General features: G+C 61.4%; 103 protein-coding genes and 1 other RNA gene (1 of these 104 only partly in view). 39 read left to right on the top strand and 65 right to left on the bottom strand.

Annotation, left to right across the window (positions count from 1 at the left end; all coding sequences use genetic code 11):
* Window positions 1–1,206, top strand: the 3' portion of a protein-coding gene (locus ACTJKS_RS20180; protein WP_096795779.1) for an L-cystine transporter. The gene continues 186 nt to the left of window position 1, outside the view; 1,206 of the gene's 1,392 nt are visible here — the last part of the coding sequence; its start codon lies off the left edge, out of view; the stop codon is at window positions 1,204–1,206.
* Window positions 1,207–1,296: 90 nt separating this feature from the next.
* Here the strand turns inward: ACTJKS_RS20180 and ACTJKS_RS20175 are convergent, their stop codons facing one another.
* On the bottom strand, window positions 1,297–1,809 hold the full coding sequence (locus ACTJKS_RS20175; RefSeq protein ID WP_108184115.1) for a dihydrofolate reductase: 513 nt from the start codon (window positions 1,807–1,809) through the stop codon (window positions 1,297–1,299).
* Window positions 1,810–1,894: 85 nt separating this feature from the next.
* Between ACTJKS_RS20175 and ACTJKS_RS20170 the strand changes: the two genes are divergently transcribed.
* A complete protein-coding gene (locus tag ACTJKS_RS20170; protein ID WP_108184116.1) occupies window positions 1,895–3,268 on the top strand; it encodes a DUF2868 domain-containing protein in 1,374 nt (457 codons plus the stop codon).
* Window positions 3,261–4,637 (top strand): GTPase/DUF3482 domain-containing protein, encoded by a 1,377-nt coding sequence (locus tag ACTJKS_RS20165; RefSeq protein ID WP_108184117.1) that lies wholly within the window; start codon window positions 3,261–3,263, stop codon window positions 4,635–4,637. The genes ACTJKS_RS20170 and ACTJKS_RS20165 overlap by 8 nt, the downstream gene beginning before the upstream one ends.
* Before the next feature lie 68 nt (window positions 4,638–4,705).
* Here ACTJKS_RS20165 and ACTJKS_RS20160 read toward each other — a convergent pair whose 3' ends face one another.
* From ACTJKS_RS20160 to ACTJKS_RS20130, 7 genes are all read right to left on the bottom strand, one after another.
* Window positions 4,706–5,323, bottom strand: a complete 618-nt coding sequence (locus tag ACTJKS_RS20160) for a phosphonate degradation HD-domain oxygenase (protein WP_108184118.1) — start codon at window positions 5,321–5,323, stop codon at window positions 4,706–4,708.
* Complete coding sequence (locus ACTJKS_RS20155; RefSeq protein ID WP_108184119.1) at window positions 5,323–6,456, bottom strand: TIGR03364 family FAD-dependent oxidoreductase; 1,134 nt, start codon at window positions 6,454–6,456, stop codon at window positions 5,323–5,325. Before ACTJKS_RS20155 ends, ACTJKS_RS20160 begins: the two co-directional genes overlap by 1 nt.
* Window positions 6,457–6,621: 165 nt before the next feature.
* Entirely contained in the window at window positions 6,622–7,647 is a 1,026-nt protein-coding gene (locus ACTJKS_RS20150) for a putative 2-aminoethylphosphonate ABC transporter substrate-binding protein (protein ID WP_108184120.1), read from the bottom strand.
* A 35-nt stretch (window positions 7,648–7,682) separates the two neighbouring features.
* Window positions 7,683–9,407: a putative 2-aminoethylphosphonate ABC transporter permease subunit gene (locus ACTJKS_RS20145; protein ID WP_108184121.1), complete on the bottom strand. Its 1,725-nt coding sequence runs from the start codon at window positions 9,405–9,407 to the stop codon at window positions 7,683–7,685.
* Complete coding sequence (locus ACTJKS_RS20140; RefSeq protein ID WP_131670637.1) at window positions 9,407–10,483, bottom strand: putative 2-aminoethylphosphonate ABC transporter ATP-binding protein; 1,077 nt, start codon at window positions 10,481–10,483, stop codon at window positions 9,407–9,409. Before ACTJKS_RS20140 ends, ACTJKS_RS20145 begins: the two co-directional genes overlap by 1 nt.
* Before the next feature lie 256 nt (window positions 10,484–10,739).
* On the bottom strand, window positions 10,740–11,603 hold the full coding sequence (locus ACTJKS_RS20135) for a LysR family transcriptional regulator (RefSeq protein WP_098968462.1): 864 nt from the start codon (window positions 11,601–11,603) through the stop codon (window positions 10,740–10,742).
* Window positions 11,604–11,619: 16 nt separating this feature from the next.
* The gene (locus ACTJKS_RS20130) at window positions 11,620–13,935 is read right to left on the bottom strand and encodes a heavy metal translocating P-type ATPase (RefSeq protein WP_108184123.1); all 2,316 of its coding nucleotides are present in this window, start codon (window positions 13,933–13,935) and stop codon (window positions 11,620–11,622) included.
* Between the two features lie 85 nt (window positions 13,936–14,020).
* Between ACTJKS_RS20130 and cadR the strand changes: the two genes are divergently transcribed.
* Window positions 14,021–14,470: a Cd(II)/Pb(II)-responsive transcriptional regulator gene (gene cadR / locus ACTJKS_RS20125; protein ID WP_007964189.1), complete on the top strand. Its 450-nt coding sequence runs from the start codon at window positions 14,021–14,023 to the stop codon at window positions 14,468–14,470.
* Between the two features lie 122 nt (window positions 14,471–14,592).
* Here the strand turns inward: cadR and ACTJKS_RS20120 are convergent, their stop codons facing one another.
* The 3 genes from ACTJKS_RS20120 to ACTJKS_RS20110 all read right to left on the bottom strand — a co-directional run bounded on the left by ACTJKS_RS20120 (window position 14,593) and on the right by ACTJKS_RS20110 (window position 17,306).
* A complete protein-coding gene (locus tag ACTJKS_RS20120) occupies window positions 14,593–15,564 on the bottom strand; it encodes a thymidylate synthase (protein WP_108184124.1) in 972 nt (323 codons plus the stop codon).
* 50 nt (window positions 15,565–15,614) lie between these two features.
* Entirely contained in the window at window positions 15,615–16,430 is an 816-nt protein-coding gene (gene lgt / locus ACTJKS_RS20115; RefSeq protein WP_007965581.1) for a prolipoprotein diacylglyceryl transferase, read from the bottom strand.
* A gap of 93 nt (window positions 16,431–16,523) precedes the next feature.
* Window positions 16,524–17,306 (bottom strand): sulfite exporter TauE/SafE family protein, encoded by a 783-nt coding sequence (locus ACTJKS_RS20110; protein WP_047297179.1) that lies wholly within the window; start codon window positions 17,304–17,306, stop codon window positions 16,524–16,526.
* Between the two features lie 130 nt (window positions 17,307–17,436).
* On the opposite strand from ACTJKS_RS20110, the gene ACTJKS_RS20105 reads away from it, so the two are divergent.
* Window positions 17,437–18,183 (top strand): NRDE family protein, encoded by a 747-nt coding sequence (locus ACTJKS_RS20105; protein WP_041072167.1) that lies wholly within the window; start codon window positions 17,437–17,439, stop codon window positions 18,181–18,183.
* Between the two features lie 159 nt (window positions 18,184–18,342).
* Here ACTJKS_RS20105 and ptsP read toward each other — a convergent pair whose 3' ends face one another.
* Window positions 18,343–20,622, bottom strand: coding sequence for a phosphoenolpyruvate--protein phosphotransferase (gene ptsP / locus ACTJKS_RS20100; protein ID WP_041072165.1), 2,280 nt, complete (start codon window positions 20,620–20,622; stop codon window positions 18,343–18,345).
* Window positions 20,623–20,644: 22 nt separating this feature from the next.
* Window positions 20,645–21,124 (bottom strand): RNA pyrophosphohydrolase, encoded by a 480-nt coding sequence (locus ACTJKS_RS20095; RefSeq protein WP_003229203.1) that lies wholly within the window; start codon window positions 21,122–21,124, stop codon window positions 20,645–20,647.
* 143 nt (window positions 21,125–21,267) lie between these two features.
* Between ACTJKS_RS20095 and ACTJKS_RS20090 the strand changes: the two genes are divergently transcribed.
* On the top strand, window positions 21,268–21,924 hold the full coding sequence (locus ACTJKS_RS20090) for an HAD family hydrolase (RefSeq protein ID WP_041072163.1): 657 nt from the start codon (window positions 21,268–21,270) through the stop codon (window positions 21,922–21,924).
* Between the two features lie 119 nt (window positions 21,925–22,043).
* Here ACTJKS_RS20090 and ACTJKS_RS20085 read toward each other — a convergent pair whose 3' ends face one another.
* Window positions 22,044–22,469 carry a DUF2269 domain-containing protein gene (locus tag ACTJKS_RS20085; protein WP_041072161.1) on the bottom strand — a complete coding sequence of 142 codons (426 nt, stop codon included), beginning with the start codon at window positions 22,467–22,469 and terminating at the stop codon, window positions 22,044–22,046.
* Between the two features lie 39 nt (window positions 22,470–22,508).
* Complete coding sequence (ilvA, locus tag ACTJKS_RS20080; protein ID WP_041072159.1) at window positions 22,509–24,023, bottom strand: threonine ammonia-lyase, biosynthetic; 1,515 nt, start codon at window positions 24,021–24,023, stop codon at window positions 22,509–22,511.
* Between the two features lie 309 nt (window positions 24,024–24,332).
* Here ilvA and rpiA point away from each other — a divergent pair, with 309 nt between their 5' ends.
* Window positions 24,333–25,007: a ribose-5-phosphate isomerase RpiA gene (rpiA, locus tag ACTJKS_RS20075; RefSeq protein WP_095137581.1), complete on the top strand. Its 675-nt coding sequence runs from the start codon at window positions 24,333–24,335 to the stop codon at window positions 25,005–25,007.
* A gap of 82 nt (window positions 25,008–25,089) precedes the next feature.
* On the opposite strand, the gene ACTJKS_RS20070 is transcribed toward rpiA, so the two are convergent.
* From ACTJKS_RS20070 to ACTJKS_RS20055, 4 genes are all read right to left on the bottom strand, one after another.
* Window positions 25,090–26,007 (bottom strand): SdiA-regulated domain-containing protein, encoded by a 918-nt coding sequence (locus ACTJKS_RS20070; RefSeq protein ID WP_108184125.1) that lies wholly within the window; start codon window positions 26,005–26,007, stop codon window positions 25,090–25,092.
* Window positions 26,008–26,202: 195 nt separating this feature from the next.
* Entirely contained in the window at window positions 26,203–27,126 is a 924-nt protein-coding gene (locus ACTJKS_RS20065; protein ID WP_108184126.1) for an SdiA-regulated domain-containing protein, read from the bottom strand.
* 214 nt (window positions 27,127–27,340) lie between these two features.
* Window positions 27,341–28,006, bottom strand: a complete 666-nt coding sequence (locus tag ACTJKS_RS20060) for a fumarylacetoacetate hydrolase family protein (protein ID WP_041072151.1) — start codon at window positions 28,004–28,006, stop codon at window positions 27,341–27,343.
* Between the two features lie 39 nt (window positions 28,007–28,045).
* Window positions 28,046–29,440, bottom strand: coding sequence for an FAD-binding oxidoreductase (locus ACTJKS_RS20055; protein ID WP_108184127.1), 1,395 nt, complete (start codon window positions 29,438–29,440; stop codon window positions 28,046–28,048).
* Window positions 29,441–29,644: 204 nt separating this feature from the next.
* Between ACTJKS_RS20055 and serA the strand changes: the two genes are divergently transcribed.
* Window positions 29,645–30,874: a phosphoglycerate dehydrogenase gene (gene serA, locus ACTJKS_RS20050; protein ID WP_003229219.1), complete on the top strand. Its 1,230-nt coding sequence runs from the start codon at window positions 29,645–29,647 to the stop codon at window positions 30,872–30,874.
* A 62-nt stretch (window positions 30,875–30,936) separates the two neighbouring features.
* On the opposite strand, the gene ACTJKS_RS20045 is transcribed toward serA, so the two are convergent.
* Complete coding sequence (locus tag ACTJKS_RS20045) at window positions 30,937–31,362, bottom strand: DUF4399 domain-containing protein (RefSeq protein ID WP_041072147.1); 426 nt, start codon at window positions 31,360–31,362, stop codon at window positions 30,937–30,939.
* Between the two features lie 135 nt (window positions 31,363–31,497).
* On the opposite strand from ACTJKS_RS20045, the gene ACTJKS_RS20040 reads away from it, so the two are divergent.
* Complete coding sequence (locus tag ACTJKS_RS20040; RefSeq protein ID WP_041072145.1) at window positions 31,498–32,061, top strand: transporter substrate-binding domain-containing protein; 564 nt, start codon at window positions 31,498–31,500, stop codon at window positions 32,059–32,061.
* Window positions 32,062–32,162: 101 nt separating this feature from the next.
* Here ACTJKS_RS20040 and ACTJKS_RS20035 read toward each other — a convergent pair whose 3' ends face one another.
* Complete coding sequence (locus ACTJKS_RS20035) at window positions 32,163–32,648, bottom strand: DUF523 domain-containing protein (RefSeq protein ID WP_108184128.1); 486 nt, start codon at window positions 32,646–32,648, stop codon at window positions 32,163–32,165.
* A 1-nt stretch (window position 32,649) separates the two neighbouring features.
* On the bottom strand, window positions 32,650–33,282 hold the full coding sequence (locus ACTJKS_RS20030; protein ID WP_041072141.1) for a 2OG-Fe(II) oxygenase: 633 nt from the start codon (window positions 33,280–33,282) through the stop codon (window positions 32,650–32,652).
* Between the two features lie 108 nt (window positions 33,283–33,390).
* Between ACTJKS_RS20030 and ACTJKS_RS20025 the strand changes: the two genes are divergently transcribed.
* Window positions 33,391–34,143, top strand: a complete 753-nt coding sequence (locus ACTJKS_RS20025) for a DUF2059 domain-containing protein (RefSeq protein ID WP_108184129.1) — start codon at window positions 33,391–33,393, stop codon at window positions 34,141–34,143.
* 129 nt (window positions 34,144–34,272) lie between these two features.
* On the opposite strand, the gene ACTJKS_RS20020 is transcribed toward ACTJKS_RS20025, so the two are convergent.
* On the bottom strand, window positions 34,273–35,220 hold the full coding sequence (locus ACTJKS_RS20020) for an alpha/beta hydrolase (RefSeq protein ID WP_108184130.1): 948 nt from the start codon (window positions 35,218–35,220) through the stop codon (window positions 34,273–34,275).
* Window positions 35,221–35,319: 99 nt separating this feature from the next.
* Here ACTJKS_RS20020 and ACTJKS_RS20015 point away from each other — a divergent pair, with 99 nt between their 5' ends.
* Window positions 35,320–35,898 carry a DUF6436 domain-containing protein gene (locus ACTJKS_RS20015; RefSeq protein WP_041072135.1) on the top strand — a complete coding sequence of 193 codons (579 nt, stop codon included), beginning with the start codon at window positions 35,320–35,322 and terminating at the stop codon, window positions 35,896–35,898.
* A 102-nt stretch (window positions 35,899–36,000) separates the two neighbouring features.
* Window positions 36,001–38,412, top strand: a complete 2,412-nt coding sequence (locus tag ACTJKS_RS20010; protein ID WP_108184131.1) for a penicillin acylase family protein — start codon at window positions 36,001–36,003, stop codon at window positions 38,410–38,412.
* 140 nt (window positions 38,413–38,552) lie between these two features.
* On the opposite strand, the gene ACTJKS_RS20005 is transcribed toward ACTJKS_RS20010, so the two are convergent.
* The gene (locus tag ACTJKS_RS20005) at window positions 38,553–39,518 is read right to left on the bottom strand and encodes a GlxA family transcriptional regulator (RefSeq protein WP_108184132.1); all 966 of its coding nucleotides are present in this window, start codon (window positions 39,516–39,518) and stop codon (window positions 38,553–38,555) included.
* Window positions 39,519–39,823: 305 nt separating this feature from the next.
* Here ACTJKS_RS20005 and ACTJKS_RS20000 point away from each other — a divergent pair, with 305 nt between their 5' ends.
* Complete coding sequence (locus tag ACTJKS_RS20000) at window positions 39,824–40,465, top strand: HD domain-containing protein (RefSeq protein WP_108184133.1); 642 nt, start codon at window positions 39,824–39,826, stop codon at window positions 40,463–40,465.
* 94 nt (window positions 40,466–40,559) lie between these two features.
* On the opposite strand, the gene ACTJKS_RS19995 is transcribed toward ACTJKS_RS20000, so the two are convergent.
* The 7 genes from ACTJKS_RS19995 to ACTJKS_RS19965 form a co-directional block, all read right to left on the bottom strand.
* Complete coding sequence (locus ACTJKS_RS19995; protein ID WP_108184134.1) at window positions 40,560–41,450, bottom strand: ABC transporter permease subunit; 891 nt, start codon at window positions 41,448–41,450, stop codon at window positions 40,560–40,562.
* Window positions 41,447–42,328: an ABC transporter permease subunit gene (locus ACTJKS_RS19990; protein WP_174377002.1), complete on the bottom strand. Its 882-nt coding sequence runs from the start codon at window positions 42,326–42,328 to the stop codon at window positions 41,447–41,449. The genes ACTJKS_RS19995 and ACTJKS_RS19990 overlap by 4 nt, the downstream gene beginning before the upstream one ends.
* A 35-nt stretch (window positions 42,329–42,363) precedes the next feature.
* A complete protein-coding gene (locus tag ACTJKS_RS19985) occupies window positions 42,364–43,506 on the bottom strand; it encodes an ABC transporter ATP-binding protein (protein WP_003229245.1) in 1,143 nt (380 codons plus the stop codon).
* 67 nt (window positions 43,507–43,573) lie between these two features.
* Window positions 43,574–44,671, bottom strand: a complete 1,098-nt coding sequence (locus ACTJKS_RS19980) for a polyamine ABC transporter substrate-binding protein (protein WP_041072123.1) — start codon at window positions 44,669–44,671, stop codon at window positions 43,574–43,576.
* Between the two features lie 187 nt (window positions 44,672–44,858).
* Window positions 44,859–45,968 carry a polyamine ABC transporter substrate-binding protein gene (locus tag ACTJKS_RS19975; protein WP_041072121.1) on the bottom strand — a complete coding sequence of 370 codons (1,110 nt, stop codon included), beginning with the start codon at window positions 45,966–45,968 and terminating at the stop codon, window positions 44,859–44,861.
* A gap of 171 nt (window positions 45,969–46,139) precedes the next feature.
* The gene (locus ACTJKS_RS19970) at window positions 46,140–47,504 is read right to left on the bottom strand and encodes an aspartate aminotransferase family protein (protein WP_086792334.1); all 1,365 of its coding nucleotides are present in this window, start codon (window positions 47,502–47,504) and stop codon (window positions 46,140–46,142) included.
* Between the two features lie 56 nt (window positions 47,505–47,560).
* A complete protein-coding gene (locus tag ACTJKS_RS19965; protein WP_007967993.1) occupies window positions 47,561–48,919 on the bottom strand; it encodes a glutamine synthetase family protein in 1,359 nt (452 codons plus the stop codon).
* Window positions 48,920–49,649: 730 nt separating this feature from the next.
* On the opposite strand from ACTJKS_RS19965, the gene ACTJKS_RS19960 reads away from it, so the two are divergent.
* Window positions 49,650–51,026, top strand: coding sequence for a glutamine synthetase family protein (locus ACTJKS_RS19960; protein WP_003229254.1), 1,377 nt, complete (start codon window positions 49,650–49,652; stop codon window positions 51,024–51,026).
* Window positions 51,027–51,285: 259 nt separating this feature from the next.
* Window positions 51,286–51,912 carry a TetR/AcrR family transcriptional regulator gene (locus ACTJKS_RS19955; RefSeq protein ID WP_108184135.1) on the top strand — a complete coding sequence of 209 codons (627 nt, stop codon included), beginning with the start codon at window positions 51,286–51,288 and terminating at the stop codon, window positions 51,910–51,912.
* Window positions 51,913–52,047: 135 nt separating this feature from the next.
* Here ACTJKS_RS19955 and ACTJKS_RS19950 read toward each other — a convergent pair whose 3' ends face one another.
* The 8 genes from ACTJKS_RS19950 to ACTJKS_RS19915 form a co-directional block, all read right to left on the bottom strand.
* Window positions 52,048–52,263: a TOBE domain-containing protein gene (locus ACTJKS_RS19950; protein ID WP_007967989.1), complete on the bottom strand. Its 216-nt coding sequence runs from the start codon at window positions 52,261–52,263 to the stop codon at window positions 52,048–52,050.
* A 33-nt stretch (window positions 52,264–52,296) separates the two neighbouring features.
* Complete coding sequence (gene ssuB / locus ACTJKS_RS19945; protein ID WP_108184136.1) at window positions 52,297–53,103, bottom strand: aliphatic sulfonates ABC transporter ATP-binding protein; 807 nt, start codon at window positions 53,101–53,103, stop codon at window positions 52,297–52,299.
* On the bottom strand, window positions 53,100–53,882 hold the full coding sequence (gene ssuC / locus ACTJKS_RS19940; protein WP_086792340.1) for an aliphatic sulfonate ABC transporter permease SsuC: 783 nt from the start codon (window positions 53,880–53,882) through the stop codon (window positions 53,100–53,102). The genes ssuB and ssuC overlap by 4 nt, the downstream gene beginning before the upstream one ends.
* A gap of 8 nt (window positions 53,883–53,890) precedes the next feature.
* Window positions 53,891–55,039 carry an FMNH2-dependent alkanesulfonate monooxygenase gene (gene ssuD / locus ACTJKS_RS19935; RefSeq protein ID WP_041072113.1) on the bottom strand — a complete coding sequence of 383 codons (1,149 nt, stop codon included), beginning with the start codon at window positions 55,037–55,039 and terminating at the stop codon, window positions 53,891–53,893.
* Between the two features lie 25 nt (window positions 55,040–55,064).
* Complete coding sequence (locus ACTJKS_RS19930) at window positions 55,065–56,045, bottom strand: sulfonate ABC transporter substrate-binding protein (protein ID WP_108184137.1); 981 nt, start codon at window positions 56,043–56,045, stop codon at window positions 55,065–55,067.
* 89 nt (window positions 56,046–56,134) lie between these two features.
* A complete protein-coding gene (gene ssuE, locus ACTJKS_RS19925) occupies window positions 56,135–56,728 on the bottom strand; it encodes an NADPH-dependent FMN reductase (RefSeq protein WP_041072109.1) in 594 nt (197 codons plus the stop codon).
* Between the two features lie 280 nt (window positions 56,729–57,008).
* On the bottom strand, window positions 57,009–57,647 hold the full coding sequence (locus tag ACTJKS_RS19920) for a peroxiredoxin (RefSeq protein WP_108184138.1): 639 nt from the start codon (window positions 57,645–57,647) through the stop codon (window positions 57,009–57,011).
* 295 nt (window positions 57,648–57,942) lie between these two features.
* Window positions 57,943–59,292, bottom strand: a complete 1,350-nt coding sequence (locus ACTJKS_RS19915; protein WP_047297205.1) for an OprD family porin — start codon at window positions 59,290–59,292, stop codon at window positions 57,943–57,945.
* Between the two features lie 364 nt (window positions 59,293–59,656).
* Here ACTJKS_RS19915 and tauA point away from each other — a divergent pair, with 364 nt between their 5' ends.
* Window positions 59,657–60,652, top strand: a complete 996-nt coding sequence (tauA, locus tag ACTJKS_RS19910; RefSeq protein ID WP_108184139.1) for a taurine ABC transporter substrate-binding protein — start codon at window positions 59,657–59,659, stop codon at window positions 60,650–60,652.
* 124 nt (window positions 60,653–60,776) lie between these two features.
* On the opposite strand, the gene argA is transcribed toward tauA, so the two are convergent.
* Window positions 60,777–62,075: an amino-acid N-acetyltransferase gene (gene argA, locus ACTJKS_RS19905; RefSeq protein ID WP_007967974.1), complete on the bottom strand. Its 1,299-nt coding sequence runs from the start codon at window positions 62,073–62,075 to the stop codon at window positions 60,777–60,779.
* Between the two features lie 259 nt (window positions 62,076–62,334).
* Window positions 62,335–63,480: an acetylornithine deacetylase gene (argE, locus tag ACTJKS_RS19900; protein WP_108184446.1), complete on the bottom strand. Its 1,146-nt coding sequence runs from the start codon at window positions 63,478–63,480 to the stop codon at window positions 62,335–62,337.
* 155 nt (window positions 63,481–63,635) lie between these two features.
* Between argE and ACTJKS_RS19895 the strand changes: the two genes are divergently transcribed.
* Window positions 63,636–65,006, top strand: a complete 1,371-nt coding sequence (locus ACTJKS_RS19895; protein WP_095668062.1) for a CYTH domain-containing protein — start codon at window positions 63,636–63,638, stop codon at window positions 65,004–65,006.
* A gap of 115 nt (window positions 65,007–65,121) precedes the next feature.
* On the opposite strand, the gene ACTJKS_RS19890 is transcribed toward ACTJKS_RS19895, so the two are convergent.
* A complete protein-coding gene (locus tag ACTJKS_RS19890) occupies window positions 65,122–65,592 on the bottom strand; it encodes an Lrp/AsnC family transcriptional regulator (RefSeq protein WP_108184140.1) in 471 nt (156 codons plus the stop codon).
* A gap of 127 nt (window positions 65,593–65,719) precedes the next feature.
* On the opposite strand from ACTJKS_RS19890, the gene ACTJKS_RS19885 reads away from it, so the two are divergent.
* The 3 genes from ACTJKS_RS19885 (at window position 65,720) to ACTJKS_RS19875 (ending at window position 68,319) form a co-directional block, all read left to right on the top strand.
* Window positions 65,720–66,058: a hypothetical protein gene (locus ACTJKS_RS19885; protein WP_108184141.1), complete on the top strand. Its 339-nt coding sequence runs from the start codon at window positions 65,720–65,722 to the stop codon at window positions 66,056–66,058.
* Window positions 66,059–66,148: 90 nt separating this feature from the next.
* Window positions 66,149–67,933 carry a GspE/PulE family protein gene (locus ACTJKS_RS19880; RefSeq protein ID WP_108184142.1) on the top strand — a complete coding sequence of 595 codons (1,785 nt, stop codon included), beginning with the start codon at window positions 66,149–66,151 and terminating at the stop codon, window positions 67,931–67,933.
* A 65-nt stretch (window positions 67,934–67,998) separates the two neighbouring features.
* Window positions 67,999–68,319 (top strand): DUF2388 domain-containing protein, encoded by a 321-nt coding sequence (locus tag ACTJKS_RS19875; RefSeq protein ID WP_169843014.1) that lies wholly within the window; start codon window positions 67,999–68,001, stop codon window positions 68,317–68,319.
* A gap of 129 nt (window positions 68,320–68,448) precedes the next feature.
* Here ACTJKS_RS19875 and gcvP read toward each other — a convergent pair whose 3' ends face one another.
* Complete coding sequence (gene gcvP / locus ACTJKS_RS19870; protein WP_108184143.1) at window positions 68,449–71,322, bottom strand: aminomethyl-transferring glycine dehydrogenase; 2,874 nt, start codon at window positions 71,320–71,322, stop codon at window positions 68,449–68,451.
* Between the two features lie 153 nt (window positions 71,323–71,475).
* Here gcvP and ACTJKS_RS19865 point away from each other — a divergent pair, with 153 nt between their 5' ends.
* Entirely contained in the window at window positions 71,476–72,615 is a 1,140-nt protein-coding gene (locus tag ACTJKS_RS19865; RefSeq protein ID WP_108184144.1) for a DegT/DnrJ/EryC1/StrS family aminotransferase, read from the top strand.
* Between the two features lie 106 nt (window positions 72,616–72,721).
* Here ACTJKS_RS19865 and gcvH read toward each other — a convergent pair whose 3' ends face one another.
* The 8 genes from gcvH to ACTJKS_RS19825 form a co-directional block, all read right to left on the bottom strand.
* Window positions 72,722–73,105 carry a glycine cleavage system protein GcvH gene (gene gcvH / locus ACTJKS_RS19860; RefSeq protein ID WP_142579867.1) on the bottom strand — a complete coding sequence of 128 codons (384 nt, stop codon included), beginning with the start codon at window positions 73,103–73,105 and terminating at the stop codon, window positions 72,722–72,724.
* 48 nt (window positions 73,106–73,153) lie between these two features.
* Window positions 73,154–74,236: a glycine cleavage system aminomethyltransferase GcvT gene (gene gcvT / locus ACTJKS_RS19855; RefSeq protein WP_108184146.1), complete on the bottom strand. Its 1,083-nt coding sequence runs from the start codon at window positions 74,234–74,236 to the stop codon at window positions 73,154–73,156.
* Between the two features lie 156 nt (window positions 74,237–74,392).
* Entirely contained in the window at window positions 74,393–76,009 is a 1,617-nt protein-coding gene (locus ACTJKS_RS19850; protein ID WP_440828980.1) for an ABC transporter permease, read from the bottom strand.
* A gap of 199 nt (window positions 76,010–76,208) precedes the next feature.
* A complete protein-coding gene (locus ACTJKS_RS19845) occupies window positions 76,209–77,213 on the bottom strand; it encodes an extracellular solute-binding protein (protein WP_108184148.1) in 1,005 nt (334 codons plus the stop codon).
* 214 nt (window positions 77,214–77,427) lie between these two features.
* Window positions 77,428–78,645 carry a 2-octaprenyl-3-methyl-6-methoxy-1,4-benzoquinol hydroxylase gene (locus tag ACTJKS_RS19840; protein WP_177327922.1) on the bottom strand — a complete coding sequence of 406 codons (1,218 nt, stop codon included), beginning with the start codon at window positions 78,643–78,645 and terminating at the stop codon, window positions 77,428–77,430.
* 109 nt (window positions 78,646–78,754) lie between these two features.
* Entirely contained in the window at window positions 78,755–79,942 is a 1,188-nt protein-coding gene (gene ubiH / locus ACTJKS_RS19835) for a 2-octaprenyl-6-methoxyphenyl hydroxylase (RefSeq protein ID WP_108184149.1), read from the bottom strand.
* On the bottom strand, window positions 79,939–81,273 hold the full coding sequence (gene pepP / locus ACTJKS_RS19830) for a Xaa-Pro aminopeptidase (protein ID WP_108184150.1): 1,335 nt from the start codon (window positions 81,271–81,273) through the stop codon (window positions 79,939–79,941). Before pepP ends, ubiH begins: the two co-directional genes overlap by 4 nt.
* A gap of 27 nt (window positions 81,274–81,300) precedes the next feature.
* Window positions 81,301–81,861 (bottom strand): YecA/YgfB family protein, encoded by a 561-nt coding sequence (locus tag ACTJKS_RS19825; protein ID WP_041072076.1) that lies wholly within the window; start codon window positions 81,859–81,861, stop codon window positions 81,301–81,303.
* A gap of 130 nt (window positions 81,862–81,991) precedes the next feature.
* On the opposite strand from ACTJKS_RS19825, the gene ACTJKS_RS19820 reads away from it, so the two are divergent.
* From ACTJKS_RS19820 to ACTJKS_RS19805, 4 genes are all read left to right on the top strand, one after another.
* The gene (locus ACTJKS_RS19820; RefSeq protein ID WP_025112001.1) at window positions 81,992–82,201 is read left to right on the top strand and encodes a TIGR02449 family protein; all 210 of its coding nucleotides are present in this window, start codon (window positions 81,992–81,994) and stop codon (window positions 82,199–82,201) included.
* Window positions 82,198–82,515, top strand: a complete 318-nt coding sequence (locus ACTJKS_RS19815) for a cell division protein ZapA (RefSeq protein WP_008055229.1) — start codon at window positions 82,198–82,200, stop codon at window positions 82,513–82,515. Before ACTJKS_RS19820 ends, ACTJKS_RS19815 begins: the two co-directional genes overlap by 4 nt.
* A 30-nt stretch (window positions 82,516–82,545) precedes the next feature.
* Window positions 82,546–82,724, top strand: a non-coding RNA gene (gene ssrS, locus ACTJKS_RS19810) — 6S RNA.
* A gap of 80 nt (window positions 82,725–82,804) precedes the next feature.
* Complete coding sequence (locus tag ACTJKS_RS19805) at window positions 82,805–83,410, top strand: 5-formyltetrahydrofolate cyclo-ligase (RefSeq protein WP_108184151.1); 606 nt, start codon at window positions 82,805–82,807, stop codon at window positions 83,408–83,410.
* A 35-nt stretch (window positions 83,411–83,445) separates the two neighbouring features.
* Here the strand turns inward: ACTJKS_RS19805 and ACTJKS_RS19800 are convergent, their stop codons facing one another.
* A complete protein-coding gene (locus ACTJKS_RS19800; RefSeq protein WP_086792358.1) occupies window positions 83,446–83,601 on the bottom strand; it encodes a hypothetical protein in 156 nt (51 codons plus the stop codon).
* A 197-nt stretch (window positions 83,602–83,798) separates the two neighbouring features.
* Between ACTJKS_RS19800 and ACTJKS_RS19795 the strand changes: the two genes are divergently transcribed.
* From ACTJKS_RS19795 to ACTJKS_RS19780, 4 genes are all read left to right on the top strand, one after another.
* A complete protein-coding gene (locus tag ACTJKS_RS19795; protein ID WP_108184152.1) occupies window positions 83,799–84,248 on the top strand; it encodes an EVE domain-containing protein in 450 nt (149 codons plus the stop codon).
* A gap of 122 nt (window positions 84,249–84,370) precedes the next feature.
* Window positions 84,371–85,336, top strand: a complete 966-nt coding sequence (locus ACTJKS_RS19790; RefSeq protein WP_108184153.1) for an HlyD family secretion protein — start codon at window positions 84,371–84,373, stop codon at window positions 85,334–85,336.
* On the top strand, window positions 85,333–88,059 hold the full coding sequence (rbbA, locus tag ACTJKS_RS19785) for a ribosome-associated ATPase/putative transporter RbbA (RefSeq protein ID WP_108184154.1): 2,727 nt from the start codon (window positions 85,333–85,335) through the stop codon (window positions 88,057–88,059). Before ACTJKS_RS19790 ends, rbbA begins: the two co-directional genes overlap by 4 nt.
* Window positions 88,059–89,177, top strand: coding sequence for an ABC transporter permease (locus tag ACTJKS_RS19780; RefSeq protein ID WP_108184155.1), 1,119 nt, complete (start codon window positions 88,059–88,061; stop codon window positions 89,175–89,177). Before rbbA ends, ACTJKS_RS19780 begins: the two co-directional genes overlap by 1 nt.
* A 16-nt stretch (window positions 89,178–89,193) precedes the next feature.
* Here the strand turns inward: ACTJKS_RS19780 and ACTJKS_RS19775 are convergent, their stop codons facing one another.
* The gene (locus tag ACTJKS_RS19775; protein ID WP_027610485.1) at window positions 89,194–89,601 is read right to left on the bottom strand and encodes a flagellar basal body-associated protein FliL; all 408 of its coding nucleotides are present in this window, start codon (window positions 89,599–89,601) and stop codon (window positions 89,194–89,196) included.
* Between the two features lie 150 nt (window positions 89,602–89,751).
* On the opposite strand from ACTJKS_RS19775, the gene ACTJKS_RS19770 reads away from it, so the two are divergent.
* Window positions 89,752–90,729 (top strand): NADPH:quinone oxidoreductase family protein, encoded by a 978-nt coding sequence (locus ACTJKS_RS19770; RefSeq protein ID WP_108184156.1) that lies wholly within the window; start codon window positions 89,752–89,754, stop codon window positions 90,727–90,729.
* Window positions 90,730–90,811: 82 nt separating this feature from the next.
* On the opposite strand, the gene ACTJKS_RS19765 is transcribed toward ACTJKS_RS19770, so the two are convergent.
* Window positions 90,812–91,426: an energy transducer TonB gene (locus ACTJKS_RS19765; protein ID WP_086792365.1), complete on the bottom strand. Its 615-nt coding sequence runs from the start codon at window positions 91,424–91,426 to the stop codon at window positions 90,812–90,814.
* Between the two features lie 177 nt (window positions 91,427–91,603).
* Window positions 91,604–92,233: a flagellar basal body-associated protein FliL gene (locus ACTJKS_RS19760; RefSeq protein ID WP_108184157.1), complete on the bottom strand. Its 630-nt coding sequence runs from the start codon at window positions 92,231–92,233 to the stop codon at window positions 91,604–91,606.
* 226 nt (window positions 92,234–92,459) lie between these two features.
* Here ACTJKS_RS19760 and glpT point away from each other — a divergent pair, with 226 nt between their 5' ends.
* Window positions 92,460–93,809, top strand: a complete 1,350-nt coding sequence (gene glpT, locus ACTJKS_RS19755) for a glycerol-3-phosphate transporter (RefSeq protein ID WP_003229323.1) — start codon at window positions 92,460–92,462, stop codon at window positions 93,807–93,809.
* Here glpT and ACTJKS_RS19750 read toward each other — a convergent pair.
* Entirely contained in the window at window positions 93,785–94,453 is a 669-nt protein-coding gene (locus ACTJKS_RS19750; RefSeq protein ID WP_041072057.1) for a gamma-glutamylcyclotransferase, read from the bottom strand. The two genes, glpT and ACTJKS_RS19750, sit on opposite strands and share 25 nt — an antisense overlap.
* 353 nt (window positions 94,454–94,806) lie before the next feature.
* Here ACTJKS_RS19750 and ACTJKS_RS19745 point away from each other — a divergent pair, with 353 nt between their 5' ends.
* A complete protein-coding gene (locus ACTJKS_RS19745) occupies window positions 94,807–95,280 on the top strand; it encodes a sn-glycerol-3-phosphate transporter (RefSeq protein ID WP_108184158.1) in 474 nt (157 codons plus the stop codon).
* Between the two features lie 9 nt (window positions 95,281–95,289).
* Here the strand turns inward: ACTJKS_RS19745 and ACTJKS_RS19740 are convergent, their stop codons facing one another.
* The 6 genes from ACTJKS_RS19740 to ACTJKS_RS19715 form a co-directional block, all read right to left on the bottom strand.
* Window positions 95,290–96,258, bottom strand: coding sequence for a CDP-6-deoxy-delta-3,4-glucoseen reductase (locus ACTJKS_RS19740; RefSeq protein WP_041072054.1), 969 nt, complete (start codon window positions 96,256–96,258; stop codon window positions 95,290–95,292).
* The gene (gene ubiD, locus ACTJKS_RS19735) at window positions 96,258–97,724 is read right to left on the bottom strand and encodes a 4-hydroxy-3-polyprenylbenzoate decarboxylase (protein WP_007968427.1); all 1,467 of its coding nucleotides are present in this window, start codon (window positions 97,722–97,724) and stop codon (window positions 96,258–96,260) included. The genes ACTJKS_RS19740 and ubiD overlap by 1 nt, the downstream gene beginning before the upstream one ends.
* Before the next feature lie 69 nt (window positions 97,725–97,793).
* Window positions 97,794–99,794, bottom strand: coding sequence for an acyltransferase family protein (locus ACTJKS_RS19730; protein ID WP_142579866.1), 2,001 nt, complete (start codon window positions 99,792–99,794; stop codon window positions 97,794–97,796).
* Window positions 99,795–99,986: 192 nt separating this feature from the next.
* Window positions 99,987–101,246 carry a transcription termination factor Rho gene (gene rho, locus ACTJKS_RS19725; RefSeq protein ID WP_003229334.1) on the bottom strand — a complete coding sequence of 420 codons (1,260 nt, stop codon included), beginning with the start codon at window positions 101,244–101,246 and terminating at the stop codon, window positions 99,987–99,989.
* A 248-nt stretch (window positions 101,247–101,494) separates the two neighbouring features.
* Window positions 101,495–101,824, bottom strand: coding sequence for a thioredoxin TrxA (gene trxA, locus ACTJKS_RS19720; protein WP_003206727.1), 330 nt, complete (start codon window positions 101,822–101,824; stop codon window positions 101,495–101,497).
* Between the two features lie 120 nt (window positions 101,825–101,944).
* Entirely contained in the window at window positions 101,945–102,652 is a 708-nt protein-coding gene (locus tag ACTJKS_RS19715; RefSeq protein ID WP_108184160.1) for a FadR/GntR family transcriptional regulator, read from the bottom strand.
* Between the two features lie 256 nt (window positions 102,653–102,908).
* Here ACTJKS_RS19715 and ACTJKS_RS19710 point away from each other — a divergent pair, with 256 nt between their 5' ends.
* From ACTJKS_RS19710 to ppx, 5 genes are all read left to right on the top strand, one after another.
* A complete protein-coding gene (locus tag ACTJKS_RS19710; protein ID WP_108184161.1) occupies window positions 102,909–103,694 on the top strand; it encodes a transporter substrate-binding domain-containing protein in 786 nt (261 codons plus the stop codon).
* 22 nt (window positions 103,695–103,716) lie between these two features.
* Window positions 103,717–104,385, top strand: a complete 669-nt coding sequence (locus ACTJKS_RS19705; protein ID WP_041072042.1) for an amino acid ABC transporter permease — start codon at window positions 103,717–103,719, stop codon at window positions 104,383–104,385.
* Window positions 104,382–105,032: an amino acid ABC transporter permease gene (locus tag ACTJKS_RS19700; protein ID WP_108184162.1), complete on the top strand. Its 651-nt coding sequence runs from the start codon at window positions 104,382–104,384 to the stop codon at window positions 105,030–105,032. The genes ACTJKS_RS19705 and ACTJKS_RS19700 overlap by 4 nt, the downstream gene beginning before the upstream one ends.
* The gene (locus ACTJKS_RS19695; protein ID WP_103520362.1) at window positions 105,019–105,756 is read left to right on the top strand and encodes an amino acid ABC transporter ATP-binding protein; all 738 of its coding nucleotides are present in this window, start codon (window positions 105,019–105,021) and stop codon (window positions 105,754–105,756) included. The genes ACTJKS_RS19700 and ACTJKS_RS19695 overlap by 14 nt, the downstream gene beginning before the upstream one ends.
* Before the next feature lie 234 nt (window positions 105,757–105,990).
* Window positions 105,991–107,493 (top strand): exopolyphosphatase, encoded by a 1,503-nt coding sequence (gene ppx, locus ACTJKS_RS19690; RefSeq protein WP_041072037.1) that lies wholly within the window; start codon window positions 105,991–105,993, stop codon window positions 107,491–107,493.
* 158 nt (window positions 107,494–107,651) lie between these two features.
* On the opposite strand, the gene ppk1 is transcribed toward ppx, so the two are convergent.
* The gene (gene ppk1, locus ACTJKS_RS19685) at window positions 107,652–109,877 is read right to left on the bottom strand and encodes a polyphosphate kinase 1 (RefSeq protein ID WP_007968444.1); all 2,226 of its coding nucleotides are present in this window, start codon (window positions 109,875–109,877) and stop codon (window positions 107,652–107,654) included.
* A gap of 18 nt (window positions 109,878–109,895) precedes the next feature.
* Entirely contained in the window at window positions 109,896–110,909 is a 1,014-nt protein-coding gene (gene hemB, locus ACTJKS_RS19680) for a porphobilinogen synthase (RefSeq protein WP_041072033.1), read from the bottom strand.
* Between the two features lie 207 nt (window positions 110,910–111,116).
* On the opposite strand from hemB, the gene ACTJKS_RS19675 reads away from it, so the two are divergent.
* Window positions 111,117–111,767 carry a DedA family protein gene (locus tag ACTJKS_RS19675; RefSeq protein ID WP_041072031.1) on the top strand — a complete coding sequence of 217 codons (651 nt, stop codon included), beginning with the start codon at window positions 111,117–111,119 and terminating at the stop codon, window positions 111,765–111,767.
* On the opposite strand, the gene ACTJKS_RS19670 is transcribed toward ACTJKS_RS19675, so the two are convergent.
* The gene (locus tag ACTJKS_RS19670; protein ID WP_108184163.1) at window positions 111,748–112,983 is read right to left on the bottom strand and encodes a sterol desaturase family protein; all 1,236 of its coding nucleotides are present in this window, start codon (window positions 112,981–112,983) and stop codon (window positions 111,748–111,750) included. The genes ACTJKS_RS19675 and ACTJKS_RS19670 overlap by 20 nt on opposite strands.
* A gap of 114 nt (window positions 112,984–113,097) precedes the next feature.
* Between ACTJKS_RS19670 and elbB the strand changes: the two genes are divergently transcribed.
* On the top strand, window positions 113,098–113,766 hold the full coding sequence (elbB, locus tag ACTJKS_RS19665; RefSeq protein ID WP_108184164.1) for an isoprenoid biosynthesis glyoxalase ElbB: 669 nt from the start codon (window positions 113,098–113,100) through the stop codon (window positions 113,764–113,766).
* Window positions 113,767–113,865 lie beyond the last annotated feature (99 nt).

The raw sequence follows: 113,865 nt of genomic DNA, 5'->3' as shown, positions 1-113,865 counted from the left end.
GGCTGGTTCGATCTGGTCGGCAACGGTTACGTGCAGTTGCTGCAAATGATCGTGATCCCGCTGGTGTTCGCCTCGATCCTCAGCGCGGTGGCCCGTCTGCACAACGCCTCGTCGCTGGGCAAGATCAGCTTCCTGACCATCGGCACGCTGCTGTTCACCACCGCGATTGCGGCGCTGATCGGTATCGGCCTGACCAACCTGTTCGGCCTCACCGCCGAAGGCCTGGTCGCCGGTACTCAGGAAATGGCCCGTCTGCAAACCATCCAGACCGACTACGCCGGCAAGGTCGCCGACCTGAATGTGCCGCAACTGCTGCTGTCGTTCATTCCGCAGAACCCGTTCGCCGACCTGGCCCGGGCCAAGCCGACCTCGATCATCAGCGTGGTGATCTTCGCGGCTTTCCTCGGTGTCGCGGCGCTGCAACTGCTCAAGGATGACGTCGAAAAAGGTCAGAAGGTGATCAACGCCATCGACACCCTGCAAGCCTGGGTGATGCGTCTGGTGCGTCTGGTGATGAAGCTGACCCCGTACGGCGTGCTGGCGCTGATGACCAAAGTGGTCGCCGGTTCCAACCTGCAGGACATCATCAAGCTCGGCAGTTTCGTCGTGGTTTCGTACCTCGGTCTGGGCCTGATGTTCGTGGTGCATGGCCTGCTGGTGTCAGCGGCCGGGATCAACCCGCTGCGTTTCTTCCGCAAGATCTGGCCGGTGCTGACGTTCGCGTTCACCAGCCGTTCCAGCGCCGCGAGCATTCCACTGAGCATCGAAGCGCAGACCCGTCGTCTGGGCATTCCGCAGTCGATCGCCAGTTTCGCCGCCTCGTTCGGTGCGACCATCGGCCAGAACGGTTGCGCCGGTCTGTACCCGGCGATGTTGGCGGTGATGGTTGCGCCAACCGTCGGCATCAACCCGCTGGATCCGCTGTGGATCGCGACGCTGGTGGCGATTGTGACCCTGAGCTCGGCCGGTGTGGCCGGTGTTGGTGGCGGCGCGACGTTCGCCGCACTGATCGTGCTGCCGGCGATGGGTTTGCCGGTGTCACTGGTGGCGCTGCTGATTTCGGTTGAGCCGCTGATCGACATGGGCCGTACGGCGTTGAACGTGAGTGGCTCGATCACTGCAGGTGCGATTACCAGTCAGGTGATGCAGCAGACCGATAAAGCGCTGCTGGATGCCGATGAGCATGCGGAGCTTGCTCAGGCTTGATGTAAAGCAAGATCAAAAGATCGCAGGCTTCGCCAGCTCCTACAGGGGACATGCGTAAACCTTGTAGGAGCTGCCGCAGGCTGCGATCTTTTAGGCTTTTTCCCAGACCTCAAAGTTGTACGCGGGCTTGTCGCCCTCAGGCGGATTCGGCACGTTCGACACCAGCTTCCACTGGTTCAGGTCAAACTCCGGAAACCACGCATCCCCTTCCGGGCTCAGCGCCACACGGGTCAGATACAGACGATCGGCCTGCGCCAGCCCTTGCGCATACAACTGCGCGCCGCCAATCAGCATCAACTCATCGACGCCCTGCGCTTTCGCCCATTCCTCGGCACGCACCACCGCGGCTTCCAGCGACGGATACACCTCCGCGCCTTCCAACACCAAGTCTGGCTGGCGGCTGACCACGATGTTCAAGCGCCCCGGCAGCGGACGGCCGAGCGAATCCCAGGTCTTGCGGCCCATGATGATCGGCTTGCCGAGGGTCGTGGCCTTGAAGTATTTGAAGTCCCCCGGCAGGTGCCAGGGCATGCTGTTGTCGACACCGATCACGCGGTTTTCACCGAGGGCTGCGATCAGGCTGAGGGGGAGTGATTTAGTCATGCCGGCGAGGATACCAGAGCCTCGCTTGACCCGATAAGCGCCACAGCGGTTATGCTCATGGCTCAATTGAGCAACGGAATGGCGCGTGACTGAACTGACTCCCCTGCAAAACCTCTGGCTGACTGAAACCATCCGCCTGCGTGAAGAGCACGCAGGTCCCCTGGAGGATCTGGAAGCCAATCGTCTGGCCCGCGCGGCCGGCGGCGATCTGCCGAGCCGTATTCAGCGCCGGGCGGCGTGGCTGGCCGAGCGCGACGGGCTGAGCACGGCACTCAAGCACTGGCTGCAGGGCGCGCGTCTGGCGCTGGTGCTGTTGGTGATTTTCGCGTTGCTGAGCGGCGCCGGACTGGCCTTCGCCGCACTGAGCCAGTCACCGGTGAATGTATTCTGGGCCTTGGGCAGCCTGCTCGGGTTGAACCTGATTCTGCTGCTGAGCTGGGCGCTGGGGCTGATCTTTGCCGGAGAACACGGCGCCACCCTCGGGCGCTTGTGGCTGTGGCTCAGCGAAAAACTCGCTCGCGATGCCAAAGCCGCGCAACTCGCGCCGGCCCTGCTGCTGATGCTGCAACGCAAAAAACTCAATCGCTGGGCGCTCGGCACATTGGTCAACGGTCTGTGGTTGCTGGCGATGCTCAGCGCCCTGCTGTTGCTGCTGACACTGATGGCGACCCGGCGCTACGGCTTCGTCTGGGAAACCACCATTCTCAGCGCCGACACCTTCATCAACCTGACCCAAGCCCTCGGCGCGCTGCCGGCGCTGCTCGGTTTCAACGTACCCAGCGTGGAAATGATCCGTGCCAGTGGCGACGCGGCGCTGGGTATCGAAAGCGCGCGACAGGCCTGGGCGACCTGGCTGGTTGGCGTGCTGGTGGTCTACGGCGTTCTGCCGCGTCTGCTGCTGGCGCTGTTGTGTTTCTGGCGCTGGAATCGCGGCAAAGCCGTGCTGGCGCTGGACCTCAACCTGCCCGGCTACGCCCAGCTGCGCGAACGGCTGATGCCGACCAGCGAACGTCTCGGCATTAACGACGCGGCGCCTGAGCAGTTGCATCGCGTCGAAAGCAGCGTCAGCGAACACGCCAGCGACGGCGCTTTGCTGGTGGCCATTGAACTCGACGATCAGCGCCCGTGGCCACCGGCCCTGCCGAAAACCGTGAGCAACGCCGGAATCCTCGACAGCCGCGAATCACGGCACAAACTGCTCGAACAGCTCAGCCGTTTCCCTCCGGCGCGCCTGCTGATCGCCTGCGACCCGCGACGCTCGCCGGATCGCGGCAGCCTCGCGCTGATCGCCGAACTGGCGCGCAACGCCAGCGCCACCCGCGTCTGGCTGCTGCAAGCACCGCCCGGTGAAGCGCTGGACAGCGCCCGCCTCGGCGACTGGCATGTCGCGCTGCAACAGCTGGAATTGCCGTTCGCCGATTGCGCACCGATGAACTGGCTGGAGAACGGTCATGACTGATGCCCGCAAAGCCCCGCTGAAACTCGCGGTGGTCGGCCACACCAACGTCGGCAAGACCTCGCTGCTGCGCACCTTGACCCGTGACGTCGGTTTCGGCGAAGTCTCGCACCGCCCGAGTACCACCCGCCATGTCGAGGGCGCGCGGTTGTCGGTGGACGGCGAGCCCTTGCTCGATCTCTACGACACGCCGGGGCTGGAAGACGCCATTGCCCTGCTGGATTTCCTCGAGCGTCTGGAGCGCCCCGGCGAACGCCTCGACGGCCCGGCGCGACTGGCACGGTTTCTCGACGGCAGCGAGGCGCGCCAGCGTTTCGAACAGGAGGCGAAAGTCCTGCGACAACTGCTCGCCTCCGACGCCGGTCTGTATGTGATCGACGCCCGTGAGCCGGTGCTGGCCAAGTATCGCGACGAACTCGAAGTGCTGGCCAGCTGCGGTAAACCGCTGCTGCCGGTGCTGAATTTCGTCAGCAGCGCCAACCATCGCGAACCGGACTGGCGCGAAGCGTTGGCGCGGCTCGGCCTGCATGCGCTGGTGCGGTTCGACAGCGTTGCGCCGCCGGAAGATGGCGAGCGGCGCCTGTACGAAAGCCTCGCGCTGCTCTTGGAAAACGCCCGTCCGCAACTGGAACGCTTGATCGCCGATCAACAGGCCCAGCGCCTGGCCCGCCAGCAAAGTGCGGCACGCCTGATCGCCGAATTGCTGATCGATTGTGCGGCGTGCCGGCGCAGCGTGGTCAGCGAGGCCGAGCAGGAACAGCAAGCCATCAGCGAACTGCGCAAAGCCGTGCGTCAGCGTGAACAGAAGTGCGTCGAGGCGCTGCTCAAGCTTTATGCGTTTCGCCCGCAGGACGCGGCGGCCAGTGATCTGCCGCTGCTGGATGGGCGTTGGGGCGATGACCTGTTCAACCCGGAAACGCTTAAGCAACTCGGCGTGCGAGTCGGCGGCGGGATCGCGGCAGGCGCGGCGGCCGGAGCTGGCGTGGATTTGCTGGTGGGCGGGATCACCCTTGGCGCTGCGGCGCTGGCCGGTGCGCTTGCCGGCGGCGCGCTGCAAACGGCGCGCAGTTATGGCAGCCGTCTGCTGGACAAGATCAAGGGCCAGCGCGAGTTGACCGTGGATGACGGGGTGCTGCGGCTGCTGGCGTTGCGTCAGCGGCAGTTGCTGTCTGCGCTGGATCAACGCGGACATGCGGCGATGGACGCAGTTCAGGTCGCCACCCCGCAGGACAAGAGCTGGCGCGAGGGCAAGCTACCGGAGGCGCTGAACAAGGCGCGGGCGCACCCACAGTGGTCGTCGCTCAATCCGCATGCGAAGTTGAATCAGGCGGAGCGGCAGGAGCAGATAGATCTATTAGCTGCGGATTTGTAGCGCCTGGACTGGCCCCATCGCTGGCAAGCCAGCTCCCACAGGGTTCTCGGTGAAAACCCATTTTGTGATCAACCGAGATACCTGTGGGAGCTGGCTTGCCAGCGATGGCAGCCACTCGGTTCCAAGACCTGAGAAGACAAAAGACGCACCGCTTTCTCCTTCAACACCTTGAGATCCATCACCGGCACCGCCGTTTCCTTGGCCAACTCATCCCACTGGCGCATGCGCAAACTCACGGCACACAACGGATCACGCTCAAACGCACCCGCCTCCTCCTCGCTCATCACCCCGCCCTGATACTCCAGGGTCCGGCGACTCGCTTCACTCAGGCGCTCGAAATACCCAGGTTCGCGCAAGGTCAGGTAACGCTTGGCCTCAACGTGATATTCCACCAGCCGCGCCAGACGCTCACTGAAACCCGCCTCACGCAAATAATCCGCACCCAGGCGCTCATGGCTGACCACGCCATACCCGCCCATGTTCTCGGCGCCCTCGGCACACAAATGGCCGATGTCATGGAAGAACGCCGCCAGCACCACTTCATCATCAAACCCTTCAGCCATCGCCAACTGCGCGGCCTGAGACATGTGCTCGATCTGCGACACCGGCTCGCCGATGTAATCACTAGCACCAAAGCGTTCATACAGCGCAAACACCCGGTCAACGACTTGCGCATGCGCCGCCATCACATTTCCTCCAGTAATTGCGCCACGTTGCGCTCGGCCAGTGCCGGGCCGACGCTCATGCCGACGCCGGTGTGCATCAACGCCACACTCAGCCCCGGGGCCGGGCGCAGCAACGAAAACGGTCCCGGCCCCCGGGCACCGTAGACGCCCTGCCAGCGCTCGAGCACTTGCACCTTGCAGCCCAACGTCTGTTCGGCCAGCTCGAGCATCCAGTTGTCCACTTGCTCGGCATTGAACGGCGACGGATCGCTGCCGTAATGGTGCGAGTCGCCGATGATCAGCTCGCCATACGGCGTCGGACTGATCAGCAGGTGAATGCCGTTGTCGTGCAGGTGCGGTTGTTCGCGCAGGATCTGCGCCTGCACCGCCGCCGCTTGCGGCAGGTCAGCGAAAGCGCCGTAGTGCACGCAGCTCAGACCGGTGAGCAAGGCGTGTTGCAGATTCAGCTCGATCTGCGGTTTGGCACGGAGCATTTGCAGGCGGCAGATCTGCGGATCGAGCGCGGCGATCGGCTCGGCCAGCAGGGTCTGATAATCGTGGCCGGAGCAGACGATGATTTGCTTTGCCGTGAAGCTGCCGGCGGTGCTGTGCAGGTGCCCCGGTTCGACGTCGCGCACCAGCGTACTGAAGTGAAACTCGACGCCGAGATCGCGGCGCAGGTAGTCAATCAGCGCGGGGATTGCTTCGCGCGAGTACAGCTGTTGATCGTCCATGCCGTGCAATGCAGCACGGTGGTGACTGAACTGGCCGTGGTACAGATCACGCAGTGCGGCGCCGCGCAACAGGGCGACGTTATACCCGTGTTCCACGGCGCGGCCGTTGCAGAAGGCCTCGAGCAATTGCTCTTCGGCTTCGCTGCGGGCGAACAGGTACGAGCCGTTGCGCTTGATGTGCAGACCGGCGAGTTGCGCCCAGTCGCCCCAGATCTCGCGGCTGGCCGTGGCCAGTTCGAGCATCGGCCCCGGTGGCTGCCCGGTGACCAGCGCCTGACCAAAGTTGCGCACCGAAGCGCCGAGGGGCGTGGCGGTGCGTTCGAAAACGCTGACCTTGAGCCCGCGTTTGGCCGCGGCATAGGCGTGGGACAGGCCGAGGATGCCGGCGCCGACGATGAGCAGGTCTTGGTGCTGAGTCATAAAAGCAATCCCGCTTGTGTGGCGAGGGAGCTTGCTCCCGGTCGGCTGCGCAGCAGTCGTAAATTCAGCAGACGCGGAGTGCCTGACACTACTCGTTTGCAGGATTTGGGACCGCTTCGCGCTCCAGCGGGAGCAAGCTCCCTCGCCACAGGCTGTGTGAGTCAGTTACTTGGCGACGACTTTCTCGGACTTGCCGTCATAACGCTTGCGCCACTCGGTGAGGATCTCGTCGCGATTCTTCGAGGCCCAGGCGAAGTCGTTCTTGATCAGGCGCTGCTCGTAGTCGACCGGCAGTTCGGTCTGCGGCTTGGCGATGCCCGGCTGCGCAAGAACCGCGAAGTTCTCCTTGTACAGGTCCATCGCCTCGGCGCTGGCGGAGAAGTCCGCGAGTTTCTTCGCGGCGTCTTCATGCGGTGTGCCTTTGATCACGGCCGTCGCTTCGATCTCCCAGCCCAGGCCCTCCTTCGGCAGAATGATGTCCAGCGGCGCGCCCTGGCGCTTCAGCTGTACCGCCGGGTATTCGAAGGAAATGCCGATCGGGAATTCACCCGCCGCCGCCAGTTTGCACGGCTTGGAACCGGAGTGAACATACTGGCCGATGTTCTGGTGCAGACCGTCCATGTAGGCCCAGCCCTGCTTCTCGCCGAAGGTTTGCAGCCAGGCGCTGACGTCGAGGAAACCGGTGCCGGACGACGCCGGGTTCGGCATGACGATCTTGCCCTTGTACTCAGGCTTGGTCAGATCCTGCCAGCTCACCGGTTTACTCAGTCCCTGCTTCTCGGCTTCGACGGTGTTGAAGCAGATGGTCGCGGCCCACACGTCCATCCCGACCCAGGCTGGCGGGTTGGCGGCGTCGCGGTAGTTCGCGCCGATCTTGCCCAGATCCTTCGGTGCGTAGCTTTGCAGCATGCCCTGCTGATCGAGGATCGCCAGGCTCGAAGCGGCCAGGCCCCACACCGCGTCAGCCTGTGGACGGGCCTTTTCGGCCAGCAGCTTGGCGGTGATGATCCCGGTGGAGTCGCGCACCCACTTGATCTCGACGTCCGGGTTGGCCTTTTCGAACGCAGCCTTGTAGGCGGTCAGTTGTTCGGCTTCGAGGGCGGTGTACACCGTCAACTCGGTTTTTGCCGCGAAGGCATTCAGGCTGAAAGTAGCGAGCACAGCAGCGGCCAGGGCCATAGGCTTGAACATGATCGTTTTCCTGTCTTGAGTTGAGGTTGGGAAAATCAGTGACCGGGCGCGGTTTGCCGCCAGGCCTGGGAACGGCGCAGCAAGCCGCGCGAAGCCCACGCCAGCAGCAAGGACACGCCCGCCGAGGTGAACAGAATCAGGGTCGACATCGCTGCCGCGCCGCCGACGTTGCCGGCGTCATCCATGTTCAGCACCGCGACCGCCGCGAGGATGGTGTCGGGGCTGTAGAGGAAGATCGCCGCCGACACCGTGGTCATCGCCGAGACAAACAGGTAGCGCACGATGTCCAGCAGCGCCGGCAGACAGATCGGCACGGTGACCCGCAGGTAGTGGCGGTACAGCGGCGCCTTGAGCGACAGCGCGGCGGCTTCGAACTCGGCGTCGAGTTGGCGCAGCGCTGTGGTCGCGGTCATTTGTGCGGTGGTCAAGTAGTGCGCAATGGTGCAGACGATCAGCAGGGTCATCGTGCCGTACAGCACGTGCAGCGGGTTGCCGCTGAGGTTGAAGAAGAAGACGTAACCCAGACCGAGCACCAGCCCCGGCACTGCCATCGGCACGAAACTGAGCATGCGCAACGTCAGGTTGAGGCCGCGTTGGCTGCGGGTTTTCTCCATCAGGTAAGCGCCGGTGAAGATCAGCACGCTGCCGATCAATGCGGTGCCCAGCGCCATCTTCAGGCTGTTGCCATAGGCCAGCCAGCCGCCGCCAGCAGTTTCGTTGAACTGGTAGTGATTGAGCGACAGCGACAGGTTGTACGGCCAGAACTTCACCAGCGAGGAGAACACCGCCATGCCGAACACCAGCAGCAACGCCGCGCTGATCAACACAACAATCGCCAGATAGCAGGCATCACGCATTTTCGACGGCGCTGGTTTGAATACTTGCGCACGGCCACTCATGGAATCGCCGTGACGCCGACGCAACCAGGCATCGACGCCGAAGCTGAACAGCGCCGGCAGCAACAGCACCATGCCGATCAACGCCCCGCGTCCGAATTGTTGCTGACCGACCACGGCTTTGTAGGCTTCCAGCGCCAGCACTTGATAGTCTCCGCCGACCACCACCGGCACACCGAAATCGGTGATGGTCAGAGTGAACACCAAGCAGAACGCGGCGAACACCGCCTGCCGGGTCGCCGGCCAGGTGATGCTGCGAAACGCCTTGGCCGGACTGGCGCCCATGCTCGACGCCGCATCGAACAGCCGCGCATCGGCCAGCGACAACGCCGACAGCAGAATCATCAGCGCATGGGGAAAGGTGTAGATCACCTCACCCAACACAATGCCCCAGAAACCGTAGATATTGTCCGAGAGCAGCCCGCGCAACATGCCCTGGTTGCCGAACAGATAAACCAGTGCGATACCCGGCAGCATCGACGGCGCCATCAATGGCAGCAGGGAAATCCCGCGCCAGATGCCCTTGGCTGGAATCAATGTACGTTGCAGGGCGTAGGCAAACAGGTAGGCCAGCGGTACGACGATGGCCGCGACGCTGAGGGAAACTTTCAGGCTGTTACCAAGCAGCCAGTGGAAATTCTCGCTGGTCACCAACTCCTTCGCGGCGAGCCAGCCACCGCCCTGCCCGGCCTCGCTGCTGAAGCCGCGCCAGAAGATCGCCAGCAACGGCAGCAGCACCGCGACACCGAGCAGCAACAGCAGCAGGAGTTTGCCGCCGAAGACGAAGATCCGGTCACCGACCTCGGCCCCGGACACTCGCCGCGCCTGCTTGTGCGGTAGCGGCAGTGCGATGTTCGCGCTCATCAGGCAAACACCTGCAGGCTGCGCGGCGGCAAGGCGACCATGATCTGCTGGGCGCCGAGGCGCGGCATGGCTTCCGGCGCCAGTTCGGCGAGCAGCGAATGGCCCGGCAACTGGTCGAGTTCGAAGCTCATGCGGCAGCGATTGCCGAGGAACGTGATCTCGCGAACCTTGGCCGGGAACAGGTTTTCTTCGTGCACCAGCGGATTGACGCTGATCGCTTCCGGACGGCAGAACAGTCGGCCCGAAGCGCCGCTCACGCTGCCATCCGCCAGACGTACATCCATCCCGCCAACCCGGGCGTGACTGGCGCTGCTGCGCTGGAACGGCAGCCAGTTGCCCTGCCCGACGAACTCGGCCACGAACGGCGTGGCCGGGCGGTTGTAGATGTCCTGCGGAGTGGCGTACTGCTCGACCCGACCGTTGTGCATCACGGCGATGCGGTCAGCCATCAGCATGGCTTCGTCCTGATTATGGGTGACCATCAGGGTGGTGATGCCGAGGTTGCGCTGCAGCTGGCGCAGTTCGGTGCACAGATGCTCGCGCACCCGGGCGTCCAGCGCCGACATCGGCTCATCAAGCAATAACAGCGACGGCGCCGGGGCCAGGGCGCGAGCCAGCGCGACTCGCTGTTGCTGACCGCCGGACAACTGGCCTGGGTACTTTTTCTCACTGCCGCTGAGGCCGACCAGCTCCAGCATCTGCCCGACGCGACGGCGTACTTCGTCACGACCACTGCCGGCGAGGCCGTAGGCAATGTTTGCTTCGACGGTCAGATTGGGGAACAGCGCGTAGGACTGGAACAGGATCCCGTAATCCCGGGCCTGCGGCGCAAGGTGCGAGACGTCGCGGTCGCCGAGGTACAACTCGCCGCTGTCCTGCTTCTCCAGCCCGGCGATGCAGCGCAACAGCGTGGTCTTGCCGCAGCCCGACGGGCCGAGCAGGCACACCAGCTCACCGGCGGCGACGTCGAGGGAGACGTTATCCAGTGCGGTAAACGCGCCGAAGCGTTTCTGCACGCCGCGCACTTTCATCGGCGCACCGGGATTGGTCAGGGCAGTTGCGATGGCAGGATTCATGGACAGACCTCATCAAGCAGATGGGGCCAATCCTAGAGTTGTAATGCGTCCGTCATGTGGCAGTGAGGCAAAAACGGCCGATAGTGGTATTCGGGGATTTTGGTTCAGGTTTCAAGTCATGGGTTGCCGGGTCTGGCCCCATCGCTGGCAAGCCAGCTCCCACAAGGATCTTCAGTGAATGCAGATTTTGTGAACACCTGAAATACCTGTGGGAGCTGGCTTGCCAGCGATGGGGCCAGTACTAGCAGTGAAGAAATCAGGCCGGGGACATTTCCTGAGCCAAGCCGAGGAAGGCCGCCGGCAACCGCGCCCCCTTGCGCTCCTTGAGGCAATACAGGTACTCGGGAATCTGCGGCGCATTCTCGATGGTCAGCACGCGCAACTGCGGATCATGCGGCACTTCCTGGCGGGCAATGATGCTGATGCCGATATTGCGCAGCACCGCCTCGCGGATCGACTCACGGCTGCCGATCTCCAGCAACGGCCCGAAACTGACCCCGGCGCTTTCCAGCAACTCCTCGGTCAAACGGCGGGTGGTCGAACCGGACTCGCGCATCAGCAAGGTATGCCCGGCCAGTGCACTCAACGCCACATGCTCCTGCGCCGCCAGCGGATGGTTGCGATGCACCGCCAGCACCAGCGGATCGCTACCCAATACCCGGCGAATCAACCGCGCATCCTCAAGCAACTGCGACGACGCCGCGACATCCACCCGGTAATCCTCCAGCGCTTCGAGCACTTGTTGCGAGTTGCCGATTTCCACCGACACCTCCACCTGCGGCAGACGCTCGCGGAAGGTCTTCACCAGATCGAGGATGTAATACGGCGCAGTGGCAGCGATGCGCAACGTGCCCTGCACCTGACCGCTGTTGCGCAGGAAGAACTCGATGTCGGCCTCCTGCTGCAACAGCGTCTTGACCATCGGCAGCAACCGCGCGCCTTCGTCGCTGACACTCAAACGACGGCCGCCACGGTAGAACAGCTCCACCGAATACTGGCTTTCCAGATTGCGAATCTGCGTGGTCACGGTGGGTTGGCTGAGGCCGAGCTTTTTCGCCGCCAGCGTAATGCTGCCCAGGCGGGCGACCATATAAAACGCTTTCAGCTCGGCACTCAGCACAACCATCCCTCATCGTTTATTTACGCAGCAGGCGCAAACCGTTGAACACCACCAGCAGGCTCACGCCCATGTCGGCAAACACCGCCATCCACATGGTGGCGAGTCCGGCGAAGGTTACCCCAAGAAAGATAGCCTTGATCACCAGGGCCAAGGCGATGTTCTGTTTCAAGATGCTCGCGGTGTCGCGCGACAGGCTGATGAACGCCGGGATCTTGCGCAGATCATCGTCCATCAGGGCGACATCGGCGGTTTCAATCGCGGTGTCGGTGCCGGCGGCCGCCATGGCGAAACCGATTTCGGCCCGCGCCAGCGCCGGGGCGTCGTTGATACCGTCGCCGACCATGCCGACCCGATGCCCCTGTGCATAAAGCTCTTCGATAGCCTGCAGCTTGTCGGTCGGCAGCAAGTCGCCCTTGGCCTGATCGATACCGACCTGCGCGGCAATCGCCTGCGCGGTGTGAACGTTGTCGCCGGTCAGCATCAAGGTTTTCACGCCCAGTGCGTGCAACTGGCGGATCGCTTCGCGACTGGATTCCTTGACTGTGTCGGCCACGGCGAACAGCGCCAGCGGACCAGAACTGTCGAGCAGCAACACCACGGATTTGCCCTGTTTCTCCAGCGCAAACAGCTTCTCTTCGAGTTGCGGCGAGCACAGGCCCAGCTCCTCGACCAGACGATGGTTGCCCAAGTGATAGGTCTGGCCGTTGACCTGGCCCTTCACGCCACGACCGGCCAGCGCTTCGAAGTTATCCACACTCAGCACGGCGAGGTTTTTATCCACAGCCGCATTGGCGATCGCCAGCGACACCGGGTGATCGGAGCGCCCGGCCAGCGCGGCGGCAATCGCCGGAGCGCTGGCGTCAGCGGTCGGGTTGAGCGACAGGTAATCGGTCTGCACCGGTTTGCCGTGGGTGATGGTGCCGGTCTTGTCCAGCGCCAGATAATCGAGCTTGAAACCGCCCTCCAGATAAACGCCGCCCTTGACCAGAATACCTTTGCGCGCCGCCGCCGCGAGGCCGCTGACGATGGTCACCGGGGTGGAGATCACCAGTGCGCACGGGCAGGCCACCACCAGCAACACCAGCGCGCGGTAGATCCAGTCGAACCACACCGCGCCCATGAACAGCGGCGGAATGATCGCCACGGCCAGCGCCAGCGCGAACACCACCGGGGTGTAGATTTTCGAGAATTGATCGACGAAGCGTTGGGTCGGAGCGCGCGCCCCCTGAGCCTGCTCGACGGCGTGGATGATCCGCGCCAGGGTCGAGTTGTTCGCCGCCGCAGTCACCGTGTATTCCAGCGAGCCGGCCTGGTTGATGGTGCCGGCGAAGACTTTGTCGCCCACGGTTTTCTCCACCGGCAGGCTTTCGCCGGTGATCGGCGCCTGATCGATGGTCGAACTGCCGCTGACGACTTCACCGTCCAGGGCGATGCGCTCGCCGGGTTTTACCCGCACACGGGCGCCGAGTTCGACGCTTTTAACCTCTTGTTCGATCCAGTTGCCATCGGCCTGCTGCACCGTGGCCTGTTCCGGGGTCATTTGCATCAGGCCGCTGATGGCGTTGCGCGCGCGATCCAGCGAGCGCGCCTCGATCAATTCGGCCACGGTAAACAGGAACATCACCATCGCCGCTTCCGGCCACTGCCCGATCAACACCGCACCGGTCACCGCGATGCTCATCAGCGCATTGATGTTGAGGTTACGGTTCTTCAGGGCGATCCAGCCCTTTTTATAGGTGGTCAGGCCGCCGCTGAGGATCGACACCAGCGCAATGATCGCCACCACCCAGGTTGGCGCGGCGTTGGTGAAGTGGATAACTTCCGCCGCCAGCGCGCCGACACCGGACAGCGCCAACGGCCACCAGTGTTTTTTTACTGGTGCCGGGGCCGGGGTTTCGACGCCCGCCTCCAAAGGCTCGGCGTGCATGCCCAGCGAGGTGATCGCCTCGGTGATCGGCGCGGTGTCCGGCAGGTTGTGGGTCACGCCGAGCACGCGGTTGATCAGATTGAATTCCAGTTGCTGCACCCCGGCCAGTTTGCCGAGCTTGTTCTGGATCAGCGTCTGCTCGGTCGGGCAGTCCATCGCTTCGATGCGGAAACTGCTCAACCGGGCGTCAGCGCTGGTCTTTTCGCTCAGTTGCACCAACGCAGGCGCAGCCGCTGTCGACGAGCAGCAAGAATCTTCGTGCGAATGAACCGGTGCCGGTGCTGCGGCTTTCGACCCGCAGCAGGAATCGCCGCCATGTTCGTGCTTATGCACAGGCTGCAATTTATGGCTGTGGCTATGATCGTGCCCGTCGCCGGGCTTGTGGGTGTGCTGGGAATCGCTCATTGGTCGCGTCCATGAAGGTGCCTGTTGCCAAGTAAAGACCCTGTAGCCACTATAGGGTCAAGCACCCATTTTGGAGATCGCTGTCATGAAGATCGGAGAACTGGCGAAACTCACCGACTGCGCCGTGGAAACCATCCGCTATTACGAGCGCGAAAACCTGCTGCCGGAACCGGCGCGCAGCGATGGCAACTACCGCGTCTACACCCAGGCCCACGCCGAACGCCTGACCTTCATCCGCAACTGCCGCACCCTCGACATGACCCTCGAAGAAATCCGCAGCCTGCTGGCCATGCGTGACAGCCCGCAGGATCAGTGTGCAAGCGTCAATACGCTGATCGACGAGCACATCCAGCATGTGAAAGCGCGGATTGACGGATTGCTGGCCTTGCAGACACAACTGCTCGACCTGCGCCAACGCTGTGGCGAAGGGCCGGGGGCGGATCAGTGCGGGATTTTGCAGCGGCTGGAGGTGAGTGGTGGCGTCGTCGCAACCGAAGTCGAACATTCCCACGTAGGCCGCAGCCACGGCCATTGACAACACCACAAAATATTGTGGGAGCTGGCTTGCCAGCGATAGCGGTTTTACCGACACATCAATGTTGAATGTGCTGCCGTCATCGCTGGCAAGCCAGCTCCCACAGGTTTAATGGCAGTCTGTCAGACCGCCATCGGCGCGGTCATCGGCGCATGGTGCTCGTAACCTTCCAGCGAGAAATCGCTCGGCTCCACCAGCTCCAGCCACTCCGGCTGGTATACACCGGTCTTGGCAAACTCCGGCACGCGGTCGGAGATTTTCAGTTTTGGCATGGCGAACGGCTCGCGCTTGAGCTGTTCGTTGAGCATGTCCAGATGGTTCTCGTAGACGTGCGCATCACCGATGAAATAGGTGAACCAGCGCGGCGTGTAACCGGTCAGGCGCCCGATCAGGCTGAGCAGCGCGGCGCCTTCGGTGAGGTTGAACGGCGTGCCCAGGCCCAGGTCGTTGGAGCGGATGTAGAGGGTCAGGGAGATCTCTTTGGTCTCTACATTCGGATGGAACTGGTACAGCAGATGGCACGGCGGCAGGGCCATTTCATCGAGCTGGGCGCAGTTCCAGCCGTGGAACAGGATGCGGCGGCTGCCCGGATCCTTGATGATCGTGTCGACGCACTGGCGCACCTGATCGATGGCTTTGTACAGCACCACATAGGCCTGGCCGTCTTCATCGCCCTGGGCGATCTGCTTGTAGCCGTTGCTCAGGGTCTGTTCGATGGCGGCGGTGTTGCTCAGCGGGATCTGCTTGTACGCCGGCCATTTGCGCCATTGCACGCCGTAGATTTCGCCGAGGTCGTCTTCGCCCTGACGGAACGGGTTGGCCAGCCACTGCGCGTTTTCGTTGGCGTTCTGGTCCCAGACCTTGCAGCCCAGCGCACGGAATTCAGCGGCATTGTTCACGCCACGCAGAAAACCGCACATCTCGCCGATGGCCGATTTGAAGGCCATCTTGCGGGTGGTGATCGCCGGGAAACCTTCCTGCAGATCGAAACGCAGCATCGCACCCGGGAAGCTGATGGTGTTGATGCCGGTGCGGTTGGCCTGTTTGGTGCCGTTCGCAATGACGTGCGAGACCAGTTCGAGATATTGCTTCATGAGTTACCTGTGTCCTTTGAGCCCCGGCGTCGCGCGCCGGGGTTCGTAGTTTAAGCGGTCGGCGCGAGCGGCGCTGCCGGCGCACGACGATAGGCCAGCCAGATCAGGAACAGCCCGCCGACAATCATCGGCACGCACAGCACTTGGCCCATGGTCAGCCAGTTCCAGGCCAGGTAGCCCAGTTGCGCGTCCGGTACGCGGACGAACTCGACGATGAAACGGAAGATGCCGTAGAACAGCGCAAACATGCCCGATACCGCCATGGTCGGACGCGGTTTACGCGAGAACAGCCACAGGATCAGGAACAGCGCGACGCCTTCGAGCGCGAACTGATACAGCTGCGACGGGTGACGCGGCAGCTGCGCCGGATCGCTGAACGGCGGGAAGATCATCGCCCACGGCACGTCGGTCGGCTTGCCCCACAGCTCGGCGTTGATGAAGTTACCGATACGCCCGGCGCCCAGACCGATCGGCACCATCGGCGCAACGAAGTCCATCAGCTGGAAGAAAGTCTTGCCGTTGCGTTTGCCGAACCACAGCGCGGCGAGCATCACCCCGATGAAACCGCCGTGGAACGACATGCCACCCTTCCACACTTCGAAAATCAGCGTCGGGTTGGCGATGTAGGCACTCAGGTCATAGAACAGCACGTAACCCAGACGTCCACCGACAATCACCCCCATCGACAGCCAGAACACCAGATCGGAGAGCTTCTCCTTGGTCCAGGTCGGGTCGAAACGGTTGAGCCGGCTCGACGCCAGCAGCCATGCGCCGCCGATGCCGACGAGGTACATCAGGCCGTACCAGTGGATTTTCAGCGGACCGATGGCCAGGGCCACCGGGTCGATCTGCGGGTAAGGCAGCATTGCGACTCCTCGTTAGAGTTGAAACCAAAATTCCCGGGCGACGCTGCCACCTCAGGATTAAGCCAGGATTGCGGCCTGCTCTGAACCAGAGGCTCAGAGCAGGAAATTCAGACCCACGCAGAACAGCAAAGCGGCGAACAGCCGTTTCAGCAAGCGCGGCGACAACTTGTGCGCCAGACGCGCGCCGAGACGGGCGAACACCATGCTGGTCAGGGCAATGCCCAGCAGCGCCGGCAAATAAACAAAACCGAGACTATGCGGCGGCAACAACGGATCATGCCAGCCCAGAATCATGAAACTTAAGGCACTGGCCAGCGCAATCGGCAGGCCACAAGCCGACGACGTCGCTACGGCTTGCTGCATCGGCACGCTGCGCCAGGTCAGGAACGGCACGGTCAGCGAGCCGCCGCCGATCCCGAAAATCGCCGAGGCCCAGCCAATCACACTGCCGGCCACGGTCAGACCGAGTTTGCCCGGCACCGTTCGACTGGCCTTGGGTTTGACCTCCAGCGCCAGTTGCACGGCAATCACCAAGGCGAACACGCCGATGATCTTCTGCAGGTTCGGCCCGGAAATCGCCTCGGCCGTCAGCGCCCCAAAACCGGCGCCGAGCAGAATGCCCACGGTCATCCACATGAAGATCGGCCAGCGCACCGCACCACGTCGATGGTGTTCACGCACGGCATTGACCGAAGTGAAGATGATGGTCGCCAGCGATGTCCCTACCGCCAGATGCGTGAGGATCGACTGATCGAATCCCTGCAAGGTAAAACTGAACACCAGCACCGGGACAATAATGATCCCGCCGCCCACCCCGAACAGCCCGGCCAGCACGCCCGCACAGGCGCCCAACGCCAGATAGAGCAGAAATTCCATGACCGTCTCCCAGACGCATCCCCAAAACCGGAGCGGCATGGTAACGGATGCATGCCCTCCGGCTCCACTTGCGATGGATGCACGGACGCCGACTGCGTAGAGTGAGCAAAAAACACACAAGGACCACCTTATGTGCCTGATCGTTTTCGCCTGGCGTCCGGGCCATGCCCAGCCGCTGATCGTCGCGGCCAACCGTGACGAGTTCTACGCCCGCCCGAGCCTGCCGCTGGCGCCATGGACCGACGCGCCGCACGTACATGCCGGGCGCGATCTTGAGGCGGGCGGCACCTGGCTGGGGATCGGCGCCAGCGGGCGCTTTGCCGCGCTGACCAATATCCGCGATCCACACCAGCCTCCGGCGCGTAAATCGAGGGGCGAGCTGGTGGCGCGGTTTCTCGCGGGCGATGCGTCGATTGATGATTATTTAAGCGATGTGGTCGCGCGCTCGCCGGAGTACGCCGGGTTCAACCTGCTGCTGGGCAATGCCCACGAGCTGTGGCACTTCAATGCGCGAACGTCCGAGCCGGTGATGCTCCAACCCGGGGTTTACGGGCTGTCGAATGCCGGGCTGGATACGCCGTGGCCGAAACTGCTCAAGGCCAAGGCTGCCCTGAGCGCGGTGCTGGACGATCCACAACCTGCGCGGTTGCTGGAGTTGCTGGGCGATGCGCAAACCGCACCGTTTGCCGAACTGCCGGACACCGGAGTCGGGCTGGCGACCGAATCACTGCTGTCGAGCGTGTTCATTGCCAGCCAGAGTTACGGGACGCGGGCGAGTACGGCGTTGATTGTGCAGGCGGACGGCACGCGGCGGATGATCGAGCGCAGTTTCGGGCCGTATGGCGGGCATTTGGGGGAGGTGGAGATCAATACCTGAAAGTGAGCAACCATTGTGGCGAGGGAGCTTGCTCCCGCTCGGGTGCGAAGCAGCCGCAACCCAGCCAATGCGATCTCTCAGAAGAATCTCATTGACCGAATTGGGAGCGCTCCGCACTCCAGCGGGAGCAAGCTCCCTCGCCACAGGGCCATCAGCCTTTTAAAGGGCCTTGTTGACCGCCGGCGGATTCATCTTCGACAAGCCGAGATTCTTCAGCGCCAGTTGCAGCGAGCTGTGGATAACCTGCGGATTGTCGATGGTCATCAGCTCGGCCAGCAGGTCCTTAGCCTTGCTCAGGTTGATTTGACGCAGCATCCACTTCACTTTCGGCAGGTTGGTGGCGTTCATCGACAGGCTGTCGAAGCCCATCGCCATCAACAGCACCGCCGCTGCCGGATCACCGGCCATTTCGCCGCAGATGCTCACCGGCTTGCCTTCGGCATGCGCGTCGCGCACCACAGTCTGCAGGGCTTGCAGCACCGCCGGGTGCAGGTAGTCGTAGAGATCGGCTACTCGCGGGTTGTTGCGGTCAACCGCCAGCAGGTACTGAGTCAGGTCGTTGGAGCCGACCGACAGGAAGTCCACCTGGCGCGCCAGTTCCCTGGTCTGATACACCGCCGCCGGAATCTCGATCATCACCCCGATCGGCGGCATCGGCACGTCGGTGCCTTCGTCGCGCACTTCGCCCCAGGCCCGGTGGATCAGGTGCAGGGCTTCTTCGAGTTCGTGGGTGCCGGAGATCATCGGCAGCAGGATCCGCAGGTTGTTCAGGCCTTCGCTGGCCTTGAGCATCGCACGGGTCTGCACCAGGAAGATTTCCGGGTGGTCGAGGGTCACGCGAATCCCGCGCCAGCCGAGGAACGGGTTGTCTTCCTTGATCGGGAAGTACGACAGCGATTTGTCACCGCCGATGTCCAGACTGCGCATGGTCACCGGTTGCGGATGAAACGCGGCGAGCTGCTCGCGATAGATCGCCAGTTGTTCCTTCTCGCTCGGGAAGCGCTGGTTGATCATGAACGGCACTTCGGTGCGGTACAGGCCGACACCCTCGGCGCCGCGCTTCTGCGCCCGCGCCACATCGGCCAGCAGACCGGTGTTGACCCACAACGGCATGCGGTGCCCGTCGAGGGTCACGCACGGCAGGTCACGCAGGGTATCGAGGCCCAGCGCCAGTTGTTTCTCTTCTTCGACCACCTCGGCGAACTGCTTGCGCAGCACGTCGCCAGGGTTGGTGTAGACCTCGCCGCGGGTGCCATCGACGATCACTTCGATACCGTCGACCTTGGCGTACGGCAGATCGACCAGGCCCATCACCGTCGGAATGCCCATGGCCCGGGCCAGGATCGCGACGTGGGAGTTGCCCGAACCGAGGACCGACACCAGACCGACCAGCGTGCCTTCCGGCACCTCGCCGAGCATCGCCGGCGTCAGTTCTTCGCTGACCAGAATGGTTTTTTCCGGGTAGACCAGGTTCTGCTGACGCTCTTCCTGCAGGTAAGCCAGCAGGCGCCGGCCGAGGTCTTTGACGTCCGACGCACGCTCGCGCAGGTAGGCGTCGTCCATCAGTTCGAAACGGTTGACGTGCTCAGTGACCACCTGGCGCAGCGCGCCCTGGGCCCACTGGCCGGTCTTGATCACGGTGGTGATTTCGCTGCCCAGCGAGGCATCGTCGAGCATCATCAGGTAGACGTCGAACAGCGCGCGCTCTTCCGGACGCAACTGGGTCGCCAGTTTGGCGGACAAGGCGCGCATGTCGGCGCGCACGCCTTCGATGGCGGTCTTGAACAGCGCCAGTTCGGCGTCGATGTCGGTGATGTGCTTGTCCGGCACCACGTCCAGATCCGCTGGCGGCAGCATCACCACCGCAGTACCGACGGCAGCACCCGGCGAACCCGGTACGCCGACGAACTTGGCTTCCTGAATACCCTTGCCCTGACGGCCCAGGCCACGGATCGAACCGGTGGCCTCGGCGTGGGCGATCACGCCGGCGAGCTGCGCGCTCATGGTCACGAGGAAGGCTTCTTCACCTTCATCGAACTGGCGGCGTTCTTTCTGCTGGATGACCAACACGCCGACGACGCGGCGGTGGTGAATGATCGGCGCCCCGAGGAAGGAGGCGTAGCGCTCCTCGCCGGTCTCGGCGAAGTAGCGGTAGCGCGGGTGATCCGCGGCGTTTTCGAGGTTCAGGGGTTCTTCACGCGTGCCGACCAGACCCACCAGACCTTCGTTGGGTGCCATGCTGACCTTGCCGATCGAGCGCTTGTTCAAGCCCTCGGTGGCCATCAGGACGAAGCGGTTGGTCTCGGGATCAAGCAGGTAGACCGAGCAGACCTGGCTGCCCATGGCCTCTTTGACGCGCAACACAATAATCCCCAACGCCGCCTTGAGATCCTTGGCGGAGTTAACTTCCTGGACGATCTTGCGCAGCGTATTGAGCATGGCTCGGGGTCGAACTCCGTCGTCAGTCGCGCGCTAAAAGGCGCGGGGCAAGCTCTTTGAGGGCGCGTCGATACACCTCGCGCTTGAATGTCACCACCTGGCCCAACGGATACCAATAACTGACCCAGCGCCAGCCATCGAACTCCGGTTTACCGGTCAAATCCATCCGCACCCGCTGCTCGTTGGAGATCAGGCGCAGGAGAAACCATTTCTGTTTCTGGCCGATGCACAGCGGTTGGCTGTGGGTACGCACCAGACGTTGCGGCAAACGATAGCGCAACCAGCCCCGGGTACAGGCCAGTATTTCAACATCTTCACGTTCCAGGCCAACTTCTTCGTTCAGCTCGCGGTACAAGGCGTCTTCCGGCGTCTCCTCGGGGTTGATTCCCCCTTGCGGAAACTGCCAGGCATCTTGATTGATACGGCGAGCCCATAGCACCTGGCCGGCGTCATTCGTCAGAATGATCCCGACATTGGGGCGGAAACCATCGGGGTCGATCACGGCAACAACCTCGCAAACGCATGTCGCCGCATTGTTCCACAAAGCTTGATAAGGCGGCAACGAAGGTTCCTACCTTATGTGCACTCTTGTGAAAAGACCGTATTCTTGTCGCCTTTTTACTGACTTTTCAGCGGGTAACTGCAATGCGCCTGGCTCTATTCGATTTGGACAACACCCTTCTGGGCGGCGACAGCGATCACGCTTGGGGCGACTATCTGTGCGAGCGCGGCTTCCTCGATCCGGTGGCGTACAAGCAGCGTAACGACGAGTTCTACCAGGATTACCTGGCCGGCCAGCTGGATAACGCCGCGTACCTGAACTTCTGCCTGGAAATCCTCGGTCGCACCGAAATGGCCGTGCTTGAGCAGTGGCATAACGATTACATGCGCGACTGCATTGAGCCGATCATGCTGCCCAAGGCGCTGGAGTTGCTGAAACAGCACCGTGACGCCGGTGACAAACTGGTGATCATCACCGCCACCAACCGCTTCGTCACCGCGCCGATTGCCGTGCGCCTGGGCGTTGAAACCCTGATCGCCACCGAGTGCGAGATGGTCGATGGCCGCTACACCGGGCGCAGCACCGACATTCCGTGCTTCCGCGAAGGCAAGGTGACGCGCCTGAATCGCTGGCTGGAGGAAACCGGGCATTCGCTGGATGACAGCTATTTCTACAGCGACTCGATGAATGACCTGCCGCTGCTGGAGCAGGTGGCGAACCCGGTGGCCGTGGATCCGGATCCGAATCTGCGGGCCGAGGCCGAGAAGCGCGGATGGCCAGTCATTAGTCTGCGCGGCTGATATAGCTATCGCTGGCAAGCCAGCTCCCACAGGTTTTTCAGGTGGTCACACCATTTGTGTTCGCTACAGATCCTGTGGGAGCTGGCTTGCCAGCGATTGAAGCAACGCGGTCTCAAGCCTTAAACAGGCTTGGCGCCCATCAACCCGGCAATCGCGATAAAGCAGACAACACTGAACAACGCCAAGGCAAAAGTGAACCTGCCAACCCCGCCAGGCGCCTTGCGCAAGCGATTCAACCGCACCAGCAACCAGAACCACGCCAGCGCCGCCACGGTATACAGCACGCTGGAGGCCAGCAGCCAGGTCTGCCCCAGCGGCCAGCCGACCAGATGCACCATGCCCCAGCCGGTGAACGGCATGCTCAACAACGCCAGGCCCATCAACAGCCAGATGAACACCCGTGGCCGTTGCAAGGTGCGGCTGCCCGCCGTTGCATCACCTTTGCGTTTTGCCAGAAAAACCCAGACTCCCAACCCCAGCGCACCGGCCAGCAACACTACAGTGGCGACCATGTGCGCGGCTTTCAGGGCAGTTAACGTTTCCATTGTTCGATTTCCTCAGGGCCTGCCCATCAGCGTAGCCGCTCAGCCAAGAAACAACTGATAGGCCGGGTTTTCGCTTTCATCCCAGTACGGATAACCGATTTCCTCAAGCGCCGCCGGCACCAGATGGCGCTCGTCATGCGGTACTTGCAGGCCCGCGACCACCCGGCCGTCAGCTGCGCCGTGGTTGCGGTAGTGGAACATCGAGATGTTCCAGCGCCCGCCGAGCTTGTTGAGGAAGTTGAACAGCGCGCCCGGACGTTCCGGGAATTCGAAGCGGAACACCACTTCGTCGATCACGTGCGCCGCATGGCCGCCCACCATGTGACGAATGTGCAACTTGGCCAGTTCGTTGTCGGTCAGGTCGAGTACCGGGAAACCCTGCTCGGTCAGGCTCGCCAGCAGCGCGCTGCGCGGGTCGTTTTCCGGGTGCGTCTGCACGCCGACGAAGATGTGTGCTTCGCTGCCGGTGTTGTAGCGATAGTTGAATTCGGTGATCTGGCGCTTGCCAATCGCTTCGCAGAAGGCTTTGAAACTGCCGGCCTTCTCAGGAATGGTCACGGCGATGATCGCCTCGCGACCCTCGCCCAGCTCGGCGCGCTCGGCGACGTGGCGCAGGCGGTCGAAATTGACGTTGGCTCCGGAGTCGATGGCGACGAAGGTCTGGCCACTGACGCCGCGCAGTTCGACGTACTTCTTGATCCCGGCCACGCCCAAGGCGCCGGCAGGTTCGGTGATCGAGCGGGTATCGTCGTAGATATCCTTGATTGCCGCGCAGATCTCGTCGGTGCTGACAGTTATTACTTCGTCGACGTAGTCTTTGCAGATGTCGAAGGTGTGCTGGCCGATCTGTGCCACCGCCACGCCGTCGGCGAAGATGCCCACGGTCGGCAGTACCACGCGCTCACCGGCGGCCATGGCCGCTTGCAGGCAGTTGGAGTCGTCCGGCTCGACGCCGATGACCTTGATGTCCGGACGCAGGTATTTCACGTACGCCGCGATACCGGCAATCAGACCGCCGCCGCCGACCGGCACGAAGATCGCGTCCAGCGGTTGCGGGTGCTGGCGCAGAATTTCCATCGCCACGGTGCCCTGCCCGGCAATGGTGTGCGGATCGTCGTACGGGTGGATGTAGACGTAGCCCTTTTCATCGACCAGTTTCAGCGAGTAGGCCAGCGCTTCCGGGAACGAATCGCCGTGCAGCACGACTTTGCCGCCGCGCGAGCGCACGCCTTCGACCTTGATCTCCGGAGTAGTCTTGGGCATGACGATGGTCGCTTTCACGCCCAGCACTTTCGCCGCCAGCGCCAGACCCTGCGCATGGTTGCCCGCCGACGCGGTGACCACGCCACGGGCACGTTCTTCGTCGGTCAGCTGGGTCAGCTTGTTGTACGCGCCGCGAATCTTGAACGAGAACACCGGCTGCAAGTCTTCACGCTTGAGCCAAATGTCATTGCCCAGCCGCTCGGAGAGCTGGCGAGCGTTCTGCAGCGGAGTTTCTACGGCAACGTCATAAACGCGCGAGGTGAGGATCTTTTTGACGTACTGTTCGAGCATCGGAAAGCATCACTGAGCGGTTGGGCAGGGCCAAGGAGTCTAACCCGGCTTTTGCCCGTGCGACCACACTGAACAGGGGGTTTTAGCCGGGGCGAACAGTTTGTGATGCAAACCTCATTGTGGTGAGGGGATTTATCTCCGATCGGCGGCTCAGCCGTCGTCAACCTGAGAGCGCAATATTTGCGAGGGGTGCTGGGAGCGCTTCGCCCTCCATCGGGGATAAATCCCCTCACCACAGGAGTTTTCGCCGGGCATGGGGGCTATAATGCCGGCCTTTCCGAACTCACCTTGCCCGCTTCCGGAGCCCGCATGACCCAGGATCAACTCAAACAGGCAGTGGCTCAGGCCGCCGTCGACTTCATCCTCCCGAAACTCGATGACAAGAGCATCGTCGGGGTCGGCACCGGCTCCACCGCCAACTGCTTCATCGATGCGCTGGCCCAGCACAAGGGCGCGTTCGATGGCGCGGTCGCCAGTTCCGAAGCCACTGCCGCACGCCTCAAGGGCCACGGCATTCCGGTGTATGAGCTGAACACTGTCAGCGACCTGGAGTTCTACGTCGACGGCGCCGACGAGAGCGACGCGCACCTGAACCTGATCAAGGGCGGCGGCGCGGCCCTGACCCGCGAGAAGATCGTCGCGGCCGTGGCCAAGACCTTCATCTGCATCGCCGACGCCAGCAAACTGGTGCCGGTGCTGGGCGAATTCCCTCTGCCGGTGGAAGTGATCCCGATGGCCCGCAGCCACGTCGCCCGCCAACTGGTGAAACTGGGCGGCGACCCGGTGTACCGCGAAGGCGTACTGACCGATAACGGCAACATCATCCTCGACGTGTACAACCTGCAGATCACCAACCCGGTGGAGCTGGAAGCGCAGATCAACGCGATCGTCGGCGTGGTCACCAACGGTCTGTTCGCGGCGCGCCCGGCGGATCTGCTGTTGCTGGGCACCAGCGAAGGTGTAAAAACGCTGAAGGCTGAGTAAGTCAGCCGCCCACCATTTATGGGCAGGCGAGTAAACCTGTGGGAGCTGGCAAGCCAGCTCCCACAGTGTTTTGCGGTGTGAGTTAAGGCTGTGCAGGTTTCCTGAAGACGTAAAACAGATTCGGCTCACTCACCAGATACAACGTTCCGTCATCATCCATCGCCATGCCTTCGGCTTGCGGCACGCTCTTGTGCAAACCCTGCCGGCCCTTGTTCAGCGACAAGGTGCTCAGCGGACGTCCATCAACATCCAGTTCAAGAATCAGCCCCGACTCGTCGGACAGCACCAACAAATGGCCGCTGCGCTCGTCGTATTGCAGGCTCGACAGATCGCGCACGAACATCCCGGCATCGCGCTTAGGGTTGTTGATCACGTGCACCGCGTAGGATTTTTCTGGATTGAAGTGCGGAAACCCGTGCACTTCATAAATCAGCATCGGGTCGCGCTCCTTGGCCACGAACAGGCGTTTGCCCACCGAGTCATACGCCAGGCCCTCGAAGCCCTTGTTGCCGCTCATGTGCACGCCAAGGGTCATCTGTTCGGCATCCGCCGCATCGAGGAAGGTCGTGTCCTGCTCAAGATGCACCTTGATCAGCCGTTGCTCTCGCTCGTCGGTGATCACATAGGTGTCGGCACTGATGAACTCCACCGCTTCGGCATCGCCAAAGCCGATCAGTGCGATGCGCCGCAGGATCTTGCCGTCGAGCGACAACTCGACCAATTCGGCGTGCTTATTGGTCACGGTGAACAGGCTTTTGCGCAGCGGATCGTAGGTCAGCGCCGACACATCGTCGTTCAGCCCGTCGATGACCCTGGCCTCCACCTCGACCCGGTACTGATCCAGACCGATGGCCTGGCTGCTTAACGGTTGCCACACACTGTGCAGGTTGAACCAGGCGCGCTCGAACAGGCGCAGGTATTGGCCGATCGCGATCAACGCGATCAGGGCAATCACTGACAGGATGGAAAACAGGGGCTTGGGACGGGCAAGTCGACGCATTCAGGCAGGCTCGGGATCAAAACAGGCGGATGAAATATCACGCCTGTCTGAACTGAAGCTTAATGGCCACTTGCCTCAGGCCACAAGACGCCCCTGTGTAGGAGCTGCCGCAGGCTGCGATCTTTTGATCTTGAAAAACAAAAGCAAAAGATCGCAGCCTGCGGCAGCTCCTACATGAGGATTAGTGAAAGGTGGTTATTTCTGCTTTTCGAAACGATAGAACAGGTTCGGCTCACTGACCATGTACAGCGTACCCGCGTCGTCCATGGTCACGCCTTCGGCGCGGGGAATGGTGCTCTTCAAACCGTTGAAGCCGCCCAGCAGGGTCATGAAGCTGACTTGCTCGCCCTTCTCGTCCAGCTCCAGCAACAGATGCGAATCAGCGGACAGCACCAGGGTGTGGCCGGTACGCGGGTCGATGGCCAGCGCCGAGAGGTTGCGGATATCCAGCTCATCATTGGCCAGCTTCTGCTTGTCACCCTTGAGGATCTGGCTGCCGTCGCTTTTCCAGGTGAACAGCGCTGGCGGCCGCTCTTCGCCCAGCAGCAACTGCTGGTTGCGCGGATCCCAGGTGATTGCCTCAAATGCCTTGTTCTGGTTTTTCGACGGACCGAGGTCGTATTTCGGGAAATCGGCGATATTCAGCTCGCGGGTGCTGGCATCGACCTTGACGATGGTCAGCAGATGCTCGCGCTCATCGACGATCGCCATCAGGCCGTTTTGCAACACGGTCACACCTTCCGGATTGCTCCAGCCCACCAGCGGCATCTTGCGCAGCACATCACCCTGCAGGGTCAGTTCGACCAAAAACGGGTTCTTGCCCATCACTGAAAACAGGGTTTTGGTCTGCGGGTTGTAGGACAGGTCAGAGGCCTCATCCTTTTCCATGCCCGGCAGCAATTTACCGTCGATGACCACGCGATAGTCCGGCAACCAGATGCTCGCTTTTTGCTCGGCCTGGCTTTCGAAACGCTCGCGCAACCAGAGCAGGCCACGGTCGTCCCAATGCATGGCAAACGCCAGGCCATACGCGGCGGCAAGCACCAGCAACAGCCAGACATACCAGCGCAGGGCAAAACGTGAACGACGGGAAGGTTTGAGCTGAGTTTGAGCTGACATCAGGGACGCGTTCCGAAAATTCAGGCTATGGGTAATAGCACAAAGAGGCCGGCTCAGACGCCAGAATGAGAGGAATTATCCGGACAGAATGTGAAAAAAACGGCAAATGACGGGATTGCCCCCTGCCTTATAAAGCCGGATCAAAAGATCGCAGCCTGCGGCAGCTCCTACAGAGACAGGTGTAGGAGCTGACGAAGGCTGCGATCTTTTGCCCTTAGCGCACGCTGCTGCTGAAGCGGCTCGCGCCAACCAGTTCCAGCACGATGTCGTCGCCGACATTCAGCGGGCCGACGCCCACTGGTGTGCCGGTGAGGATCACGTCGCCGGCCTGCAGCGAAAAGCAGCCGGCCATGTGCTGGATCATCGGCACGATCGGGTTGAGCATCGCGCTGCTGTTGCCGTCCTGACGCACTTCACCGTTGATGGTCAGGCGAATACCGATGTCGGTCAGGTCTGGGAACGTGCTGCCGACCACAAACGGCGCGATCACCGCCGCGCCGTCGAACGATTTGGCGATTTCCCATGGCAGGCCCTTGGACTTGAGCTCGGCCTGCTTGTCGCGCAGGGTCAAATCCAGCGCCGGGGCGAAACCGGAGATCGCATCCAGCACTTCTTCGCGGCTCGGTTTGGTCGACAGCGGCTTGCCGATCAACACGGCGATTTCCGCTTCGTAGTGCACCGAGCCGCGCTCGGTCGGAATGCTGAACCCACCTTCCAGCGGCACCACACAACTGCCCGGCTTGATGAACAGCAACGGCTCGGTAGGCACCGGGTTGTCCAGTTCCTTGGCGTGTTCGGCGTAATTACGGCCAATGCACACTACTTTCCCGATCGGGAAGTGAATGCGCGTGCCGTCGACGTACTGGTGCTGATAGCTCATTTACCGACTCCTGCCTTCATTGATTCAGGGGATTGCCAATCAAACCGCGAAGATCTTGCCCGGGTTCATGATGCCGTTCGGGTCGAACACCGCTTTGACCGCCTTCATGTACTCGATTTCGACCGGCGAACGGCTGTACGTCAAATAGTCGCGCTTGGTCATGCCCACGCCGTGTTCGGCGGAGATCGAACCGTTGTATTTCTCGACGGTTTCGAACACCCACTTGTTGACGGTCGCACACTTGGCGAAGAACTCGTCCTTGCTCAGGTTATCCGGCTTGAGGATGTTCAAGTGCAGGTTGCCGTCGCCAATGTGGCCGAACCAGACAATTTCGAAATCCGGGTAATGTTCACCGACGATCGCGTCGATTTCCTGCAGAAACGCCGGCACTTTCGACACGGTGACCGAGATGTCGTTCTTGTACGGCGTCCAGTGCGAGATGGTTTCGGAAATGTACTCGCGCAACTTCCACAGGTTGTGCAGCTGGGTTTCGCTCTGGCTCATCACGCCATCCAGCACCCAGCCCTGCTCGACGCAGTGTTCGAAGGTTTCCAGCGCGGTGTTGGCCACTTCTTCGCTGGTTGCCTCGAATTCCAGCAACGCATAGAACGGGCACTCGGTGTCGAACGGCGCCGGTACATCGCCACGGCCCAGCACTTTGGCCAGGGCCTTGTCGGAGAAGAATTCGAACGCGGTCAGGTCAAGCTTGCCCTGAAAGGCGTGCAGCACCGGCATGATCGAGTCGAAATCAGCGGTGCCGAGGACCATCGCCGTAAGGTTTTTCGGCGCGCGATCCAGACGCATGGTCGCTTCGACCACAAAACCCAAAGTGCCCTCGGCACCAATGAATAATTGGCGCAGGTCGTAACCGGTGGCGTTCTTGATCAGGTCTTTGTTCAGCTCCAGCACATCACCCTTGCCGGTGACCACTTTCAGGCCAGCGACCCAGTTACGGGTCATGCCGTAGCGAATCACCTTGATCCCGCCGGCATTGGTGCCGATGTTGCCGCCAATCTGACTGGAACCGGCCGACGCGAAGTCCACCGGGTAGTACAGGCCGTTTTCTTCGGCGACGTTTTGCAGGTGTTCGGTGACCACGCCCGGCTGGCACACGGCGGTGCGATCGGTGAGGTTCACGTCGAGAATCTGGTTCATGTAGTCGAACGACACCACCACTTCGCCATTGGCGGCGACGGCGGCGGCGGACAGCCCGGTGCGCCCGCCGGATGGCACCAGCGCCACTTTGTGGGTATTGGCCCAGCGGACGACGGCCTGCACCTGCTCGATGGTCTTGGGAAACACGATGGCGCCTGGCGCGGGCGCGAAGTGCTTGGTCCAATCCTTGCCGTACGCATTCAGGGAGTCGGCGTCGGTCAGGACCTTGCCAGGCTCGACCAGGGTCTTCAGTTCATCAATCAGGGCAGGATTGGTCATCGACAGAACTCTCGAACAATTCATGGTCATCCTGAAGACGCTTCACGTCGCAGGAATGAGTGTTTAGCGGGGTGGCTATGCTAGCATACCGACCCCGCAGGCCAGTGCCCAAGGCCAGTTCTGCGGTGACGGCTTTCTTGTCGTCCAGGTCAATGTCTGTTGACCATTTCCTGCCATTTTTCTCCGGGATACAGGTTTACGCAGATGAGCAAGACTTCTCTCGATAAGAGCAAGATCAAGTTCCTTCTTCTCGAAGGCGTCCACCAATCGGCTGTCGACGTCCTCAAGGCGGCGGGCTACACCAGCATCGAATACCTGACAGGCTCCTTGCCGGAAGCCGAGCTCAAGGAAAAGATCGCTGACGCTCACTTCATCGGCATTCGTTCGCGCACCCAACTGACCGAAGAGATCTTCGATCACGCGAAGAAGCTGGTCGCGGTCGGCTGTTTCTGCATCGGCACCAACCAGGTTGACCTGAGTGCTGCCCGCGAGCGCGGTATCGCCGTGTTCAACGCGCCGTACTCCAACACCCGCTCCGTCGCGGAACTGGTACTGGCCGAAGCGATCCTGCTGCTGCGCGGCATTCCGGAGAAAAACGCTTCCTGCCACCGTGGCGGCTGGATCAAGTCCGCAGCCAACTCCTTCGAGATCCGTGGCAAGAAACTCGGCATCGTCGGCTACGGCTCGATCGGTACGCAGCTGTCGGTTCTGGCTGAAGGCTTAGGGATGCAGGTCTTCTTCTACGACACCGTGACCAAGCTGCCGCTGGGCAACGCCACTCAGGTCGGTAACCTGCACGAGCTGCTGGGCATGTCCGACATCGTCACCCTGCACGTTCCGGAAACCGCTGCGACCCAGTGGATGATCGGCGAGAAGGAAATCCGCGCCATCAAGAAGGGCGGCATCCTGATCAACGCCGCGCGCGGTACCGTGGTCGAGCTGGACGCCCTGGCGGACGCGATCAAGGACAAGCACCTGATCGGCGCGGCCATCGACGTGTTCCCGGTAGAGCCACGCTCCAACGACGAAGAGTTCGAAAGCCCGCTGCGTGGCCTGGACAACGTGATCCTGACCCCGCACATCGGTGGCTCGACTGCCGAAGCCCAGGCCAATATCGGTCTGGAAGTGGCGGAGAAACTGGTCAAGTACAGCGACAACGGTACTTCGGTGTCGTCGGTGAACTTCCCGGAAGTGGCCCTGCCGGCTCACCCTGGCAAGCACCGTCTGCTGCACATCCACGAGAACATTCCGGGTGTGATGAGCGAGATCAACAAGGTCTTCGCCGAAAACGGCATCAACATCTCCGGTCAGTTCCTGCAGACCAACGAGAAAGTCGGTTACGTGGTGATCGACGTCGACGCCGAGTACTCGGAGCTGGCGCAAGAGAAGCTGCAACACGTCAACGGCACCATCCGTAGCCGCGTGCTGTTCTGATCGAACGCCGAGCAATGAAAAAGGGAGCCTTCGGGCTCCCTTTTTCATGCACCACCGGAAACTTATTTGACGTTGACGGTGATTTTCTTCGACACGATTGGCGGATCGAACGGCATGTGGCCGCTGTCGCCCAGTTCCAGCTGCAAGGTGTGCTTGCCCGGGGCCAGTTTGATCGTGGCCTCGGTCTGCGCCTTGCCGAAGTGCATGTGGTTGGCATCATTCGGAATCGGCGCGCCCGCCGCCGGCATTTGGTCGACGTCGATCAGCAGGTGATGGTGACCGGTGTTCTTGGTAACGTCACCGGCCGGTGCCAGCGCCACGTCCTTGACCCCGAACTTGACCTTGAACTCCTGAGAAACCGTGGCCCCGTCTTCGGGAGAAACGATGAACACTTCGGCACCTTTAGGCGCCGGGGTCGCTGCACTGGCCAGCACTGAAACACCCATCAACAGGCCAGCCAAGGCTGCTCGTGACATAAACGTTTTCATTCTCTTCTCCAGTTTTTCCGTAAAATCCGCGCGGTCATGACAACTTCACGACCATTCGTTGTCGAAGGCACTCGACAACCATAGCAAAGCGAGCCTGACTCAGAGCATCGCAATAATGATTTCAAAGGAGTGACCATGCGCCTTCTGCCTGGCCTGATCTGCCTGCTACCCCTTCTGAGCCCCTTGGCTCACGCCGAACTGATTGATGACGTCAACGACCGTGGCGAGTTGCGCATTGCCCTTGAGGCTAATACACCGCCCTTCAATTTCAAGGATGGCGACACACTCACGGGGTTCGAGGTCGAGCTTGGGCAACTGCTGGCCAACGAGCTGGATGTACGCGCCGACTTCATCGTCACCGACGAAGCCGACCTGCTCCAGGGCGTTGAAAGCGGCAAGTACGACGTCGCGCTCAACCACATAGCACTGACACCTGAACTCAAGGATCGTTTCGACTTCAGCGAGCCTTACGGCAAGGTCGACTCGCAGCTATGGGCGAAGAAAGATGAGCAGCCACGGCCAATGGTGCTGGTGCAGGCGCTGACCGAAGAGAAGCCGAAAGCGACCCCGGTGGAGCTGGCGATTCCGTTTCAGAAGGGTAATCCGGCATTTCACGCCAGCCTGGAAGGTGCGTTGCAGCGGATCAAGGCCGATGGGCGGTTGGCGGCGCTGTCCGCGAAGTGGTTCACCGAACCGTAGGAGCTGCCGCAGGCTGCGAGCTTTTGATCTTGATTTTGAAGATCAAGAGATCGCAGCCTCGTTTCACTCGACAGCTCCTACAGGGGGTTTGTGGTGGGCTTTTAGTCGAGGTGGGCCAGGGCCATGGCGGCCTGAGAAAGTTCGAGTTCACTGAAGACTTGAACCCCATGGCGTTTGAGCAGCGCAGCCGTCACGCCTTCTCCCGAAACCTTCACCCCACTGAACGTCCCGTCATAAGTCAGCAGATTCCCGCAGGAAGGGCTGTTGGCCTTGAGCACCGCCACACGGATGCCATGCTTTTGCACCAGTGCCAGCGCCTGCCGCGCGCCGTCGAGAAACTGCGCGCTGACGTCCTCGCCTTCGGTGGTGATCACCGCTGCCTTGCCATCGAGCACGTCGGTGCCCTGCCCGCCCGGGATTTCCGCCGCGGCACGCGGGGTCGGCAAACCACCGGCCACTTCCGGACACAGCGGCACTACACGGCCTTCGGCGATCCACTGTTCGAGCAAGTCGAACGGCCCGCTGGCCCCGCCGTCGTAACGCACGCGGTGGCCCAACAGGCAGCGGCTGACCAGAATCTTCTGCATCTCAGAACGGCTCGTTGCCACGACGGCGGAACCAGCCGGTCAGCGACAGGCGCTCGCGCTGCGCCGGCAACACTTCATGCGGTACTTCGCCAGAGAGGAACACCACCAGGCAGCCGCCGGTGGGTTGCACGTCATGCACCCGGTCTTCGCTCAGGTACATGCGCAACTGACCGCCGTCTTCCGGCAGCCAGGCGTCATTGAGGTAGACCACCGCCGAGACCATGCGCCGGTCATCGTCGCGAAAACGGTCGACGTGCTTGCGGTAGAACGCGCCCGGCGGATACAGGGCGAAGTGGCACTCGAAATCCTCAAGCCCGAGGAACAACCCGCGATTGAGCGCCTCGCGCAGACTCTCCATCAGATTCAGATAACGGTCGCTGGCCTCGGCCTGGCCCGGGTCGATCCACTGGATGTGGTCGCCACGAATGCCCTCGCGAATCTCCGAAAACGGCCCACGGCCTACCGCTGCCGGCGCCAGTTCGCCCTCGGCCTCACGTTTGCGGCACTCGGCCGCCAGCTCACGGGTCAAACCCGCGGGCAGGAAAATGTTCTGCTGCGACCAGCCATGCTCGGCCAAGTCGTCGACGATGCGTAACAGCAGCGGGTGTTCAGAGGATATTTGCATGGCGCGCATAGTATGCCGGCGGCAGGAAATCCGACAGAGCCACGCGGCGGCTTGATACGAATTCTCGACAAGTACCGGCACCGCACGGAGAATAGTCCGCTGCTGACAGGAGTCCCTATGCGCCGTTTGCTTTTTTCACTGTTGATGTTCTGCGTTTTGCCCGCCTGGGCGGACGGCCACGATCAGCTGTACAAGATCGCCGGCTGGCCAGATCAACGTGCGCATTTCAACGATGCCCTGAGCGCCGCGCAGCAGCGCTACCAGAACAACCTGCCACCGGCGGTGTTCCAGGCCCTGGTCAATAACAGCAACCAGCGCTTCGCCCCCCAGGCCATGGATCAGCGTGCCGAAGCGCAGCTGCGCCAGCACCTTGCCGATCCACAACCGGCGCTGACCTTTTTTCAATCGCCGCTGGGCAAGAAAATCGTCGCCGCTGAATTGCTCGCCACCCGTAGCGATCAGCTGGCGAAGAACGCCAAAGGCTTGCCGAAGATGCAGGTCAGCGACAGCCGTCTGCTGGTCATCGGCCATCTGGCCCAAGCCCTGCCGGCGCGCGAGGCCGGCGCCGAAGTCAGTCTGGCGATTGCCGGCGTGGCGGCGGACAGCCTGAGTTCGATGATCCCCGGCCTGCTCGGCGGCGGTCAGGCGCAAGGCATGTTGAACGGTCAGCGCCAGCGCCTGATGGAGCAGATCGGCGCCGATTTGAACAACACGCTGCTCTACGTTTATCGCGATCTGTCGGACGACGAACTGGAGCAGTTCGCGACTTTTGCCGAATCCACTGAGGGCAAGGCGTATTACCAGGCGGCGCTGGCAGCGATCCGGGCGGGGTTGGCGGTGGGGCAAAGCTCTTCGAACCTTGGCCAGTAAGCTTTATCACCTTTCAGACCGCCATCGCTGGCAAGCCAGCTCCCACAAGGATTTTCATCTAATACAGAGTTTGTGAACGCCGGAAAACCTGTGGGAGCTGGCTTGTCAGCGATGAGGCCAGCAACTCCCCTAGAGATTCCGCCCCCTGATCCGCTTGTTCAGAAACTCGAAATACTCCTCGCGCATCTCCAGCGTCTCATTCGCCAGATGATGCCGCGCCTCTGGCAGCAACAGAATCTGCGGCCGGTCGAATTTCCACTTCAGCACCTGCAAGTTGTGCTGCCAGTCCACGGTCATGTCCGCCTGCCCCTGAATGATCAGCGGCCGTCGCGGACTTTTTTTCGCGTGTTCGACGCGGATGATCCAGCGCGACAGCGCACCGACCCACGCGGTCGGCAAGCGCTTTGGCTGCAACGGATCGGACTGCAGAAACGGCAGGAAATCCGGGTCGTTGGAGTTCTCGCTGAAGCGCCGGGCGATGCCTCGCACGAAAGGTCTGAGCAGGTAATAACTGAGCTGCGACCAGCCCCAGGCGCGCGGACGTACCAGCGGCGCCAACAGAATCAAATGGCCTTGCGCCGGGCTGCCCTCGCCATGATTGAGTACATGGTCGACGACGATCGCGCCGCCGGTGCTTTGCCCGCACAGGTGCCAGGGTTGCGGCAGGGCAATCGAACCGGCTTCGGCGAACAGCGCCTGCAAGGCGTCCTGATATTCAGAGAAATCACGGATGCTCGCCCGCGGCCCACTCGACAAACCATGCCCCGGCAAGTCGCAGGCAATAACAGCAAAATCCTGATCCAGTGCCCACTCGATGACATGCCGATACAGCCCGGTGTGATCGTAAAAACCGTGCAGCAGAAACAGCGTGCCCTTGACCTTCTCCGGCCACCAGCAATGGCTGACCAGCTCATACCCGTCCACTTCAAAGCGGCCCATGCCGCGCCAGACATCGCGCTCGGGGAAGTCGGTTTTATAAAACCGCTGATACGCTTTCGCCTCATCCGACAACGGCTGCCACTGGGCCAAAGGCTTGAGGCTGGCGCGTAAATGATCGGCATCGAAAGTGTCAGGCATGCGGGTATTCCAAAGCGGTAAACAGACTTTATCGGCCTGCGATATTCATCTGTTGCGGCAAGCATGGCAAGCTAGCCCCCCTTCGAGGATCGAAAAACCATGCGCTCGCCCTACCGCACCGCACTGTTTGCCAGCCTGCTCGCGCTTGTGTGTGCCGGGGTGCTGTGGGCGGCGTACGACTGGTTTCAGGGGCGTTATCTGCGTGCGTTCAGTCAGCACACCGCGGTGTTTTCCGGTGATTCGCTGCGTCTGCCGGATGAACTGGCCGGGCCCGGCAAAATCCGTCTCGTGCACTTCTGGGACCCGGCCTGCCCATGCAACGTCGGCAATCAACAGCACCTGACGGAAATGGTCGAACAGTTCGGCCCGCGCGGCGTGGAATTCTTCGCCGTGCAAAAAGCTGGCAGCCACGGCCAGTTGCCCGCGACCCTGAGCAATCTGAAAAACATCACGGTGTTGCCCGGTTCCGAGCAGGTACCGGCCAGCCCCGCCGTGGCGATCTGGGACCGCAGCGGCAAACTGGCGTACTTCGGCCCCTATAGCGAAGGCCTGACCTGCAACTCCAGCAACAGCTTTATTGAACCGATCCTCAACGCGCTGATGGATGATCGACCGGTCAACGCCACCCACACCCTGGCGGTCGGGTGTTACTGCCCTTGGCCGGTGGTGGTGCAGTAAGGCATTCCGGACTTTTCGAGGACAGCGATGCACGGCACGGAAGGTCTGTGCTAATTGTTTGCAGCCCGACGGGCGGCAATCCCGCATGCACAAGGAGTCACCATGAAACGCGTCTTCACCGTTCTTGCCTTGCTCATCGTTGTCCTGCTCGCCAGCGTCGGCGCCTACCTCTACAGCAAGCAACCGACGCGTCAGGGCCAGGTGGAGCTGCGCAACCTGCAGGGTTCGGTGACCGTGCGTTACGACGAACGCGGGGTGCCGCATATTCGTGCCGAGAACGAAACCGATCTGTATCGCGCCCTCGGCTACGTGCACGCTCAAGATCGACTGTTCCAGATGGAAGCCATGCGCCGCCTCGCGCGTGGCGAGTTGGCCGAAGTGCTAGGGCCGAAGCTGCTCGACACCGACAAACTGTTCCGCAGCCTGCGCATCCGCGAACGCGCCGCCCGTTATGTCGCCAGTCTCGATAAGCAGTCACCGGCGTGGAAGGCCCTGCAAGCTTATCTGGACGGCATCAACCAGTATCAGGACAGCCACGCTGCGCCGATCGAGTTCGACGTACTGGGCATCCCCAAGCGGCCGTTTACGGCAGAGGACAGCATCAGCGTCGCCGGTTACATGGCCTATAGCTTTGCCGCAGCGTTTCGCACCGAACCGCTGCTGACCTACGTGCGCGATCAACTCGGCGCCGATTACCTCAACGTCTTCGACCTCGACTGGCAGCCCAAAGGCGTGCTTGCCAAAGGTCACGCCAACAAGACGCCGGCCCTCGCCGCCAGCGACTGGCAAGACCTCAACGCCCTCGCCCGCCTCAGCGAGCAGGCGCTGATTGAAAACGGCCTGCCGCAATTCGAAGGCAGCAATGCCTGGGTGATTGCCGGCAGTCGCAGCCAGAGCGGCAAACCGCTGCTGGCCGGCGACCCGCACATTCGTTTCTCGGTGCCTTCGGTGTGGTACGAAGCACAACTGTCGGCGCCGGGGTTTGAGCTTTACGGCCATCATCAGGCGCTGGTGCCGTTCGCGTTCCTGGGGCACAACCTGGATTTCGGCTGGAGCCTGACCATGTTCCAGAACGACGATCTGGATCTGATCGCCGAGAAGGTCAACCCGGACAACCCGAATCAAGTCTGGTACCACGGCCAGTGGACCGATCTGCTCAGCTCCGAGCAGCAGATCGCGGTGAAGGGCCAGGCGCCGGTGACGCTGACCCTGCGCCAGTCGCCCCATGGCCCGATCGTCAACGACGCCCTCGGCACTGCCGCCGGCAAGACACCGATCGCCATGTGGTGGGCGTTTCTCGAAACACCGAACCCGATCCTCGAAGGCTTCTACCAGCTCAACCGCGCCGACACCCTGGCCAAGGCCCGCGCTGCGGCGGCGAAGGTGCAGGCGCCGGGGCTGAACATCGTTTACGCCAACGCCAAGGGTGACATCGCCTGGTGGGCTTCGGCGCTGTTGCCCAAACGCCCGGCCGGGGTCAAACCGGAGTTCATTCTCGACGGCAGCGGCAATCAGGCGGACAAGGATGGTTACTACCCGTTCAGCGCCAACCCGCAGGAGGAAAATCCGCCGCGCGGCTACATCGTCTCGGCCAACTTTCAGCCGCTGTCGCCGACCGGGATGGAGATTCCCGGTTACTACAACCTCGCTGATCGCGGCCAGCAGCTCAATCGCCAGCTCAGCGACAAGAGCCTGAAGTGGAGCAACGAGGCCAACCAGAAGCTGCAACTGGGCACCACCACCGGTTATGGCCCGCGTACCCTGGCGCCATTGCTGCCGGTGCTGCGTGAAGTGGTGAGCGATCCGGCGCAACTGAAACTGGTCGAGCAACTGGCGCAGTGGCCGGGCGACTATCCGCTGGATTCGGTGAGCGCCACCGTGTTCAACCAGTTCCTCTACGACCTCGCTGATGCGGCGATGCGCGATGAGTTGGGCAACGACTTCTTCGAAACGCTGCTCTCGACCCGGGTGATCGACGCCGCCCTGCCGCGCCTGGCGGCGAACGCCGATTCACCGTGGTGGGACAACCGCAACACGCCGAACAGGGAGACGCGCGCCGACATCGTCAAAGCAGCGTGGCAGGCGAGCATGGCGCACCTGAAACAGACCCTCGGCGACAACCCGTCCGACTGGCAATGGGGCACGGCACACACCCTGACCCATGGTCATCCGCTGGGGCAACAGAAGCCGCTGGACCGCATCGTCAATGTCGGGCCGTTCGCTGCGCCCGGCAGTCATGAAGTGCCGAATAATCTCTCGGCCAAACTCGGCCCGGCGCCATGGCCGGTGACTTACGGGCCTTCGACGCGGCGGCTGGTGGACTTCGCCGACCCGGCACACAGCCTGACCATCAACCCGGTCGGCCAGAGCGGTGTGCCGTTCGACAGCCACTATGACGATCAGGCTGAAGAGTACGTCGAGGGGATGTATGTGCAGGCGCATTTCAGCGAGGAAGAGGTGACGGCCAATACGCGCAGTACCTTGAAGCTGTTGCCAGCGCGGGCTGCGCAATAGATTTGTGCTGGCTGGTCTGGCCCCATCGCTGGCAAGCCAGCTCCCACAGTGTCTCTGGTGTTCTCATGATTTGTGAACGACACAAAAGCCTGTGGGAGCTGGCTTGCCAGCGATGGGGCCCTCAAGAACAACACTGGAACTCAGAGCAGCCCGGCAAAATTCAGCCGAAACTGCTGCGGCGTCACCCCCAACCGGCGATTGAACACACTGCGCATGTGCTGCGCATCGCGAAACCCACACTGATAAGCCACGGTCTTCAGCGGCGCCGTGGTGCTTTCGAGCAGCACCCGTGCCGCATCGACTCGCGCACTTTCGACGAACTCTGCCGGGGTGACCCGGGCCTCGCGGGCAAACACCCGGGAAAAATTGCGCGCGCTCATGTTCGCCGCGTTCGCCAGATCGGCAATCGTCAGGTCGCCGGTGAGATTGGCCAGCACATACAGCTGCACCATCGCCACCGCCGAGGTCGGCTCCGCATGCGGCGTGAGAAACGGACTGAACTGCGACTGTCCGCCCGAGCGCTGGGTGAACACCACCAGCCGTTTGGCCACGCTCAGCGCCACGTCAGCGCCGTGATCGCGGGCTAACAGGTACAGCGACAGATCGATCCCCGCCGTAACCCCGGCCGAGGTATAGAGCGCACCGTCCTCGACATACAGGCGATCGGCTTCGACCCGCGCCGATGGACACAATTGCGCCAGCGATTGGGCATCGTTCCAGTGGGTGGTTACCGTTCGCCCATCGAGCAACCCCGCGCGGGCCAGCATGAACGCGCCGTTGCAGATCGAGCCAAAACGCCGCGCACGGGCACTGGCCTCGCGCAGCCAGGTGTCGAAGCCTTTGCCGAAATCCAGAAACGGTAACTGCGGGCCGCCGGCGACGAGCAACAGGTCCCAGGCGTCGAGCGCCTCGCTGAAGTGCCGGTGAGCGCTGAGGTTCAAACCGTTGGAACAGGCCATCGGGCCATGCTCGACGCCGATCACCTCCAGCCGATAGTGATCCTCGGGCGGCAGAAACCGGTTGGCCTCGGCAAACACATCCATCGGCCCGCTGACATCCAGCGCCTGCACGCCGGGGAACACCACGATGGCGATGGTTCTGTTCATAAGCCTCCTTGGGGATCTTTGTGGCGAGGGGATTCATCCTCGATCGGCTGCGCAGCAGTCGTAGATCCTCACTGCGCGGTTTACCTGATACACCGAAACAGCAGGTTTTGGGACTGCTGCGCAGTCCATCGGGGATAAATCCCCTCACCACGGAGGAGCGCAATAAGCGCTCAAGCCGTGAGTTGGCACGATTTGCAGGTCGATTGGCAAGGATCGCAGCCATGGGTTGATTGTCCGTTCAGTGCCTCGGGGAACAGACTTTGTCCATCAGCGCCACAACGGCGTTTTCGACGAGGAAACACCTTATGAGCACGACCATTGCCGGCATCAAAATCCCCGACAGTGCCCTCGCCCGGGCCACCACCGAGTACATTCGCGACATCGAATCCGACCTGCTCTATCACCACTCGCGCCGGGTGTTTCTGTTCGGTGCGCTGAGCGGCGAACGCCAACAACTGACCTACAACCCGGAGCTGCTGTATGTCGGCGCGATGTTCCACGACCTCGGACTGGTCGACGGTTATCGCAGTGATGACGAGCGTTTCGAAGTGGATGGCGCCAACGCGGCAGCGGCGTTTCTCAAACCGTACGGGCTGAGCGATGACGACATCGAACAGGTCTGGCTGTCGATTGCCCTGCACACCACGCCGGGCGTGCCCAAACATCTGCGGCCGACTGTGGCGCTGGTGACGGCGGGTGTCGAGATGGACGTGTTGGGGATGGATTACGCGGCGTTCAGCAGTACCCAGCGCGAGGCGGTGGTGCATGCGCATCCACGCGGGGAAGGTTTCAAGGAATGCATCATCTGCGCGTTTGCCGACGGCTTGCGCCATCGTCCGCAGACCACCTTCGGCAATGTGAAGACCGATGTGCTGGTGGATCAGGAGCCGGGGTTCAAGCCGATGAACTTTGTCGAGGTCATCCGTACATCCCCTTGGATTTCCTGAGCTCCAAAAGCAAAAGATCGCAGCCTGCGGCAGCTCCTACAGTGGAATGCGATNTCCCTGTAGGAGCTGCCGCAGGCTGCGATCTTTTTGCCTGTCAGGCCGCTTCCGGCGCAGGCGCGCGGCGCACGTCCGGTTGTTTCCACGAATCGGCAGCGCCTTCTTCGATGGCTTGCTGGATGGCTTTCTTGCGCGCTTCTTCGGCGCGGCGGCTGAAGAACCACACCAGGAAGGTCACCAGCGATACCGCCAGCAGAATCAGGCTGGCCACGGCATTGATCTCCGGCTTCACGCCCAGACGCACCGCCGAGAACACTTCCATCGGCAGGGTCGTCGAACCCGGGCCGGAGACGAAGCTCGCCAGTACCAGATCGTCCAGCGACAGCGCGAACGACATCATGCCGCCCGCTGCCAACGAAGGCGCGATCATCGGGATGGTGATCAGGAAAAACACCTTCCACGGCCGCGCACCCAGATCCATTGCTGCCTCTTCGATCGACAGGTCCAGCTCACGCAGACGCGCCGACACCACCACCGCCACATACGCCGCACAGAACGTCGTGTGGGCGATCCAGATGGTGACGATGCCACGTTCCTGCGGCCAGCCGATCATCTGCGCCATGGCCACGAACAGCAGCAACAGCGATAGACCGGTGATCACTTCGGGCATCACCAAAGGCGCCGTCACCAGACCACCGAACAGCGTGCGGCCCTTGAAGTGGGTGATGCGGGTCAGGACGAACGCGGCGAGGGTGCCCAGCGCCACCGCGGCAACCGCGGTGTAGCAGGCGATTTCCAGCGAGCGCACCACCGAGCCCATCAGTTGCGTGTTGTCGAGCAGGCCGACGTACCACTTCACCGACCAGCCGCCCCACACCGTCACCAGTTTCGAGGCGTTGAACGAGTAGATCACCAGGATCAGCATCGGCAGGTAGATGAACAACAGACCCAGTACCAGCATCAGGCTGGAGAAACGGAAGCGCTTCATTCTTTACCCTCCATTTCCTTGGCCTGACTGCGGTTGAACAGGATGATCGGCACAATCAGGATCGCCAGCATCACCACCGCCAGGGCAGACGCCACCGGCCAGTCACGGTTGTTGAAGAACTCTTGCCAGAGCACTTTACCGATCATCAGGGTTTCCGGACCGCCAAGCAGTTCCGGGATCACGAACTCACCGACCACCGGGATGAACACCAGCATGCAGCCGGCAATGATCCCGTTCTTGGACAGTGGAATGGTGATTTTCCAGAAGCTGTTGAAGGTGCTCGAACCCAGGTCGGCAGCGGCCTCCAGCAAGCTGTGATCGTGCTTCACCAGGTTGGCGTACAGCGGCAGAATCATGAACGGCAGGTACGAGTAGACAACACCGATGTACACCGCGAGGTTGGTGTTGAGGATCTGCAGCGGCTCGTCGATCCAGCCCATGCTCATCAGGAACCCGTTGAGCAGGCCGTTGTTGCTGAGAATGCCCATCCACGCATACACACGGATCAGGATCGCGGTCCAGGTCGGCATCATGATCAGCAGCACCAGCACCGTCTGCAGCTCTTTACGGGCGCTGGCGATGGCGTAGGCCATCGGGTAGCCGATCAGCAGGCACAACAGCGTGCTGAAGAACGCCATCTTCAGCGAGCCAAGGTACGCGGCGATGTACAACTCGTCGTCGCCGAGCATTGCGTAGTTGCCAAGGTTCAGCAGCAGTTGCAGCTTCTGCTCGGCGAAGGTGTAGATCTCGGTGTACGGCGGGATGGCCACATCGGCTTCGGCAAAGCTGATCTTCAGGACGATGAAGAACGGCAGCATGAAGAACAGGAACAGCCAGATGAAGGGAACCCCGATGACCAACTGGCGGCCACCGGGAATTATTCGATTGAGCCGGCGTTTGAATTTGCGCATGTTCATGAGCGAAGTACCACGCCGCTATCGTCTTCCCACCACACGTAAACCTGATCACCCCAGGTCGGACGCTGGCCGCGACGCTCGGCGTTGGCAACGAACGACTGCACCAGCTTGCCACTCGGCAATTCGACGTAGAACACTGAGTGCCCACCGAGGTAGGCGATGTCATGCACCTTGCCGCTGGACCAGTTGTATTCGCAGGTCGGCATTTCGGCGGTGACCAGCAGCTTCTCCGGACGAATCGCGTAGGTCACGGATTTGTCCTGCACCGAAGTGCTGATGCCGTGGCCGACATAGATCTGCCGGTCGAGGTCCTTGCAGGTGATGGTAGCGTGGCCTTCGGCGTCGTCGATCACTTCGCCTTCGAAGATGTTCACGTTGCCGATGAATTCGCAGACCAGACGGCTGGTCGGGGTTTCGTAGATGTCGATCGGGCTGCCGATCTGGGCGATCCAGCCCAGGTGCATGATCGCGATGCGCTCGGCCATGGTCATGGCCTCTTCCTGGTCGTGGGTCACCATCACGCAGGTCACGCCCACACGCTCGATGATTTCCACCAGCTCCAGCTGCATCTGCGAACGCAGTTTCTTGTCCAGTGCGCCCATGGGTTCGTCGAGCAGCAGCAGTTTCGGCCGCTTGGCCAGCGAACGCGCCAGTGCCACACGCTGCCGCTGACCGCCGGACAGTTGATGCGGCTTGCGCTTGGCGTACTGGCTCATCTGCACCAGTTTGAGCATCTCGGCCACACGCGCATCGATCTCGGCGTTGGGGATCTTGTCCTGCTTGAGGCCGAAGGCGATGTTCTGCGCCACGGTCATGTGCGGGAACAAGGCGTACGACTGGAACATCATGTTGATCGGTCGCTCGTACGGCGGCATGTCGGTGATGTCGACGCCGTCGAGGAAAATGCGCCCCTCCGTGGGCCGTTCGAACCCTGCCAGCATCCGCAGCAGTGTGGATTTGCCCGATCCCGAACCGCCGAGCAGGGCGAAAATTTCGCCCTTCTTGATTTCCAGGGACACATCGTCCACGGCAATCGTCTCGTCGAACTTCTTCGTGACCCGGTCGATTTTGACCAACACCTGCTTAGGTGTCTGGTCGCCCTCGAGGGCTTTCTTATAGGCGCCGGAGGCAACTGCCATTTACGAAACTCCCAGAAAAAAACAGTGCAGTTCGCCCCATGCGGACGAACCCAGGATAGTTTGTGCCTTACTTGCCCGACTTGACCTTGGTCCAGCTACGGGTCATCAAACGCTGAATATTGGGTGGCAACTCGACCGACACGTAAGTCTTGTCGAGGACTGCTTGCGGTGGATAAACCGCTTCATCGGTGCGGATGGACTGCTCCATCAGCTTGTCCGACCCCGGGTTGGGGTTGGCGTAACCGACGTAATCACTGACCTGGGCGATCACCTCAGGTTTCAGCAAATAGTTGATGAAGGCGTGGGCCTCTTTGACGTTGGACGAGTCCTTCGGAATCGCCAGCATGTCGAACCACAGCGCGCCGCCCTCTTTCGGAATCGAGTAGGCGATGTTCACGCCCTTCTTGGCTTCCTCGGCACGGTGCTTGGCCTGGAAGATGTCACCGGAGAAACCGATGGCCACGCAGATGTCGCCGTTGGCCAGATCACCGATGTATTTCGAGGAGTGGAAGTAGGTGACGTAAGGACGCACGGCCAGCAGTTTGTCGGTGGCCTTGGCGTAATCCTTCGGATTGGTGCTGTTGGCGTTCAGGCCCATGTAGTTGAGCACGGTCGGCATCATTTCATCGGCCGAGTCGAGGAACGCGACGCCACAGCTGTGCAGCTTCTTGATGTTCTCCGGTTCGAACAGCACGCTCCAGGAGTCGATCTTGTCGATACCGAGCACGGCCTTGACCTTGTCGACGTTGTAGCCGATGCCGTTGGTGCCCCACAGGTACGGCACCGCGTACTGGTTGCCCGGATCGTTCTGCTCCAGGCGCTTGAGCAGCACCGGATCGAGATTCGCATAGTTCGGCAGCTGCGACTTGTCGAGCTTCTGGAACGCGCCTGCCTTGATCTGCTTGCCAAGGAAGTGGTTCGACGGCACGACCACGTCGTAACCGGTACGCCCGGCCAGCAGCTTGCCTTCCAGGGTCTCGTTGGAATCGAACACGTCGTACACCGGTTTGATCCCGGTTTCTTTCTGGAAGTCGGCCAGGGTGGTCTCGCCGATGTAATCCGACCAGTTATAAATATGCACCGTACCGGCGGCCTGGGCTCCGACAGCGATCGTCAGGCCGGCAGTGGCCAGCAGGGCTTTGCGCAAAGAAGAAAAAATAGGCAAGTGGAGGTCCTCTAATTTAGTTGGGCCCAAGTTGCCCCGTGCTGCATGACAGTCACGGTTGCCCGGCAACAAAACCGGCGCGCAACTTACCTTCGAAAAACCGATCCAGCAAAACTTTCTGTCATTTAATTGATCCGCTGACCGCCGTCGTGGCGACGACAGCCAGCGGTTGCTGCTTCAAACCGGCTTATTTACCGGATTTGATCTTGGTCCAGCTGCGGGTCATTTCGCGCTGGGTAGCGGCCGGCAAGTCGGCGATCGCATACAGCTTGGCCTGCACGTCGGCTGGCGGGTAAATGCCTGGATCGCTGGTGATGTCTTTTGCCACCAGAGCGGTCGCAGCAGCGTTACCGTTCGGGAAGCGTACGGCGTTGGTGATGCCGGCCATGACTTCAGGCTTCTGCAGGAAGGTCATGAACTTGTAGGCGCCTTCAACGTTTTCGGCATCTTTAGGGATGGCGACCATGTCGAAGAAGCTGCCAGCGCCTTCTTTCGGAATGGCATAGCTGACTTTCACCTTGTCACCGGCCTCGGCGGCACGGGACTTGGCCTGCTGCACGTCACCCGAGTAACCGACCGCTACGCAGATGTTGCCGTTGGCCAGGTCCGAGATGTACTTGGAGGAGTGGAAGTAGGTGATCGAAGGACGAATCTTGAGGAACAGGTCCTCGGCTTTCTTGATGTCTTCTTTCTTCTGGGTGTCGGTAGGCAGGCCCAGGTAGTGCAGTGCGACCGGGAGCATTTCGGTCGGCGAATCGAGGAAGCTCACACCGCAGCCCTTGAGCTTGGCGATGTTTTCCGGCTTGAGCAGCACGTCCCACGAGTCGATGGTGTCGACGCCCAGCGCGGCCTTGACCTTCTCCGGGTTGTAACCGATACCGATCGAACCCCACATGTACGGGAAGGCGTGCTTGTTGCCCGGATCGCTGACCGACACGGCCTTGAGCAGGTCCTGGTTCAGGTTTTTCCAGTTAGGCAGCTTGGACTGGTCCAGCTCCTGATAAACACCGGCCTTGATCTGCTTGGCCAGGAAGTTGTTCGACGGCACAACGACGTCGTAACCGGATTTGCCCGCCAGCAGTTTGGCTTCCAGGGTTTCGTTACTGTCGAATACGTCGTAAACGACTTTGATCCCGGACTCTTTCTCGAAGTTGGCAATGGTGTCCGGAGCGATGTAGTCGGACCAGTTGTAAACATGCAGTACCTTGTCGTCCGCGTGAACCGCACCCGCCATCATGCCCGCGACGGACAGCGCGAGAAGAGTCTTGCCAGCAAGCTTTTTACCTAATGCCTTCATGCGTCATGCTCCAAATTTTTCTTTTTTGAACCACTTTGTTCAGCGGCCGAACCCCGACAACTGGAACTGCGGCTAGTCTGGCAAGATCGGAGGCGGTCTTTCAAGAAAAGGCCCACCTTTCTGACACCTTCGAGCGAGAGCGCCGCAGCTCCCCCGCTCGAAGCCTAGCACTTAGGCTTGCAACGCACTGAGGGTCAGGTCCAGGCACTTGCGTGCCTTGGTCACCAGTTCATCGATCTCCGCCTTGCTGATCACCAGCGGCGGCGCAATGATCATGGTGTCGCCCACGGCGCGCATGATCAGGCCGTTATCGAAGCAGAACTGCCGGCAGATCATGCCCACGCCCCGGCCTTCGTAACGCTTGCGAGTGGCCTTGTCCTGCACCAGCTCGATCGCCCCCAGCAAACCGACGCCACGCACTTCGCCCACCAACGGGTGGTCGTTGAGTTCGCGCAGACGTTTCTGCAAATACGGTGCCGTTTCGTTGTGCGCGTTCTCGATAATTTTCTCGTCGCGCAGAATCCGGATGTTTTCCAGACCCACCGCTGCCGCCACCGGGTGCCCGGAGTAGGTGAAGCCGTGGTTGAAGTCGCCACCTTCGTTGAGCACCTTCACCACATCGTCACGGACGATCAGGCCACCCATCGGGATGTAACCGGAGGTCAGGCCTTTGGCGATGGTCATCATGTCCGGTTTCAGGTCGTAGAAATCCGAACCGAACCACTCGCCGGTACGGCCGAAACCGCAGATCACCTCATCAGCGACGAACAGAATGTCGTACTTGGCGAGGATTTCCTTGATGCGCGGCCAGTAGGTATCAGGCGGAATGATCACGCCGCCGGCGCCCTGGATCGGCTCGGCAATGAAGGCGCCGACGTTGTCCACGCCGACTTCAAGAATCTTCTCTTCCAGCTGATTGGCGGCCCAGATGCCGAACTCTTCCGGCGACATGTCGCCGCCCTCGGCGAACCAGTACGGCTGGGCGATGTGGACGATGCCCGGAATCGGCAAGTCGCCCTGCTCGTGCATATAGGTCATGCCACCCAGGCTCGCGCCGGCCACGGTGGAACCGTGGTAACCGTTCTTGCGGCTGATGATGACTTTCTTGTTCGGCTGGCCCTTGATCGCCCAGTAGTGGCGAACCATGCGCAGCATGGTGTCGTTGCCTTCGGAGCCGGAGCCGGTGAAGAACACATGGTTCATGCCTTCAGGCGCCACGTCGGCGATGGCCTTGGCCAGTTCCAGCGCCGGCGGGTGCGCGGTCTGGAAGAACAGGTTGTAGTAAGGCAGTTCGCGCATCTGTTTGGCGGCAGCGTCCGCCAGCTCATCGCGGCCATAACCGATCGCCACGCACCACAGACCCGCCATGCCATCGAGGATCTTGTTGCCCTCGCTGTCCCACAGGTACACGCCCTTGGCGTTGGTGATGATCCGTGGGCCCTTTTCTTTCAGCTGCTTGAAGTCGCTGAACGGGGCCAGGTGGTGTTCGCTGCTGAGGGCTTGCCATTCACGGGTTTGCGGGTTGTTGCTGGTCATGCCAATTCTCCTTGTTATCGGTGAAGGCGCGGCTGCTGCCAGCCGCGCCCGGCGTATCAGACGGCGAAGAGCAGGTACTCACGCTCCCAGGAACTGATCACGCGCTTGAAGTTTTCATGCTCGGCCCGCTTGACCGCGACGTAGCCGGTGATGAAGGTCTTGCCCAGGTATTTCTCGATGGTTGCGCTGTTTTCCATACGCTCCAGCGCGTCTTCGATGGTCAGCGGCAGGCGCAGGTTGCGGCGTTCGTAGCCGCGACCGACCACCGGCGCGCTCGGGTTCAGCCCCTCGACCATACCGATGTAACCGCAGAGCAGGCTCGCGGCAATCGCCAGGTACGGGTTGGCGTCGGCGCCCGGCAGGCGGTTTTCCACGCGGCGGTTCTGCGGGCCGGCATCCGGGACGCGCAGGCCCACGGTGCGGTTCTCTTCGCCCCACTCCACGTTCACCGGCGCCGAAGTGTCCGGCAGGAAGCGGCGGAACGAGTTGACGTTCGGCGCGAACAGCGGGAGCAATTCCGGGATCAGTTTCTGCAGGCCACCGATGTGGTGCAGGAACAGCTGGCTCATGGTCCCGTCTTCATTGGAGAACACGTTCTTGCCGGTCTCGATGTCGATGATGCTTTGGTGCAGGTGCATCGCACTGCCCGGCTCGCCGGTCATCGGCTTGGCCATGAAGGTGGCGGCCACGTCGTGCTTGAGCGCGGCTTCGCGCATGGTGCGTTTGAACACCAGGATCTGGTCGGCCAGCGACAGTGCATCGCCGTGACGGAAGTTGATTTCCATCTGTGCCGTGCCGTCTTCGTGGATCAGCGTGTCGAGGTCCAGCTCCTGCAGTTCGCACCAGTCGTAGACGTCTTCGAACAGCGGGTCGAATTCGTTCGCCGCTTCGATGGAGAACGACTGACGCCCGATTTCCGGACGGCCCGAGCGGCCGATAGGCGGCTGCAGCGGATAGTCGGGATCGTCACTGCGCTTGGTCAGGTAGAACTCCATCTCCGGCGCCACGATCGGCTGCCAGCCCTTGTCGGCGTAGAGTTTCAGGACTTTCTTGAGCACGTTGCGCGGCGACAGCTCGATCGGGTTGCCTTGCTTGTCGTAGGTGTCGTGGATCACCTGGGCGGTCGGCTCGATGGCCCATGGCACCAGGTACACGGCGTTCTGGTCGGGGCGGCAGATCATGTCGATGTCGGCCGGGTCGAGCAGTTCGTAATAGATGTCGTCTTCGACGTAGTCGCCGGTCACGGTCTGCAACAGCACGCTTTCCGGCAGGCGCATGCCCTTCTCGGCGATGAATTTGTTGGTCGGCGAGATCTTGCCCCGGGTGATACCGGTCAAGTCGCCGATCATGCATTCGACTTCTGTGATCTTGTGGTCTTTCAACCAATCGGTGAGCTGGTCGAGGTTGTTACTCATAAATGCCTCTGGGCTGAGTCTCCTGACATCGTGTCAGGCAAAGTTTGACGCCGTGGCGTCGCGTTAAAGGGGGCTTGCTTGCGCGCAGTGCCGGCTTACGCCTGGCACCGCGCATCGACAATGAAAGAGGAGCTTACCTGCCCTTTACGCTGGCGTTGCATTTCCTGTGCACATTCAAGGCGTGCAGAATCATGAGCACGGCTTTGGGAGCGGCACAGGCTTTGGGACTCAAAGGGATCTATATTGAAGGAAGACGCCATAAACAGAATGCTTTGCCGTACGTCCAGAATAACGGACGCTGCCGTTTGGCCTGATGCGGACGAGGACATCGTCGACAGCCCGCGAGCCTTGCGGGCTGCACCACGGACGGATTGGTCGCCACTGATGTGTTGAGCATGCAGACCGGACTGTTGCGAGCAGTCGGTGATGCCGATTAACGGCAGGCGAGACATGAAGCACCCCGGTATTATTGCTGTTATGGGTTTGATCGGAGCTTAGCCTTGTTCATTTTTTTACACAACACCCCCGTAAAAAATACAACACGGCCTGCTCAAGCCCGCGGGTGCCAAGCGTCCCAAGGACAAAAAACTGCCCCAAAGTGCCCCATAAATGCCCTTGCAGCGCTTTTTTAGGGCAAAAAAGGCCTCGCTTGACTTCGGCATGCCGTTCGGGTTGACTGAAACCAGAAAAGATCAATGATTGATATTTTTAACAACAAAGGTGTTGCATCATGTCGGTACCCCCGCGTGCCGTTCAGCTTAACGAAGCGAACGCGTTCCTTAAGGAACATCCTGAGGTTCTGTACGTTGACCTTCTGATTGCGGATATGAATGGTGTGGTGCGCGGCAAGCGCATCGAACGCACCAGCCTCCACAAGGTTTACGAGAAAGGCATCAACCTGCCGGCCTCTCTATTTGCTCTGGATATCAATGGTTCGACGGTGGAAAGCACCGGCCTGGGTCTGGACATCGGCGACGCCGACCGGATCTGCTATCCAATCCCCGATACCCTGTGCAACGAGCCATGGCAGAAGCGCCCGACCGCGCAATTGTTGATGACCATGCACGAACTCGAAGGCGACCCGTTCTTCGCCGATCCGCGCGAAGTGCTCCGTCAAGTTGTTGCAAAGTTTGACGAGCTCGGCTTGACCATCTGCGCAGCCTTCGAGCTGGAGTTCTACCTGATTGACCAGGAAAACGTGAACGGCCGCCCTCAGCCGCCACGCTCGCCGATTTCCGGCAAACGCCCGCACTCGACTCAGGTCTACCTGATCGACGACCTCGACGAATACGTCGACTGCCTCCAGGACATTCTGGAAGGCGCCAAAGAACAAGGCATCCCGGCCGACGCCATCGTCAAGGAAAGTGCTCCGGCGCAGTTCGAAGTGAACCTGCACCACGTCGCCGACCCGATCAAGGCGTGCGACTACGCGGTGCTGCTCAAGCGTCTGATCAAGAACATCGCCTACGACCATGAAATGGACACCACCTTCATGGCCAAGCCCTATCCGGGCCAGGCCGGTAACGGTCTGCATGTCCACATCTCGGTGCTCGACAAAGATGGCAAGAACATCTTTGCAAGCGAGGATCCCGAGCAGAACGCCGCGCTGCGTCACGCGATCGGCGGTGTGCTCGAGACCCTGCCGGCGCAGATGGCTTTCCTCTGCCCGAACGTCAACTCGTACCGTCGCTTCGGCGCGCAGTTCTATGTACCGAACTCGCCGTGCTGGGGCCTGGACAACCGCACCGTGGCGATCCGCGTACCGACCGGCTCTGCCGATGCCGTGCGGATTGAACACCGCGTGGCCGGCGCCGACGCCAACCCGTACCTGCTGATGGCTTCGGTTCTGGCCGGTGTGCATCACGGTCTGGTGAACAAGATCGAACCGGGCGCTCCGGTCGAAGGCAACAGCTACGAGCAGAACGAGCAAAGCCTGCCGAACAACTTGCGCGATGCCCTGCGTGAGCTGGACGACAGCGAGGTGATGGCCAAGTACATCGATCCGAAATACATCGATATCTTCGTCGCCTGCAAGGAAAGCGAGCTGGAGGAGTTCGAACACTCCATCTCCGACCTTGAGTACAACTGGTATCTGCATACCGTTTAAGCGGTTTGCAGGAATAAAAAACGCTGCCGGCCATTACAGCCCGCAGCGTTTTTTTATGGCAGAACACAAACCCCTGTGTTTGGTGTGAAGGGCCGCCTGCGGCGGATCGCTGGCAAGCCAGCTCCCACATGCTCTTCGTCGAGCATAGATTCCAAGTACAAAAACATTCCTTGTGGGAGCTGGCTTGCCAGCGATGGCGTCCGGGCAGACAACATCGAACCCGGCTCGTACAATGCTCGCTGCCCCGCAGGAGACTTCCATGACGCGTCCCGCCCCCGTCCGCAAACCCCGTGCCCGCAGCCAGGCGCGCATCGATTCGATACTCGACGCCGCGCGCACGCTGCTGGCCGCCGAGGGGGTGGCCAGTCTGTCGATCTACAGCGTCGCCGAACGCGCGCAGATTCCGCCCTCCTCCGTGTACCACTTCTTCGCCAGCGTCCCGGCACTGCTCGAAGCGCTGACCGCCGACGTGCATGCGGCGTTTCGCGCCTGCCTGCAAGCGCCGATCGACCACGATGCCCTGCGCGACTGGCGTGACCTGTCGCGGCTGGTCGAGGAGCGGATGCTGGAGATCTACGACGAAGACGCTGCGGCCCGCCAGTTGATCCTCGCCCAGCACGGCCTGACCGAAGTGACCCAGGCCGACCGCCAGCACGACATAGAACTGGGCGACCTGATGCACAAGCTGTTCGACCATCACTTCGAATTGCCGCGCCTGCCGAGCGATGTCGATGTGTTTGCGCTGGCGATGGAACTGGGCGACCGCGTGTATGCACGTTCGGTACAGCAACACGGGCAGATCACACCGCGCATGGCCGAGGAAGGGATGCGGGTGTTTGATGCCTATCTCGGGTTGTATCTGCCGCCTTATCTGCCTAAACGCTAAAAGATCGCAGCCTTCGGCAGCTCCTACAGGCGCGCATTCCCTTGTAGGAGCTGCCGAAGGCTGCGATCTTTTGATCTTCAAAAAGAAAAACCCCGAAGGGCTCACGCCTTTCGGGGTTGTTTTTTACTCACTGGCTTACAACTTGGCGATCGACACCTCGGTGGATTTCACAAAGGCGATCACTTCGCTGCCCACCGCCAGTTCCAGCTCCTTGACCGAGCGGGTGGTGATCACCGAAGTGACGATGCCGGAAGCGGTCTGCACGTCGATTTCCGACAGCACGTCGCCGAGAACGATCTCCTTGATCGAGCCTTTGAACTGGTTGCGCACGTTGATGGCTTTGATAGTCATGGCTTTGATTCCTGTCGTTGGAGGTAACTTGAGTTATTGAGCCCAGCGCAATTGCGTAGGCAGTGGTGAAACAGGTTCCGGCTCCGGCGGTTCGCCAGGCAGGGAGAGAACACGGTTGAGCACTTCGGTTTCCAGCGCCGCCAGTCGATGCGATCCGCGCACGCGCGGACGTGGCAACTCCACTGGCAGGTCGAGGCCGACTTCGCCGTCCTCGATCAGAATCACCCGATCGGCAATCGCCACCGCTTCGCTGACGTCATGGGTCACCAGCAGCACGGTAAACCCATGCTGTTGCCAGAGTCGTTCGATCAGTTGCTGCATCTCGATCCGGGTCAGCGCATCCAGCGCACCCAGTGGCTCGTCGAGCAGCAGCAGGCGCGGCTGATGAATCAGCGCCCGGGCCAGCGCCACACGCTGCTTCTGCCCACCGGACAAGGCGGCCGGCCATTCGTTGGCACGATCGGCCAGACCCACCGCTTCCAGCGCTTCAAGCGCTTGCGGGCGCCAGTTGCCGTTAAGGCCGAGGCCAACGTTGTCGATGATCTTTTTCCACGGCAGCAGCCGTGCTTCCTGGAACATCAGCCGGGTGTCTTCGCGCGCATCGCTCAGCGGTGCGGCACCGGCCAACAGGTCGCCGCCAGTCGGTTGATCGAGGCCGGCGAGCAAGCGCAGGAAGGTGCTCTTGCCGCACCCGCTGCGCCCGACCACGGCGACGAATTGCCCCGCTGGAATGTGCAGGTCGATGTCGCGCAGCACCTGCCGCGCACCAAAGGTTTTCTGCAGGTTGCGCACCACCAGCGGAATCCCGCGCAGCAGGCGTGGAGGTTGTTGAGCGGTCATGCCGCACCTCCCTTGGCAACCTGATAAGCCGGGTGCCAGCGCAACCACACACGTTCAAGTCCACGGGCCGCGAGGTCGGCGAGTTTGCCGAGCACCGCGTAAAGCAGGATCGCCAGCACCACCACATCGGTCTGCAAAAACTCCCGGGCATTCATCGCCAGATAGCCGATGCCGGAGCTGGCGGAAATGGTTTCGGCAACGATCAGCGTCAGCCACATGAAGCCCAGCGCAAAGCGCACGCCGACCAGAATCGAAGGCAGTGCCCCCGGCAGAATCACCTGCCAGAACAAACTGAAACCGGACAGACCATAACTGCGCGCCATTTCCACCAGCGCCGGGTCGACGTTGCGGATGCCGTGATAGGTGTTGAGGTAGATCGGGAACAACGTGCCCAATGCGACCAGAAAAATCTTCGCCGACTCGTCGATGCCGAACCACAGGATCACCAGTGGAATCAGCGCTAGGTGCGGCACGTTGCGGATCATCTGCACCGAGCTGTCGAGCAGGCGTTCGCCCCACTTCGACAGGCCGGTGATGAAGCCCAGCACCAGGCCGATGCTGCCACCGATGGTGAAGCCCAGCGCCGCGCGCCAGCCGCTGATTGCCAGGTGCGTCCAGATTTCGCCGCTGCGCACCAGGCTGACACCGGCCTCGATCACCGCCACCGGTGCCGGCAGAATCCGCGTCGACAACCAACCGGCCGACACCGACAACTGCCACACCGCCAGCAACAGCACCGGCAACGCCCAGGGCGCGAGGTTGTGGATAAGTTTCTTCATGGCGCGCCTCAGCTCTGCGACGCGGCTTTGGGAAGAATGTCGTTAGCCACCATCTCGCCGAACGGGCTGACATAACCGGCGCTTTTCGGCAGCTCCGGACGCTCGATGTCGAGGTGCGGGAACAGCAGCTCAGCGACGCGGTACGACTCTTCGAGGTGTGGATAACCGGAGAAGATGAACGTATCGATCCCCAAATCCGCGTACTCCTTCACGCGGGCGGCCACGGTCGGACCATCGCCGACCAGCGCGGTACCGGCGCCGCCGCGCACCAGACCGACGCCGGCCCACAGGTTCGGGCTGACTTCGAGGTTGTCGCGACTGCCGCCGTGCAGCGCGGCCATGCGTTGCTGACCAACCGAGTCGAAGCGCGCCAGCGATGCTTGCGCACGTTTGATGGTGTCGTCGTCCAGATGCGAGATCAGCCGGTCGGCTGCTTGCCAGGCTTCGGCGTTGGTTTCGCGCACGATCACATGCAGACGAATACCGAATCGCACGGTACGTCCGAGCCTGGCGGCTTTGGCGCGCACCTGCTCGATCTTCTCGGCCACCGCCGCTGGCGGCTCGCCCCAGGTCAGGACCATCTCGACCTGTTCGGCAGCCAGATCCTGCGCTGCTTCCGAAGAGCCACCGAAGTACAGCGGCGGACGCGGTTGCTGGATCGGCGGATAGAGCAGTTTGGCGCCCTTCACGCTGATGTGTTCGCCGTCGTAATCGACGGTTTCGCCTTCCAGCACGCGACGCCAGATGCGGGTGAATTCCACCGAAGCCTGATAACGCGCTTCGTGATCGAGGAACAGACCATCACCGGCCAATTCTTCCGGGTCGCCACCGGTCACCAGGTTGAACAGCGCACGCCCGCCGGACAGACGATCCAGGGTCGCTGCCTGCCGCGCGGCCACCGTCGGGGAAATGATCCCGGGGCGCAGGGCGACAAGGAATTTCAGACGCTGGGTCACCGGGATCAGCGACGCGGCCACCAGCCACGAGTCTTCGCACGAACGGCCGGTGGGAATCAGCACGCCGCCAAAACCCAGACGATCCGCCGCTTGCGCGACCTGTTGCAGATAACCGTGGTCAACGGCGCGGGCGCCTTCGGCGGTGCCAAGGTAATGGCCGTCGCCGTGGGTAGGCAGGAACCAGAAGATATTAAGGCTCATGGAGTGGTCTCCTTGGAAATTCGATTTACTGGGCTTGGGTAACCGAGCTTTGGGCCACAGCGGCCGGTGGTGTCCAGATCACGTCCTTGATGCTCAACGGCTTGGGAATCAGCTTGAGCTGGTAGAAGGTGTCGGCGATTTTCTGTTGCGCGGCGACCACGTCCGGGGTCAGGAACAGCGCACCGTAGCCTTGGCGTTTCACCGAGGTCAGGGTGATGTCCGCCGGCAGGCCGAGCAGTGGCGCGACCTGTTGGGTCACGTCTTCAGGATTGGCTTTGGACCACTCGCCCACGGCGCGCACTTCTTCGACGAGGGTCTTGATCACCTCGGGATTTTTCTGCGCGTAGGGTTTGGTCGCGAGGTAGAACTGATGGTTGTCGACGATGCCTTTGCCGTCACGCAGGGTGTGCGCTTGCAGCTGTTTCTCGGCAGCGGCCTGGTACGGATCCCAGATTACCCAGGCGTCGACGCTGCCGCGTTCGAACGCGGCGCGGGCATCGGCCGGCGGCAGGAATACGGTCTGGATATCAGCGTATTTGAGGCCGGCATCTTCAAGGGCGCGCACCAGCAGGTAGTGCACGTTGGAGCCTTTGTTCAGCGCGACTTTCTTGCCCTTCAGATCGGCGACCGATTTGATCGGCGAGTCTTTCGGTACGAGGATCGCTTCGCTGTTCGGCGCTGGCGGCTCGTAGGCGACATAGAGCAGGTCAGCACCGGCAGCCTGAGCGAATACCGGTGGGGTCTCGCCGGTAACACCGAAGTCGATCGAGCCGACGTTCAGGCCTTCGAGCAGTTGCGGGCCGCCGGGGAATTCAGTCCATTGCACGTCCACGCCTTGCGCGGCCAGACGCTTTTCCAGAGTGCCTTTGGCTTTGAGCAGCACCAGCGTGCCGTATTTTTGATAACCGATCCGTAGAGTCTCGGCCTGAGCTTGAGTAATGGCGCCGAAGGACACAGCCGCAGCAAACAGAGCGACCAGACCACGACGCAAAAATACAGGGCGCATAGCGCTCTCCTTTTTGCTGTTGGGTTTTGGCTGCACCTGCTTGGCCGTTAGCGGCTGAGTAAGGTGAGTGGAGCAAATTCGGGTAAGGCTTAAATGCTCCAGCGAGCACTCAACAAACGTTCATTCAACAGCCCCGGCTCCAGCGGTTTCGGCCGGCGGGCCATGGCACTGACAAACTGCTCCAGTGCCTCGTGCAGACGCTGCTCCAGCGCCGGCGCCAGTTGCGCCTGGGCACTGCCTTCGCCGTAAGCAATCTGGCTGTCCTCGGCAAAAATCCCTTGCAGCATTTCCTGGGCTTTCAATGCCGACAGCACGGGCTTGAGGGCGTAATCGACCACCAGCATGTGGGCGATGCTGCCGCCCGTGGCCATCGGCAGCACAATCTTGTGGTTCAGGGCGCGTTCCGGGAGCAGATCGAGCACGGTCTTCAGTGCGCCGGAAAACGACGCCTTGTACACCGGCGTGGCGATCAGCAGACCGTCGGCGTTTTCAATCTGCGCCAGCAGGTCGAGCACCTTCGGGCTGTCGAAGCGGGCGTGGAGCAAGTCTTCGGCCGGGAAGTCCCGCACCTGATAACTCACCACTTCCACCCCCTGCTCCTGCAACCAGCGTTGCGAGCGCTCCAGCAACACCCCGGAACGGGAGCGCTGGCTGGGACTGCCACCGAGAGAGACGACCAGCATTCAGACGATTCCTTGCGCGTTACAGGCGATTCGCGGGTTGCGATCTCGCTTCGATGGAGTGACCTTACCAGCTGATTTATATATCCATAAATCATATTTATTCATTTGGTTATGCATTTTGGAGATATACATTTCAACAAACTGCGCGCGAAAAAAAGGCCGTCGAAACGGCCTGAAATCCCCTGCTATTTGGATGCACCAAAAGATCGCAGCCTACGGCAGCTCCTACATGGATCGGCTTACTCCTGTAGGAGCTGCCGCAGGCTGCGATCTTTTGATCTTAACGATTCGGCTGCGGCGTCAGGCGCAGGTATGGTTTCACCGCACGATAGCCTTTGGGGAAGCGCCGCTTGATCTCTTCCTCATCCTTGAGCGACGGCACGATCACCACCTCCTCACCGTCCTGCCAGTTGGCCGGGGTGGCCACCTTGTAGTTGTCGGTAAGCTGCAGCGAATCGATCACCCGCAGGATCTCGTGGAAGTTGCGTCCGGTGCTCGCCGGGTAGGTGATGGTCAGGCGGATCTTCTTGTTCGGATCGATGACGAACAGCGAACGCACGGTCAGCGTGTCGTTGGCGTTCGGGTGGATCAGATCATAGAGATCGGACACCTTGCGATCGGCATCGGCCAGGATCGGGAAGTTGACGATGGTGTTCTGGGTTTCGTTGATGTCTTCGATCCACTTGTGGTGCGAGTCCACCGGGTCCACCGACAGCGCAATGGCTTTGACGCCGCGCTTGCTGAACTCATCCTTGAGCTTGGCGGTGAAGCCCAGCTCGGTGGTGCACACCGGGGTGAAGTCGGCCGGGTGGGAGAACAGCACACCCCAGCTATCGCCCAGCCACTCGTGAAAACGAATCTTGCCGGCGCTGGAATCCTGTTCGAAATCGGGGGCGATGTCGCCGAGTCTGAGGCTCATGGTGCTGCTCCTGATGAGTTGTTGGAGAACTCAACTGTAGCTTGGGATTTGCCATCATGAAAAAGAATAAATAACTAGATATCTAGCACTTAAAGGAATATTAAACATCGTTCACTGGACGCTCGCCGCCATCGCGACGAACATCGACCCCAAGGTTCGAGAAGGCCTTGAGTAGCTGCAAAAGAGGGAAATTTCGGGACAGGCTTACGGGGGTGAGCCTGACCCGAAAATGCAAAAGCCCCGTCCGGCGCAATGCCGGACGGGGCTTTTTTACATCAGCCGCTTGAGCGCGCTATTACAGCAGCGGGATCGAGTAGCTGACGATCAGGCGGTTTTCGTCCTGGTCGCGCTGACCCGGGATGTCGTTGCGCCAAGTAGCGTTTTTCCACATGAAGCCCAGGTTCTTGGCCGGGCCTTCAGGAATAACGTAACCGATGGTCAGATCGCGTTCCCACTCGGAGTTGCCGTTGCCGTTCTCACGACGGTTGGAACCCACGGTGTCGATGTCGCTGCCGCGCAGGTAGACCATGCCGGCGGTCAGGCCTGGCAGGCCGACTTTGGCGAAGTCATACGAGTAGCGTGCTTGCCAGGTTTTCTCGCCAGCACGACCGAACTTCTGGATCTGCATGTCGGTAATGGTGTAGTTCGACGAACCGTCGCCCTGGTTCAGCCAAGGGAAGTCGGAGCTGCCGTTGGAAACCTGATAGCCGCCACCGAAAGTGTGACCTTCAACGGTATACAGGAACAGGCCGCTGTACAGGTTGTTGTCGATCGGACCTTTGCCGCTGACATTGCCGACGTAGTTACCGTTGCCGAAGTAGGCGGCGGTGTTGCCGTTGGCGCCGTCGTCGCTGCTGTGGAAGTAGCGGAAGTCAGACTTCAGTACGCCTGGGCCGATTGCCCAGTTATGAACCAGACCCAGGAAGTGCTGCTTGTAGAAGTCTTCCAGGTTGCCGTAGTAGTACTGGGCAGTGAGGTCCTTGGTGATTTTGTAGTCACCACCGGCGTAGTAGAACTTGTTGCTGTTGGCCACGCGAGCGTTCGCACCGCCAACAGACAGGTTCTCGTTGTTACTGGAGTTACGCCCTTTCACTGCTTCGATCTGACCAGCGACCAGAGTCAGGTCCTTGATCTCGCCGGAAGTGATCTGGCCACCCTGCCAGGTTTGTGGCAGCAGACGACCGTCGTTGGTCACGATGACCGGGTTCTTCGGCTGCAACGTGCCCAGCTTCAGTTCGGTCTGAGAGATTTTGGCCTTGGCGGTCAGGCCCAGACTCGAGAAGTTATCAACAGCTTCGCCATTGGACTTGCTCGGGAACACGGTGCCACCGTAGGACGTCGAGGTTGCACCGTTGGTGCCGCCGCCCGAATCCAGGCGCACGCCCAGCAGGCCGATGGCGTCGATACCGAAGCCTACGGTGCCTTGGGTGTAACCGGAGATGAAACGCAGATCGAAGCCTTGGCCCCATTCTTCGTTCTTGTTCTGAGCGCCAGCCGCTTTGGTGCCGGAGTCACGGTTATCGGTGTTGATGTAGAAGTTACGCAGCCCCAAAGTAGCTTTGCTGTCTTCGATGAAACCGGCGGCGCCTGCCTGCTGCGCCAAAACCCCTACGGCCACAGCCAGGGCCAAGGTGGACTTGTTCATGTAAAGCTCCTCTCGTTTCTAATTCTTGTGTTCCTGGCCCGGGGTCTGATGCCCTGGATCCTAAGATGCGCGATTAGCGCCAGACCGTGACTGACAAGTCAATCGTAACCTTGTGTGTCTACGACCAAGGTCTAATCGCAGTGATTTGGTCCGTGCAGAGTAAAGATTTCCTGATAAACCCAAAAAGAATTTATTCATTCTTTTTCATATCATTTGGAAATATGGCCAGTATCGTGCCACCTCCGCCGGGAAACAGCGTATCGGCGACTAAGCTCATTCCTAAATGGTATTTGTTAGCCTTTTTTTATATCGATTAGCTTTGGCGCAACCCCGATTCGTCAAACCCTATCGAAAAGGCGACGCCATGATGGCCAAACGCGCACTATCTAGTCAATTTGTTACAGTTTGTGTATCAGCGCTGATTTCTTTTTCCGCCCATGCCGCCAACCTCACTGTTGGCTATCAAACCGGTATCGACCCGAGCAAAGTCCCTCAGGCCGACGGCGTCTACGAGAAGACCATCGGCGAGAAAATCGACTGGCGTCGCTTCAACAGTGGCCCGGAAGTTGTGACAGCCATCGCATCAGGCGACGTACAGATCGGCAACCTTGGCTCCAGCCCTCTGGCAGCGGCCGCTTCGCGCAATCTGCCGATCGTCGCTTTCATTGTTTCAGCGCAGATCAACGCCGCCGAGGCGCTGGTGGTGCGCAATGGCAGCGGGATCAATACCCCGCAGGATCTGGTCGGCAAGACCATCGCCACGCCTTTCGTTTCCACCTCCCACTACAGCTTGCTCGGCGCACTCAAGCACTGGGGCCTGGACACCTCGAAAGTCAAAGTGGTGAACCTGCAGCCCGCAGAAATCGCAGCGGCGTGGAAGCGTGGAGATATAGATGGCGCGTTTGTCTGGTCGCCGGCGCTGGGGGAAATCCGCAAGACCGGCAAGACCCTGACCGATGCCGCACAAGTCGGCCAATGGGGCGCACCGACCTTCGAAGTCTGGGTCGCGCGCAAGGACTACGCCGAGAAGCACCCTGAGGTGGTGGCCAAGTTTGCCAAGGTCACTCTAGACGCATTTGCCGATTACGCCAGCCATAAAGACAGCTGGACGGCGGACTCGGCGCCGGTGCAGAAAATCGCCAAATTGACCGGTGCCAATGCGGCCGACGTACCGGAGCTGCTGGCCGGGTCGGCCTTCCCGGATGCCAAGGCGCAGCAAACCACCGCACTGCTGGATGGCGGCACGGCCAAGGCGATAGGTGAGACGGCGAAGTTTTTGAAGGAACAAGGCAAGGTCGAGACGGTGCTGCCGGACTACTCGCCGTACGTCAGTGCGAAGTTTGTAACCGAAAACAATTGAATAGGTGGCGAGGGGATTCATCCCCGATGGACTGCGCAGCAGTCCCCTGCTTTTGCTAAAGCGGGGGCCGCTGCGCGGCCCATCGGGGATGAATCCCCTCGCCACAAAAGTCCTTCGCTAATCTTCAGAGGGTCTTTTCGAAGATCTTCGAATTGCGCTGATAGTTGTACAGCGACGCCCGCGCCGCCGGCAGGCGCTCGACGCTGCTAGGCTCGAAGCCACGTTCGCGGAACCAGTGCGCGGTACGGGTGGTGAGGACGAACAGGGTTTTCAACCCTTGCGCCCGGGCACGGGTCTCGATGCGCTCCAGCAGCTCATCGCCGCGACCACCATGGCGGTACTCCGGATTCACCGCCAGGCACGCCAGTTCACCGGCGTCCGAATCGGCAATCTGGTACAGCGCCGCACAAGCAATGATCATCCCTTCACGCTCAACCACACTGAACTGCTCGATTTCGCGCTCCAGCACTTCGCGCGAGCGACGCACCAGAATCCCCTGCTCTTCCAGTGGGCTGATCAGGTCGAGCAAACCGCCGACGTCTTCAATCGCCGCCTCGCGCACCAATTCGAATTGCTCCTGAGCGACCAGCGTACCGCCACCATCGCGGGTGAACAGTTCGGTCAGCAGTGCACCGTCCTCGGCATAGCTGACGATATGGCTGCGCGCGACACCGCCACGGCAGGCCTCGGCGGCGGCATCCAGCAGTTCGGCCTGATAGTTGTTGCCCAGACGCGCCAGATGCGCAGGTACTTGTTGCGGACGCAGTTCGCGCACCAGTTTGCCGTTTTCGTCGATCAGACCGAGGTCGGCGCCGAACAGCAACAGTTTGTCGGCACCGAGGTCGATGGCGGCGCGGGTGGCGACGTCTTCGCAGGCGAGGTTGAAGATTTCCCCGGTCGGCGAGTAGCCCAGCGGCGACAGCAGCACGATCGAGCGCTCGTCGAGCAGGCGATTGATGCCTTTGCGGTCGACCCGGCGCACTTCGCCGGTGTGGTGATAGTCGACACCCTCGAGCACGCCGATCGGCCGCGCTGTAACCAAGTTGCCGCTGGCCACCCGCAGACGCGAGCCCTGCATCGGCGACGAGGCCATGTCCATCGACAGCCGCGCTTCGATGGCGATGCGCAACTGACCGACCGCGTCGATCACACATTCCAGGGTTGCCGCATCGGTGATGCGCATGCCGTGGTGATAGTGCGGGGTCAGGCCGCGAGCGGCGAGGCGGGTTTCAATCTGCGGACGCGAACCGTGGACCAGCACCAGACGCACGCCGAGGCTGTGCAACAGCACCAGGTCGTGGACGATGTTGCCGAAGTTCGGATGCTCCACACCGTCGCCGGGCAGCATGACGACGAACGTGCAGTCGCGGTGAGCGTTGATGTAAGGGGACGCGTGACGAAGCCAATTGACGTATTCGGGCATGAACCTGGGCCTGTAATAAATAGCAGCCGGAAAAAAGGGCGAAACGGAAAACGCACAGCGGGCTGATGGTTATCGTCGGAACAGGCTTGGCGACACGCGCGTTCTCCTCATGAATACGGGTTGGATTCCCACTAATTTAACGTCTTCCCCTGTAGGAGCTGCCGCAGGCTGCGATCTTTTGACTTTGTTTTTAAGAGACAAGATCAAAAGATCGTCCGAACGCGGCCCGAGCCTTCGGCAGCGCCTACAAGGGATGTGTTCAATTCTTCAGGCAGTAATGTTCAACCAACTGCCGCAATAGATGCACGGTAGGCTGCAAACGTGACATTTCGAGGTATTCGCCGGGCTGGTGGGCACAGGCGATGTCGCCGGGGCCGAGCACGATGGTTTCGCAGCCAAGGCGCTGAAGATAAGGCGCTTCGGTGCCAAACGCCACTGTTTCGGCACGATGGCCGGTGAGCTTTTCGGCGATGCGCACCAATTCGGCGTCTTCGGCCTGTTCGAACGGCGGTACTTCTGGGAACAACGGTTTGTAATCGATCTTCACCTGGTGCCGCTCGGCCACGGGATTGAGCTTGCGCAGGATCTCCGCACGCAGCACTTTCGGGTCCATGCCCGGCAACGGACGCAGGTCGAACTCCAGCGAACACTGGCCACAGATGCGATTCGGGTTGTCGCCGCCATGAATACAACCAAAGTTCATGGTCGGTTGCGGCACGCTGAACTGCGGATTGTTGAATTCACGCTGCCACAACAGGCGCAAACCGCGCAGCTCGCCGATGGCATCGTGCATCGCTTCGAGGGCACTGTGCCCCAAACGCGGATCCGACGAATGGCCGCTCTGCCCGAGGATATCGATGCGCTCCATCATGATGCCCTTGTGCATGCGGATCGGCTTGAGCCCGGTCGGCTCGCCGATCACCGCCGCACGGCCCAGTGGCTTGCCGGCCTCGGCCAGCGCCCGGGCACCGGACATCGAGCTCTCTTCATCACAGGTGGCGAGGATCAGCAGCGGTTGCTTGAACGGTTGATCGAGCAGCGGCTGCACGGCCTCGATGATCAGCGCGAAAAAGCCCTTCATGTCGCAACTGCCCAGCCCGACCCAGCGGCCGTCAACTTCGGTAAGCTTCAGCGGATCGGTCTGCCACAGCGCATCGTCATAAGGCACGGTATCGCTGTGCCCGGCCAGCACCAGACCGCCGGGGCCGCTGCCGTAACTGGCGAGCAGGTTGAATTTGCCGGGGCTGACCTGCTGGATATCGCAGCTGAAGCCCAGATCACCCAGCCAGCCGGCGAGCAAATCGATCACCGCCCGGTTGGACTGATCCAGGCCCGGTTGGGTGCAACTGACCGACGGTACGGCGATCAGTGCAGCGAACTGGTCTTGCATGGACGGCAAAGGCATCGCTGACTCCAACTCCGATTTGAAGTCCATCATAGAGCCATCCGGCGCCAGGAATAAACCGCCGCAGGGCGTAGGAAGTTTGAGTCCTGTACACTGCACGGCCTTGGCAGCCACACATTCCCCCGGCTGCGCTCCCGATCCTGGATTTTCCGGCCATGCAGAAAGAAACCGAAATCAAACTCCGCGTCAGCCGCGAAACCCTCGCTGCCCTGCGCGAGCACCCGCTACTGAAAAAACGCAACAAAAATGGCTGGGAACGCCGTGAGTTGATGAACCAGTACTTCGACACCCCCGAGCGCGACCTGGCCCAGGCCAAAGTCGCCCTGCGCCTGCGCAAGGACGGTGACGAAGTGATTCAGACCCTCAAGACCCGCGGCCAGAGCGTTGCCGGTCTGTCCGAGCGTAATGAATACGACTGGAAGTTGCCCAAAGCCAAGCTCGACGTGAAGAAACTCGACGGCGAATGCTGGCCCGAGTCACTGGCCGAGCTGGACAAGAAAACCCTGAAGCCGATCTTCACCACCGACTTCGTCCGCGAGCGTGCGGAAATCGCCTGGGGCCGCGGCAAGGCCAAAGTCGTCATCGAAGCTGCGCTGGATCTGGGCCACGTGGTGGTCGGCAAGCAGAAAGAAGAAATCTGCGAGCTGGAACTGGAACTGCGCGAAGGCGAGCCGGCCGCACTGCTGGAACTGGCCGCCGAACTGGCCGAAACCCTGGCCCTGATGCCGTGCGACATCAGCAAGGCCGAGCGCGGCTACCGTCTGTACGACGCCAACAGCTACTCGCTGAGCCTGCCGGCGCCGCAACTGACCCCGGAAACCCCACTCGACGACGCGTTCGCCGCATTGGCCTGGCACTTGCTCGGCAGCAGCCAGCGTCTGGCCGAACAATATCGCTTCAATGGCCACTGGCGCCTGCTGCAGGACTGGGTCGAGAACCTCGCCGAAATGCGCGCCCTGCTCAGCAGCCTCGGCCAGGCGGCACCGCGTCCGGCCACTCACGACCTGCGCGTGGCGCTGGACGCATTGCTCGAAGACTGGCGCCCGCTGGTTCAGGTCGGCATCGAAGACGAAGACGTGCGCAAGGCGGCGCCGGAGCAATTCCTCGAAGAACTGGAAGACCCGCGCTGGGGCCTGTTCTCGCTGACCGCATCACGCTGGCTGCTGGCCCGCGCCTGGACCGCCGAGCGCAACACCCGCGGCAACCGCCAGGGCGCCGCGCAACTGCACAGCTGGCTGCCGCGCCTGCTGGGCGAGGAAGCCACGTCCCTGCAATTGCAGCGCTATCAGCAGCAACCGGAAGATCTGGCCGAGCAACTGCCGCGCATCGAGCGCATCCAGGTCTGGCTGCACCACGCGCGCAACGTGCTGGAGATTGCGGAAATGGATCGCCTGTACGGCGAGCTGAACAAACTGGCGCAACTGGCCAACGAACCGACCATCACTGACGAACTGCTCGATGCGCGCAAGCAGCAGGCGATTGCGGTTTATCAGAATCGTGCGTGGAAAATGCTGCTGCGCATGTGATGACTGCGTGGTGAGGGGATTCATCCCCGATGGACTGCGCAGCAGTCCCTGCTTTCGACTAAAGCGGGGCCGCTTCGCGACCCATCGGGGATGAATCCCCTCGCCACAGAGGCCATCAGCGCATGACCGGCAGGCTGGTGGTGGACTTGATCTCCGACAGCGCCACAATCGAATTCACTTCCTGAATCCCCGGCACCAGCGACAGTTTCTCGAAAAAGAACCGCTCATACGCCTCGATGTCCGCCGCGACAATCCGCAACAGAAAATCTACCGCGCCCATCAGCACGTAGCACTCCAGCACTTCCGGAAAACCGCGAATCGCCTCGGTGAATTCGGTGAAGTTCGACCGCCCGTGGGCGTTGAGCTTGATCTCGGCGAAGATCTGCGTGTTCAGGCCGATCTTCTTGCGATCAAGCAAGGTCACCTGGCCGCGAATGATGCCCTCCTCCTTCATCCGCTGAATGCGCCGCCAGCACGGTGACTGCGACAGGCCCACCTGCTCGGCGATCTGTGCGCTGGACAAGGAAGCGTCCTCTTGCAGCAGGGCGAGAATCCTGCGGTCGTAGCTGTCCAGATCGCTGTGCATAGAAAAACCTCAAATATCAATTCATGCGAATCAATCCAGTCGACCATTCGCCAATTACACCGATCTTAGCCAAGAAATACCCGGCACCGAATGTAAAAATTTCTCCAGTATTATTTGGAGACTCGCCATGCCGCACCTCGAAGCCGTGAATACCGCACCAACCCGGGCCGATGTCTGGAACGTCAACAACAGCCATTGCCTGGCGCAGTATCAGATCCTCGCCGAAGCCGAGCCGGATCTGCTGGTGCGGGTGCTGAACCTGTTCGCGCTGCAGTTCCTCACGCCTGAACAGGTCAATGTGCAGCGGATGGACGACTTGATGTCGATCGACATCGTCATGGGCGGTTTCAGTTGGCATCGCGCCCAAGTGATTGCTGAAAAACTTCGTAACCTGATCAGCGTCTGCTCGGTCAACCTGCAAAACGCCGACGCGGCGTGGGATACGCCCGCGCAAGCGGTTGGCTGAAAAATCCGGCAACGGCTTTGTCGGGTAGTGGCCCAACGGTCTGCGGGGCCACGACTATCCTTTGCGAACTGTCGTTCAAAAGGAGCCCGCATGTCCGTTCAACTCGCCACTCAGGACCGCTGGCTGGATCTCAACGATGTGTTGCGTGAATTGGTCGCCCAAGGGTTCATCAGCCAGGATTCGGCGGAGCAGGCGCTCAATGCCCGACGCCGCCACGCGACCCACGGCCAGCAGCACCCGCTGGAGTTCATTGCCAGCCAGCAACTGGATGACCTCAGCCGTCCGGGTAAACATCTGGATCTGGAAAGCCTGACCCTGTGGCTGGCGCAGCAGGCCGGCCAACCGTACATGCGCATCGACCCGTTGAAGATCAACGTCGCCGCCATCACCCCGCTGATGTCCTACGCCTTTGCCCAGCGGCACAGGATTCTCGCGGTGGCGGTCGACCGCGATGCGGTGGTCGTGGCCAGCGCCCAGCCCTACGTCACCGGTTGGGAGGCTGACTTGACCCACGTGCTGAAGCTGCCGATCAAACGGGTGGTCGCCAACCCGGTGGACATCCAGCGCTTCAGCGTCGAGTTCTTCCGCCTGGCCAAATCGGTCAGCGGCGCCAGCAATGCCGATCAGCAAAGCGGCAACCTCGGCAACTTCGAACAACTGCTCAATCTCGGCGCCAGCGATCAGGAGCCGGATGCCAACGATGCGCATATCGTCAACATCGTCGACTGGCTGTTCCAGTACGCCTTCCAGCAGCGCGCCAGCGATATCCACATCGAACCGCGCCGCGAACAGGGCACCGTGCGTTTCCGCATCGACGGCGTGCTGCACAACGTCTATCAATTCCCGCCGCAGGTGACCATGGCGATCGTCAGTCGCCTGAAAAGCCTCGGGCGGATGAACGTCGCCGAGAAGCGCAAACCCCAGGACGGCCGGGTCAAAACCAAAACCCCGGACGGCGGCGAGGTGGAGCTGCGGCTTTCAACGCTACCCACCGCGTTTGGCGAAAAAATGGTCATGCGGATTTTTGACCCGGAAGTGCTGCTCAAGGACTTCGATCAGTTGGGCTTTTCCGCCGATGACCTGCGCCGCTGGCAGGACATGACCCGCCAGCCCAACGGCATCATCCTGGTCACCGGGCCAACCGGTTCGGGCAAGACCACCACGCTCTACACCACGCTGAAGAAACTGGCGACGCCGGAGATCAACCTCTGCACCATCGAAGACCCGATCGAAATGGTCGAGCCGGCGTTCAACCAGATGCAGGTGCAGCACAACATCGACCTGAGCTTCGCCGCCGGCGTGCGCGCGCTGATGCGGCAAGACCCGGACATCATCATGATCGGCGAGATTCGCGACCTGGAAACCGCGGAAATGGCGATTCAGGCGGCACTCACCGGCCACCTGGTGCTGTCGACCCTGCACACCAACGATGCCCCCAGCGCTATCAGCCGGTTACTCGAACTCGGCGTGCCGCACTACCTGATCAAGGCCACGGTGCTCGGGGTCATGGCCCAGCGTCTGGTGCGTACCTTGTGCCCGCACTGCAAGGCGCCGCTGACGCTGGAAGAGGAGGACTGGCAGACCCTGACCCGCCCCTGGCAGGCGCCGCTGCCGGGCAATGCGCAACGCGCGATCGGCTGCCTGGAGTGTCGCGACACCGGTTATCGCGGACGCGCCGGGGTCTACGAAATCATGCAGTTGAGCGATAGCCTCAAAGCGCTCATCACCCCCGACACCGACCTCACCGCCATCCGCCGGCAAGCCTTCAAGGAAGGCATGCGCAGCCTGCGCCTGTCGGGTGCGCAGAAGGTCGCGGCGGGGCTGACCACCCTCGAAGAAGTGCTGCGGGTGACACCGCAGAGCGAGCAGAAATAGGCCGCTACGGAACCGGATCGGGGAATCGTTATCCAACGCCGTAGTTAACCCCCAGGAGTCACTCAATCATGCGTCTCAAACTTGCTGTCGCCACCCTTGCCTTGCTGTCCCTTCCCGTTGGTTCAGCGATGGCCGACAGCTTTTGGCGTAACGTCATTTCGTCCGGCGCCACCACCGGTTCGACCTACCTGACCTTCAAGGATCACAAGCTGATCGTTGCCGCGCAGGACGACGCCGGCAGCTTCGTCGCCAGCGATGGCGGCATTCGTGGGCCATATCTGGAAGCAGCCATGCAGAAAGTCCGCGCCGACAATCCGGGCCTGCAGGCCACGGACATGGAACTGGCGAATGCGATTCTGGCGAAGAACGCAGTGGCTTCCGAGTAAGCCCGGCGCCAACAAAAATGCCGCTCGATCGAGCGGCATTTTTTTAAGCAAAAAGCAAAAGATCGCAGCCTTCGGCAGCTCCTACAGGGATCAGTGTAGGAGCTGCCGAAGGCTGCGATCTTTTGCTCTTCAGCGGTAATCGTCCACCGGGACGCAGGCACAAAACAGATTGCGATCCCCATAAACGTTATCCACCCGATTCACCGCCGGCCAATACTTGTGCGCCTTGGTGTGTGCATCCGGGGTGATGCCCTGCTCGATGCTGTAAGGCCGCTCCCAGACTCCGGTGACATCCGCCAGGGTATGCGGCGCGCGCTTGAGCGGGTTGTCTTCCGCCGGCCAGTTGCCGTTCTGCACTTCGGTGATTTCCGCACGGATGCTCAGCATGGCGCCGATAAACCGGTCCAGTTCGGCCTTGGATTCGCTCTCGGTCGGCTCGACCATCAACGTCCCCGGCACCGGAAAAGACATGGTTGGCGCATGGAAACCGTAGTCCATCAGGCGCTTGGCGACGTCTTCTTCGCTGATCCCGGTCTGCGCCTTCAACGGCCGCAGATCGAGAATGCATTCATGGGCCACCCGCCCGTTGCGCCCGGTATACAGCACCGGAAATGCGCCGGATAAATGCTGCGCCAGATAGTTCGCGGCGAGGATCGCCACCTCACTGGCATCCGCCAGTTGCGGCCCCATCATCGCGATGTACATCCAGCTGATCGGCAAAATACTCGCACTGCCCCACGGCGCCGCGCTGACTGCGCCGTTCTGCGGCAGCGGGCCGTCAATCGGCACAACCGGATGATTGGCGACGAACGGCGCCAGGTGCGCGCGAATGCCGATCGGCCCCATGCCCGGCCCGCCACCGCCGTGGGGAATGCAGAACGTCTTGTGCAGGTTCATGTGCGACACGTCGGCGCCGATGTCCGCCGGCCGCGCCAGCCCGACCTGCGCATTCAGATTGGCGCCGTCCATGTACACCTGCCCGCCGTGCTGGTGGATAACTTCGCAGATTTCGCTGATGCCCTCCTCGTAAACACCATGGGTCGACGGATAGGTCGCCATCAGGCACGACAATTTGTCCCCCGCCTCGGCCGCCCTGGTTTTCAGGTCGTCCAGATCGACGTTGCCGGCCTCGTCGCATTCGACGATCACCACGCGCATCCCGGCCATCTGCGCCGAGGCCGGGTTGGTGCCGTGGGCCGAGGACGGGATCAGGCAAATATCCCGCGCGCCCTGATGCCGGCTCTCGTGATATTTGCGAATCGCCAGCAGCCCGGCGTACTCGCCCTGAGCCCCGGAGTTGGGCTGCATGCAGATTGCATCGAACCCGGTGATCGCGCACAGCCAGCGCTGCAGTTCTTCGATCATCAAGGTGTAACCGACTGCCTGCTCCCGAGGCGCGAACGGGTGCAGATTGGCGAACTGCGGCCAGGTGATGGGGATCATCTCGCTGGTGGCGTTAAGTTTCATGGTGCAGGAGCCCAGCGGGATCATCGACTGGTTGAGCGCCAGATCCTTGTTCTCCAGTTGCTTGAGGTAGCGCAGCATCTCGGTTTCGCTGTGATGCGCGTTGAACACCGGGTGGCGCAGGTACGGCGTGTTGCGCTGCAGATGGTCGGGAATGCCGGAAACCAGTGCTTCTGCGTCAATGTCGTCGACGTTCAAACCATGATCGGCACCGAGCAGCACATCGAACAGCTTCGCCACCGTGTTTTCATCGCACGTCTCGTCGAGGCTCAACCCCACTCGGCCACGGCCGAGAATCCGCAGGTTGATCTGCGCGGCCCTGGCACTGTCGATGATCGCGCTCTGCGCACCACCCACCTCCAGCGTGAGGGTGTCGAAAAACTGTCCGTTGACCCGCGCAATACCATGGCGCTCAAGGCCCGCCGCCAGGATGCAGGTCAAGCGGTGCACGCGCTGGGCGATGCGTTTCAAGCCTTGCGGCCCGTGATACACCGCGTAGCAACTGGCGATGTTGGCCAGCAGCACCTGCGCGGTGCAGATGTTCGAGTTGGCCTTCTCGCGGCGAATATGTTGCTCACGGGTTTGCAGGGCCATGCGCAACGCGACGTTACCGCGTGCGTCTTTCGACACGCCGATGATCCGCCCCGGAATCGCCCGTTTGTACTCCTCACGGCTGGCAAAAAACGCTGCGTGCGGGCCACCGTAGCCCATCGGTACGCCAAAGCGCTGGGACGAACCGAACACCACGTCCGCGCCCAGTTCACCCGGCGGCGTCAACAGCAACAGGCTCAGCAGATCGGTGGCGACACACGCTAACGCCTGCTGCGCGTGCAACTGATCGATGACCGGACGCAGATCACGGATCTCGCCATGAGTGTCGGGATACTGCAGCAACGCGCCGAATACCTGATGCTGGTTGAGGTTATCCACAGCGTCGATGATCAGCTCGAAGCCGAAACCTTCGGCGCGGGTCTGCACCACGGAGATGGTTTGCGGATGACAGTTCTCATCGACGAAAAACAGATTGCTCTTCGACTTCGCCACACGCTTGGCCAGCGCCATGGCTTCTGCAGCGGCGGTGGCTTCGTCGAGTAACGAGGCGTTGGCCAGTTCAAGTCCGGTGAGGTCGATGGTCAGTTGCTGAAAATTCAGCAACGCTTCGAGACGGCCCTGGGCGATCTCCGGTTGATACGGGGTGTACGCGGTGTACCAACCAGGATTTTCCAGCACGTTACGCAGAATGACGGTCGGCGTCAGCGTGCCGTAGTAGCCCATGCCGATCAGACTGGTCCACACCTGATTCTGCTCGGCGTAACCGCGCAGCTTGGCCAGCGCCGCCTGCTCATCAAGGGCCGGCGGCAAATCCAGTACCCGGTTCAGCCGAATGCCCGGCGGCACCGTCTGCTCGATCAGTTCAACCCGGCTGCCGAGACCGAGGCTGTCGAGCATCGCCTGTTGCTCGGCAGCGTCGGGCCCCAAATGGCGGCGCAGGAAGACTTCGGGGTCGCGTAACTGGCTCAAGGATGGCAACTGGGACATGACGGGCTCTCTCTTGGCTGCTCGGCGTCAATGCAACACGGTCAAACCAGCATAGCAGCCGATACCGACGCGCACGGCTTGGCGGCAGCGGGGGTTCCGGGGCATGCTGTAGCGCCTGCATCAGGCGTCCAACTTCCGGATGATCGAACCCTCATGAGCCAACTGCCGTTCCTGCCGTTTTCCAAACCTGTCATTGATGAAGCCACGATTGCCGCCGTCGGCGATGTACTGCGCTCCGGCTGGATCACCAGCGGGCCGAAGGTCCAGGCCTTTGAAGCGCAGTTGTCGGAATATTTCGGCGGACGCCCGGTGCGCACCTTCAACTCCGGCACCTGCACCATGGAAATCGCCCTGCGCATCGCCGGCATTGGCCCGGGTGACGAAGTGATCACCACGCCGATTTCCTGGGTCGCCACCGCCAACGTGATCCTCGAAGTCGGCGCCACCCCGGTGTTCGCCGACATCGACCCGGTGACCCGCAACATTGATCTGGACAAGCTCGAGGCAGCGATCACCCCACGCACCAAAGCGCTGATTCCGGTGTACCTCGCCGGCCTGCCGGTGGACATGGATCGGCTATATGCCATCGCGCGCAAACACAATCTGCGGATTGTCGAAGACGCCGCGCAGGCGTTGGGTTCGAGCTGGAACGGCCAGCGCATCGGCGCCACTGGCGACTTCGTGTCGTTCAGTTTCCAGGCCAACAAGAACGTGACCTGTTCCGAGGGCGGCTGCCTGGTGCTGAACACCCCGGAAGAGGCGCGGCTGGCGGAGAAGTACCGCCTGCAGGGCGTGACCCGCAACGGCTTTGATGGTCTGGACGTCGATGTGCTCGGTGGCAAGTTCAACATGACCGACATCGCCGCCACCATCGGCCTCGGCCAGTTCGCCCATATCGAGGCGCTGACCGCCCATCGTCAGGAACTGGCCCGGCACTATTTCAAATGTTTTGGCGATGACTTTGAAGCGACCTATGGCGCGCAACTGCCGCCAGCGGATTTCACTCACAGCAACTGGCACCTGTTTCAGCTGGTACTGCCGGAGCGCAAGGACGGTTTGCCGGCCCGCGCTACGTTCATGGAACAGATGCAGGCACACGGCGTCGGCATCGGCTATCACTACCCGCCGATTCATTTGCTGAGTCTGTACCGCGAGCGCGGTTTCAAGGAAGGCATGCTGCCGGTGGCCGAGCGCGTCGGGCGACTGATTGTGTCGTTGCCGATGTTCAACACCATGATCAAGGAAGATGTCGAGCGGTCGGTGGCGGCGGTGAAAGCGGTATTGAAACCCTGAAGCGCTCTTAATGTAGGAGCTGCCGCAGGCTGCGATCTTTTGATCTTGTCTTTAAAAACAAAGTCAAAAGATCGCAGCCTGCGGCAGCTCCTACAGGGGGCGAGGATTATTCGCCGATTGCAGCCTTGTAGCCCTCGGCGTCCAGCAGTTTTTCCAGCTCGGCTTTGTCGCTTGGCTTGAGCTTGAAAATCCAGGCGTTGTAAGGGTCGTTGTTCAGCTCTTCCGGCGCGTCAGCCAGCGCTTCGTTGATTGCGGTCACTTCGCCGCTGATCGGCGAGTAGATGTCGGACGCCGCTTTCACGGACTCGACCACACCGGCCGCTTCACCGGCTGCAAACACCTTGCCCACTTCAGTCAACTCGACAAACACCACATCGCCCAGCGCTTGCTGCGCGTGATCGCTGATGCCCACGGTAACGGTGCCGTCGGCTTCCAGGCGTGCCCATTCATGACTTTCGGCAAAACGCAGTTCAGCGGGGATATTGCTCATGCTCGGTGTCCTCAAGAAATTGTCAGCGGTCAGGCCCGCCGGAAAAGGTCAGATCAAGGTTTTGCCATGGCGCACGAAGGTCGGTTTGACCACTCGTACCGGATACCACTTGCCACGGATTTCCACTTCGGCGCGGTCGGCGGTGGCCATCGGTACACGCGCCAGGGCAATCGATTTGCTTAGCGTAGGAGAGAAACTACCACTGGTGATCTCTCCTTCGCCAACATCGGCGATACGAACCACCTGATGGGCACGTAAAACACCGCGCTCCTCAAGCACCAGCCCCACCAGTTTGTGCGCAACGCCGGCGGCTTTTTCCGCTTCCAGCGCAGCACGCCCGATGAACTGCCGCGAGGTCGGTTCCCAGGCAATGCTCCAGGCCATATTGGATGCCAGCGGCGAGACATCTTGATGAATGTCCTGGCCGTAGAGGTTCATCCCGGCCTCGACCCGCAACGTATCGCGGGCGCCGAGGCCGATCGGCGAAATGCCGGCACCGACCAGATCGTTGAAAAATCCCGGCGCCTGCTCGGCCGGCAAGGCGATTTCCAGGCCATCCTCACCGGTGTAGCCGGTGCGCGCAATGAACCAGTCGCCATCGACGTGAGCTTCGAACGGTTTGAGATGTTTGATCAGTTCGGCGCGGGACTGGGTCACCAGTTCGGCAATTTTCTGCCGGGCCTGCGGGCCTTGAATGGCGAGCATCGCCAGATCCTGACGCTCATGCAATTGCACGTCGTAACCGTCGACCTGCGCCTGCATCCATGCCAGATCCTGGTCGCGAGTGGAGGCGTTGAATACCAGACGATAACGGTCTTCGAGGCGATAGACGATCATGTCGTCGACGATGCCGCCACGCTCGTTGAGCATCGTGCTGTAGAGCGCGCGGCCGGGGCGGTGCAGGCGCTCGACGTCATTGGCCAGCAAATGCTGCAGCCAGCCCTTGGCCTGTGGGCCATCGACGTCGATAACGGTCATATGGGAAACATCGAACACCCCGCAATCGCGGCGCACCTCATGGTGTTCCTCGACCTGCGAGCCGTAATGCAGTGGCATGTCCCAACCGCCAAAATCGACCATCTTCGCGCCGAGGGCGAGATGCAGGTCATACAGAGGCGTACGCTGTCCCATGGGTTTCTCCTTCCGGGCGTGGCGAAGGTGCGGACAGCCGCTGCACGGGGTGAAAGCCGCTAAATAGAAGGCTTTCAGCCGATTTCAGCGAACGGGTCTGTCAGACGAACCGCACCGAATGCCGCGCATTGTAGCCGCATGATTCAGCTCTCACTACTAAGTGTTTCGGTGCGCCGAGCGGCGGATCAGGCCGATGACCGGCAACAGACCGACCAATACCAGGGTCAGCGCCGGCAGCGACGCCCGCGCCCACTCGCCCTCATTGGTCATTTCGAAGATCCGCACCGCCAGCGTGTCCCAGCCAAACGGGCGCATCAGCAGGGTCGCGGGCATTTCCTTGAGCACATCGACGAACACCAGCAGCGCCGCACTCAGCGTGCCGGGCAGCAACAGCGGCAGATACACTTTGAAAAACAGTCGCGGCCCACTGACACCGAGGCTACGTGCCGCTTCGGGCAATGAAGGCCGTATACGCGCCAGACTGTTTTCCAGCGGCCCGTAGGCCACCGCGATGAAGCGCACCAGATAGGCCATCAGCAATGCCGCCAGACTGCCCAGCAGCAGCGGCTTGCCGGCGCCGCCGAGCCAGCCTGAGAGCGGAATTACCAGTTCGCGGTCGAGATAACTGAACGCCAGCATGATCGACACCGCCAGCACCGAGCCCGGCAGTGCATAACCAAGATTGGCCAGACTGACCCCGGAACGGATCGACCGGGTCGGCGCCAGTCGTCGGGCGAAGGCCAGCAGCAACGCGACGCTGACGGTGATCAATGCCGCCATGCCACCCAGATACAGGGTGTGCAGAATCAGCCCGGCGTAACGTTCATCGAGATCGAAGCGCCCGCGCTGCCAGAACCAGACAATCAGTTGCAGGACTGGAATCACGAATGCGCAAGCAAACACCAGAGCGCACCAGCCGGTCGCCGCGAACGCCTTGATCCCGCTCAGGTGATACAACGCCTTGACCCGTGGCCGCTCGTTGCTCGCCCGATTGGCGCCGCGCGCGCGCCGCTCGCCGTACAGCACCAGCATCACCACCAGCAGCAACAGACTGGCCAGTTGCGCCGCGCTGGGCAGGCTGAAGAAGCCGTACCAGGTCTTGTAGATGGCGGTGGTGAAGGTGTCGAAATTGAACACCGACACCGCGCCGAAATCCGCCAATGTCTCCATCAGCGCCAGTGCCACACCGGCACCAATCGCCGGACGCGCCATCGGCAACGCCACCCGCCAGAACGCCTGCCAGGGCGATTGCCCGAGTACCCGCGCCGCTTCCATCAGGCCTTTGCCCTGCGCCAGAAACGCGGTGCGCGCCAACAGATAAACGTAGGGATAAAACACCAGCACCAGCACCACGATCACCCCGCCGGTGGAGCGCACACGCGGCAGGCGCAGGCCGCTGCCGAACCACTCACGCAACAGGGTTTGCACCGGGCCGGCGAAGTCCAGCAGACCGACGAAGACGAACGCCAGCACGTAGGCCGGAATGGCGAACGGCAGCATCAGCGCCCAGTCGAGCCAGCGCCGCCCGGGGAATTCGCAGAGGCTGGTGAGCCACGCCAGGCTGACACCGAGCAGCGTCACGCCGACGCCAACGCCAAACACCAGCGTCAGGGTGTTGCCCAGTAGACGCGGCATCTGGGTTTGCCACAGGTGCGACCAGATCTGCTGATCAATGGTCTGCCACGACAGCAGCAGGACACTCAGGGGCAGCAACACCAGCGCGGCAATGGCGAGGACGATGGGGTACCAGCGGCGTTGGGCGGGGTGGGCCAAGGGGGTTCTCTAATAAATCGTGGGTCGGCGCAAGCGTAATGCCAGCCCCAATTGTGGCGAGGGGATTTATCCCCGATCGGATGCGCAGCATTCGTAAAAACTACGCCCGCGGTGTATCAGTACGCTTTGATTAAGGGCATTGGGGGTGCTTCGCACCCCATCGGGGATAAATCCCCTCGCCACAGGATATAACCAGGTTTTAGTTCCAGCCCGCCCGATCCATCATGCGGATCGCTTCAGCCTGTCGCTTGCCCGCCACTTCCACCGGCAAGGTGTCAGCGACGAACTTGCCCCACGCTGCCACTTCTTCCGAAGGTGCCACCGCCGGGTTGGCCGGGAACTCCTGGTTCACGTCGGCGAAGATTTTCTGCGCTTCAGGTGTGGTCATCCATTCGACCAGCGCCTTGGCTGCCTCCGGGTGCGGTGCATGTTGGGTCAGGCCGATACCGGACAGGTTGACATGCACGCCGCGATCGGCCTGATTCGGCCAGAACAGTTTCACCGGCAGGTCCGGTTTCTGCTTGTGCAGGCGACCGTAGTAGTAGGTGTTGACGATGCCGACGTCGCACTGCCCGGCGTTAATCGCTTCCAGCACCGCGACGTCGTCGGAGAACACATCGGTGGACAGGTTGTTGACCCAGCCCTTGAGGATCTTCTCGGTCTTCTCGGCGCCGTGCACTTCGATCATGGTCGCGGTCAGCGACTGGTTGTAGACCTTCTTCGCCGTGCGCAGACACAGGCGTCCTTCCCAGTTCTTGTCGGCCAGCGCTTCGTAGGTGGTCAACTCGCCCGGTTTAACCCTTTCGGTGGAATAGGCGATGGTCCGCGCGCGCAGGCTCAGGCCGGTCCAGGCGTGGGTCGAGGAGCGATATTGCGCAGGAATGTTGGCGTCGATGGTCTTCGAGGTGAACGGCTGCAGAATGCCCATCTGCTCGGCCTGCCAGAGGTTGCCGGCATCGACGGTCAGCAGCAGGTCGGCGGTGGCGTTTGCGCCTTCGGCCTTGATCCGCTGCATCAACGGCGCTTCCTTGTCGGTGATGAACTTGATCTTCACCCCGGTTTTCGCGGTGTAGGCGTCGAACACCGGTTTGATCAGCTCATCGATACGCGAGGAATAGACCACCACCTCGTCGGCGGCCTGGGCGGTAGTGCTGCCGATCAGGGTCAGGGCCAGTGCGGTCAGAAGACGCTTGGGTGCCAACATGGGAGTGATCTCTCGGTCGGAAAATGTGGGCCAAATGATAAGGACTCACATTTACCACCTCAATCGAACTCTTTTCCAAGGAGTTACCAGATGTTGCACAGGGCAACACACCCCTGTAGGAGCTGCCGAGTGAAACGAGGCTGCGATCTTTCGATCTTAAACCAAGATCAAAAGATCGCAGCCTTCGGCAGCTCCTACAGAGAGCGTTATCGACTCAGGGTTTGGCGAGCGCGGGGAGGTCGCCTGTGAGGCCAAGTGCTTCACGAACAAAGAGAGCCTTGGCCTCGGGCATCTGCTCCACCAGCTTCAACCCGGCGTTGCGCAACCAGCGCACTGGCAACGGGTCGGCCTGGAACAAGCGTTCGAAGCCCTCCATCGCCGCCATCAGCGCGAGGTTGTGCGGCATGCGTCGACGCTCGTAACGGCTCAGCACCTTCACGTCCGCCAGGCGCTCGCCGCGTTCCGCGGCTTGCAGCAGCACTTCAGCCAGCACCGCCGCATCAAGGAAACCCAGGTTGACGCCCTGCCCGGCCAACGGGTGAATGGTGTGCGCCGCATCGCCAATCAGCGCCAGCCCTTCGGCGACATAGCGCTTGGCGTGACGTTGACGCAGCGGCACGCACAACCGTGGGTCAGCGCTGAGCACTTCGCCCAGGCAACCCTCGAACGCACGCTCCAGCTCACGGCAGAACGCGGCTTCATCCAGCGCCATCAGGCGTTCGGCTTCACTCGGCGTGGTCGACCAGACGATCGAGCACCAGTCTTGCTGCCCGTCACGCTCCAGCGGCAGAAACGCCAGCGGCCCGTGATCGGTGAAACGCTGCCACGCGGTCATCCGGTGCGGCTTGCTGCTGCGCACGCTGGTGACGATGGCGTGGTGCAGGTAATCCCACTCTCGGGTGGCAACGCCGGTCAGCCGGCGCACCGCCGAATGGGCGCCATCCGCCGCGATCACCAGCGGCGCACGCAACTGGCGACCGTCGGCCAGGGTCAGCAGCCAGTCGTCACCGGAGCGGCGCATCTGTTCCAGCCGTGCGTTGGCCAGCATACCCAGATCGCAATCGTGCAAACGATCAAGCAAGGCATCCTGCACCACACGGTTTTCGACGATATGTCCCAGCACATCGGCGTGCACACTGCTCGCCGAGAAATGAATCTGCCCGGTGCCGCTGCCGTCCCACACATGCATGTCGGTGTAGGGACTGCTGCGGCGTTTGGCGATGCCGTCCCAGACGCCAAGGCGTTCGAGAATCCGCTGGCTGGCCGCCGACAAGGCGCTCACTCGCGGCTCGAACGGCGCGGCGGCATCGAACGGTTTGACGCTCAGCGGGCTGCCGTCGAGCAGCAACACTTCCAGGCCACTGTCCTGCAGCGCCAACGCGAGGGCGCTGCCGACCATTCCGGCTCCGACAATCAGCAGATCTGCGCGCATTTCCATGCTTTAAGCCTGTCTCGCTGGCGGCATGCGCCGCCCGTAAAGGGTTTTACCGAACGCGCCAGTGGGCGGCGCGCTGCTGAAAGTGAAGGTGACGATCCGCCGCTCAAGCATCCGGCCGCGTCCCCAGCCCCATGGCCTGACGGGCAAACCAGCGCTTGGCCGGTGGCAGCAGATCGAGACCGAGCAAGCCAATGTTGCGCCCCAGCGACACCAACGGCTGGGTGCTGCCGAACAGGCGGGTAACCTGATCGGAGAAGCCTACTGTAAGGTCCTGATCCAGGCGCTGGCGCTCGCGATAGGCCTGCAACGTGGCGAAGTCGCCCAGCGGCTGGTCGCTGGCAAGCAGTGCGGCGGCCAAAGCATCGGCATCACGCAGGGACAGGTTGAAACCCTGCCCGGCAATCGGGTGCAGGCTGTGTGCAGCGTTGCCGAGCACCGCCAGATGCGAGCGCACTTGCTCCTCGGCCTCGACCAGCGACAACGGATACAGATGCCGCGCGCCAACCTGTTTCAGGGTGCCGAGGCGGTAGCCGAACACGCCTTGCAATTCACTGAGGAAATCGCGCTCGCTCAAGTCTGCCAAACGCTGCGCGTCCATGCCCAGGCGGGTCCAGACCAGCGCACAGCGGTTGTCCGGCAGCGGCAGCAAGGCCATCGGTCCTTCGTCGGTGAAACGCTCGAAGGCCATGCCGTTGTGCGCCTCGCTCGGGGTGATGTTGGCGATCAGCGCGCTCTGGTTGTACGGGCGCTTGCGCACGTTGATGCCCAGTTGTTCGCGCAAACCGGAACGGCCACCATCGGCGAGCACGGCCAGATCGCACTCGATGCTGGTTTCATCGTTGAGGGTCAGGCGATAACCGTCGGGCAGCGGCTCCATGCGCGTAACCTCCGCCGGGCAACGCCAACTGATCACGTCTTTATCCAGATGCTGCCACAGGCACTGGCCGAGCCAGGCATTCTCCACCACATAACCGAGCGCCGGCACGCCCTCTTCCATCGCCGACAGACGGGCGGTGGAGAAGCGACCCCGATCGGAGACGTGAATCTGTTTGATCGGCTCGGCGCGGCGGGAAATCTCCTGCCAGACGCCCAGCCGCTGATAGATCTGCCGTGAACCGAAGGACAGCGCCGATGAACGGGCGTCGTAACTCGGTTGCCAACTGTCGCCGGGGGCGAACGGTTCGATCAGGACGATCTTCCAGCCGCGCGCCTTGGCCCCAGCCTGCAAGGCCAGCGCCAGACTGGCGCCGACCAGACCGCCGCCGATGATTGCCAGGTTGACTCGACTCATGCCGCGTGTGTCCGTGCTTGCGCCATCAGCGCTTCGATCTCGGCGACGGTTTTCGGTACGCCGCTGGTCAATATTTCACAACCGGTCTTGGTCACTACCACGTCATCCTCGATGCGCACGCCAATGCCGCGCCATTTCTTTGCTACGTGCTGGTTGTCCGGGGCGATGTAGATGCCCGGCTCCACGGTCAGCGCCATGCCGACCTCCAGCACCCGCCATTCGCCGCCGACCTTGTATTCGCCGACGTCGTGTACATCCATGCCCAGCCAGTGCCCGGCACGGTGCATGTAAAACGCTTTGTAAGCTTCGGTCGCGATCAATTCGTCGACCTCGCCTTGCAGCAATCCAAGTTTCACCAGCCCCGTGGTAATCACCCGAACCGTGGCTTCGTGCGCCTGATTCCAGTTTTTGTTCGGGGCGATTTCAGCGAATGCGGCTTCCTGCGAGGCCAGCACCAACTCGTAAATCGCTTTTTGCTCTGGCGAGAACTTGCCGTTGACCGGCCAGGTGCGAGTGATGTCGCTGGCGTAGCAGTCGATTTCGCAACCGGCGTCGATCAATACCAGATCGCCGTCCTTGAGCAGCGCGTCATTCTGCTGGTAATGCAGGATGCAGCTGTTGCGTCCGGCGGCGACAATCGAGCCGTAAGCCGGCATCTTCGCCCCGCCCTTGCGAAACTCGTAATCGAGCTCGGCTTCCAGGCTGTACTCGTACAGTCCCGGCCGGCTGGCCTGCATCGCGCGGACATGCGCCTGAGCGGAAATCCGCGCTGCTTCGCGCATCACCTTCACTTCTGCCGCCGATTTATACAGGCGCATGTCATGCAGCAGGTGATCCAGGGCAACGAATTCGTTCGGCGGCTGGGCGCCGAGGTGCGCCTTGGAGCGGATCACGTTGATCCAGTCCATCAGGTGGCGATCGAACTCCGGGTTGCTGCCCATCGCCGAATACACCCGATCGCGGCCTTCGATCAGGCCCGGCAGGATGTCGTCGATGTCGGTAATCGGGAACGCGTCGTCGGCGCCGTAATCACGGATTGCACCTTCCTGCCCGGCGCGCAGACCGTCCCACAACTCGCGTTCGGCGTTGCGTTCACGGCAGAACAGCACGTACTCGCCATGCTCGCGGCCGGGCATCAGGACGATGACCGCCTGCGGCTCGGGGAATCCACTGAGGTACTGAAAGTCACTGTCCTGACGATAGACGTGCTCGACGTCGCGGTTGCGGATCGCGACTGCGGCGGCGGGCAGGATCGCGATGCTGTTGGGTTCCATCTGCGCCATCAGGGCCTTGCGGCGACGGCTGTATTCCGCTTTGGGGATATGGGTCATGGGCAGATGGCTTTCCCTGGCACGCGATTAATGCAGCGACGGCTTGGCGGCTGGCGGCACGTCGGCTTTCTTGGTTTCCGAGAACAGCAGCAGCGGCGCGACGCGCAGATACTCCATGACTTCCATGTAGTCGGTTTCGCCGTCTTCGGACTCTTCCAGGGCATCTTGCACCTGGGAAATCGCCGCCAGATCCTGCAGCACTTCGGTCGCTTCGGTGCTGAGCATGCTGCTGTCGCGGCAGTTCAGGCCGAAACCGCTGAGGAAGCCCTGGCACCATTGGCCCAGTGCAGCGGCGCGGTCGGCCAGCGGCGCATCATCGGTCGGCAGCAGCAGAACGACGGTCACGTCGCTGCCAGTCAACTCACCCTTGACCATTTCTTGCAGGCCGATCAGGGCGTTGCGGACGTTGTCCTGGATATCGCCTTCGAGCAGTTCGGCGGCGTCGATCAACCAGCCTTCGTTATCGAAGCCGGCGCCGGCGCAGCTGCGGCCGAGCAGCAGGCCATGCAGTTCGGCAGGCGAGACGTTGTGGCCGCTGGCAGTCAGCAGGGTGGCAAAGGCTTGGTACGGGGAATTCGCAATGGTCATGGGCAGCTAGGCGCCAGACGGCGCTATGTCTAGAATGAAGGCCTTGTATCCTACATCGACAGACTCGCCAAGACTATTAAAGGCTGTCCGCCAGCTATCCCATCAGACAGACTCCGACTCAGTGGACACAATGGAAGACACCGACCTGCAAGCGCTGATGGCCAGACTCGAACTGCTGATTAGTCGAGTGGAGCAACTTAAGAGTCAAAACGCACTCTTACTAGCTCAGGAAAAGACCTGGCGCGAGGAACGCGCTCACCTCATTGAAAAAAACGAAATCGCCCGGCGTAAGGTCGAATCGATGATTTCGCGCCTCAAGGCCCTGGAGCAAGACTCATGAGTTCAAGCAATAGCGTTACCGTGCAGATCCTCGATAAAGAATATTCGATCATCTGCCCCCAGGAAGAACGCAGCAATCTGGTCAGCGCCGCCCGCTACCTGGACGGCAAGATGCGCGAGATCCGCAGCAGCGGCAAAGTCATCGGCGCCGACCGTATCGCCGTGATGGCCGCGCTGAATATCACCCACGACCTCTTGCACAAAGAAGAGCGCCCGGACATCCAGGCCAGCGGCTCGACCCGTGAACAGGTGCGCGACTTGCTCGATCGTGTCGATCTGGTGCTGGCGACCGATCCGGACGTCACCAAGGGCTGATTCGCCGGGCCGCTTGAGGTATACTCGCGGCACTCCCTGGGGTGCTTGCCAGTTGACGATGTCCCTGAGCCGATTTGCACTACCCTGGAGGTTGCACGTTGGGCTGGTGTGCATGTCCGCCAGACGGAAAGCCTTAAAGTCTACTGCATCCTCCACCTTGAACTTTCGGGTTCAAGGGCTAAGTTGACAGCGGTTCATCCGGGGAGCCTGATTCGAATCCGATGCCGGTTTTTGCCGGCATCGGATTTTTTATGCGTGCGTTTTCGCCCTCACCTGCCGAAGCCGAACCATGACCGAACCTGCGCTGCTGCCCCGCCCGCAACTCCGTCGCCTGCTGCGCAAGACGCGCCGCGCATTGACCCCGGGCGAACAACGCCAGGCCGCCAAAGGCCTGTTCCGCCAACTGGCGCAAGACCCGCACTTTCGCCGGGCCAGACACATTTCCCTGTACCTGCCCACCGACGGTGAAATCGACCCGCGCCTGCTGCTGCGCGAAGCCCAGCGGCGCGGCAAGGCCACCTACCTGCCAGTGCTCAGTGCCTGGCCGCGAACCAAAATGGTGTTCCAGCGGATTCGCCCGGGCGACAGGCTCAAGCCCAATCGCTTTCGCATTCTCGAACCGCGAGCCAATCTGGCTCAGCAACGCAGGATCTGGACCCTGGATCTGGTGCTGTTGCCACTGGTTGGGTTTGACGATGTCGGCGGACGGCTGGGGATGGGCGGCGGATTCTACGACCGCAGTCTGGCCTACCTGGCCCGGCGCAAAAACTGGCGCAAGCCGACGTTGCTGGGGCTGGCCCATGAATGTCAGAAGGTCGAACGCCTGGCGCAGGCCAGCTGGGATGTACCGTTGCAGGGCACGGTCACCGATAAGGCGTGGTATTTCGCAGGGTAGACGCCGCGCGGGTCAGCGGCGTCGGGAAGGCTGTTTCAGCGCTTGAACGCGGTCGACTGTTGGACCTGTTGCGCGACTTCAATCGGCGCATCGGTCTTGCTCGTCCACAGACTTTGCGCATAACCGGTGGTTACGACGCCGAGGCCGAACAAAATAACCAAAGTCCATAGCAAATCCGGTTTGCGTTTCATCGATTGCCCCCCTCAAGGCACATCATCACGATGACAGCAGCGGTTTCCGTTCGTAGGCCGTGCAGCAGCGTCAAGCTTTAAAGGCCGGCATTTTGCGACAACGTGAACCCGGGCGCAAATGCTGACGTCAACCGACCGTCGGTTTGTCATAAAATTGCCCGACAACCTGTCCAATCACCGCTTGAGGAGCAAAAGACATGGCCTATTGGCTGATGAAATCCGAGCCGGACGAACTCTCGATCAAAGGCCTGGAGACACTCGGAAAAGCGCGCTGGGACGGGGTTCGCAACTATCAGGCGCGCAATTTCCTGCGGGCGATGGAGGTCGGGGATGAGTTCTTTTTCTACCACTCCAGTTGCCCGGAGCCGGGGATTGCCGGAATCGGCAGGATTATTCAGGCAGCGTACCCGGATCCCACCGCACTGGACCCCGAAAGCCATTACTTCGACCCGAAAGCCACGCCCGAGAAAAACGCCTGGAGTGCAATCGATGTTGCACACGTCGAGACCTTTGCCCGGGTGCTGAAACTGGATTATCTGAAGCAGCAGACCGCACTGGCCGAGATGCCGCTGGTGCAAAAAGGCAGCCGTCTTTCGGTCATGCCGGTGACCGCCGAACAGTGGGCCGTCGTGCTCGGTTTGCGCTGAGAACTCTCCGGTCACGGTTTTTTACCCGAAAAAAGGGCTAGGCTTGGCGCTCATTTGACTGACATCAAGCGAGTGAAACGCTTGAACAGTCAGACTGGACGCCACAGCCGCAGGATGCCCCCATGTCGACGCACAGCCGTTCTTCACTTCTATATGCCGGTTCGCTCCTGGTGTTACTCGCCGCCGCGGGTGGCCTCGGTTACTGGATGTCGATCAGCAGCCGGCTGGTCGAGGGGCTGTCGATGGGCAACGGGCGCCTGGAAGCAACCGAGGTGCAGATCGCCAGCAAGACGCCCGGGCGCCTGGCCGAGGTGCTGGTGGATGAAGGCGACAAGGTCAGCAAAGGACAACTGCTGGCGCGCATGGACACCCGCACCCTCGAAGCCCAGCGCAATCAGGCCGAAGCCGAAGTCCTGCGCGCCCGGGAGAATCTCAACGCCGCTCAGGCCAATGTGCAGTTGCGTCAGAGTGAGCTGCTGCTGGCCCAGCAAGAGCTCGGCCGCTCGCAGTCACTGTTCAAGCACGGTTACGTCAGCGCGCAGATCATCGATCAACTGCAGTCGCGAATTGGCACCGGCAACGCTGCGGTGACCGCAGCCCGCGCCCAGGTATCTGCCGTCAGCGCAACAATCGGCGCAGCGCAGGCGCAGGTGGCGCAGCTGACCAGCGAAATCGACGACAGCCTTCTGCGCGCGCCGATTGATGGCGTGATCCAGCTGCGCATGGCCGAACCCGGCGAAGTGCTGGGTGCCGGCGGCCGGGTCTTGTTGCTGATCGATCCCAACGATCAGTACATGAACCTCTATCTGTCAGCCGCGGTGGCTGGGCGCCTGGCGGTGGGCGATGACGCTCGCGTGCTGCTCGATGCCTTGCCCGATAACCCGCTGCCGGCAAAAATCAGCTTCGTCGCAGCCAAATCGCAGTTCACTCCCAAAGAGGTCGAGACCCGCGACGAGCGACAAAAACTGGTGTTCCGCGTCAAGTTGCGCCTGACCCAGCCCAGCGCCGTGCCACAGGCCAAGCCCGGCATGCCCGGCGCCGGCTATGTGCGCATCGCCCCCGTCGAATGGCCGGCCAATCTGCAATGAGCAGCCTTGCGGTTCAAGCGAACGGTATCGCCCACCGCTACGGCAAACAGCAAGCGCTGAAGGAGATCGCCTTCAGCCTGCCCGCCGGAACCCGCTGCGGGTTGATCGGCCCCGATGGCGCGGGCAAGTCCAGCCTGTTGGGGTTGATCGCCGGCGTGAAAACCCTGCAACAAGGGCAACTGCAAGTGCTCGGAGGCGCGATCCAGGATCGCCGGCATCGCGACACACTCTATGCACGCATCGCCTTCATGCCGCAGGGTCTGGGCGGCAACCTGTACCCCGAGCTGTCGATCCGCGAGAACATTCAGTTCTTCTCGACGCTGTTTGGCCTGTCTAGGGCTGAAAGCGAGCAACGCATGCACAGCCTGTTGCTCGCGACCGACTTGCTGAAATTTGCCGAGCGCCCCGCCGGCAAGTTGTCCGGCGGCATGAAGCAGAAACTCGGGCTGTGCTGCGCGCTGATCCATGAGCCCGACCTGTTGATCCTCGATGAGCCGACTACTGGCGTCGACCCGCTCTCGCGCCGGCATTTCTGGGAGCTGGTCGACGATGTGCGCAGCCAGCGCCCGCAACTGACGCTGCTGGTCGCCACGGCGTATATGGAAGAAGCCGAGCAATTCGAGCATTGCCTGATGCTCGACGCCGGCCAGTTGATCGCCACCGGCCTGAGCCGCGAGCTGGCGGCCGTCACCCCCAGCGGCAAACTCGATGACGCCTTTACCCATTTCCAGGGTGACAGCCAGCACGACGCTCAACCGCTGGTGATTCCACCGCGCACCGGCGACAGCAACGACATCGCCATCCAAGCCCACGACCTGACGCTGCGCTTCGGCGATTTCACCGCCGTGGATCACGTCAGTTTTGCCATTGGCCGTGGCGAGATTTTCGGTTTTCTTGGCTCCAACGGCTGCGGCAAGACCACCACCATGAAAGTCCTGACCGGGCTGATGCCGGCCAGCGAAGGCAGTGCGACGCTGCTCGGTAACCCGGTAAACGCCAAGGATCTGGCCACGCGCAAGCGGGTCGGGTTCATGTCGCAGAGCTTTTCGCTGTATGGCGAACTCAGTGTGCGACAGAACCTCGAACTGCACGCGCGGCTGTTCGACCTGCCCAAAACCGAGAGCGCACAGCGCATCGAGGCATTGATTCAGCGCTTCAATCTGCTCGCGGTCGCCGACCAGCCATCCGGGGCATTGCCATTGGGGCTGCGCCAGCGTCTGTCGCTGGCGGTGGCAGTGCTGCACCGCCCGGAAGTGCTGATCCTCGACGAGCCGACCTCCGGCGTCGATCCGGCAGCCCGCGATGACTTCTGGCGACTGTTGATCGAGTTGTCCCGCGAACAGGGCGTAACGATCTTCCTCTCCACGCACTTCATGAACGAAGCGCAGCGCTGCGACCGCATCTCGCTGATGCACGCGGGCAAGGTCCTCGCCTGCGACACCCCGGCGGCGCTGCAACGCCAGTTTGCGGGAGAGACGCTGGAAGCGGCCTTCGTCACTTGCCTGGAACAGGCTCAGGGCGCTCAGCCACCAGCGCCTGCGGCCGAACCGCAAATGGCGCCGCCGAGCGCAGCGACAACACCGCTGCCCCGCCACGGTTTCAGCCTCGGTCGCCTGCTGGCGGTGGCCCGTCGCGAAGGCAAGGAACTGCTGCGCGACAAGGTGCGCATGGCATTCGCGCTGGCGGGGGCGATTTTCATGATGGTGATTTTCGGCTACGGGATTTCCCTGGACGTGGAAAACCTCGCGTTCGCCGTGTACGACCAGGATCAGACGCCGCAGAGCCGGGCTTATCTTGAGGCGTTTCGCGGCTCCCGCTACTTCGACGAACAGCCGGCCATCCACGATCCACAGGAACTGCACCGGCGCCTGCAACGCTCGGAAATCAAACTGGCACTGGAAATCCCGCCCGGATTCGGCCGCGATTTGTACGCCGGGCGCCAACCCGCTGTGGCGGCGTGGCTGGATGGCGGCATGCCGTTTCGCGCCGAAACCAGCCGCAACTATGTTGAAGCCGTGCACCTGGCCAATCTGCAACAACTGGCCGAGCAAAGCAGCCCCGCGCTGGCCCACCCGACAGCGGCCAGTCTGGAAACCCGTTTTCGCTATAACCAGGACGTGGTCAGCGTCAACGCCATCGGCCCCGGGGTCATGGCGCTGATCCTCGCCTTCATTCCTGCGATGCTGACGGCGTTGGGCATCGTGCGCGAAAAGGAGTTGGGCTCGATCACCAATTTCTACGCCACGCCCCTGACCCGCTTGGAGTTTCTGCTGGGCAAGCAGGCGCCGTACCTGCTGGTCAGTCTGGTCAACCTCGCGGTGCTGGTGGCGATGAATCGCTGGCTGTTCGGCGTGCCGTTCAAGGGCAGCCTGCTGACACTGGCATTCGGCGGCCTGCTGTACGTGCTGGCGACCACCAGCATGGGCCTGCTGATTTCGGCGTTCACCCGCACACAAATCGCCGCGATCCTCGGCACCATGATCATCACCAGCTTGCCGACCATCCAGTTCTCCGGGCTGATCGTGCCGCGCTCGTCGCTGGAGGGTGCGGCCGCGGTGATGGGCATGCTGTTTCCGGCGGGGCACTTCCTCGACATCGCGGTGGGCACGTTCACCAAAGCGCTGGACGTGCGTCAGCTGTGGCCGCAGTGCCTGGCGCTGTTCGGGTTCTTTGTCGGGTTCACCGGGCTGAGCCTGATCATGCTGAAAAAGCAGGAGGCCTGATGCACAAGTTCGCACATATCCTGCGCCTGGGCCTCAAGGAACTGACCAGCCTGCGCCATGACAGCGTGTTGCTGCTGTTTCTGTTCTACGCCTTTACCGTGGCGATCTACATGCCCGCTGCGGGTTCGGTGATTGGCGTACACAACGCCAGCGTGGCCATCGTCGACGAAGACCACAGCGCCCTCTCGCGCCAGTTGGCCCAAGCCCTGCAGCCGCCGGAGTTCCAGACGCCGGTGCTGTTGCCTTACCCTCAGCTGGACCAGGTGATGGACAGCGGTCAATACACCTTCGTCATCAACATCCCGGCGGGCTTTCAAACCGATCTGCTGGCGGCGCGGCAACCGGCGATTCAGGTCAATGTCGACGCCACGGCCATGAGCCAGGCGTTCATGGGCGCTGGCTACATTGGCCGGATCTTTCAACGCGAGTTACTCGACTATGCAGATCAGGGTGAAGCAGCGACCAAGGCGCCGCTGCTACTGACTACTCGCGCGCTGTTCAACACCAATCTGGAGGGTGGCTGGTTTCTGGCGGTGATTCAGATCGTCAACAACATCACCATTCTGGCGATCATCCTCACCGGCACGGCGCTGCTGCGCGAACGCGAACACGGCACGCTCGACCATTTGCTGGTGCTGCCGCTGACGGCGCTGGAAATCATGCTGGCGAAAATCTGGAGCAACCTGCTGGTGGTGGTGCTGTGCACCTGGTTGTCGTTGGAAGTGGTGGTCAAAGGCCTGCTGGGCGTGCCATTGGCCGGCTCGATGAGCCTGTTTTTACTGGTGACGGCGGTTTATCTGTTTGCCAGCACCGCGCTGGGCATCTTTCTGGCGACGCTGGCGCGTTCGACGCCGCAGTTCGGCCTGCTGGCGATTCCAGTGATCATCCCGATGTTGCTGCTGTCGGGCGGCAGCACACCGCTGGACAGCATGCCGCAATGGTTGCAGTGGGTGATGCAGGGCTCGCCGTCCACGCACTTTGTCAGCCTCAGCGCCGCGATTCTGTTTCGCGACGCCGGGCTGAGCGTGGTCTGGCCGGACTTGCTGGCGCTGACGGCCATCGGCCTGCTGTTCTTCCTCATCGCGCTGGCACGCTTTCGCAGGAGCCTGGCGTCCTGAACAGCCGCCAGCGTGGTTACTGAATGATCAGGTTGTTGAACAGCAGATCTTCAACCACCGGCTTGCCGGTCTCGTCATTCATCACTTGCTGGGTCTGCTTCAGGGCTTCCTGACGCAGCTTTTCCTTGCCTTCGATGCTGCCCATCGCCTCGGTGGTCTGCTGAGTGAACAGCGCCACCAGTTGATTGCGGATCAGCGGCTCGTTGGCCTTGACCAGTTTGGTCGCCTCTTCACCGGTCACACGCAGCGCCACGTCGGCCTTGTAGACCTTCAGCTTCGGCGTGCCGTCCAGCCCGTAATTGCCCACGAACGGCGGGCTCAGGGTGATGTAGTTGACTTTCGGCGCCTCGCCTTCTTTGGCTTCTTCGGCCAGCGCTGCCACAGGCAGAGACAGGGCCAGCAACAACATGATCCACGCTTTCACAATTCGCTCCTTATCCGGTTTGCGGCCTAGCATAACGACCCGCCGCGCAAGCACAAGCTTATGGCTGACTATCAGGGCCGGGCATGCTCGTTGACCCGTTGACTGACATACCTACACTTATCGGCCATCACTCCCAAAGGAATAGCCCTGATGAAAGCCTTGCTGTGCAAAGCCTTCGGCCCTGCCGAATCGCTGGTGCTGGAAGACGTCGCCAGTCCTGTCGCGAAGAAGAACGAAATCCTGCTGGAGGTGCACGCCGCCGGGGTCAACTTCCCGGACACGCTGATCATCGAGGGCAAGTACCAGTTCAAGCCGCCCTTCCCGTTTTCCCCTGGGGGCGAAGCGGCTGGGGTGGTCAGCGGCGTCGGTGAAAAGGTCAGCCATCTGAAAGTGGGCGACCGGGTCATGGCCCTGACCGGCTGGGGCAGCTTCGCCGAACAGGTCGCGGTGCCGGGCTACAACGTGCTGCCGATCCCGCCGTCGATGGATTTCAACACCGCCGCCGCGTTCAGCATGACCTACGGCACTTCGATGCACGCCCTCAAGCAACGGGCCAACCTGCAACCGGGCGAGACCCTGCTGGTGCTCGGCGCTTCCGGTGGCGTCGGCCTGGCGGCAGTGGAGATCGGCAAAGCCATGGGTGCCCGGGTCATCGCCGCCGCCAGCAGCGCGGAAAAACTTGCCGTGGCCAAGGCTGCCGGTGCCGATGAACTGATCAACTACAGCGAAACCAGCCTCAAGGATGAAATCAAACGCCTCACCGATGGCCAGGGCGCCGACGTGATCTACGACCCGGTCGGCGGCGACCTGTTCGACCAGGCCATCCGCGCCATCGCCTGGAACGGCCGCCTGCTGGTGGTCGGCTTCGCCAGCGGACGCATCCCCGAACTGCCGGTCAACCTCGCGCTGCTCAAAGGTGCAGCCGTGCTCGGCGTGTTCTGGGGCTCCTTCGCCCAGCGCCAGCCACAGGACAACGCAGCAAACTTCCAGCAACTGTTCGGCTGGTTCGCCGAAGGCAAGCTGAAACCGCTGGTGTCGCAGGTGTACCCGCTGAGCAACGCGGCGCAGGCGATCAACGATCTGGGGCAGCGCAAGGCGGTGGGCAAGGTGGTGGTGCAGGTGCGCTGAGTTTTTCCCGGCCGGCGCCCCTTGGAGCCGGCCCGGTTCGCGCCAGGCAGCAACACAGCTTCACTCTCTGCGGCGCTGGTTATCAAAGCAACTCACGAACCTCTCCCGGCAGAAAACTCATGTATCTCCGCATGGGGGCCTCCCGGCAGCCTCTGACGATCATCGGTACGCGCCGATTCATCCTGGCGATGATTGCCAGACGTTGATCATCGGCCAACTGACTCTTGTGGATCGCGTTCGAAAGGTAAGCGCGGGTGTAATGAAACACGTCCGCGTCGACCCAGGCGTACTCAGGCATGTTCCTGAAACTGCCATTGATGACATGACACTTCACTGACTTCAGCCACTGATTGAGATGGATCGGCTCGTCCCGGCCCAGTCGAAAGAGCATCGGTGCCACCACGGGCTGTTCTGCAGGCCGCCCGTCTTCAGCCGTCCAGGGCTTGAAGCGCCACTGTGTTATTGCATCTTTGACCGCCTCAGCCAGATCAGGGTGATCACTTTGCACAATGCTGATCGCGCTGACCGAACCATCCGCCTTGACGACAAAACTGACCCTGACTTCGCCTTCGACCCCGGCCCTGTGCAACAGCTTCGGGTAGATCGGCTTGGGATTGTTTTCCGGTATGAGTAGCCCTTCCGCTGCCAGCGCAAGACTGAAGATCGTCAATAAAAGCCCAGCAAAGAACCACCGCATGATCTCGCCCCTTCCCGATTGAGATGCCTGTCCGGCAACAACAGAAAGGTTACGGAGCACTGCCTGTTAACTGAATGGCGCAGCTTCGCTATTGAATGCAGGACATTTCTCGATCCTGACAAGAAAACAGGCGAACGCCCTGCGCAACGGGCTTCAGGTACATTTTCTGACGGATGTTTAGCCGCCACTGGTCGCTGCCGCGTCGCCCGGCAACAAATGTTCCTGAACCTTCAGACTGCGAGACGGAATCAGCCGTCCCTTGTCATCGAAGCGCAAAACGATCAGCCAGTCGAAGACTTCATCCGGCCATCTTTCCTGGCCCATCAGCGCTGTGGGATCGCCACCAAAGGCCTTGAGCAGTTTATTGATGTGGCCGTGGTGCCAGGCGATCAGCACCGTTTGCGCCTGATTGCTCTTGCGCAACAGTTTGACCAATTGATGCAGATCGCCATTGACGTAGGGCTGCTCGATCGCGAGGTTCAGGCGTTGGGCCAGCGGGGTCAGGGTCAGGCGCGAGCGCGAACTCTCCGGGGTGTCGCCTGCAGCGATCAAACGCTGCGGGGTGAGCGCTTGGCCGTCGAGTTGCAGCGCAGAGAAATAGTCGACGTAGGCGGCTGCACGCTGTTCGCCCCGGGCGTTGAGCACAGATCCGACATCCGGTTTTTCCGCATGCCGGATGATCAGCACCGTGGCGTTGCGCAGGCCGGAATGGGAAGGATGATCGGTGACGATCAATGTCAGCAGCACAACGGCGAGCCCCGCCGCCACCAAGAACCTCGGCACCAACATGCGAACCTTCAGGGCCATTTCCTATCTCTGCTGATCAATTGGCTGAACGGGCCGCGAGTCTATGCCACACCCTGTTGATAAGTGGTGAAAACGTCGTGTTTTTACAGCTGAGCGACAGGTTCGTAAAAGAACATGCGACTTCCAACATTTTCCGCTGTTTTGCCGATGCGAACCGGTGCTATTTTCGGTAACGAAACTGTAACATTCGCATCCGCAGTCAAAACAAGAAATCTGGAGCTCTTGAATGTTTGCTTTCTTTCGTCCTGCCGCACATCAGGCTCCATTGCCTGAAGAAAAAATAGACAGCACTTACCGACGCCTGCGCTGGCAGATCTTCGCCGGTATCTTCTTTGGCTACGCGGGTTACTACCTGCTGCGCAAAAACTTCTCGCTGGCCATGCCGTACCTGATCGACGAAGGCTACAGCCGTGGCGATCTGGGTCTGGCGATGTCGGCCATTGCCATCGCCTACGGTCTGTCCAAGTTCCTGATGGGGCTGGTCTCCGACCGTTCCAATCCGCGTTACTTCCTGCCGTTCGGCTTGCTGGTGTCGGCCGGGGTGATGTTCATTTTCGGTTTCGCGCCGTGGGCGACGTCCAGCGTGACCATGATGTTCATCCTGCTGTTCATCAACGGCTGGGCCCAGGGCATGGGCTGGCCGCCGAGCGGGCGCACCATGGTGCACTGGTGGTCGCAGAAGGAACGGGGCGGCGTGGTCTCGGTGTGGAACGTGGCGCATAACGTCGGCGGCGGTCTGATCGGCCCGCTGTTCCTGATCGGCATGGGCCTGTTCAATGACTGGCACGCAGCGTTCTACGTCCCGGCAGCGGTAGCGCTGGGCGTAGCGGTGTTTGCCTTCATTACCATGCGCGACACCCCGCAATCGGTCGGCCTGCCGCCGATCGAGAAGTACAAGAACGATTACCCGGAAGGCTACGACGCCAGCCACGAAGACGAATTCAGCGCCAAGGAAATCTTCGTCAAATACGTGCTGCGCAACAAAATGCTCTGGTACATCGCCATGGCCAACGTCTTCGTCTACCTGCTGCGCTACGGCGTACTGGACTGGGCGCCGACCTACCTCAAAGAAGCCAAGCACTTCGACGTCGACAAGACTTCGTGGGCTTACTTCTTCTACGAGTGGGCGGGCATTCCGGGCACGCTGCTGTGCGGCTGGATGTCGGACAAGATCTTCCGTGGCAACCGTGGCCTGACCGGCATGGTGTTCATGGCACTCGTGACCGTGGCGACGCTGGTGTACTGGCTGAACCCGGCCGGCAACCCGACCGTGGACATGATCGCGCTGTTCTCGATCGGTTTTCTGATCTACGGCCCGGTGATGCTGATCGGTCTGCAGGCGCTGGAGCTGGCACCGAAAAAAGCCGCCGGCACGGCAGCAGGCTTCACCGGTCTGTTCGGCTATCTGGGCGGTTCGGTCGCGGCGAGTGCGGCGATGGGTTATACCGTTGACCACTTCGGCTGGGACGGTGGTTTTGTCCTGCTGGTGGGCGCTTGCCTGCTGTCGATGGCCTTCCTGGCCCCGACGCTATGGCACAAGCAAGTCGCCAGTCAGAGCCGCGAAGCCGTCGCCTGATCGGCTTTTGCCTGACAGCGCTTGAGCCGCGCCTCCAGATTTCGATCCGGCATGGCGTGGCTGCGCAGGGCGTGGGCGGTCTGCTCGACATAATCGCGAGTGGTGCCGTAGCGCCCGCAAGCGCTTTCGAACACCTGACTCAGCACATGATCCGGCAAGTTGCCGGCATAGCTGGGCAGGTGTCGCTCCAGAACAAACCCCAACGCCTGAACCTGACTGCCATCTTCGAGCCGGCAGTTCAGCCAGTGCGGGCGATAGGACGGGAACGGCATCTCGCGTTTCCACAGCGCGTACAGCGCAGCGTCGAGATTCTCTTCCGGCAGCCGATAGGCGAAGCCGCTGCACGAACCGCCACGATCCAGACCGAACACCAGCCCGGGCATTTCCGGCGTTCCACGATGCTCATGCGACCACAGGTACAAGCCGCGATGGTAACCGTGGACTCGCCCGCGCACCCGCTCCACCGCCGTGCACTCCGGGCGCCAGATCAGCGAGCCGTAAGCAAACAGCCACACCGGCCCACCCTTGTGGCGCGCCATGGTCGATTGCATCGAGACGAGAAGTTGTTCGTGGGTCAGCTGCGGTCCCAGATCGAGCCGCGGAGGGTAAGCCAGATTCACAAAAGCAGATTCAATGGCTGTCATGACGGAAGTGTTCGGCCCCGCAAGTATTACAAGATGTAAGCACAATTCGCTTGATAGAACATATAGCAGTAACTGTAAAACGAAAAGTGCTAAAGGATGTATGACCCGCCTGACAACGATAATGCGGGATCATCTGCCCGGTTATCCGGTTTTATATAGCCTAATACCCTTGCAGCAATATCTTAAATACCCGAATGAAATATGCATAAGCCTTCGCTTGTTCAGGTTTCGTTCATGAAGGCGCGGGAAACTCCCTACTAGAATGTCGGACTTTCTTTCTTCTCCGTCGCTGAACGCCTACGTATAACGGCCTTCCTCTGGCGCAAGCCATCCCGTTTAACCGAGGCTGCACAATGAACATCCGAAGACTTCTGACCGTATTGCTGATGACTCAGACCGGCCATGCATTGGCCGCGGACGATGCGCAGGACACGGGCTTCTGGTATGCCCAGACCAGCGTCTACACCCGACATTATTCGCCCGACCCCGAGCACAATAATCATCAGGACTTGATCGGCATCGAACGCAATCAGGCTTCGGGCTGGGTCTTTGGCGGGGCAACTTTCCGTAATTCGTTCCGCCAGCGCTCGAACTACGCCTATGCCGGCAAGCGCTACGACAGCAGTGAGTATCCGGTGTATTTGAAAGTCACGGGCGGGCTGTTGCAGGGTTATCGCGGTGATAACAAGGACAAGATCCCGTTGAACCGCTATGGCGTTGCGCCAGTGATCATTCCGTCCGTCGGGACTCACTACGGCCCATTGGCCGCCGAGCTGGTGTTTCTCGGCGCCAATGCGGCGATGGTGACTAGCGGCGTACGTTTCTAGGGACGGGGCTCAAGAGCGCGGCGCGTAGGCAAATACGTCGGCGCGCATCTGGTGCGCATCCATCCCCGCTTCCACCAGCGCATCCAGCGTGCCGTAGACCATCGCCGGCGAACCGCTGGCGTAGACGTGCAGGGCCTTCAGATCGGCGAAGTCCTCGCACACGGCCTGGTGCAACATCCCGCAGCGCCCTTCCCAACCGCACTGGTCGCTGACCACTTTGTGCAGGAACAGATTGGGCAGCTTCAGCCATTCGTCCCAATGCTCGATGTCGTAGAAATCTTCCGGGCGACGCACGCCCCAGTACAGATGCACCGGGTGTTTGAAGCCGTTGGCGCGGCAGTGTTCGATCAGGCTGTGGATCTGGCCCATGCCGGTGCCGGCGGCGATCAGCACCAGCGGCCCGTCAGGCAATTCGGCAAGATGCGTGTCGCCGAACGGCAGTTCGACGCGCACCAGCGGGTTGCGCTGCAGTTGCTCGATCAGGCTCAGTGCACTGGCTTCGCGGGCCAGTACGTGAATTTCCAGATCCCGTCCGCCGTGCGGTGCCGAGGCCATGGAGAACGCTGACTTTTCACCGTTCTCGCGCTCGATCATCAGGTACTGCCCGGCGTGATAACGCGGTGGCTTGCCGGCCGGCGCACGCAGGCGCACGCGCCAGGTGTCGCCGCCGACGTCCCGGCATTCGATGACCTGACACGACAGGCTGCGCACCGGCAGTTCTCCCAGCGCGAGCACGCCATCCCACAGCAGGACGCAGTCTTCCAGCGGCTCGGCTATGCAAGTGTAGAACTCGCCGTGGTCCTGCACCTTGCCGGCCTGTTCGACCCGGCCTTCCACCAGCAGCGCCGCACACACGTGGCAATTGCCGTTGCGGCAGCTTTGCGGGCAGTCGTAGCCCAGGCGCCGCGCACCATCGAGAATCCGCTCACCGGGCCGTATCTCAAGCACCGCTCCGGAGGGCTGCAGGGTTACACGCATCAATCTATTCCTAACTGATTCCAGATGGCATCGATCCGCTGGGTGACGGCGTCGTCCTTGACGATCACACGGCCCCACTCGCGAGTGGTTTCGCCCGGCCACTTGTGGGTGGCATCCAGGCCCATTTTCGAGCCCAGGCCCGAGACCGGCGAGGCGAAGTCGAGGTAGTCGATCGGCGTGTTGTCGATCATCACCGTATCGCGCTTGGGGTCCATGCGCGTGGTGATGGCCCAGATCACGTCGTTCCAGTCGCGGGCATTGATATCGTCGTCAGTGACGATAACGAACTTGGTGTACATGAACTGTCGCAAAAACGACCAGACACCGAGCATCACGCGCTTGGCATGCCCCGGATACGACTTCTTCATCGTCACCACGGCCATGCGGTACGAGCAGCCTTCCGGCGGCAGGTAGAAGTCGGTGATTTCCGGGAACTGCTTCTGCAGGATCGGCACGAACACTTCATTCAGCGCAACGCCAAGGATCGCCGGCTCATCCGGCGGACGACCGGTGTAGGTGCTGTGATAGATCGGCTTGATCCGGTGGGTAATGCGCTCGACGGTGAACACCGGGAAGCTGTCGACTTCGTTGTAGTAACCAGTATGGTCGCCGTACGGGCCTTCGTCGGCCATTTCGCCCGGATGGATCACGCCTTCGAGGATGATCTCGGCAGTGGCCGGCACTTGCAGGTCGTTGCCACGGCACTTGACCAGCTCGGTGCGATTGCCGCGCAACAGGCCGGCGAAAGCGTATTCGGAGAGACTGTCCGGCACCGGCGTCACGGCGCCGAGGATGGTCGCCGGGTCGGCGCCCAGCGCGACCGACACCGGGAACGGCTGGCCCGGATGCTTTTCGCACCACTCGCGGAAGTCCAGCGCGCCGCCACGGTGGCTGAGCCAGCGCATGATTACCTTGTTGCGGCCGATCACTTGCTGACGGTAAATACCGAGGTTCTGGCGCTCCTTGTTCGGGCCTTTGGTGACGGTCAGGCCCCAGGTGATCAGCGGGCCGACGTCGCCGGGCCAGCAGGTCTGCACCGGCAGCATCGCCAGGTCGACGTCGTCACCTTCGATAACCACTTCCTGGCACACCGCGTCTTTGACGACTTTCGGTGCCATCGAAATGATCTTGCGGAAGATCGGCAGTTTCGACCACGCGTCCTTCAAGCCCTTCGGCGGCTCCGGCTCCTTGAGGAAGGCCAGCAGCTTGCCGATCTCGCGCAGTTCGCTGACCGACTCGGCGCCCATGCCCATGGCCACCCGCTCGGGCGTGCCGAACAGGTTGCCGAGCACCGGAATGTCGTAACCGGTGGGCTTCTCGAACAGCAGCGCCGGGCCCTTGGCCCGCAGCGTGCGATCGCACACCTCGGTCATCTCCAGCACCGGCGAGACGGGAATCTGGATGCGTTTCAACTCTCCGCGCTGCTCAAGCTGCTGCACGAAATCCCGAAGATCCTTGAATTTCATTGACGATGGCACCCTCAAAATAGGCGTACATCCTACCTGCTATGCAGCCCTGTGGCAGCCTGTCGCTGCTTACTTGGCTGCATTGGTCTGCGCTTTCCCACGGTTTTCCCGGGCTTGCAGGCTCATAAACAGCGGCTCGAGGATCGGCGCCACAAACCGCGCACCGACTTCGGACAGGTGGTTGTCATCGGTGTACAGCGAATAGCCGCCGAGTTCGGCGTGGCACAAGCCTTTGTCATCGCACAGCCGTGGCGCCGGATCGACCACGCGCACGGCCGGATCCTCCTGCGCAAGTTGCGCAAACAGCTGACTGATGAACACCTGGCGTTGGTGGTGCGCCTCGACGTCCAGCCCGACGTCATCGACCGGACGATCGAGCATCGCCAGACGTGTCAGCCGATAGGGCGGACTGAACGCCTGCAACGGCGCCTCTTTCACCAGCCACACGCGATGCCCGCCGGCACGCAATTGCGCCACTCGGGCCCGCAGACCTTCAGCCAGGCGCCGCTCGGCGTCGGCACGATCATAGCGGCCATCGGTGGTTCTCAGCACGTGGCCCAGATCACCTTTGGCATCGCCGTACAGGTACAGGCTCCAACGCGCAACCAGCACCACATCGCTGACCGATTGCGCCTTCAGCCCCTGCTCGACACGCTGGTTGAAACGCGCACAGACACCGTCATGTTCCAGCCCGTCGACCGGAATACAGCCGGGGGAGCTGGCCAGGATCACGCTGACGCCGTGGGCCTTGGCACCGTCATCGAACACCGGGATCAGCGCCGTGGCATGGCTGTCACCCCAGACCATCGCGTGGGTCGGCAGATCCGCCACGCCGTAATGGCAGAACAGCTTGTCGTCCGGGGTCTTGTCATCCGCCAGACAGGCCATCAGCTCCGGCCGCCACTCGCGGCCCTTGGCGTATTGCAGGGCCTGCTCGGACAGGCGCCATGGCAGGCCATCGGTCCAGCGCAGCGATTGCCCGGCCAGACCGAGCACCAGGATGCCGCAGAAACCGGCCAGCAGAATCTGCCGACGACCGGCGAGCAAACGCCGTTCGCGGAACGGCGTTTCGACGAATTTCCACGACAGATAACCCAGCACCAGGGTCAGCAGGATCAACCCGGCCGTGTCGAGCGCGCCCGGCTCATCGACGCTGGCGTAGCTGGAAAACACGAACACCGGCCAGTGCCACAAGTACCAGGAATAGGAAATCAGGCCGAGGCCGACCATCACCCGACTGCTCAACAATTGACCAACCAGTGTTTCGCGATGACCGTTGGCCAGAATCAGCAGCACCACGCCCAGCACCGGCAGCAGCGCGGTCGCTCCCGGGAACGGCATCGACTTGTCGTAGACGAACACTGCCAGCAGGATCAACCCCATGCCCAGCAGGCTCAAGGCCTGGGCGGCCAGCGGTTTCAAACGCCAGGCGTGTTTCGGTGCAATCGCCAGCATCGCCCCGGCGAGCAACTCCCAGGCACGCATCGGCAACAGGAAGAAAGCCTTTTCCGGATGATGCTGGATCGCCCACACACTCAGCCCGAACGACACCAGCAGCACAGCGAACAGCGCCAGCCGCCAGTGTTTCAACCGGCTCGAGAGCAACGTCAGCAGCAGCGGGAAGAAGATGTAGAACTGCTCTTCCACCGCCAGTGACCAAGTATGGAGCAGCGGTTTCAGGTCAGAGGCGACGTCGAAGTAACCGTCCTGGCGCATGAACAGGATGTTCGAGACGAACGTCACCTGATAGCGCACCGAACGCCCCAGTTCTTCGTAGTCCTTGGGCGCCAGCAGGAACCAGCCCACCGCCAGCACCGCAATGATCATCGCGAACAGCGCCGGCAGGATGCGCCGCGCACGCCGCGCCCAGAACTCGACGAAACTGAAACGCCCGGCCTGACGCTGGTTCCAGATGATCGAGGTGATGAGGTAACCGGAGATCACGAAGAACACGTCCACGCCGACAAAACCGCCGGTAAACCCCGGAACGCCAAAGTGGAACAGCACCACGGCGATCACCGCGACTGCGCGCAGGCCGTCGATATCCCTTCGATAAGCGAGTGTGCTCATAAAATCTTTAATGCCAATCAGGTGGTGGTTTTTATACAGCGCGAGCCCGAGTCGAGAGGCTCGCGAGCGCTGCTGGTTGTATTGCCCGATCACAGACCTTAACAGATCAGGAATCGCTCATTGCCGAGACAAATTTCATGCAAAAAAAAGGCGCCCCCGCGAGGGCGCCTTTTTCCGCTTCAACTGGCGATGTTACTTGCGTTTCATCGACAGGAAGAACTCGTCGTTGGTCTTGGTCGTTTTCAGCTTGTCGACCAGGAACTCGATGGCCGCCACTTCGTCCATCGGGTGCAGCAGCTTGCGCAGGATCCACATGCGCTGCAGTTCGTCGTCGGCAGTCAACAACTCTTCGCGGCGGGTGCCGGAGCGGTTGATGTTGATGGCCGGGAACACACGCTTCTCGGCGATCTTGCGATCCAGAGGCAGCTCCATGTTGCCGGTACCTTTGAACTCTTCGTAGATCACTTCGTCCATCTTCGAGCCGGTTTCAACCAGCGCGGTGGCGATAATGGTCAGCGAGCCGCCTTCTTCGATGTTGCGCGCAGCACCGAAGAAACGTTTCGGTTTCTCCAGGGCGTGAGCATCGACACCACCGGTCAGCACCTTGCCGGAGCTCGGGATCACGGTGTTGTAGGCACGGGCCAGACGGGTGATGGAGTCGAGCAGGATCACCACGTCCTTCTTGTGTTCGACCAGGCGCTTGGCCTTCTCGATCACCATTTCGGCAACCTGCACGTGACGGGTCGGCGGCTCGTCGAAGGTCGAGGCAACCACTTCGCCGCGCACGGTGCGCTGCATTTCGGTCACTTCTTCCGGACGTTCGTCGATCAACAGCACGATCAGGTGCACTTCAGGGTTGTTACGCGCGATGTTCGCCGCGATGTTCTGCAGCATGATCGTCTTACCGGCTTTCGGCGGTGCAACGATCAGACCACGCTGGCCTTTGCCGATCGGGGCGCACAGGTCGATCACACGACCGGTCAAGTCTTCGGTGGAACCGTTACCGGCTTCCATCTTCATGCGCACGGTCGGGAACAGCGGGGTCAGGTTCTCGAAGAGAATCTTGTTCTTCGCGTTCTCGGGACGATCGAAGTTGATCGTGTCGACCTTGAGCAGAGCGAAGTAACGCTCGCCTTCCTTCGGCGGACGGATCTTGCCAACGATGGTGTCACCGGTGCGCAAGTTGAAACGACGGATCTGGCTCGGCGAGACGTAGATATCGTCCGGGCCGGCGAGGTAGGAAGCGTCAGCGGAGCGCAGGAAGCCGAAGCCGTCCTGGAGAATCTCCAGCACGCCATCACCGGAGATTTCCTCGCCGCTTTTCGCGTGCTTTTTCAGCAGGGAGAAAATCACGTCCTGCTTGCGCGAACGGGCCATATTTTCTATGCCCATCTGTTCGGCCAATTCGAGCAGTTCGGTAATCGGCTTTTGCTTGAGTTCAGTCAGATTCATATAGGAATGACGTAATCATTTATGGAGGGGGGGAAATTAAGCTTTTGGCTTAATGAGGCCGCGCCGCGGAGAAGGCGACAGGATCGCGAACTTGTTCGAAAAGGAGTGCGTCGGCGACGGCTAGCAGGGGGCAGTGGAGAAACCAGTGCGGGGCCGAATGTACCACCTGAGTTTCGGAGCGTCTAGCCCTGAATACGCAAAAAGCCCCGCAAATTGCGAGGCTTTTTTTCGGCGATTTACAGCGACGCTTAGATGTTGGCGTCGAGGAAAGCAGCCAGTTGCGACTTCGACAGGGCGCCGACTTTGGTCGCTTCAACGTTGCCGTTCTTGAACAGCATCAGCGTCGGGATACCACGCACGCCGTGCTTGGCCGGGGTTTCCTGGTTTTCGTCGATGTTCAGTTTGGCAACGGTCAGCTTGCCTTTGTAGGTCTCGGCAATCTCGTCCAGAACCGGAGCGATCATTTTGCAAGGGCCGCACCATTCAGCCCAGTAGTCGACCAGTACAGCGCCTTCGGCCTTGAGTACGTCGGCTTCGAAGCTGGCGTCGCTAACGTGTTTGATCAGATCGCTGCTCATGGAATTCTCCAGGTTGTAAGCAAAAAAACGTGGCCCATCATATCCGCCCTTCCCTTGTTCAGGAAGCCGCAGTTGATTGAGTCTTGCTATGGCGCCCCATGAGTCTGGGTATAGCCCAAGTCACGCGGTGGCGGGGGCGATGAAGGCGATCCCGGTGCGCAGCGCCGCGTTGCGCACGTGCTCTTGCATGGCCTTCTGGGCGGCGGCGGAGGCCCGGCGCGCGAGGGCGCGGAGGATCTTGCGGTGCTCCTGCCAGGTTTCCATCGCCCGTTCGGCGCGGATGAACGGTAGCTTCTGGCTCTCCAGAAAGATCTCGGCGCTCGCAGTGAGGATGCTCAGCATCGCCTGATTGCCGCTGGCCAGCAGAATGCGCCGGTGGAATTCGAAGTCGAGTTTCGCCGCAGCCTCGAAGTCCCCAGCCTTCAATTGCTCGCGCATTGCCGCGACGTTGTCCTCCAGCGCATCCAGATCGATCGTGCTCAAGGTCACCGCCGCCAGCCCGGCGGCAAAACCCTCCAGCGCATAGCGCAACTGAAAGATGTCCAGCGGCGAAGCCTGCGCCGCGAACGGCCAGCCCGGCGCATGGTCACCCGGCGCAATGTCCACCGGTGCCTGCACGAACACGCCTTTGCCCGGCTGGATGCTGACCACACCCAGCGCACTGAGCGATGACAGCGCCTCCCGCAACGATGCCCGGCTGACCCCCAGTTGCACCGCCAGATCCCGTTGCGACGGCAACGCATCGCCCGCACCGAACCCCTGTTCGGTGATCAGTTTGCGTATGGCTTGCAGCGCCACTTCGGGTACGGCGCGGGAGATCGAGTTCATGGTTGTTCAGACGAGCCAGGCCAAGGTGCGGCTAGTTGTAAAGCTATTCGCCGGATCCGGCAAGTCGTGCCCCAGCGGGGTTCGACGCCTTGGCGCGATGCGCTATCGAGGTGCGAAAAACATCCTGACTGTTCAGACCAGTAAGACCGAAAGAACACGCCAAATCCGCGGCCTGCGTGGCATCCGGCGCGGTGTTGGCACGGCGCATGCTCTGTCCGATCGCAGAAAACACTTCCCGCCGATCCGGAGATTTGCCATGAGCCTGCGTTACAGCGCCCTCCTCACCGCCCTGTTTGCCAGCCTGATGCTGAGCCAGGTGCCCGCCCACGCCGACGGTCTGGAAGACGTGGTCAAACGCGGCACACTGAAAGTCGCCGTGCCTCAGGACTTCCCGCCATTCGGCTCGGTCGGCCCGGACATGAAACCCCGTGGCCTGGATATCGACACGGCGAAGCTGCTGGCTGATCAACTTAAGGTCAAACTCGAACTGACCCCGGTCAACAGCACCAACCGCATCCCGTTCCTCACCACCGGCAAGGTCGATCTGGTGATCTCCAGCCTCGGCAAGAACCCGGAGCGCGAGAAAGTCATCGACTTCTCCCACGCCTACGCGCCGTTCTACCTCGCGGTGTTTGGCCCGCCTGATGCCACCGTCAACACGCTCGACGACCTCAAGGGCAAGACCATCAGTGTCACCCGTGGCGCCATCGAAGACATCGAGCTGACCAAGGTCGCCCCCGAAGGCGTGACCATCAAGCGCTTCGAGGACAACAACTCGACCATCGCCGCTTACCTCGCAGGGCAAGTCGACCTGATCGCCAGCGGCAACGTGGTGATGGTGGCGATCAGCGAGAAGAACCCGAAACGCGTTCCGGCGCTGAAAGTGAAGCTCAAGGATTCGCCGGTCTACGTCGGCGTAAACAAGAACGAGCCCGCGCTGCTGGGCAAGGTCAACGAGATCCTCGCCACCGCCAAGGCCGACGGCGCGCTGGAGAAAAACTCGCAGACCTGGCTCAAAGAGCCGCTGCCGGCCGACCTCTGATCGGTCGCGCGGGAGACAATCGATGGCTTATCAGTTCGATTTCATGCCGGTGGTGCAAAACACCGACCTGCTGCTGCGCGGCGCTCTGTTCACCCTGGAACTGACGGCGATTGGCGCAGTGCTCGGCGTCGGCGTCGGCATCGTCGGCGCGCTGGTGCGGGCGTGGAACATTCGCCCGTTCTCGGCACTCTTCGGCGTCTACGTCGAGTTGATCCGCAACACGCCATTTCTGGTGCAGTTGTTCTTCATCTTTTTCGGCCTGCCGTCGCTTGGGGTGCAGATTTCCGAGTGGCAGGCAGCGGTGCTGGCGATGGTGATCAACCTCGGCGCGTACTCGACCGAGATCATCCGCGCGGGCATCCAGGCGATTCCGCGCGGGCAACTGGAAGCCGCCGCCGCACTGGCGATGAGCCGTTTCGAAGCGTTCCGCCACGTGGTCCTGCTGCCGGCGCTGGGCAAGGTCTGGCCGGCACTGAGTAGCCAGATCATCATCGTCATGCTCGGCTCGGCGGTGTGTTCGCAGATCGCCACTGAGGAGCTGAGCTTCGCTGCCAACTTCATTCAGTCGCGCAACTTCCGCGCCTTTGAAACCTACGCGCTGACCACGCTGATTTACCTGTGCATGGCGCTGCTGATCCGCCAGTTGCTGAACTGGGTCGGCCGCCGCTATATCGCGAGGAGCAGCCGATGAGCGACTTCACCTTCTGGGACATCCTGCGCAACCTGCTCACCGGCCTGCAGTGGACGCTGGCGCTGTCGCTGGTGGCGTTCATCGGTGGCGGGATCGTCGGGTTGCTGATTCTGGTCATGCGCATCTCGAAAAAACCGTTGCCGAGCAACATTGCCCGCACCTGGATCGAACTGTTCCAGGGCACACCGCTGCTGATGCAGCTGTTCCTGGTGTTCTTCGGCGTGGCGCTGGCCGGGATCGAGATCTCGCCGTGGATGGCGGCGGCGATTGCCCTGACGCTGTTTACCAGCGCCTATCTGGCGGAGATCTGGCGCGGTTGCGTCGAAGCGATCCCTCACGGTCAGTGGGAAGCGTCATCGAGCCTGGCGCTGAATCCGCTGGAGCAACTGCGCTACGTGATCCTGCCGCAGGCGTTGCGCATCGCGGTGGCGCCGACCGTGGGCTTCTCGGTGCAAGTGGTCAAAGGCACGGCGGTGACCTCGATCATCGGTTTCACCGAGCTGACCAAGACCGGCGGCATGCTCGCCAACGCCACGTTCGAACCGTTCATGGTCTACGGCCTCGTCGCCCTCGGCTACTTCCTGCTCTGCTACCCCTTGTCGCTCAGTGCGCGCTACCTGGAAAGGAGACTGCATGCCTCTGCTTAGAATTTCCGCCCTGCATAAATACTACGGCGATCACCACGTGCTCAAAGGCATCGACCTGAGCGTCGAGGAAGGCCAGGTGGTGGCGATCATCGGCCGCAGCGGCTCGGGCAAATCGACCCTGCTGCGCACGCTCAACGGCCTGGAGTCGATCAATGACGGGGTAATCGAAGTCGACGGCGAGTACCTCGACGCCGCCCGCGCCGACCTGCGCAGCCTGCGGCAGAAAGTCGGCATGGTGTTCCAGCAGTTCAACCTGTTCCCGCACCTGACCGTCGGCGAGAACGTGATGCTCGCGCCGCAAGTGGTGCAGAAAGTACCGAAGGCCAAGGCGGCCGAACTGGCGCGCAAGATGCTCGAACGCGTCGGCCTGGGGGAGAAGTTCGACGCCTTCCCGGATCGGTTGTCTGGCGGGCAGCAACAGCGCGTGGCAATTGCCCGGGCGCTGGCAATGTCGCCGAAAGTGCTGCTGTGCGACGAGATCACCTCGGCGCTGGACCCGGAACTGGTCAATGAAGTGCTGGCCGTGGTGCGCCAGCTGGCGAAAGAAGGCATGACGCTGATCATGGTCACCCACGAAATGCGTTTCGCCCGGGAAGTCGGCGACAAACTGGTGTTCATGCACCATGGCAAGGTGCATGAAGTGGGGGATCCGAAGGTGTTGTTTGCCCATCCGCAGACGGCGGAGCTGGCGAATTTCATTGGCACGGTGGAAGCGACAGCCTGAAATAGCCGTAGTGATGGGGCGGACGCCTTCGCGAGCAGGCTCGCTCCCACAGGGATCTCTGTTGGACCACTATGGTGTGTTCGCCGCAAAACCTGTGGGAGCGAGCTAGCTCGCGAATGGCCGCGCCGCGGTCTCAAGCTTTTATGCGCAGGATCAACGGTTTGAACCATGCGCGTTGGCGCCAGCGTTTGATCGTGGCACGATGGCGGGGTTATCGACCGAGACCCCCTGACCATGCCGCAATCCAAAGCCAAGAATCTGTCCCTGATCGCCGCAATCGACCTGGGCTCCAACAGCTTCCACATGGTCGTGGCCAAGGCCCAGAACGGTGAAATCCGTATTCTGGAGCGCCTCGGAGAGAAAGTGCAGCTTGCCGCCGGTATCGACGATGAGCGCCATCTCAACGAAGAATCGATGCAGCGCGGGCTCGATTGCCTCAAGCGTTTTGCCCAACTGATCAACGGCATGCCGCTGGGCGCCGTGCGAATCGTCGGCACCAACGCCCTGCGCGAAGCGCGCAATCGTCTGGAATTCATCCACCGCGCCGAAGAAATCCTCGGTCACCCGGTGGAAGTCATCTCCGGCCGTGAAGAAGCGCGGCTGATTTATCTGGGCGTGTCACACACCCTCGCCGACACCCCGGGCAAGCGTCTGGTGGCCGACATCGGCGGCGGCAGTACCGAATTCATCATCGGGCAGCGGTTTGAACCGCTGCTGCGCGAAAGCCTGCAAATGGGCTGCGTCAGCTTCACTCAGCGTTATTTCAAGGACGGCAAGATCACCCCGGCCCGTTACGCCCAGGCGTACACGGCGGCGCGGCTGGAGATCATGAGCATCGAGCACGCCCTGCACCGCCTGACCTGGGATGAAGCCATCGGCTCCTCGGGCACCATCCGCGCCATCGGCCTGGCGCTGAAGGCCGGCGGGCATGGCACCGGCGAAGTGAATGCCGAAGGCCTGGCCTGGCTCAAGCGTCGTCTGTTCAAACTGGGTGACGTCGACAAGATCGATTTCGAAGGCATCAAACCTGACCGCCGGGCGATCTTCCCCGCGGGTCTGGCGATTCTCGAAGCGATCTTCGACGCCCTCGAACTGCAACGCATGGATCACTGCGAAGGCGCACTGCGTGAAGGCGTGCTCTACGACCTGCTTGGCCGCCATCACCACGAAGACGTGCGCGAACGCACCCTGACTTCGTTGATGGAGCGTTATCACGTCGACCTGGAACAAGCCGCGCGAGTTGAACGCAAAGCGCTGCACGCCTTTGATCAGGTCGCTGCAGACTGGGAGCTGGACGACGGCATCTGGCGCGAACTGCTCGGTTGGGCGGCGAAAGTCCACGAAGTCGGCCTCGACATCGCGCACTACCACTACCACAAGCACGGCGCCTACCTGATCGAACACTCGGACCTTGCCGGGTTCTCCCGCGAAGACCAGCAAATGCTCGCCCTGCTGGTGCGCGGCCACCGCCGCAACATTCCCAAGGACAAGTTCGCCGAATTCGGTGACGACGGCGACAAGCTGATCCGCCTGTGCGTGCTGCTGCGCTTCGCGATCCTGTTCCACCACATCCGTGGCACCCAGGCGATGCCGCAAGTGGTGCTGCACGCCAAGGGCAACACCCTCGACGTGGAATTCCCGGAGCACTGGCTGGATGAGAATCAGCTGACTCAGGCTGACTTTGGCCTGGAGGCCGAATGGCTGACGCGGGTTGGCATCGTGCTGACAGTCCACTGATAACCCCTGTAGGAGCTGCCGCAGGCTGCGATCTTTTGCTCTTTAAACGGCAAGATCAAAAGATCGCAGCCTTCGGCAGCTCCTACACAGGTCGGTGTTTGGCGTACAAAAAAGGCGATCCCGAGGGATCGCCTTTTTATTTCACCTGAAACCGAGGCTTAGCTGCTCACCGGCAAAATCGGGCTGCCCAGGCGTTCCAGCAACGTCGCCTGCGCGCTGCGCGGGTTCTGGTTGCCGGTTGGCGTGTTGCGGATGTAACGGCCATCCGACTGCAGGCTCCAGCTGTGGGTGTTGTCGGTCAGGTACAGCTCCAGCTCTTTCTTGACGCGAGTCAGCAGCTTCTTGCCTTCCACCGGGAAGCAAGTCTCGACGCGCTTGTCGAGGTTGCGCTCCATCCAGTCGGCACTGGAGAGGAACATCTGCTCCTCGCCGCCGTTGAGGAAGTAGAACACTCGGGTGTGTTCAAGGAAGCGACCGATGATCGAGCGCACATGGATATTGTGCGAAACCCCGGCAATGCCCGGACGCAGGCAGCACATCCCGCGCACCACCAGATCGATGCGCACGCCGGACTGGCTGGCCTTGTACAGCGCGCGGATGATCTTCGGATCAGTCAGCGAGTTGAACTTGGCGATGATGTGCGCCGGTTTGCCTTCGATGGCGAACTGGGTTTCCCGGGCAATCATGTCGAGCATGCCCTTTTTCAGGGTGAACGGCGCATGCAACAGCTTCTTCATACGCAGGGTTTTACCCATGCCGATCAACTGACTGAACAGTTTGCCGACGTCTTCGCACAAGGCGTCGTCGGAAGTCAGCAGGCTGTAGTCGGTGTACAAACGGGCGTTGCCGGCGTGGTAGTTACCGGTGCCGAGGTGCGCGTAACGCACGATCTCGCCGGCCTCGCGACGCAGGATCAGCATCATCTTGGCGTGAGTCTTGAAACCGACCACGCCGTAAATCACCACCGCACCGGCCGCTTGCAGACGGCTGGCCAGTTGCAGGTTGGACTCTTCGTCGAAGCGTGCGCGCAGTTCGATGACCGCCGTCACTTCCTTGCCGTTGCGCGCGGCGTCCACCAGCGCATCGACGATTTCCGAGTTGGCGCCGGAGCGGTACAGGGTCTGGCGCACAGCCAGAACATGTGGATCTTTCGCCGCCTGCCGCAGCAGGTCGACCACCGGGGTGAACGACTCGAACGGGTGCAGCAACAGGATGTCCTGCTTGCTGACGACACTGAAAATGTTCTCGCTGTTCTGCAGCAGTTTCGGGATCTGCGGGGTGAACGGCGTGTATTGCAGCTCCGGGTGACTGTCCAGACCGGTGATGCTGAACAGGCGGGTCAGGTTGACCGGGCCGTTGACCTGATACAGCTCGGTCTCGCTCAGGTTGAACTGTTTGAGCAGGTAGTCCGAGAGGTGTTTCGGGCAGGTATCGGCGACTTCCAGACGCACCGCATCACCGTAGCGCCGCGAGAACAGCTCACCACGCAGGGCGCGCGCAAGGTCTTCGACATCTTCGGAGTCGAGCGCCAGGTCAGCGTTTCGGGTCAGGCGGAACTGGTAGCAGCCCTTGACCTTCATGCCCTGGAACAGGTCATCGGCGTGGGCGTGGATCATCGACGACAGGAACACATAGTTGTCGCCCGGGCCGCCGACTTCTTCCGGAACCTTGATGATCCGAGGCAGCAGGCGCGGTGCCGGAATGATCGCCAGACCGGAATCGCGACCGAAGGCGTCGATGCCTTCCAGTTCGACGATGAAGTTCAGGCTCTTGTTTACCAGCAACGGGAATGGATGCGTCGGGTCGAGGCCGATCGGGGTGATGATCGGCGCGATCTCGTCGCGGAAGTAGCGGCGCACCCAGGTTTTGATCTTGGTCGTCCAGTGACGGCGACGGATGAAGCGCACCTGATGCTTTTCCAGCTCCGGCAGCAGGATGTCGTTGAGGATCGCGTACTGGCGATCAACGTGACCGTGCACCAGCTCGCTGATCCGCGCCAGCGCCTGATGCGGTTGCAGACCATCGGCACCGGCCTGTTCCCGGGCGAAGGTGATCTGCTTCTTCAGGCCGGCGACGCGGATTTCGAAGAACTCGTCGAGGTTGCTGGAGAAAATCAGCAGGAACTTCAGCCGCTCCAGCAACGGATAGGACTCATCCAGCGCCTGTTCCAGCACGCGGATGTTGAACTGCAGTTGCGAAAGCTCGCGGTGGATGTACAGGCTGCTGTCATCCAGCCCCGGGATCGCAATCACTGGCGCCGCCGCAACGGCTTCGGTGACCGGCGCGGGCGGCGCAGGTTCGAGTTCCGGCGGGGTTTCGGTGATTTGCTCCACCACCGGTTGAGCTTCTTTTACTGCAACTTCAGTGAGTCCTTCGGTATTCATCGAATGTTCCTGGGAGGGCTATTTCTGCTCTCGTAACAATTGAGCGGCGCGGACAGCAAAGTAAGTCAGGATGCCATCAGCGCCGGCACGTTTAAAGGCGGTCAGTGACTCGAGAATCACCGCCTCGCTCAACCAGCCATTCTGGATCGCCGCCATGTGCATGGCGTATTCGCCGCTAACCTGATAGACGAAGGTCGGCACTTTGAAGGCATCTTTTACCCGGAAAAGAATGTCCAGGTACGGCATGCCGGGTTTGACCATGACCATGTCCGCGCCTTCAGACAAGTCCGCGCCGACTTCGTGCAACGCTTCATCGCTGTTGGCCGGGTCCATCTGATACGAGGCTTTGTTGGCCTTGCCCAGATTCGCTGCCGAACCCACGGCATCGCGGAACGGCCCGTAATAGGCGCTGGCGTACTTGGCCGAGTAGGCCATGATCCGCACATTGACGTGGCCGGCGATCTCCAGCGCTTCGCGGATCGCCTGAATCCGACCGTCCATCATGTCCGACGGTGCCACGACCTGAGCGCCGGCTTCGGCGTGGGACAGCGCCTGCTTGACCAGCGCGTCGACGGTGATGTCGTTCTGCACGTAGCCTTCTTCGTCGAGAATGCCGTCCTGCCCATGGGTGGTGAACGGATCGAGGGCGACGTCAGTGATCACTCCCAGCTCGGGAAACCGCTCACGCAACGCACGAGTGGCGCGCTGGGCAATGCCCTGCGGGTTCCAGGCTTCGGCGGCGTCGAGGGATTTCAATTCGACAGGCGTAACCGGGAACAGCGCCAGCGCCGGAATGCCCAGTTCGACCCATTTCGCCGCTTCTTCAAGCAGCAGATCGATGGTCAGGCGCTCGACGCCGGGCATCGAGGCCACGGCTTCGCGACGGTTCTCACCGTCAAGCACGAACACCGGCAGGATCAGGTCATCGACCGTCAGCACGTTTTCCCGTACCAGCCGACGCGAAAAATCATCGCGACGGTTGCGGCGCAAACGGGTAGCGGGGAACAAACGGTTGGCAGGGGTAAAGCTCACGGCAGACTCCTGAGCCCGCGCAAACGGGCGAGCGTGACAGTTATAGACGGCCATTATGACGAACAGATTACAGTTGTGCGTACCCCGTGACATGTAGCCGCATTCCATTGTTAGCGTAGGAATTGTTCACGTCGAGACACATTTCGACACTTTCCTGAATGTGTCCGAAGGGTTAGGCTGCGCGTTCATTTCGCCAGCACCCAGACAATGCTCCAACAATTTCTGCATGACTTCGGCTACTTTGCCCTGTTTCTCGGCACGTTCTTCGAAGGCGAAACCATCCTGGTGCTCGCGGGCTTCCTCGCGTTCCGTGGATACATGGACATCAACCTGGTGGTGGTCGTGGCGTTCTTCGGCAGCTATGCCGGCGATCAGCTGTGGTACTTCCTGGGGCGCAAGCACGGGCGCAAATTGCTCGCGCGCAAACCGCGCTGGCAGATGATGGGCGACCGCGCGCTGGAACACATCCGCAAGCATCCGGACATCTGGGTCCTGAGCTTCCGCTTCGTTTACGGCCTGCGCACGGTGATGCCGGTGGCGATCGGCCTGTCGGGTTATCCGCCGGGACGCTACCTGCTGCTCAACGGCATCGGCGCAGCGATCTGGGCCACCGCTCTGGCGGCCGCCGCCTACCACTTCGGCGCGGTGCTCGAAGGCATGCTCGGCAGCATCAAGAAGTACGAACTGTGGGTGCTCGGCGCCCTGTTGGTACTGGGTGTCGGCCTGTGGCTGCGTCGCCGCTTCAAGAATGCGCGCCTGGCCAAGCAGGTTTACGCCGATGAACAAGCCGCAAAAGCCGCGCGCCTGCTTCAGGCAGAACACACCAAACCCGCCGAGCCTAAGACGCCAGCCGAGTAACACGCTGGCGACAGCCATACAGCCCGATGCCACTGAGCAGGCTGTAACCGAGCAGACCAGCCCAGGCCAACGGGCTGGCTGGCCATAGCCCGAGCAGCGGCGCCAGCCATACCAGGGGCACATTCGACCCCAGCCGCAGCAGCTCGACCTTCAGTGCCCACGGGCGATTCTCCAGCATCACCCCCAGCGCGAACAAACCCCACGCCACTGCGCCCCACCCCAGCAACAGCGCTGTGATCGACAGATGTTGCGCCTGCCCCATCAGGTCACTGCCCAGCGCGATATAGACGCAGAACTGTAGCGCCACATACCACTGGCGACGGCTGTCGAGCGGCACCTCGTACTTGCGGAAGCGGCTCAAGTCGGGTTTGGTCAGCGGGTACTTCGCCGCCACGTCCGCCGGACGCCAGCCGGTGCGCATGAACCAGATCCGCAGCTTGTCCCACTTGCTCTCGGCACGGCGTGCGTCGCCCCACAACTGCACATAGAACTGCACATTGGCCCACAGCGGATTCCAGCTCGCCAGCGGCGTGGTCACACCGAAAATCACCGGCTCGTTGTCGTCCTCTTCCTGAAACGTACCGAACAACCGATCCCAAAGAATGAACACCCCGCCGTAGTTGCGATCCATGTAGAGAGCGTTCTGTGCATGGTGGGCCCGATGATTGGATGGCGTGACGAAGAACCACTCGAACCAGCCGAGCTTGGGAATGTGCCGGGTGTGAACCCAGAACTGATACAGCAGATTCATCGCCGCGACACTGACGAACACCAGCAGCGGCACGCCAAACACGGCCATCGGCAGGTAGAAGATCCAGCCCAGCACAAATCCGGTACTGGTCTGGCGCAACGCCGTGGAGAGGTTGTATTCCTCGCTCTGGTGATGCACCGAATGCGCGGCCCAAAGAATGTTGCGCTCGTGGCCCAGACGATGCAGCCAGTAATAGCAGAAGTCATAGAAGACAAAGGCCAGCACCCAGACCCAGAGACTGTCGGCCGGCAACCTGAGCAGCGCCAGGTGTTCCAGGGCAAACGCATAGGTCACCAGCCCCAGGCCTTTGGTCAGCAGGCCGGTGGTGGTCGACAACACCCCGGCGCTGAGGCTGTTGACCGAGTCGGCGAGGCGATAGTGTCGGGTCCCGCGCCAGCGATCGGCAAGCAGTTCGGCGGCAATCAGCACGAAGAAAAATGGCACTGCATACAGAATGAAGTCCATGGCGCGCCCCGGTCGGATTCTATGGACAGATCCTAGGTCTAGCCGCCCTTTTCCCCTATGGCAACGTACGACAATTTAGTGGACATTTAGCGCCATGAATCTGGAGAGAAACCCATGAGCAAAAAAGTTGCAGTGATCCTGTCCGGCAGCGGCGTGTACGACGGCGCCGAGATCCACGAGAGCGTCATCACCCTGTTGCGCCTGGATCAACGCGGCGCGCAGGTGCAGTGCTTCGCGCCGAACATCGCGCAGTTGCATGTGATCAATCACCTGACCGGTGAAGAAATGCCCGAAACGCGCAACGTCCTGGTGGAGTCGGCGCGCATTGCCCGCGGCAACATCAAGGACATCCGTGAGGCCGTCGTCGAAGACTTCGACGCGCTGATCGTGCCTGGCGGCTTTGGCGCCGCGAAAAACCTCTCGAACTTCGCCGTCGAAGGTGCCGGCTGCACGGTACAGCCTGAGGTGCTGGCCTTGGCTGAAGCCTTTGCCGAAGCGGGCAAACCGGTGGGTCTGATGTGCATCTCGCCGGCGCTGGCAGCGAAAATCTACGGCCCGGGCGTAACCTGCACCATCGGCAACGATGCCGATACCGCCACCGCGATGAACAAGATGGGCGCCACCCACGAAGACTGCGCGGTGAGCGAGATCATCGAAGACAAGGCGCGCAAACTGGTGACCACCCCGGCCTACATGCTGGCGCAGAACATCAGTGAGGCGGCTTCGGGGATCAACAAGCTGGTCGACCGGGTTCTGGAACTGACTCACGAGAACGATGTTTGATGCGACCTTTCTGAAGGGTTTTCGTGGTGAGGGGATTTATCCCCGATGGCTGCGCAGCAGCCCTTTGCATCTTGAAGCATTGGGCCTGCTGTGCAGGCC

The organism is Pseudomonas sp. 22189 (assembly GCF_052045635.1).
GTDB classification, from domain to species: Bacteria; Pseudomonadota; Gammaproteobacteria; order Pseudomonadales; family Pseudomonadaceae; genus Aquipseudomonas; species Aquipseudomonas parakoreensis.
This window is presented reverse-complemented; position numbering and strand designations above follow the sequence as displayed.

Coding starts and splice junctions, on each gene's coding strand:
- ACTJKS_RS20175 (WP_108184115.1), bottom strand. CDS start 1,809: ATGACTAAATCACTCCCCCTCAGCCTGATCGCAGCCCTCGGTGAAAAC.
- ACTJKS_RS20165 (WP_108184117.1), top strand. CDS start 3,261: ATGACTGATGCCCGCAAAGCCCCGCTGAAACTCGCGGTGGTCGGCCAC.
- ACTJKS_RS20160 (WP_108184118.1), bottom strand. CDS start 5,323: ATGGCGGCGCATGCGCAAGTCGTTGACCGGGTGTTTGCGCTGTATGAA.
- ACTJKS_RS20155 (WP_108184119.1), bottom strand. CDS start 6,456: ATGACTCAGCACCAAGACCTGCTCATCGTCGGCGCCGGCATCCTCGGC.
- ACTJKS_RS20150 (WP_108184120.1), bottom strand. CDS start 7,647: ATGTTCAAGCCTATGGCCCTGGCCGCTGCTGTGCTCGCTACTTTCAGC.
- ACTJKS_RS20145 (WP_108184121.1), bottom strand. CDS start 9,407: ATGAGCGCGAACATCGCACTGCCGCTACCGCACAAGCAGGCGCGGCGA.
- ACTJKS_RS20140 (WP_131670637.1), bottom strand. CDS start 10,483: ATGAATCCTGCCATCGCAACTGCCCTGACCAATCCCGGTGCGCCGATG.
- ACTJKS_RS20130 (WP_108184123.1), bottom strand. CDS start 13,935: ATGAGCGATTCCCAGCACACCCACAAGCCCGGCGACGGGCACGATCAT.
- cadR (WP_007964189.1), top strand. CDS start 14,021: ATGAAGATCGGAGAACTGGCGAAACTCACCGACTGCGCCGTGGAAACC.
- ACTJKS_RS20120 (WP_108184124.1), bottom strand. CDS start 15,564: ATGAAGCAATATCTCGAACTGGTCTCGCACGTCATTGCGAACGGCACC.
- lgt (WP_007965581.1), bottom strand. CDS start 16,430: ATGCTGCCTTACCCGCAGATCGACCCGGTGGCCCTGGCCATCGGTCCG.
- ACTJKS_RS20110 (WP_047297179.1), bottom strand. CDS start 17,306: ATGGAATTTCTGCTCTATCTGGCGTTGGGCGCCTGTGCGGGCGTGCTG.
- ACTJKS_RS20105 (WP_041072167.1), top strand. CDS start 17,437: ATGTGCCTGATCGTTTTCGCCTGGCGTCCGGGCCATGCCCAGCCGCTG.
- ptsP (WP_041072165.1), bottom strand. CDS start 20,622: ATGCTCAATACGCTGCGCAAGATCGTCCAGGAAGTTAACTCCGCCAAG.
- ACTJKS_RS20090 (WP_041072163.1), top strand. CDS start 21,268: ATGCGCCTGGCTCTATTCGATTTGGACAACACCCTTCTGGGCGGCGAC.
- ACTJKS_RS20085 (WP_041072161.1), bottom strand. CDS start 22,469: ATGGAAACGTTAACTGCCCTGAAAGCCGCGCACATGGTCGCCACTGTA.
- ilvA (WP_041072159.1), bottom strand. CDS start 24,023: ATGCTCGAACAGTACGTCAAAAAGATCCTCACCTCGCGCGTTTATGAC.
- rpiA (WP_095137581.1), top strand. CDS start 24,333: ATGACCCAGGATCAACTCAAACAGGCAGTGGCTCAGGCCGCCGTCGAC.
- ACTJKS_RS20070 (WP_108184125.1), bottom strand. CDS start 26,007: ATGCGTCGACTTGCCCGTCCCAAGCCCCTGTTTTCCATCCTGTCAGTG.
- ACTJKS_RS20065 (WP_108184126.1), bottom strand. CDS start 27,126: ATGTCAGCTCAAACTCAGCTCAAACCTTCCCGTCGTTCACGTTTTGCC.
- ACTJKS_RS20060 (WP_041072151.1), bottom strand. CDS start 28,006: ATGAGCTATCAGCACCAGTACGTCGACGGCACGCGCATTCACTTCCCG.
- ACTJKS_RS20055 (WP_108184127.1), bottom strand. CDS start 29,440: ATGACCAATCCTGCCCTGATTGATGAACTGAAGACCCTGGTCGAGCCT.
- serA (WP_003229219.1), top strand. CDS start 29,645: ATGAGCAAGACTTCTCTCGATAAGAGCAAGATCAAGTTCCTTCTTCTC.
- ACTJKS_RS20045 (WP_041072147.1), bottom strand. CDS start 31,362: ATGAAAACGTTTATGTCACGAGCAGCCTTGGCTGGCCTGTTGATGGGT.
- ACTJKS_RS20040 (WP_041072145.1), top strand. CDS start 31,498: ATGCGCCTTCTGCCTGGCCTGATCTGCCTGCTACCCCTTCTGAGCCCC.
- ACTJKS_RS20035 (WP_108184128.1), bottom strand. CDS start 32,648: ATGCAGAAGATTCTGGTCAGCCGCTGCCTGTTGGGCCACCGCGTGCGT.
- ACTJKS_RS20030 (WP_041072141.1), bottom strand. CDS start 33,282: ATGCGCGCCATGCAAATATCCTCTGAACACCCGCTGCTGTTACGCATC.
- ACTJKS_RS20025 (WP_108184129.1), top strand. CDS start 33,391: ATGCGCCGTTTGCTTTTTTCACTGTTGATGTTCTGCGTTTTGCCCGCC.
- ACTJKS_RS20020 (WP_108184130.1), bottom strand. CDS start 35,220: ATGCCTGACACTTTCGATGCCGATCATTTACGCGCCAGCCTCAAGCCT.
- ACTJKS_RS20015 (WP_041072135.1), top strand. CDS start 35,320: ATGCGCTCGCCCTACCGCACCGCACTGTTTGCCAGCCTGCTCGCGCTT.
- ACTJKS_RS20010 (WP_108184131.1), top strand. CDS start 36,001: ATGAAACGCGTCTTCACCGTTCTTGCCTTGCTCATCGTTGTCCTGCTC.
- ACTJKS_RS20005 (WP_108184132.1), bottom strand. CDS start 39,518: ATGAACAGAACCATCGCCATCGTGGTGTTCCCCGGCGTGCAGGCGCTG.
- ACTJKS_RS20000 (WP_108184133.1), top strand. CDS start 39,824: ATGAGCACGACCATTGCCGGCATCAAAATCCCCGACAGTGCCCTCGCC.
- ACTJKS_RS19995 (WP_108184134.1), bottom strand. CDS start 41,450: ATGAAGCGCTTCCGTTTCTCCAGCCTGATGCTGGTACTGGGTCTGTTG.
- ACTJKS_RS19985 (WP_003229245.1), bottom strand. CDS start 43,506: ATGGCAGTTGCCTCCGGCGCCTATAAGAAAGCCCTCGAGGGCGACCAG.
- ACTJKS_RS19975 (WP_041072121.1), bottom strand. CDS start 45,968: ATGAAGGCATTAGGTAAAAAGCTTGCTGGCAAGACTCTTCTCGCGCTG.
- ACTJKS_RS19970 (WP_086792334.1), bottom strand. CDS start 47,504: ATGACCAGCAACAACCCGCAAACCCGTGAATGGCAAGCCCTCAGCAGC.
- ACTJKS_RS19965 (WP_007967993.1), bottom strand. CDS start 48,919: ATGAGTAACAACCTCGACCAGCTCACCGATTGGTTGAAAGACCACAAG.
- ACTJKS_RS19960 (WP_003229254.1), top strand. CDS start 49,650: ATGTCGGTACCCCCGCGTGCCGTTCAGCTTAACGAAGCGAACGCGTTC.
- ACTJKS_RS19955 (WP_108184135.1), top strand. CDS start 51,286: ATGACGCGTCCCGCCCCCGTCCGCAAACCCCGTGCCCGCAGCCAGGCG.
- ACTJKS_RS19950 (WP_007967989.1), bottom strand. CDS start 52,263: ATGACTATCAAAGCCATCAACGTGCGCAACCAGTTCAAAGGCTCGATC.
- ssuB (WP_108184136.1), bottom strand. CDS start 53,103: ATGACCGCTCAACAACCTCCACGCCTGCTGCGCGGGATTCCGCTGGTG.
- ssuC (WP_086792340.1), bottom strand. CDS start 53,882: ATGAAGAAACTTATCCACAACCTCGCGCCCTGGGCGTTGCCGGTGCTG.
- ssuD (WP_041072113.1), bottom strand. CDS start 55,039: ATGAGCCTTAATATCTTCTGGTTCCTGCCTACCCACGGCGACGGCCAT.
- ACTJKS_RS19930 (WP_108184137.1), bottom strand. CDS start 56,045: ATGCGCCCTGTATTTTTGCGTCGTGGTCTGGTCGCTCTGTTTGCTGCG.
- ssuE (WP_041072109.1), bottom strand. CDS start 56,728: ATGCTGGTCGTCTCTCTCGGTGGCAGTCCCAGCCAGCGCTCCCGTTCC.
- ACTJKS_RS19920 (WP_108184138.1), bottom strand. CDS start 57,647: ATGAGCCTCAGACTCGGCGACATCGCCCCCGATTTCGAACAGGATTCC.
- ACTJKS_RS19915 (WP_047297205.1), bottom strand. CDS start 59,292: ATGAACAAGTCCACCTTGGCCCTGGCTGTGGCCGTAGGGGTTTTGGCG.
- tauA (WP_108184139.1), top strand. CDS start 59,657: ATGATGGCCAAACGCGCACTATCTAGTCAATTTGTTACAGTTTGTGTA.
- argA (WP_007967974.1), bottom strand. CDS start 62,075: ATGCCCGAATACGTCAATTGGCTTCGTCACGCGTCCCCTTACATCAAC.
- argE (WP_108184446.1), bottom strand. CDS start 63,480: ATGCCTTTGCCGTCCATGCAAGACCAGTTCGCTGCACTGATCGCCGTA.
- ACTJKS_RS19895 (WP_095668062.1), top strand. CDS start 63,636: ATGCAGAAAGAAACCGAAATCAAACTCCGCGTCAGCCGCGAAACCCTC.
- ACTJKS_RS19890 (WP_108184140.1), bottom strand. CDS start 65,592: ATGCACAGCGATCTGGACAGCTACGACCGCAGGATTCTCGCCCTGCTG.
- ACTJKS_RS19885 (WP_108184141.1), top strand. CDS start 65,720: ATGCCGCACCTCGAAGCCGTGAATACCGCACCAACCCGGGCCGATGTC.
- ACTJKS_RS19880 (WP_108184142.1), top strand. CDS start 66,149: ATGTCCGTTCAACTCGCCACTCAGGACCGCTGGCTGGATCTCAACGAT.
- gcvP (WP_108184143.1), bottom strand. CDS start 71,322: ATGTCCCAGTTGCCATCCTTGAGCCAGTTACGCGACCCCGAAGTCTTC.
- ACTJKS_RS19865 (WP_108184144.1), top strand. CDS start 71,476: ATGAGCCAACTGCCGTTCCTGCCGTTTTCCAAACCTGTCATTGATGAA.
- gcvH (WP_142579867.1), bottom strand. CDS start 73,105: ATGAGCAATATCCCCGCTGAACTGCGTTTTGCCGAAAGTCATGAATGG.
- gcvT (WP_108184146.1), bottom strand. CDS start 74,236: ATGGGACAGCGTACGCCTCTGTATGACCTGCATCTCGCCCTCGGCGCG.
- ACTJKS_RS19845 (WP_108184148.1), bottom strand. CDS start 77,213: ATGTTGGCACCCAAGCGTCTTCTGACCGCACTGGCCCTGACCCTGATC.
- ACTJKS_RS19840 (WP_177327922.1), bottom strand. CDS start 78,645: ATGCGCGCAGATCTGCTGATTGTCGGAGCCGGAATGGTCGGCAGCGCC.
- ubiH (WP_108184149.1), bottom strand. CDS start 79,942: ATGAGTCGAGTCAACCTGGCAATCATCGGCGGCGGTCTGGTCGGCGCC.
- pepP (WP_108184150.1), bottom strand. CDS start 81,273: ATGACCCATATCCCCAAAGCGGAATACAGCCGTCGCCGCAAGGCCCTG.
- ACTJKS_RS19825 (WP_041072076.1), bottom strand. CDS start 81,861: ATGACCATTGCGAATTCCCCGTACCAAGCCTTTGCCACCCTGCTGACT.
- ACTJKS_RS19820 (WP_025112001.1), top strand. CDS start 81,992: ATGGAAGACACCGACCTGCAAGCGCTGATGGCCAGACTCGAACTGCTG.
- ACTJKS_RS19815 (WP_008055229.1), top strand. CDS start 82,198: ATGAGTTCAAGCAATAGCGTTACCGTGCAGATCCTCGATAAAGAATAT.
- ACTJKS_RS19805 (WP_108184151.1), top strand. CDS start 82,805: ATGACCGAACCTGCGCTGCTGCCCCGCCCGCAACTCCGTCGCCTGCTG.
- ACTJKS_RS19800 (WP_086792358.1), bottom strand. CDS start 83,601: ATGAAACGCAAACCGGATTTGCTATGGACTTTGGTTATTTTGTTCGGC.
- ACTJKS_RS19795 (WP_108184152.1), top strand. CDS start 83,799: ATGGCCTATTGGCTGATGAAATCCGAGCCGGACGAACTCTCGATCAAA.
- ACTJKS_RS19790 (WP_108184153.1), top strand. CDS start 84,371: ATGTCGACGCACAGCCGTTCTTCACTTCTATATGCCGGTTCGCTCCTG.
- rbbA (WP_108184154.1), top strand. CDS start 85,333: ATGAGCAGCCTTGCGGTTCAAGCGAACGGTATCGCCCACCGCTACGGC.
- ACTJKS_RS19780 (WP_108184155.1), top strand. CDS start 88,059: ATGCACAAGTTCGCACATATCCTGCGCCTGGGCCTCAAGGAACTGACC.
- ACTJKS_RS19770 (WP_108184156.1), top strand. CDS start 89,752: ATGAAAGCCTTGCTGTGCAAAGCCTTCGGCCCTGCCGAATCGCTGGTG.
- ACTJKS_RS19765 (WP_086792365.1), bottom strand. CDS start 91,426: ATGCGGTGGTTCTTTGCTGGGCTTTTATTGACGATCTTCAGTCTTGCG.
- ACTJKS_RS19760 (WP_108184157.1), bottom strand. CDS start 92,233: ATGGCCCTGAAGGTTCGCATGTTGGTGCCGAGGTTCTTGGTGGCGGCG.
- glpT (WP_003229323.1), top strand. CDS start 92,460: ATGTTTGCTTTCTTTCGTCCTGCCGCACATCAGGCTCCATTGCCTGAA.
- ACTJKS_RS19750 (WP_041072057.1), bottom strand. CDS start 94,453: ATGACAGCCATTGAATCTGCTTTTGTGAATCTGGCTTACCCTCCGCGG.
- ACTJKS_RS19745 (WP_108184158.1), top strand. CDS start 94,807: ATGAACATCCGAAGACTTCTGACCGTATTGCTGATGACTCAGACCGGC.
- ACTJKS_RS19740 (WP_041072054.1), bottom strand. CDS start 96,258: ATGCGTGTAACCCTGCAGCCCTCCGGAGCGGTGCTTGAGATACGGCCC.
- ubiD (WP_007968427.1), bottom strand. CDS start 97,724: ATGAAATTCAAGGATCTTCGGGATTTCGTGCAGCAGCTTGAGCAGCGC.
- ACTJKS_RS19730 (WP_142579866.1), bottom strand. CDS start 99,794: ATGAGCACACTCGCTTATCGAAGGGATATCGACGGCCTGCGCGCAGTC.
- rho (WP_003229334.1), bottom strand. CDS start 101,246: ATGAATCTGACTGAACTCAAGCAAAAGCCGATTACCGAACTGCTCGAA.
- trxA (WP_003206727.1), bottom strand. CDS start 101,824: ATGAGCAGCGATCTGATCAAACACGTTAGCGACGCCAGCTTCGAAGCC.
- ACTJKS_RS19715 (WP_108184160.1), bottom strand. CDS start 102,652: ATGAACTCGATCTCCCGCGCCGTACCCGAAGTGGCGCTGCAAGCCATA.
- ACTJKS_RS19710 (WP_108184161.1), top strand. CDS start 102,909: ATGAGCCTGCGTTACAGCGCCCTCCTCACCGCCCTGTTTGCCAGCCTG.
- ACTJKS_RS19705 (WP_041072042.1), top strand. CDS start 103,717: ATGGCTTATCAGTTCGATTTCATGCCGGTGGTGCAAAACACCGACCTG.
- ACTJKS_RS19700 (WP_108184162.1), top strand. CDS start 104,382: ATGAGCGACTTCACCTTCTGGGACATCCTGCGCAACCTGCTCACCGGC.
- ACTJKS_RS19695 (WP_103520362.1), top strand. CDS start 105,019: ATGCCTCTGCTTAGAATTTCCGCCCTGCATAAATACTACGGCGATCAC.
- ppx (WP_041072037.1), top strand. CDS start 105,991: ATGCCGCAATCCAAAGCCAAGAATCTGTCCCTGATCGCCGCAATCGAC.
- ppk1 (WP_007968444.1), bottom strand. CDS start 109,877: ATGAATACCGAAGGACTCACTGAAGTTGCAGTAAAAGAAGCTCAACCG.
- ACTJKS_RS19675 (WP_041072031.1), top strand. CDS start 111,117: ATGCTCCAACAATTTCTGCATGACTTCGGCTACTTTGCCCTGTTTCTC.
- ACTJKS_RS19670 (WP_108184163.1), bottom strand. CDS start 112,983: ATGGACTTCATTCTGTATGCAGTGCCATTTTTCTTCGTGCTGATTGCC.
- elbB (WP_108184164.1), top strand. CDS start 113,098: ATGAGCAAAAAAGTTGCAGTGATCCTGTCCGGCAGCGGCGTGTACGAC.